Genomic DNA, 112,148 nt, shown 5'->3' on the forward strand with positions numbered 1-112,148 from the left:
CGGCGCCGGACATCTCATCGATATCCTTCGCGGCGAAGCCGGCGAGCGCGTCCGCGAACTCGGCCACGACAAGCTCACCGTGTTCGGCGTCGGCGCCGACATGGATGCCACGCAATGGCGTTCGGTGTTCCGCCAGTTGCTCGCGGCCGGATGGATCGAGGCGGATCCCGAGGGCTTCGGCACCTTGCGCCTGTCGTCCACCAGTGGCCCGGTGCTGAAGGGTGAGCGCCGGGTGTGGCTGCGCGAGGACGCACGGCCGGCGAAGGGACGCCGCGGTAAGCGGTCGCCGGCCACCGTGCCGGGTGGTTCGCTCGGCATCGAGGAAATCGAACAGCCGTTATGGGAAGAACTGCGTCGCGTACGCGCCGAACTGGCCAGGCAGCACGGTGTTCCGGCCTACGTGATCTTCCATGACGCCACGTTGCTGGCCATGCTTCGCGCGTTGCCGGGAAACGAAGAGGAACTGGCCTCGATCAGCGGCGTGGGCGAGAACAAGCTCAAACGCTATGGCAAGGATTTCCTCGCGGTGCTTACGGCGGCAGGCTGACGGCTCCCACCGGGCGGCTCCACGGAAGTTGCACGGTCTCGCAGATGGCAGTGGGTTGAGACAAGTCTCATGCATGTGGTGCTTGCGTGGGTCCGCGCTTGCCCCCATTGCTTTCGGGACGACTCAGGGAAGCCGCCATGCACGACGCCACGCCGCTTATCGCCACCATTGTCGGTGGCCTCGTTCTCGCCTTCATCTTCGGCGCGATCGCCCACCGGCTGAGGTTGCCTGTCCTGGCCGGCTACCTCGTCGCCGGCGTGGTCGCCGGTCCGTTCACGCCGGGCTGGGTCGCCGATGCGCACATCGCCCAGGAACTCGCGGACCTCGGCGTCATCTTGCTCATGTTCGGCGTGGGCCTGCACTTTTCCCTGAAAGACCTCCTCTCGGTCAAGGCCATCTCCGTTCCCGGGGCCGCGGTGCAGATGGCTGTCGCCACCGGCCTGGGCATGCTGCTGGGCTGGCTGCTCGACTGGCCGCTCGCGCAAGGCTTTGTGTTCGGTCTCGCCCTCTCGGTGGCCAGTACAGTGGTCCTGCTCCGCGCGATGGAGGAGCGCCGCCTGCTCGACAGCGACCGAGGTCGCATCGCGGTGGGATGGCTGATCGTCGAGGACCTGGCGATGGTGCTGGCCCTGGTGCTGCTTCCGGCGATCGGCGGCTTCCTCGGTACGGAGAAGGGCGGTTCGTCAGCGACCATGGGTGCCCTGCTGGAGACGGTGGCCTGGACCGTCGGCAAGGTCGTCGTGTTCGTCGCGCTGATGCTTATCGTCGGCAAGCGCGCCATTCCGTGGACGCTCCAGGCGATCTCGGCCAGCGGCTCGCGTGAACTGTTCCGCCTCGCCGTGCTCGCCATCGCGCTGGGCATCGCGTTCGGGGCGGCCCATCTGTTCGACGTTTCGTTCGAACTCGGTGCCTTCTTTGCCGGCATGATGATGGGCGAGTCGAAATTGTCCCAACGCGCCGCGGAGGAAACACTGCCGCTGCGCGATGCCTTCGCCGTGTTGTTCTTCGTATCGATCGGCATGTTGTTCAACCCGGGCATCCTGCTCGAACACCCGTGGATCGTGCTGGCGGCCTGCCTCATCATCATCGTGGGCAAATCGGTGGCCGCCTTCGCCATCGTGCGCGCCTTCGGCCGGCCCGCGAAGACGGCGCTCACCATCGCCACCAGCCTTGCGCAAATCGGCGAGTTTTCCTTCATCCTCGCCGGCCTCGGTGTTTCGCAGGGCCTGTTGAGCGAACAGGCGCGCGATGTGCTGCTCGCCGCGGCGATCGTCTCCATCCTGGTCAACCCGCTGCTTTTCGCGGCGCTCGACCGCTGGATCGCGAGGCACGATTCCGATGCGCCGGAGGATCATCCCGACGCCATCGCCGGGCATACGGTGCTGGTCGGTTATGGCCGCGTCGGGCGCCGCGTATTCGACGAGCTGCACGCCGTCGGGGCGCGCACGCTGGTGATCGAATCCGATGAGGATGCGGTCCGCGAACTACGCCGCAAGGACATCGCCGAGATCGTGATCGGCAACGCCGCGGCCGCGCCGGTGCTGGCGGAGGCGAACCTCGCGGGTGCCAGGGCGCTGATCGTCGCCGTGCCCGATCCTTTCGAAGGCGGGCAGATCGTTCGCGCCGCGCGTGCCCTGCGCCCGGATCTTCCCATCGTGGCGCGCGCGCACTCGGTGGAATGCGTCGCCCATCTCGACGGCCTGGGCGCGAGCGACGTGATCTACGGTGAGCAGGAACTTGCGCACAGCATGTTCGAGGCGGCACAGCCACGGCGGGGCAGCCCCGCACATTGATGCGGATACGCCGGCCTAACGGCCTGTTCGTTATGGTCGAAGGACTGGCGGTCGAGACGACGAGGACAGCATGGCATCCCTGATCGAGGACTACGCGATGCTCGGCAACTGCCGAAGCGCCGCACTGGTGGCACGGAACGGTTCGATCGACTGGTTATGCCTGCCTCGCTTCGACTCCGCTTCCTGCTTCGCCGCCCTCGTCGGCGATGAAGACAACGGAAGGTGGCGAATCGCCCCCGCCGATCCCGATGCCGCATGCACACGCCGCTACATCGACGGTAGCCTCGTGCTCGAGACGGAATGGCGCACGGCCACGGGACGGGCGAGGGTCATCGATTTCATGCCGTTCGCCGGCGACCAGGTGGGTGTCACGCGCATCGTCGAAGGCATCGAGGGCCGGGTGGATTTCGAAGCCGTCCTCACGATCCGCTTCGATTACGGCAATGCCGTGCCCTGGGTCAGCCGCGTGGACGAGACCACCCTCACCGCCGTCGCGGGACCGGACATGCTGGTCGTGCGCAGTCCGGTGGCCGTGGAGGGCGAGGGCATGCACAGCGTCGCCCGCTTCGTGGTGGGCAAGGGCGATTCCGTTCCCTTCATGATGGCCTGGGGTCCCTCGCACCTGCCGCCGCCCGCCGCACTCGATCCCCATGCCGAACTGCGCGATTCCCTCGCGTTCTGGGAGAAATGGTCGAATCGCTGCAACGACAGCGGTGAGTGGAGCGATATCGTCCGCCGTTCGCTGGTGGTGCTCAAGGGCCTGAGCTACCTGCCCACGGGCGGCATCATCGCGGCACCCACCACCTCGCTTCCCGAGCAATTGGGTGGCCAGCGCAACTGGGATTACCGTTATTGTTGGGCGCGCGACGCCACCTTCGTGCTTTCGGCCCTGGTCAACGCGGGGTATCACGACGAAGCCAGCGCGTGGCGCGACTGGGTGCGCCGGGCGGTCGCGGGATCCCCGGACCAGCTTCAGGTCCTCTATGGCGTGGCCGGCGAGCGCCGCCTGGAGGAATACGAGGTGCCCTGGCTCGCCGGCTACGAGGGAGCGAAGCCCGTACGCATCGGCAACGCCGCGTCCGCGCAGTTCCAGCTGGACATCTTCGGGGAGCTCGTCGGTGCCTTCGCCCATGCCATCCGCCATGGCGTCGCCCTGCAACCCGAGGCCGACGGCGTGCAGGCGGTGTTCCTGGAACATCTCGCCGGAATCTGGCGCCAGCCGGATGAGGGCATCTGGGAAATCCGCGGCGAGCCACGCCATTTCGTGCATTCGAAGGTGATGGCCTGGCTGGCGTTCCAGCGTGCCGCCGAACAGGACCGGCACGGTCATGATCCGGGTTTCACCCGGCGCTGGCGCGCGATCGCGGACGAAATCAAGGCCGACATCCTGGCCAAGGGCGTCGACCCCGCGCGCGGCTGCTTCACCCAGTCGTACGGGTCGACCGAACTGGATGCCAGCCTGCTTCTGGTGACCCTCACCGACTTCCTGCCGCCGGACGATCCGCGCATCGTCGCCACGGTACGGGCGATCGAGGAAGACCTGCTCGTCGACGGCTTCGTGCGCCGCTACGACACGCGCAGCGGCGTGGACGGCCTGCCCCCTGGAGAGGGTGAGTTCCTGCCATGCAGCTTCTGGTTGGTGGAGAACTACGTATTGCTCGGCCGCCTCGACGAAGCACGCGAATTGTTCAAGCGCCTCATCGGGCTCGCGAACGACCTCGGCCTGCTCGCGGAGGAGTACGATCCACGGTCGAAACGGCAACTGGGCAATTTCCCACAAGCCTTTTCACACGTCGCGTTGGTTAATGCCGCTTTCAGCCTTGCGCATCGTTACAGCGCGACGGCGGATGTCCACGCCACCCCCGAAGCCCTCGATCCCCAAGGAGTCCGTGCATGAGCCAAGCCCAACCGAAGCGCGTCGCCTCACGCGCTCACCCGGCAGACCCGTGTACCGTCGTGATTTTCGGCGCCGCTGGTGACCTCACCAGCCGCCTCGTCGTTCCCGCCCTCTACAACATGCGTCGCACCGGCCTGCTGTCCGACAACTTCTCCGTGATCGGTTTCAATCACGGCAAGATGACCGACAATGCCTGGAAGAAGAGCCTGACCGCCGCACTCGAGCGGTTCGTCGGCAACAGCGGCAGCAGGCTCGACGCCGATGCGTGGGGCTGGCTGAGCGGCCAGATGACTTACCACGCTGGCGACTTCGACGACCTCACCGCTTTCCAGAGCCTCGCGATCAAGCTCAAGGACGCGGAGCGCCGCCGTGGCACCAAGGGCAACGTGTTGTTCTACCTCGCCACGCCGGAGCGCTTCTTCGGCGACGTGATCGAGAAACTGCACGAGGCCGGCCTGGTCGACGATGGCGGCCCCGATGGCCAGTGCTGGCGCAGGGTGATCGTCGAGAAACCGTTCGGCCACGACCTCGCCTCCGCGCATGCGCTCAACGAGCGCATCCTCAAGGTGCTGCGCGAAGACCAGATCTACCGCATCGATCATTTCCTCGGCAAGGAAACGGTGCAGAACATCATGGCCTTCCGTTTCGCCAACGGCCTGTTCGAGCCCATCTGGAACCGCGATCGCATCGACCATGTGCAGATCACCGTGGCAGAGACGGTCGGCGTCGAGCGTCGCGGGTCGTTCTACGAGCAGACCGGTGCATTGCGCGACATGGTGCCGAACCATCTGTTCCAGTTGCTGGCGATGGTCGCGATGGAGCCACCGACCTCGTTCGACGCGGAGGCCGTGCGTACGCGCAAGGCCGAGACCATCGAGGCGATCCGTCCCATCCAGCCCGAGGACGCCGTGCGCGGGCAGTACGGCCCGGGCGCGGTGAACGGGGAACTGGCGATCTCCTACCGCGACGAACCGAACGTGGCGGCTGATTCCGTCACCGAAACCTTCGTCGCCATGAAGCTGTCGATCGACACCTGGCGCTGGTCGGGCGTGCCCTTCTACCTGCGCACCGGCAAGCACATGGGCCGGCGCACCACGGAGATCGCGATCCGCTTCAAGTCCGCGCCGTTCGCGCCGTTTCGCGGCACGGGCATGGACGCGTTCGGTCCGGACTGGCTGGTATTGCAGATCCAGCCCGACGAAGGCATCTCGTTGCAGTTCGACGTGAAGCGTCCGGGCCCGCGCGTGGAACTCGCACCCGTGCGCATGGATTTCAAGTACGCCGACTGGTTCCGTGCCGAGCCCAACGTGGGCTACGAGACCTTGCTGTACGACTGCATGACCGGCGACGCCACCTTGTTCCAACGGGCCGACATGGTCGAGGCATGCTGGCGTGCCGTGCAGCCGATCCTCGACGACTGGGCACAGCGCACGCCCGCCGACTTCCCGAACTATGCGTCCGGCAGCGCCGGCCCCGCTTCGGCCGATACCTTGCTGGCCCTGGGTGGACGTTCGTGGCGTCCACTGAACTCGGCGAACGAACTCAACGCCAGGCGCACGGCGAGGCCCAAGGTGGACGCGCCTTCGCCCGCGCAGAAATCGCCGGAGCGCCGCAAGGCCGCGCAAAGGGCCGCCGCGAAGAAGACCTTGCGCCGCACCGCGGTGAAGAAGGCCGCACCGGCACGCAAGGCGACGGTGACGAAATCGGTAGCCAAGAAAGCGCCGGCCAAGAAAGCGTCCGCGGCCCGAAAGGCACCGGCACCGGCCAAGCGTGCGCCGGCGGCCAGAGGAAAGGGGCCGCGCAAGAAGTAGTGTGAGCCTGGAGCCCCTGAAAAACCGTGGGAGCCGCTCGAGGTGGGAGCCGACCCTGCCGGCGACGGGTGCTTGCCGTACCTGGCCCGCTGCCGCGGGATCGCCGCCGAAGCGGCTCCCACCTCCTCGGTCAGTTGGTGCCGACCACTGATGGGAGTATTCGACCTCCATGGATCTTCTACCCCTATTTCTACCCCTATAGAGGGATGACAGGGCATTTCCCCGCTGCCCGCCCGGCCAAGGGTTCCTTCCACTTCGCCGGAAAAGAACGCCAAACCCCTTATTTTCGCGCTGCATTGCAGCAAAGCCGGCGGTTTGTGTGCCGCCGTCCTTCCCGATGTCGATGACACGGGGAAAACCCACGGCCGCAAAGCAGCTTAGGACGAGCCGTCGCTTGTATCACGCTTCCATGGATCGATCCAAATCACGCCTGCGAATTTCCGCACTGCACTATTTTTCGCATTTGCCTATTTCCTATTGAAACCGTGACTTACGTCAATCTCCGTGTCTTTAGATCGAGTTAAAAAATCGGTTGACAACGTTGTCATGGGCCCCTAAAAATCCGCTTGGTAACACCACTGCAATGGCGACGACGAAAGCGGGCCGTGCCGGCCACGCAGGGCGATCGCGATAGGGCGCAGGGCGAAAACAAAATCCAGCGGAACGAACGGTAGCGAACGCGGGCGTCAGCCTGCGCGGTGGCGTTCGTTTCCAAGAAGGCACCACGCAGGGAAGGGGGGCGAATGCGCGAGCGTCGTCTCCTTCGCTGTGATCCATTTTCCAGGAGATCGATGTGAACCACCGAATCAGCGCGCTATCCATGGCCATCATGGCTGGCCTGTTCGCCACGGGCAGCGCCATGGCGCAGGACGCGGCCACCCCCGCTCCCGCCGCCACGACGGCGAAGAAGAACGAGCCGGCCGCGACGCCGGGTTCGGAAGCCAGCGTCCAGGACGCCGCCAACCTCAACGGCATCACGGTCACCGGTATCCGGGCCAGCCTGCAGAAGTCGCTCGATCTCAAGCGCAATGCCGATTCGATCGTCGACGCCATCTCCGCGGAAGACGTGGGCAAGTTCCCCGACACCAACGTGGCCGAATCGCTTTCCCACCTGCCGGGCCTCAGTGTCGACCGTAACTTCGGCGAAGGCGACAAGGTCAGCATCCTGGGCACCGACCCGGCGCTGAACCGCCTGATGCTCAATGGCCAGACCGTGGCCTCGACGAACTGGACCTCGGACCCGAACAACCCTGACAGCCGTTCGTTCAACTACAGCCTGCTCGCGTCGGAAATCATCGGCAACGCCCAGGTCTACAAGACCCCGCAGGCGAACATCGACGAAGGCAGCATCGGCGGCACGGTCATCGTCAACACGCGCCGCCCGCTCGACCTGCCGGCGAACACGCTGACCGGCAGCGTGAGCTATGGCTATAACGACCGCGCCGACAAGGGCAAGCCGAACGCCTCGGTGCTGTACAGCTGGAAGAACAAGGACAGCACCTTCGGCGTGATCGGCTCGCTGATGCATTCGGACCGGATCATCGACCGCCAGGGCACCGAGATCTTCGGCTACCAGCGCGTGAACGATCCCACCGACACCAATCCGGACCACCAGTTCAACCCGGCGGTGGTCCCGGCGGACGCGAAGGGCGTGTATCCCACCGCCATCAACACGGCGTGGTTCCAGCAGCGCCGCACGCGCGACGGCGTGTCGACCGGCCTGCAATGGAAGCCGAACGACGCGTTCGAGCTGAACTTCACCGGCCTGTACGTCACCGAGAAGTTCAACAACTTCAACCAGAGCCATTACGGCGAGTGGTCCGGTTCGGCCGCCAACGCCACCGCGCTGGGCTTCAACAACGGCGTCGCCACCAGTGGCAGCTACAACGCCAACACCTCGACCTACCTCGACGGCTACGAGCGCGATTCGACGGTGAACACGGGCGTCGCACAGCTGCGCGCGGACTGGTTCGGTGACGGCTGGACCGCGTCGAGCCAGATCGGCTACACCGGTTCCACCGGCGGTTCCGACGGCATCTGGAACATGCAGTTCCAGGGCTTCGGCGGTTTCGACTGGAACCTCAAGGGCCAGCATCCGCAGATCAACTACAACAGCGCGGACGACGCCTCCGCGATGCTGGCCCATGGCGCCGGCTACAGCTACGCGCCGAGCTACGACCGCGAGCGCTACTTCCAGGCCGACTTCGCCCACGACGTCAGCTGGGGGCCGCTGAACCAGATCGAGGTCGGTATCAAGGCGACCAACCACCTGGACGGCCAGGACGCCTACGCGGCGCGCCTGCCCAGCCAGGATGGCAGCGGTGTCTCGCTGGCCGACTTCGCCAACGGCGGCACGCCCAGCGGCTACCTCGACGGCCTGAGCTCCTCCGGCAACATGGGCAACTGGACCACGATCGATCCGGGCCTGATGAAGGCCTACGTGCAGAGCCTGAAGAACGGCACGGTGTCCCTCGACCCGAAGGCCACCTACAGCGTCGCGGAGCAGAACCGCGCGTTCTACATCCAGGGCGACTTCGCCGGCGACGACTATCGCGGCAACCTCGGCGTGCGCTACTTCCGTACCCGCGATACCGTGAACGGTTACAACGCCATCGGTCCGGACGTCTACGGCGCCGTGAACAAGCGCAGCACGTACCACGACTGGCTGCCCTCGTTCAACATCGCCTACGACGCGGCCGACGACCTGACCCTGCGCTTCGCGGCGGCCAAGACCATCGCCCGCCCGCGCTACCAGCAGATGACGCCGTACGTGGCGCTGGACGACCGCACGCTGACCGGCTCGCGTGGCAATACCGATCTGGGCCCGTACAAGTCGACCAACTATGGCGCGTCGGCCGAGTGGTACTTCTCGGAGAACAGCGTGCTCGCCGCCGAACTGTTCTTCCGTCGCATCTCCGGCTATATCCTCAACACCAATGTCGCCGAGACGCACTACAACCTGACCAACCTGCGTGACGACGTGTACCAGATGCAGGTGCCGATCAACGCCGGCGTGGCCAAGGTGAAGGGCGCCTCGCTCAGCTACCAGCAGAACTTCCGCTACGGCTTCGGCTTCCTCGCCAACTACACCTACTCCGACGCGGACACCAGCAACGACTTCCCGTTGCCGTACAACTCGAAGAACTCGTTCAACCTGTCGCCGTTCTACGAGCAGGGCCCGTGGAGCGCTCGCCTGACCTACAGCTGGCGTTCGTCGTACTTCACCTCGATCGCCCAGTTGCAGTCGCAGCAGATCACGGGCATCTTCCGTGAACTCGATGCTTCCGTGGGGTACCAGGTGAACGATCACATCCGCGTGTCGCTCGACGCCACCAACCTGCTGGACGAGACGTACTTCGTCTACAACAACACGCCGAGCCAGCCGCTCAATGCGTACAAGAACGGCCGCACGTACATGATGACGCTGGGCTTCAAGCTGTGATGCGCCGCGCGTCGCTGGCGTTGGCGGCCTGGCTCATCGCCGGCGCCGCCGGCGCGGCCACGCCGGTGGAGAAAGACCTCTCCGCCGGCTGGCGGTTCCGCCTCGCTCCCGGGGCGGAGGACCAGCACGCGCGAACGATGTCCTGCAATGGATCCTGCGAGCGTTTCCGGGACTGGCAACCGGCCGTCGTGCCGGGTGCCGTCCAGACGGACCTGCTGGCGCAAGGGCGGATCGGCGATCCGTTCTGGCGCGACAACGAGGCCGGCCTGCAATGGATCGGCCTCACCGACTGGGATTACCAGTTGGATTTCCAACTCGACGCGGCCGCGCTGAAGCGCGACCACGTCGATCTCGTTTTCGATGGCCTCGACACGTTCGCCGAGGTCAGCCTCAACGGCAAGAAGCTGCTCGCGGCGGACAACATGTTCCGCCGCTGGCGCCTGCCGGTGAAGGGCAGCCTGCACGCCGGCACCAACACGCTGCAGGTGCATTTCCAATCCCCGATCGCACGGCTCCAGCCCTGGCTGACGAAGCAGCCGTACTCGTTGCCGGGTGAATTCGACTCGGCGTTCGGTGACGAACCCAAGGGCAAGCAAACCTCCAACTACGTTCGCAAGGCGAACTACCAGTACGGCTGGGACTGGGGTCCGCGTTACGTCACCATGGGTATCTGGCGCCCGGTCCGGCTGGAAAGCTGGGATGGCTGGCGCGTGGCGGACCTGCATATCGCCCAGGCGAAGGTCGACGAGGCCGCGGCCGACCTGCAGGTGCAACTCGATGTCCGCGCGGACAAGCCCGGCCGTGCCAAGGTGAAGGTCGACTGGACCGCGCCCGATGGCCGCCATGGCGAACAAACGCAGGATGTCGCGCTGAAGGCAGGCGAGAACCCTATCACCGTGCCGGTGGCCATCGACCGTCCGCAGCGCTGGTGGCCGGTGGGTTACGGCGAGCCGAACCTCTACCGCTTCCATGCCGCGGTCGCCATCGATGGCGCGACCGTCGCCGAGGCGGAGCGGGAAACCGGCCTGCGCAGCGTGGAGCTGCGCCGGGAGAAGGACCAGTGGGGCAGGGGCTTCGCCTTCGTGGTCAATGGCGTGCCGATCTTCGCCAAGGGTGCCAACCTCATTCCGTTCGACAGCTTTCCCTCCCGCGTGACGCCCGAACGGATGCAGGCGATCCTGCAGTCGGCACACGACGCCAACATGAACATGCTGCGCATGTGGGGCGGCGGCACGTACCAGGACGACGCCTTCTACGCGATGGCGGACCGGCTCGGCCTGATGATCTGGCAGGACTTCATGTTCGGTGGCGCGATCACGCCGTATGACGATGCCTTCCGCGAGAACACGCGTATCGAGGCGGTGGAGCAGGTCACGCGACTGCGCGACCATCCGTCGATCGTGCTGTGGGCGGGTAACAACGAAGTGCAGACCGGCTGGGACGACTGGCCGGATCGCCAGGATTTCCGCAAGTTCGTCAACGCCGACGAGGTCAAGCGGATCGACGACGGGATGCGCGAACTCTTCGGCGGCACCTTGCGCAAGGTGGTGAACGAGCTGTCGCCGGGCACGCCTTACTGGGCCAGTTCGCCGAGCACCGATTTCGAAGGCCCCGCCAACGTCGAGAACGATGGCGACTTCCATTATTGGAAGGTCTGGTCCGGGTCCGAGCCCATCTCCCACTACCTCGATATCACTCCGCGCTTCCAGTCCGAATACGGCCTGCAATCGTTCCCGGTGATGGCCACGATCAAGGCATTCGCCCAACCGGACGACATGCAGCCCGAGTCGAAGGTGATGCGTGCGCACCAGAAATTCGCCAATGGCGACGGTAACCAGCGCTTGCTGCTGTACATTCGCCAGGAATACGGCGAACCGAAGGATTTTCCCTCGTTCGTATACCTGAGCCAGGTGATGCAGGCAGAGGGCATCGAGCTGGCGGCGGAGCACCTGCGCAGCGCGCGCCCGCGCAACATGGGCTCGCTGTACTGGCAGCTCAACGACGTATGGCCCGGCGCATCGTGGGCCAGCGTCGACTACTTCAACCGCTGGAAGGCCTTGCAGTTCCACGCCAAGCGCTTCTACGCGCCGGTGGACGTGGTGCCGCTGCGCAGGGACGGCAAGACGGATGTCTTCGCCGTGTCCGACCGCACCGCGGCTTTCGACGCCACGCTGCGCACCCGTGTCTACGACATGGCCGGCAAGCTGCTGAGCGAAGAGAGCAAGTCCGTACATGCCACCGCGTTGTCCAGCACGCCGGTCGCCAGCCTCGACGACGCCGCCCTGCTCAAGGGTGCCGATCCGCGACACACCGTGGTGTCGTTCGACTTGCTGGAGCAAGGCAAGGTCGCCGCGCATCACCTGCTTTACTTCGGCGCCGCGCGCACGCTTGCCTTGCCTGCGCAACCGGGGCTCGAAATCGCGGTTCGCGCCGGTGACCGGGGTCCGCTGCTGAGCGTGAGCACGAAGCGCCTCGCCCGCGCGGTATGGATCGATACCGGTGACCTCGACGTGCGTCTGTCGAACAACGCCTTCGACCTGCTGCCGGGCGAGAGCGTCGAGATCGCCGTCGACGGCAAGGTCGACATCGACGCGCTTCGCCGCGCGGTCACGATACGTTCGCTCGTGGATGCCCTGAAGGAGACCAAGCCGTGAACCCAAGCCGCCGTAACCTGATCAAGTGGCTGTCGCTCGTGCCTGGCGCGGCGGCGGTCGGTGGAGTCGGCACGGTGGCCTTCGCCGCCTCGCGCTTCCCGAGCAAGCGTCCGTCCGTGGGCAAGCGCAAGTTTACCAGCGAGGCGGTGGAACGCCTGATCGCTTCGACGAAGAAGAAGATCGCCGACCCCGAACTGGCCTGGCTGTTCGAGAACTGTTTCCCGAACACGCTCGATACCACGGTGGAAGTCGGCCGCCTCGATGGCTACGAGGACACCTTCGTCGTCACCGGCGACATCGACGCGATGTGGTTGCGCGATTCCTCCGCGCAGGTCTGGCCATACTTGCCGCTGGCGGCGAAGGACGAAGCCCTGCGCAAGCTGTTCCGCGGGCTGATCCGCCGCCAGTCGCGTTGTATCTCGATCGATCCCTATGCGAACGCCTTCCTTCCCGACCCCAAGGGCAAGAGCAAGCTGGAGTGGGCGCAGGCCGACCAGACCGACATGCTGCCTGGCGTGGCGGAACGTAAGTGGGAGATCGATTCGCTTTGCTACCCTGTGCGCCTGGCGCACGGTTATTGGCAGGCCACGGGCGATCGCGAGCCGTTCGACGAATCCTGGCGCGCCGCGACACGGCTCATCGTCACCACCTTCCGTACGCAGCAGCGCAAGGACGGTACCGGTCCTTATCATTTCCAGCGGCAGTCGCCTAATCCGACCGAAAGCCAGTTCCTCCACGGCTACGGCCAGCCGACGCGTCCTGTGGGCATGATCCACGCGATGTTCCGGCCCTCGGACGACGCGACGCTGTATCCGTTCAACATCCCCGGCAACCTCTTCGCCGTGGTGACCCTGCGCCGCCTCGCGCAGATGCATGGCACGTTCTTCGGCGACCAGGCATTCGCCGGTGAATGCCATGCGCTGGCCGACGAGATCGCTGGCGCGGTGGAAAAGTACGGCACGATCCGGGGCGAGCATGGCGATTACTGGGCCTACGAAGTGGACGGCTATGGAAACCAGCTGTTCATGGACGACGCCAACGTGCCGAGCCTGCTCGCGCTGCCCTACCTGGAATGCACGGGCCGCGACGCGCGCTACGAGCGCACGCGCGCGCAGGTCTGGAGCGCGGCGAATCCGTACTTCTTCAAGGGCTCGGCCGGTGAGGGCATCGGTGGCCCGCACGAGGGCCTGCGCATGATCTGGCCGATGTCGATCATGATGAAAGCCTTCACCACCGACGATACGGCCGAGATCCGCCAGTGCCTGCACTGGCTGAAGACGACCCACGCCGGTACCGGCTTCATGCACGAAGCGTTCGACCAGGACGACCCGAAGCAATTCACCCGCTCGTGGTTCGCCTGGGCCAATACCTTGTTCGGCGAGCTGGTGGTCCATCTGGCCGACAAGCAACCCGATTCCCTGCGGCGCGTCTGACACGCCGCCCGAACTGGAGCGATTCATGGTTACCCGTCGACGTTTTCTGCAAGGGATGGCTGCCTTCACGGCACTGGGTCAGGTCGGTTCCCTCACCGCCCTGGCCAGTGGCGTGCAAGAAGGCCTGGACGCGTCCTCCGCCAGCGGCGGCACCGCTGCGGAGGGTGTCTTGCGTTACGTCGACGTCTTCGTCGGCACGGGCGGCCACGGTCACACCTTTCCCGGTGCGACCCGGCCGTTCGGCATGGTCCAGCTGAGCCCGGACACGTACAACGCGCAGTGGGACGCCTCGTCCGGCTACCACCAGGGTGACGGCTCGATCATGGGGTTCTCGCACACGCACCTGTCCGGCACCGGCGCCGCCGACATGCTCGATTTCCTGGTGATGCCCTCGATGGGACCGGTACGCCTGCAGCCTGGCGACCGCGACTTCGACGGTGTGAACTACGTGTCCCGTTTCGATGCGAAGCGCCAGGGCGACGGCAAGCCGGAGAAGGGCTACAAGACGGGCGTGAAGGGCTACCGTTCGCATTACACGAACGAGTCGGCGCATCCGGGCTACTACCGGGTGAAGCTCACCCAGCACGACATCCTCGCCGAACTCACGGCCACGCTGCGCACGGGCATGCACCGCTACACCTTCGGCAAGGAGGGCGATGCCCATCTGCTGCTGGACATGACCCACGGCTACCAGGACGACATGGACAAGCCGACCCGGCTCAGCGACGTGGAACTCACGCTGGTCGGCAACGACACGATCGTCGGTGGCCGGCGCGTGTACCAGTGGGCGAGTGGGCGTGTCATCTATTTCGCGATGAAGGTTTCGCGCCCGATCGCCATCGCCACCCTGTACGAGAACGACAAGCCGCTGCCGAAGGGCACGGCCACCGCCAAGGGCGACCACCTCAAGGCGGCCCTGCATTTCGACAAGGCGTCGAGCGAGCCGCTGCTGGTGAAGGTCGGCATTTCCGGCGTGGACATCGACGGCGCCATGCGCAACCTCGAAGGCGAGATCCCGGGTTGGGACTTCGACGGCGTGCGTGCCTCGGCCGAGGCGGAGTGGGAACACGAGCTGTCGAAGATCCGTGTCGCGTCGTCGTCGGACAAGGTGAAGCGCACGTTCTACAGCTCGCTGTACCACACGATGCTCGCGCCCACCGTGTTCAGCGACATCGACGGCCGCTACCGTGGCATGGACCGCGCGGTGCACACGCTGCCCGAGGGCCGGCACAACTACAGCACCTATTCCCTGTGGGATACCTATCGCGCCGAGCATCCGCTGTTCACCCTGTACCAGTCCGAGCGCGTGCCAGACCTGGTCGATGGACTCGTCCGCCTCGCCGTGGAAAGCCCCAGTGGCGCGCCGGTATGGCCGCTGCAAGGCGTGGAGACGGTCTGCATGATCGGCTACCACTCGGCCGTGGTGCTGGCCGAGGCACAGGCCAAGGGCTTCACCGGGATCGATTACATGAAGGCGTGGCCGGTGTTCCGTCGCCGGGCCATGCAGGACGACTACTTCGGCCTGCCTTATTACCGCAAGCTCGGCTATATCCCCAGCGAGAAGGAAGGCGAGGCGGTCAGCAAGACACTGGAATACGCCTATGACGACTGGGCGGTGGCGCACATGGCCGAGGCGCTCGGGCACGGCGACGACGCGTCGCTGCTGCGCAAGCGCTCGCAGAACTACCGCAACGTGTTCGACAAGGATACGCAGTTCATGCGTCCCCGCGCCGAAGACGGCACCTGGCTGCAACCCTTCGATCCGATCGCCATCGGCCATTCGAACCGCTGGCGTGACTTCACCGAATCGAACGCATGGCAGGCCACCTTCCTCAATCAGCACGACGTGTATAACTACATGGGCCTGTTCGGTGGCGAGGAAGGCTTCGAGAAGAAGCTCGATGGCTTGTTCAATGCCGACCCGACCCTGCCGGACAATGCACCGCCAGACATCGCCGGCATGGTCGGCCAGTACGCCTTCGGCAACGAGCCGGGCCACCACATGCCCTATCTCTATGCGTACACCGGCGCCCATCACAAGACGCAGGCGCGCGTGCGCATGCTGCTCGAGACCATGTACCTGCCCGAGCCCGATGGCCTCCCCGGCAACGAGGACTGCGGCCAGATGAGCGCCTGGTACGTGATGAGCGCCATGGGCCTGTATGCGGTGGACCCGGTCAGCACGAACTACGTTTTCGGCAGCCCGCTGCTCGACCGCGCGGAAGTGCAGGTCGGCGGTGGCCGTGTCCTGGTCATCGAGGCAAAGGACAACGGCCCCGGCCGCCCGTACATCCAGTCGGTCAGCTGGAACGGCAAGCCGTGGACGAAGAGCTGGATCCCCCACAAGGAACTGGCCGCCGGCGGTACGCTGAGCTTCGTCATGGGCGATGTGCCGAACGAGTCCTTCGGCAAGGCCGGAGCCGACCGCCCACCGTCGTTCGGCGAACCGGCGAAGGCGTAGCCCGGCCCCGGGTTCGCCGTTCACGGTCGGTAGACCCTCGTACCGACACTCTGACCCGGCCGGGAGGATCCGGCTGGGGAAGGGGAGCGCCATGTCGTACGCGGGACGCATGTATTTTCGGGCCTATCTGCCGGGCGTGCTGGCCCTTGCCGGTGGCGCACTCGCCGCCGCCGGCCTGAAGGCGGCGCAACAGTTGCCGGGCGAATTCGGCACCCTTTCCCTCTATTCGAACCTGCCGGGCTGGACGTTCGCGAGTGGCCTCGCTGTCGCGCTGAGCGTCGCCGCGGTGCAGACCGTGCGCCTTCGCCTGTGGGAGCGCGGCGCCATCGCCGGCTGCTACGTGTGCGGTTGCCTGCTCGGCGTGCCACGCGCGGCGCGGCGCGGGTTGGGCATGACCCGGCATTGCCTGGGGTGTGGCAAGGTGCACGGCGTGAACCATCGGCTCTCGCCGAAGGTGGTTCCGCTGGCGGTGGCCGTGAAGGACACCGCCGCGCCGGTCAGGAGCGTACGTTCGTCACCGTGATGCGATGGCCGATGCGCTCGAGCAACGCGCGCAGCGCCTCGGCGTCTTCCAGGCTCGTGTCGTCCTCTAGCGACAGCCACACGGTGTCGCCGGACAGGCCGTGCACTTTTTCGTTGAACTCGATCTCGATGGCGACCTTTCCGCCCGGCTGGACCACCGATACCTCGAAGTTACGCTGCTGCACGCCCTGTATTCCCCTGGTGGACTGACTGGATGGGTTAGGTGTGCATTTTACCGGTACGGCGGGGAAAGTGCTGCCCGCGACGGGTGATACGTGAACCGTGGCACGTTCACGCGGCGCCTTGTGGTCGCCGGGCTAGTCATAGGCACGCCCGAGTGGCGCGGCCACGTCTTCCAGTGAGCGGCGTTCTGCCGCGATCCCGAGCAGCACCGCGGCCGCCGCGCCGACCAGCATGAGAAAGGCGCCGGCGATCATGCCCCCGACCCTAAGGGGCGAGAAGTCATGGAGACGTCAGCGCGGGACCCGGTAGCCGCCCGGTACGCCCTGGGGCGACAGGGTGAGTTGCCACAACTGGTCGCGGCGGCTGCGGAACACGCCGGCCGAGCAGCCCAGGTAGAAACGCCACATGCGGCGGAAGCGCTCGTCGTAGCTGTTCGAAAGCCGTGGCCACGCCGCCTCGAAGTTGGCCATCCACGCCATGAGTGTACGGTCGTAGTCGGCGCCGAAGTTGTGCCAGTCCTCGACCACGAAGAGACCTTCCAGCGCGGAGGCGACCTGGCTCATGGCGGGGATCACCGAGTTGGGGAAGATGTATTTCTCGATCCATGGATCCGGCCGCCCCGGCGCGCCGTTGCTGCCGATGCTGTGCAGCAGGGCGAGGCCATCCGCGTGCAGGCAGCGCCGGGCCACCTCGAACCAGGTCCTGTAGTTCTTGCCACCGACGTGCTCGAACATGCCGACGGAAAGGATGGCATCGAAGCGCTCGTCCAGTTCGCGGTAGTCCTGCAGGCGTATTTCCACGGGTAGGCCCTCGCACAGCGCACGGGCGTATTCCGCCTGCTCCTTCGATATGGTGACGCCGACGCCGCTCACGCCGTAGCGCTCCGCCGCGAATTTCAGCGCCTCGCCCCAGCCACAGCCGATATCGAGGATGCGCTGGCCCGGTTTCAACTGGAGCTTTCGGCAGATGAGGTCGAGCTTGGCTTCCTGCGCGTCGTCGAGGTTGCCGGCCTGGGCCCAGTAGCCGCATGAATACACCAGGCGCTTGCCGAGCATGGCCTCGAACAGGTCGTTGCCCAGGTCGTAATGCTGGCGGCCCACTTCCCAGGCGTGCTCGCCGCGCTGGAGGTTGAGGAAGCGCGCCTTGAGGTGGGCGATCAGCGTGTCGAGCGTGCGCAGCGAGTCGTCGATGTGCGATGACAGCACGCGGGTGAAGAAACCGGACATGTCGGCGACATCCCACCAGCCGTCCATGTACGACTCGCCGAGTCCGAGCGAGCCGTGGGCGAATACGCGGGCGTAGGTGCGCTCGTCGTGGATCGCGATGTCGGTGGGGCGGCTGCCGCCGATGGTGACTCCCGCGTGCTCGAGGAGATCCTGTGCACGTGCCTTGAGAGAAGAAGGATCGTGGCTCATCGAATGATTCCCTGGTGACCCTGTCGCCGCTCCGCGCGGCGTTGCGCCTACTGGAAGTGCTTCAATACCCCGCGTGCGATGGTCAGCCCGGCGATCGTCATGACGATCGAGCCGACCAGGTTGGAGCCGACATGCGCGGCGAACCAGCCGTACTGCTGGCGCAGCAACAGGCCGGTAGTTTCGGCCGAGAAGGTCGAAAAAGTCGTGAGGCCGCCGAGAAATCCGGTAGCGACCAGCAGGCGCGCCTCGGCGGGCAGCGTCTGGAAATGGTCGAACACGCCGAGGGTCAGACCCATGAGGAAGCCGCCGAGCAGGTTGGCGGCAAGGGTCCCCAACGGAAGCGTGGGGAACAGGGGGTTGAATACCACGGCCAGCCACCAACGCAGCCAGCAGCCCAGCATGCCGCCTATCCCGACGGCCAGGAAACCGGTGTAACCCACGTTACCCCCGATGGAGATCGATGGATCGATTATGGGCCTTCGCCTGCCCGACGGCGAGCGCCTGGCCTCCAGCCGCTATACTCGCAAGACTTCCCCCGCACGGCCTTGCAGGACCATGTCCTCCGCGACCCGCGATCCGCGTCGCCATTTGCCGTTATTGCTCGCGGCCCTGTCGATGATCGGGCCATTCTCGATCGATGCCATCTTTCCAGGCTTTCCGGATATCGGTCGCGACTTCGGCGTGGGCGACGTCGCCTTGCAGCAGTTGCTCAGCGTGTACCTGCTCGCCTATGCGGTGATGAGCCTGTTCCACGGCGCGCTTTCCGACGCCTATGGACGCAAGCCCGTGATCGTCACGGCCATGGCCATCTACACCGTCGCCTCGGTGGGTGCCGCGCTGGCCCCGAGCTTCACTTTCCTCCTGTGCTGCCGCGTGTTGCAAGGCATGTGCGGCGGCGCCGGCATCGTGGTGGGCCGCGCCGTGGTCCGCGACACGATGCACGGCGAGGAAGCGCAACGGATGATGTCCAAGGTGATGATGATCTTCGGCATCGCGCCGGCGATCGCTCCCATCGTGGGTGCCTGGCTGCTCGGCATCGACGGCTGGCGCGGCATCTTCTGGGCCCTGTCGGCGTTCACGACGGCGCTGACCCTCGGCGTCGCGTATTTCCTGGTGGAATCGCACCCCGGGGATCGGCGCACGGTGTTTCGTCCGCGTCCGCTGCTTGCCGGCTACCTGCGCATCGCCCACGACCTGCCGTTCTGGCCACTGGCGCTGGCGAGTTCGGTGAATTTCGCCGGGTTGTTCCTCTACATCGCCTCGGCGCCTCACGTGATCCGTGACCTGCTCCACCTGGGCGCGGACGGATTTCCCTGGCTGTTCGCGCCCGTGGTGACGGGCATGGTCACGGGTGCCTTCATCTCCGGCCGGGTGGCGGGGCGGGTGAGCGCGGCGCGGACCGTCGCGTGGGGCTATACGGCGATGCTGTCCTCCTGCGCCATCAACCTGGTCCTTGCGTTGACACTGGATGCCCCACGCGTGCCATGGTCGACGGTGCCGCTGGTGCTCTACGGCTGTGGCGTGCAACTGGCCTTCCCCACGCTGACCCTGCTCCTGCTCGATCGCTTTCCCGAGCAACGCGGCGGCGTGTCATCGGTGCAGGCCTTCGGCAGCCTGATCCTCACGGCATTGGTCGCGGGCGTGCTTTCGCCGGCGCTCTCGGGCGGCATGCTGACTCTCGGCATAGGCGCCACGTCGCTCTGCCTGCTTGGACTGGCCGCCTGGGTTTCTTATGTCCACCTCGAACGCCGCGGCTCGGTGGGAGCCGACCTTGTCGGCGATCCCGCGGCAGCGGGCAAGATTACCGCAGGCATCCATCGCCGACAGGGTCGGCTCCCACCTTAAGCGGCTCCCCGGTCGATCAGCCGACGGGCAGGCCACGTGCGCGAAGGAACGCCTGTGCTTCGGCGGCGTCGTGTTCGAACCAGGCACGGGTGGAGCCGAGGCGGTAGGTGTAGCCCCAGCGGTCCATGTCTTCCATGAGTCGCGCGGAACCTACCGAGGGCAGGTGGCCGGCGAGGACGATCTGCAGGTAGCAGGTGGCGTCTTCTTCTTCGATGGAGTCGGTGGCATCCGTGTGCACCAGTGCGCGTTTCTCCTCGGGAAGCACGAGGAGGTGGCAGGCTTCGTGGAGCAGCGAGTGCACCGGCGTATCGGCGCGGGCATAGACCGTCGTGCCGATGATGCCGGCCTCGGTGTCACCCCAGAAACTGCCGGGAATGGCTTCGCCGTCGGCGATGGCCACGAGTTCGAGGCCATGGCGTGCAAGCAGGGTGCGCGGCTCGTCGAAACCGATCTCGCCGACGCGCAGGACGGCGTCGGCGGGATCGGTGCCGGGCGGCGTGGCGGCCCCGGCCGGATGGTCGCCCATGGGTGGATCAGCTGGCCGAGGCGGCCGGCTTGCCCACGACCTTGCCATCGGGCAGGGCGACGGAAAGCTCCAGCACCTCGTGGCCACTGTCGCGTTCGAGGCTGACGTTGACCGCCTCGACATCGACGTTCACGTACTTGCGGATGACTTCGAGCAGCTCGTTGCGCAGCAGCGGCAGGTAATCGGGACCGCCGCGCGTCGAGCGCTCCTGGGCGACGATGATGCGCAGGCGTTCCTTGGCCACGCCCGCGGTCGCTTCGGGCTTGCGCTTCAGGAAATCGAGGATACCCATGCTCAACCTCCGAAGACGCGCTTGAGGAAGCCCTTCTTGACCGGCTCTAGGAAGCGAAGCGGACGCTCTTCGCCGAGGATGCGGGCGACGGTGTCCTTGTAGGCGGCGCCGGCGTTCGAGTTGTCGTCGAGGATCACCGGTACGCCGGCGTTGGACGCGGCGAGCACGTTTTCCGACTCCGGGATGACGCCGACCACGGAGATGCCGAGGATCTCCTCGACGTCCTTGACGCTGAGCATCTCGCCGGCTTCGACGCGGTTGGGGTTGTAACGGGTGAGCAGCAGGTGCTGCTTGATCGGCGCTTCACCCTTTTCGGCGCGGCGGGTCTTGCTCGAGAGCAGGCCGAGGATGCGGTCCGAGTCGCGCACGGAGGAGACTTCCGGGTTGACCACGACCACGGCGTGATCGGCGAAGTACATCGCCAGGTGCGCGCCCTTCTCGATGCCGGCCGGCGAGTCGCAGACGACGAAATCGAAGTTTTCCTTCGCCAGTTCGTCGAGAACTTTCTCGACGCCTTCCTGGGTCAGGGCGTCCTTGTCGCGCGTTTGCGAGGCGGCGAGCACGAAGAGGTTCTCGTGGCGCTTGTCCTTGATCAGCGACTGCTTGAGGGTGGCTTCGCCGTGCACGACATTGACGAAGTCGTACACCACGCGGCGCTCGCAACCCATGATGAGGTCGAGGTTGCGCAAGCCGACGTCGAAGTCGATGACGGCCACCTTCTTGCCCTGCATGGCGAGGCCGGTGGCGAGGGAGGCGCTGGTGGTGGTCTTGCCGACTCCGCCCTTGCCCGAGGTGACGACGATGATTTCAGTCAAGAGATGTCTCCGAGTGTTGCCAGCGACGGCGGCTGCGTCACAGCCGCGCGATCATGAGTTTTCCATTGTCGAGCCAGCATTGCACGGGCTGGCCTTCGAATTCCTTGGGCATGTCTTCGAATACGCGGTAGTGCCCGGCGATCGCGACCAGTTCGGCGCGGAAGTCGGAACAATAGATGCGTGCGGATTCGTCACCCTGCGCGCCGGCCATGGCGCGGCCACGCAGGCTGCCGTAGATGTGGATGGAACCGTCGGCGATCACCTCGGCGCCGTTGGCGACGGTGGCGGTCACCACGAGGTCGCGGTCGCGGGCGTAGACCTGCTGGCCGGAGCGCACGGTGCTGCCGCCGTGGTGCTGCGCGGTGACGGTGCCGCCGCTTTCGACGGCGGGCTCGGCCGGCGCCGTGCCACGCTTGGGTTCCGCCCGGGTTCTGGCGGGCTCGGCCGGCGGCGTTTCGCCCTGGCCGGGCTCGTACTGCGCGCGGAACTTGGCGATCAGGGGCAGGCCCATGCGCTCGGCGAGGGCTTCGGTCTCGCTGGTGCCGTAGGCGATGCCCACGGGCAGCATGCCGGCGCTGCGGATGGCTTCGAGCAGGGCGTCGACCATGCCGTCGTCCGGCAGCTTCGAAAGATGCGAGAGATCGAGCACCACCGCGGCGCGGGAGAACATCTGCGGCGCGGCGCGCACGCGGCGCTCCAGTTCCTCCACCAGGGCGGCGGCGTCGACGCGGCGCACCCGCACGCAGGCGATGCCGACCTGGCCGAAGCGCAGGTCGCAGGCCGCTTCGAGGGATTCGGCGCGGGCGCTCACGCGGCCACCCCTGCGCTGTCGATCGGACGGCGGCGTTCGGCCAGCCATTCCACGGCGGGCAGGCCACCCTGTTCTAGGTAGCGCTCGCGCACGAAGGGAAAACTGGGCAGCTCGCGGGCGAGCAGGCTCACCTTGGGCCCGGTACGGCCCATTTTCTGCTGGCCGACTTCCTGGAAGCCCATGGTGCCGTGGAACAGCACGGTCTGGTCGTTGCGTGGTTCGAGGAAGACCTCGCAGGTCAAAAGTGGCACACGTACCTCGGCATAGCTCTGCACATCGCAATAAAAGATCCGGCCCAGCCCATGGCCGCGCGATTCGGACGCGATCACGATGCGATCGATGTACACGAAGCTTTCGTAATGGGCCTGGAACCAGCGGAAGTTCGGGCTGTCGTATTCGGCGTCGGGACGCATGGCGATCAGGAAACCGAGGATGCGGCCATCCTGTTCGGCGACACGGAAGTAGTGGGCGATTTCGTAAAGGTGGCGCAGGCGGGCGAGGTCCGTGGCGAGGATGCCGGTGCCTGCCTCGTTGTTGAGTGCCAGCACGGCATCCAGGTCGTGCTCGCACACGTCGCGGATGGCAAGGGCCATTCGTTGCTCCGCTTGAGTGTTCTGGAAAAAGACGACCCCCGGGCCGTCGAATGCGCGGCATTATGGCACGCTCCGGCCTCGCCGGGGAGCGCCGTGTGGATGTAAAACCGTTGTAAAGCCGGTGTTTGCCGTGGGCGAGCACGTGACTTCAGTCAGGTGGTGCGGACCGCGTGAAGCCCTATGATGCGGGCATGTCCAAGGTCCAGTTCAATCACGTCCGCCTGCTCAGGTACGCCACGTACTTCGTCTTCCTGTGCGTTGGGCTGCCGCTGTCGATGCAGCGCGCCGGCCATGAGCCCGGGCAGATCGGCGATGTGGCGTTGCTGTCGTGGACGGCCTGCTACCTCGTCTTCGGGCTGGTGTACTGGCTGCTCACCCGCAACCTCGGTTCGCGCGTGGATGGCGCGACCCGGGTGGCCGTGCTGGTGATCCTCACGGGTACCGCGCTGGCGATCGGCGTGCTGAGCAAGAGCGGCGTGGCGGCCCTGCTGCTGATCATCGTGGCGACGGTGGTGCCCTGGCTGGTAAGCCTGCCGATGGGCATCGCCTGGATGGTCGTGGCCCACCTGGCCCTCGTTCCGGTGTTCCTGGAGGTGCCGGGCTTTTCGTTCATCCAGTCGTTGATGCAGGCCTGCCTGTATTTCGGCTTCTCGGCCCTGGTCTTCATCACCTCGATGGTCGCCAGCCAGCAGGCCGACGAGCGGGAGGAGTTGCGCCGGTTGAACTCGGAACTGCGCGCCACCCGAGCCTTGCTGGCGGAATCCACCCGCATCGCGGAGCGGATGCGCATCGCCCGGGACCTGCACGACCTGGTCGGCCACCACCTCACGGCCCTCAGCCTGAACCTGGAAGTGGCCAGCCACCTGACCAACGACACCGCCCGCGAGCACGTGCTGAAGGCACAGAGCACGGCCAAGCAATTGTTGGCGGATGTCCGCGAAGTGGTGAGCGAACTGCGCCAGGACGATGCCATCGACCTCACCCAGGCCTTGCGCAGCCTCACGGAAGGAGTGCCCGGCCTCGACGTGCGGCTGAGCGTACCGCCACGCTTCGGTGTCGAGGACCCGCGCCGCGCGCAGATGTTGCTGCGCTGCGTGCAGGAAATCCTCACCAACACCGTGCGCCACGCCAACGCGCGCCACCTGTGGCTCACCTTCCGCCATACCGGCCCGGACGAACTCTGTCTCGATGCCCGCGACGATGGCCGCGGTAGTGGCGAGTTCCGCCCGGGCAACGGTCTCACCGGCATGCGCGAGCGCCTGGCCGAGTTCGGCGGCAGCGTCACCTTTCGTACCGACCCCGCCGGCGGTTTCGCGCTTACCGCGCGCCTGCCGCTGGGCGAGGAATCCACCCTGGCGCACGCGCCGCCGAGGCCCGTTCTCGATCCCTTGCTCGACGACGAGCCCAGCGATGCGTCGCGTGCCAAACTCTCCGTTCCTTCCGAGGATCTCCCATGATCTCCGTCTGCCTAGTCGACGATCAGAACCTGGTTCGCCAGGGCATTCGTTCCCTGCTCGACCTCGCCGGCGACATTCGTGTCGTCGCGGAATGCGCCGATGGCGCGCAGGCGGTGCAGACCATTCCCCAGGTGCGGCCTGACGTGGTCCTGCTCGACCTGCGCATGCCGAACATGAGCGGCCTCGAGGTGCTCCAGGCCCTGGGTGGACGTAACGAACTGCCGCCGACCATCATCCTCACCACCTTCGACGACGACCAGCTGGTGCTGGCCGGCCTGAAGGCGGGCGCGCGCGGCTATCTCCTCAAGGATGTGTCGCTCGACCAGCTGGTGGAGGCCGTACGCACCGTCGCGGCAGGTGGTTCGCTGGTGGCGCCCATGGTGACCCAGCGGCTCCTGGCCGGCGTGGGCCGGATCCAGAACCAGTTCTCCAGCCTGGAGCAGCCCGATCCGCTCACCGAACGTGAGACCGAGATCCTGCGGCTGCTCTCTGGCGGCTACAGCAACAAGGAGATCGCCAATTCCCTGCGGGTGGCCGAGGGCACGGTGAAGAACCACGTCTCCAATATCCTTTCGAAGCTGGGCGTCCGCGACCGTACCCGCGCCGTCCTGAAGGCCCTGGAGCTGGGAATCGTCTGAGTCCGCGCTGACCGTTCGGTACGAAGCCCGCCACTCCGGCCGAAAATCCGCTTGTGCGCGCTTGCGAAAAAGGGCAGGGGACCCAATGGCGTTCGCCGTCGCGAGCAAGTACCATCGGCTCTTTCGGCGCGGGCGAACCCCTGCCACGGGCCGATTCTTCAGGGGTGAGCGCACGGCGTCCATGGCCGCGCGTGGAACCTGTTCGTAAGACGTTCGGAGAACCGTGGAATGACGCGTCTGTTAGAATTTATTGTCGCCCTCGTCATCGTCGCCGTACTCGGTGTCGTGGTCGGCGTAGCTATGCCCTCGACTGGACATGTCGAGCGCGAAATGCTGATCAGCAAGGACTTGCGTCAGGTTTACGACGTTTTCAGCAACTTCCGCCGCTTCCCTGACTACACCGTACTGCGGTCGTTCGACCCCAAGGTGCAGTTCGAGTTGTCCGGCAAGGCCTATGGCCCGGGCGCCAAGATCGCCTGGAAGGCCGGCGACCCCAAGGTCGGCGACGGCTCGCTGGAGATCGCCTCGATCGATCCGGGCTTTGCCCAGATCTCCGATGCGGGAAAAGGCACCATCGTCTGGAACCTCGACAACGCCTGGCGTGGTGAGGACAAGAAGTTCACCATCAAACTCGAGCGTACCGGCCGCAGCCAGAAGCTCGTGAAGGTGAACTGGTCGTACGATGTCTCGTACGGCTTCAACCTGATCAGCCGCTTCTCCAATCTCTATATCCACGGCGATCCGGACGCGCTGATCCAGTTCAGCCTGTCCAACCTGCAGAACCTGATGGCGGCGATCCCGAACATCGACTACAACAAGATGGTGCCGTCGATCGCGGACCAGCCTGCCAAGCCGATCCTGTTCGTCTCCACCACCGCACCGCGCACGCTCGACGACGTCGACACCGCGTCGGACAAGGCGATGGCCGAGATCCAGGCCGCGGCGAAGAAGCTGGGCGTGAACATCGTCAGTCCGCGCATCACCTTCACCACGAACTGGGGCGACCAGAACTACACGTTCGATGTCGCCGCCGAGATCGATTCGACCACGCTGAAGCTCAACGGCCAGGATGTCGAGATCACCGCCGCCCAGCGTCCGTCGCTCGACGCCGCCGCGCCGGCCGAGGCGTCGACCGCCGCCGCGCCCGCCGCCGCCGATTCGGCTGCGCCGGGCAGCAAGGACAAGTACGGCCGCATCATCGTCGACGGCAACGTCAAGGCCGTGCTCGCCTTTGGTGGCAAGGCCCTCAAGGCCGAGTGGAACGGCACCGGTGCCGGCCTGCCGCAGACCCGCCAGATGCTGGCGGCCTACTCGCAGACCCACGGCTACAAGTACGACGACGTGACCTACCGCGCCTACGACATCCAGGTGAAGGCGCCGGTGAACAACAAGGGCACGATCGAGGGCTACGACGAGCAGAAGTTCGAGATCTACCTGCCGCTGCAGGGCGACGTGCCGGATCAGACCCCGGAACAGGAAGCCGGCATGAAGCAGCCGGGCCTGGAGGAAGCGGCTCCCGCCGGTTCGTCCTCGGCTCCCGCGCCTGCGGGCACCGCGCCGGCGCCGGCCAGCACGGCCGCCGCGGCGCAGTAAATCGCGCTGACGCAAAGACGGAAAAGCCCCGCCGGAAACGGCGGGGCTTTTTTATGGTCTGTCGTAAGGGGGCCGCTTCGTGCGGGAGCGAATTTCCGTGGGAGCGAGTCCCTGTGGGAGCCGCTTCAGCGGCGATGGGTGCTGGCGAAGGACTGGCCCGCTGCCGCGGGATCGCCGACAAGGTCGGCTCCCACAAGAGCGGGGGCCACAAGAGCAACCTCCATAAGAGAGGGTCCACCAGAGCAAGCTCCTGCCATTACACGACAGCCCCGGTGGGAGCCGACCCTGTCGGCGATTCCACAGCTACAGCTACACTGCCAGCCGATGATCGAAGCCGAACGACTTACCCGCTGCTATGGCCCGCTGACCGCGGTCGATTCGCTGAGCCTGAGCGCCGAACCGGGACAGGTGCTCGGCCTTCTCGGCCCCAACGGCGCGGGCAAGTCCACGGCCATGCGCATGATCGCGGGTTTCCTCACGCCCACCTCGGGCACCGCGCGCGTGTGCGGCCACGACGTGCGCAAGGCGCCCCTCGCGGCCAAGCGTGCCCTGGGCTACCTGCCCGAAGGCGCCCCCAGCTACGGCGAGATGACGATCCGCGAGTTCCTGGTCTTCATGATCCGTGTGCGCGGACTGGAACGCGATGTCGCGTTTCGACGCTTCGACGAAGTGGTGATGCGGCTGGAATTGGAGGATGTGCTCGAGCAGACCATCGGCACGCTCTCGAAGGGTCTTCGCCGCCGCGTCGGCCTGGCGCAGGCGATCCTGCACGATCCGCCGGTGCTGATGCTCGACGAACCGACCGACGGCCTCGATCCCAACCAGAAGCACTCGGTACGCATGTTGATCGACGCGATGGCGCGTGAGCGCACGATCCTCATCTCCACCCATCTGCTCGAAGAAGTGCACGCCCTGTGCAACCGCGTGGCGATCATCGCCAATGGCCGCTTGCTCGCCGATGCCACGCCGGCGGAACTGGAGGCCCGTTCGCGCTACCACGGCGCGGTTTCCTTCAGCGCCGCGGGCAGCGCGGTGTCGCGCGAGATGCTGGCGCGCATCCCCAACGTGGCGAACGTGGAAGTCGATCCACTCGACGGCCGGGTCACGGTATTCCCCCGTGCCGGGCAACCGATCCTCGACGAGGTACAGGCCTTGTTGCGCACACAGAACCTGGAGGTCTCCGAGATCCAGCTCGAGCGGGGCCGTCTCGACGAGGTCTTCCGGCAGATCACCACGCAGCCACGCGGGGCGCAGGCATGAGCGCGGTGCTGGCGATCGCGCGACGCGAACTCTGGGGCTACTTCGTCACGCCGGTGGCCTATGTCTTCATGGTGATCTTCCTCGTGCTGGCCGGTCTGCTCACCTTCTACACCGGCGATTTCTACGATCGCGGCCTGGCCGACCTGCAGCCGTTCTTCGACATGCATCCCTGGTTGTACCTCGTGCTGGTCCCGGCGGTGACGATGTCCATGTGGGCCGAGGAGCGCGCGTCCGGGACGCTCGAATTGCTGTTCTCGCTGCCCGTGACGATCTCCCAGGCCGTGCTGGGCAAGTTCCTTGCCGCGTGGGCGTTCATCGGTATCTGCCTCGTGCTGACCTTTCCGATCTGGATCACGGTGAACTACCTCGGTGACCCGGACAACGGCGTCGTCATGGCCGGCTACGTGGGTAGCTGGCTCATGGCCGGCGCCTTCATCGCGATCGGCACCTGTATGTCCACCGCGACCCGTAGCCAGATCATCGCCTTTATCCTCACCGCCGCGGTCTGCTTCGTGCTTTTGCTCATCGGCCAACCGCAGGTGCTGGATTTCTTCCAGGACTCCGTGCCACCCAAGCTGATCGGTGCGATGGGGCAGCTGAGCATCGCGCGGCATGCCAACGCCATCGCGCGGGGCGTGCTCGACCTGCGTGATCTCGTCTACTTCTTCGCCACGATCACCGCCTGGCTGGCGGCCAGCGTGGTCGTGCTCGACCTGAAGCGGACGCGTTGACGATGCGCCATTTCCACCTCTCGCGTTCCTTCCTCCTGCGTCTGTCGCTCTTCGGCATCGCTGGCCTCTTCCTTGTGGCCATCGCGATCAGTTCCATGTCCTTGCGCACGGCGCGCATCGATCTCACGGCCGACCGCATCTATACGTTGACGCCGGGTACGCAGGACATCGTCGACAGCCTGCGCAAGCCGCTCACCCTCACCCTGTATTTTTCCGAGCACGCGACCCGCGACCTGCCGCAGTTGCGCAGCTATGAGCAGCGGGTGCACGAGATGCTGCGTGAGATCGCGGTTCGCGCGCATGGCCGGATCCGGCTCAAGGTGATCGATCCGGTGCCTTATTCCGACGACGAGGACGCCGCCGAGAGCTATGGCCTCGCGCCCGCCACCGGCGGGAGTAACGGTGAGCGCGTGTTCTTCGGCCTGGTTGGCACGGCCGGCACGGGCGACGTGCCGCCGCAGGCGATTCCATTCTTCGATCCCGCGCGCGAATCCTTCGTCGAATACGACATCGCCAAGCTGCTGTATGAGCTGGGCATGCCGCAAAAGCCGCGGCTGGGCGTCATCAGTTCGCTTCCCGTCGAGGGCAACCTGGTGATCGGCGAGCCCGCCTGGGCGGTGATAAGGCAGCTCGACCAGCTGGCCGAGGTGACCAGCATCGATCCGGATGGGCTGAAGCACATCGACCCGGCCCTGAAGGTGCTGCTGCTCATCCACCCCAAGCGCCTGTCCGACGACGCGCAGTACGCCATCGACCAGTACGTGCTGCATGGCGGTCACCTGGTCGTGTTCGTCGATCCCGATTCGGAAATGGACAACGCGCCGCTGGTGGATGCGCACGGCGTCGTCGACGATCACGATTCCGACCTGCGCCGCCTGTTCGAGGCCTGGGGCGTGGTCTACGACCCGGCGAAGGTCGTGCTCGACCGCTCGCAGGCATTGACCATCGAACTGAACGGCAACAGCATCGGCCATCCGGCGATGCTGGGCCTGGGTACGCAGGATCTCAATCACGACGATGTGGTGACGGCCAGCCTGCAACGGGTGAATTTCTCCACCGCCGGTTTCTTCGAACTCGCAACCGACACCAAGGCGCGGCTGATCCCGCTGGTTCAGACCTCGGACGAGGCCGCCGTGATGTCCGCGCAGCGCGTGCGCGATGCCGCGGGCGATCCCACCAGCCTGCTCGAGAACTACGAGCCCACGCACGAGCGCTACGTGCTCGCAGCGCGGCTGCGGGACACCTTCCGCACCGCTTTCCCGGAGCGTCGCGATCGTGGTCACCTGGACCGTGCCGTGGCGCCGGGCGAAGTGGTGCTGGTGGCCGACACCGACCTGTTGTCGGACCGCTTGTGGATCGACGTCCAACCGCTGCTGGGCCAGCAGCAACTCACTCCGTTCGCGAACAACGGCGATTTCGTGGCCAACCTCGTCGACAACCTGGGTGGCTCGACGGCACTCCTCTCCATTCGTGGCAGGGTGAATTCGCAGCGGCCCTTTACCCGCGTACGCGCATTGCAGGCGGCCGCCGATCGCAAGTTCCTGGTCAAGAAGCGCGAGCTTGAGAACGAACTCTACGAGACCCAGCGCCGCCTCGCGGAATTGCAGCCGGCCAAGAACGGCGCGACGCCCACGACCGCCACCGCCGAGCAGCGCCGCGAGGTGGAGCAGTACCTGCAACGCAAGCTGGCGATCGGCAAGGAACTGCGCGATGTGCAGCACCAGCTCAACGCCGAGATCGATGCCCTGGGCTTGCGCTTGAAGTTCATCAATATCGTGCTGGTGCCGGGCCTGGTCGCCCTGATCGGCCTCATCTACGGTTGGCGGCGCACGCGGCGCAGCCGGCGCGTGGTCTGAGCACGTGCTCGACGGCGTGCTGAAATGGATCGTGCCCTGGGAATTCTCCTGGGTCTTCCTTGCCGTCTTCGTCGCGGCGGCCTGGCTGTACGTGCGGGGGTCGCGCCGCTTGCGGGTGCCGATGGAGCGGCGCGTCGCGTTCTGGGCAGGGATGGCGATGATCTACATTGCCCTACATACGTACTTCGATTATTTCGCGGAGCATGAATTCTTCATGCATCGCATCCAGCAGGTGTTGCTGCACCACCTCGCGCCGCTGCTGCTCATCGCCGCGTATCCGGGTACCGCGCTGCGCGCGGGGCTGCCGCTCGCGTGGCGCGTACGGCTGCGCCGGGCGCAGCGGTCCCTGCCGTGGCGCGTGTTCGCCGTGCTGGCCTTCAACCCCGTCTTCGTCACGGTCTTCTTCGTCGCCCTGATCCTCGTCTGGTTGATCCCGGACATGCAGACCCTGGCGATGCTCGACTGGCGCATCTATCGCGCGATGAACTGGTCGATGGTGCTGTCGGGCTTGTCCTATTGGTGGCTCGTGCTCGATCACCGGCCCAAGCCGCCCGGCCGGATGGCGCCGGGCTGGCGGGTGCTGTCGCCGGCGATCACGATGACGCCACAGATCGTGGCCGGCGCCATCGTCACTTTTTCGAAGACCGACCTCTATCCCATCTTCGAGATCTGCGGCCGGGCGTTCACCCTCAACGTGCTCACCGGCCAATTGATCGGCGGCGTGATCATGTGGGTACCGGCGGCGATGATCGAATCGGCCGGTGGCCTGTTGGCCTTGCGTCAATGGTTGCGGTTGTCGCGCAACGGGCGCCTGCCACGCAGGGCGCCCGTGCGGCGGCGCGCCACGGCGGGTCAGTAGGCTTTCGGTACGCGTGCCGCCTTGCGGGTGACCTTGTCCTTCTTCGGCTTGCCTTTCAACGGAGGGAGGTTGAATTCCTGGTCGGGGCACATCTTGTCGGGGACCTGGTCGAGCAGGTGGCGGATGAGGTTGAGGCGTCCGGTCTTCTGGTCGTTGAAGTCGGCCACGAACCAGGGGGCATCCCGGGTGTCGGTGCGCTGGATCATGGCGTCGCGCAGGTCGCCCATCTCGGCGTATTTTTCCCTCGCCTTCAGGTCGACCGGCGACAGCTTCCAGCGCTTCAGGGGGTCCGCCGCGCGTTCGGCGAAGCGTACTTCCTGCTGGTCCTGGTCTACCGCAAGCCAGTATTTGAAGAGCAGGATGCCGTCGTCGGTGAGCAGCTTCTCGAAGGTGGGGCAGACCTTCATGAAGGCTTCGTATTGTTCGTCGGTGCAGAAGCCCATGGTGGGTTCCACGACGGCCCGGTTGTACCAGCTGCGGTCGAACAGCACGAGCTCACCCGCCTGGGGCAGGTGGGCCACGTAGCGCTGGAAATACCATTGCGTGTTCTCGCTGGGAGAAGGCTTGCCGAGTGCCACGACGCGCGCGGCGCGTGTGTCGAGCTTGTCGGTGATCGCCTTGATCGTTCCACCCTTGCCCGCGGCGTCGCGGCCTTCGAAGATCACCACCATGCGCTTGCCGGTGGAACGCAGCCAGCGGGTGAGGCCCACCAGTTCGACCTGCAGTTCCTCGAGTGCCTTTTCGTAAGCCTTGTTCTTCTTGCCCATCGATGTGTTCCGAGCGGGAGGTGGGGGCATTGTGCGGCAGGAAAGGTTGGCGTGGCACGACGCGCCTTTAGCCGCCCGCGGTCAGCGTCTGCAGCTCGTCGGCCTGGTGTTCGCGGGTGAGGGTGTCGATCAGTTCGTCGAGGTCGCCCTGCATCACCTCGGTCAGGCGGTAGAGGGTGAGGTTGATGCGATGGTCGGTGATCCGGCCCTGCGGGAAGTTGTAGGTGCGGATGCGCTGGCTGCGATCGCCCGAGCCCACCTGGAGCCGCCGCGATTCCGCCTGCGCGGCGCTCTGCTTGCTGCGTTCGGCATCCAGCAGGCGCGCCTTCAACAGGCTCATCGCACGGGCGCGGTTCTTGTGCTGGCTGCGCTCGTCCTGGCACTCGACCACGGTGCCGGTGGGCAGGTGGGTGATGCGGATGGCCGAATCGGTCTTGTTGACGTGCTGGCCGCCGGCACCGGACGCGCGGAAGGTATCCACCTTGAGGTCGGCGTCGCGCAACTCGATGTCGTCCACCTCGTCCTGCTCGGGCAGGATCGCGACGGTGGCCGCCGAGGTATGGATGCGGCCTTGCGATTCCGTTTCCGGCACGCGCTGCACGCGGTGCGTGCCCGATTCGAACTTCAGCTTCGAATAGGCGCCGCGGCCTTCGATGCGGGCGACGATTTCCTTGTATCCGCCGTGTTCGCCTTCGTTGGCGTTCAGGATTTCCACATGCCAGCGCTGGCGCTCGGCGTAGCGCGCGTACATGCGAAAGAGGTCGCCGGCGAAGATCGCCGCCTCGTCGCCGCCGGTGCCGGCGCGGACTTCGAGGAACAGGTTGCCTTCGTCGCGCGGGTCCTTTGGCAGCAACAGGATCTGCAACTCGCTGTCGAGCCGGGCCAGGTGCGACTCGATGCGTTCGATATCGTCGGCCGCCATGTCGCGCATCTCGGGATCGTCGAGCATCGCCCGGGATTCCGAGAGTTCGCGCTCGGCCCGGTCGTGGTCCCTCAACGACAGCGCGACGGGTTCGAGCTGGGCGTATTCACGCGAAAGGTCGCGGAAGCGCTGGCCGTCGGCGAGGACGTCCGGCTGCGCGAGCAGCAGGCCGATCTCCTCGTGGCGTTCGGCGAGGGCTTCGAGTTTGCGGCGGATCGAGGGAGTCATTCGGGGCACGAGGTCCGGCTGTAGCCGTACATCATGCGGAAACGTCGTCGTCCGGGTCCAGTCCGTAGAGCCGCCCGGCGGCATGGAGCAGGTCGAGGTCGCCGGACATGGCCGCGTCGCGCAGGCGTGCGCTGGGCGTATGCAGGAGCTTGTTGGTCAGAGTGTTGGCGAGGAAGGCGAGGGCTTCGTCGGCGGGACGTCCCCTGGCCAGCATCGCCTGCGCCTTGGCCAGGACCTCGTCGCGCTGGGACTCGGCGGCGATGCGCATGTCCACGGCGGGATTGCGCAGGCTCAGGGCGCGGCGCCAGGCCATGTAGCGCTCGACCTGGAGGTCGATGATGGCGTCCGCCTCGCGGGCCGCGAGTTCGCGCGAGCGGCGGTTCTCGTCGATCACCTGCTTGAGGTCGTCGATGCCGTAGAGGTAGACGTCGTCGAGCTGGGCGACCTCGGCCTCGATGTCGCGCGGCACCGCGATATCGACCATGAACATCGGCCGGCGCCGGCGTGCGGCGATCGCGTCGGCGACCATGCGACGGGTCACCACCGGCTGCCGCGAGGCGGTGGAGGTGATGACGATATCGGCCTCCGCGAGGTGGCGGGGCAGGTCGGCCAACGAGATGGCGTAGGCGCCATACCGGCCGGCCAGTTCCTGGGCGTTCTCCAGGGTGCGATTGGCGACGATCAGCCGGCGCACGCTCTTGTCGGCGAGGTGGCGCGCGGCCAGCTCGATCGTCTCGCCGGCGCCGATCAGCAGCACGCAGGCCTGGCGGAGGTCGGTGAAGACCTGTTCGGCCAGCCGCACGGCGGTATAGGCGACGGACACCGTATGCGCGCCGATCCGCGTGTCCGTGCGCACGCGCTTGGCCACGGCGAACGTGTGCTGGAGCAACCGTTCCATGGGGGCGCGCAGGCTCTGCGCCGACCGCGCTTGCTGGTAGGCGTCCTTCACCTGACCGAGGATCTGCGGCTCGCCCAGCACCATGGAGTCGAGTCCGGTGGCCACGCGGAACATGTGACGCACGGCATCGTGTTCGTCGTGCCGGTAAAGGAACTCGTCGAGGCGTTGCGGGGTCAATCGGTGTTGCCGGGACAGCCACTGGCCGGGCACCGACTCGAAACCTTCCGCCACGCTGCAATAAAGCTCGGTCCGGTTGCAGGTGGAGAGGATCATCGCCTCCTCGATCCCGGGTTGCCGGGTGAGGTCACCCAGCGCCCCCGGTGCCACCGTGGCGTCGAATGCCACCTGCTCGCGCAGGCTGACCGGCGCGGTGAGGTGATTGAGCCCGAGGGCGATGAGTGGCATGACGGGCTTGGGTCGGCTTGGGTGGCGTCGGCTAAGCTAAGGGCGCATTGTGCGCTCACAAGGCGTCGGGCGCTTGCAGACGCCTATCGGGAATGACGGAGAGTAGTGTGCTGAGCGGTCGGTCCAAGTTCAAGCAAGTGCGGCATCTTGTGGTCCTGGCCGCGCTGGCGGCGGTGTTGGGCGGTTGCGTCACGGCTCCCGTGGAGGCGCCGAAGGCCATCCGTACGGGCGTGCAACCGCTCGACCGCCTGCAGGTGGCCATCGTCCCGCCCGAGCGCGATCTCCAGGCCCAGCTGATGGCCGGTGACTTCGCCCTTGCCGCCAGCGATCTCAAGGGCGCCTCGGAAGCCTACGGGCGGGCCGCCCCACTCAGCGATGACCCCAAGGTGGCCGCCCGGGCCACCGAACTGGCCCTGGCCGTGCACGACCAGGCGGCCGCCGGCAAGGCGCTCGACCGCTGGGCGGCCTTGGGTGCCAAGCCCGCCGAACTGGCTGCGGGGCGGGCGCGCATGGCGTTGGACCGGGGCGACACGGCCGAAGCCCAGCGCCAGCTCGAGGCCCTGGTCGCCACGGGCGATCCGGACGCATGGCGCGAATTCGGGCGGATACTGGTGACCGCGCGCGATGCCGCCCAAGCCGGTGTCCTGCTCGAGCGCATCGCCACGCCGCAGCGCCTGCCGAACGACTCCACCGCCTGGCTGGCGATGAGCGAACTCGGCGAGAACCTGGGCCGCCACGACTACGCGAAAACCGTCGGCGACGCGGCGCTGGCCCGTTTCCACGATGGCACCACTTATGCCTGGGCGGGCCAGCAGAAGTTCCGGGCGGGCGACAAGGAAGGCGCGAAGAAGCTGTTCGCCAAGGCCGTGGCGAAGGATCCGAAGAACCCCCGGCTGCGCCTCGCCTACGCCACCTTGCTGATCCAGGGCGGGGACGAGAAGGCCGCGACGAAACTCCTCGCCAGTGGTCCGCAGAACGGCGATACCTATGCCATGCGCATGACGCTGGCCGCGCGCGCCGGCGACAAGGTGGCGATCCGCCGCCTGTACGACGAGATCCGCAAGCAGCCGGACGACGTGCAGGCCGATAACGCCTTCACGCTCGGCCAACTGGCGGAACTGCTCGGCAAGCAGGAAGACGCGCTCGACTGGTACGCCGCCGTGGGCGACGACGACCCGCGCATCTTCGATGCCTCGGTGCGCAGCGCGGTGATCCTGCATCTGCAAGGCAAGGACGACGATGCCCACGAGATCGTGGCCGAATTGCAGACCACCTATGCCGATCGCCCCGAGCAACTGCGCAAGGCGTTCGCGGTGGATGGCGAGCTGTACATGGACGCGCGCCGCTTCGATGCCGCCGTGGATGCCTACGACAAGGCGCTGCGCGTGAAACCCGACGACACGGACATGCTCTATGGCCGCGGCCTGGCCTACGCCGAGGCCGGCCGGATCGACCAGGCCGTGGCCGATTTCCGCAAGGTGCTCGAACTGAAGCCCGGCGACGTCGAGGCCAGCAATGCGCTGGGCTATACGCTGGCGGACAACGATCGCGATCTCGGTGAAGCACAGAGCCTCATACAGGCCGCCCGCGCGGCCCGGCCGGATGATCCCTCCGTGGCCGATTCGTGGGGTTGGCTGAAGTTTCGCCAAGGCCAGCTGGACCAGGCCGAAAGCACCCTGCGCGGGGCCTGGGCCCAGCGCAAGGACGCCGATATCGGCGTGCACCTGGCCGAGGTGCTATGGAGCCGCGGCCAGCACGACGAAGCGCGCAAGCTGCTGAACGAGGTGCGCCGCATCGATCCGAAGAACGCCGCGCTGCAGAAGACCGAGCGGAAACTCAATCCTTGATGGGTTTCCGCAAGCGTTCATCGCCGCTGAAGCGGCTCCCACAGGGATTCTCGCTCGGTAGTGACGTCCTGTGGGAGCCGCTTCAGCGGCGATCCCCGCGAAGCGCAGCCTCCACCCCGCCCGTGAGCTTTCCCCCACCGATGACCCGGTTCCTACTCCTCGCGGCGATCGCCCTCATGCTCGCCGCCTGCGCCACCACACGTCCGCCGCTCCACCAGGCTGGCGACGCCGTCACTCTCGGCATGCAGGAACAGCGCGAACGCAGCCTCTCCGACAGCGATCACTGGATCCTGCAAGGCCGGCTCTCCGTTTCCGACGGCAAGGACTCCGGCTCCGGCGGACTCACCTGGCGCCAGGACGGCGAGCGCTATGAATTCACCGTGCGAGCGCCGGTCACCGGGCGCAGCTTCCGTCTCACCGGCGGGCCGGAAGGCGCCGAACTGGAAGGCCTGGACGGTGGCACGCGTCGCGGTACCGACGCGGAATCGCTCATGGCCAGCGCCGTGGGCTGGCAGATCCCGATGACCGAACTCAAGCGATGGGTGCTCGGCCTGCGCGCGGACACCGGTCCCGCGGACATCGTCTTCGGGGCGGACCGCCTGCCGTCGCGCCTGGTGCAGGATGGCTGGACGGTCGACTACCGGCAATGGGATGCCGCGAAGCAACCGCCGATGCCCGTGCGCGTCTTCGCCGAGAAAGCGCCTTACAAGGTGCGCCTGTCGATCGAGGACTGGTCCTTCGGCAGGTAACCGAACGGTTCAGGCGAAGCGCGCCGGTATACTCCGCGCCTTCCGGTCCGGCCCTTCCCTCCATGCATTTCACCATCACCCGCGCCTACGACGACGATGCCGAGCACTTGTGCGCGATCGAACGCGCGGCGGTCGAACTGTTCCGCGGGCATGAGGCGTGGCTGTCGTATTCGCAGATGGCCTTGCCGGCGGACATCGTCCGTCAACTGATCGCGCGGGGCCTGGTCTGGGTCGCTTCCGTGGAAAACGAGGTTATCGGTTTCGTCTGCCTCGACACCGATGGTGCGGCCGACGCCATCGGTATCGCCGAGATCGACGTACTGCCCGCCTTCGGTGGCCAGGGCGTCGGTGCCGCGTTGCTGGAGCACGCCTGCGCCTGGGCTCGCGAGGCCGGTTACACGCGTGTGGACCTCGGCACCCTCGCCGATGTTCCTTGGAACGCGCCGTTCTACGCGAAGCACGGGTTCCGGGTGGTCGACAAGCATGCGCCGGTGTTCGCCCGGGCCCTTGCGCGCGACCGCGAGAACGGCTTCCCCGACCACCTGCGCGTGTTCATGAGCCGCGAGTTGGAGCCGCTGGACGAGGGTGACTGGACGGTGTGGCCCGCGCCCGCGAAGCTCAACCTGTTCCTGCGCATCGTCGGACGCCGCGAGGATGGCTACCACGAATTGCAGACCGTTTTCCGCCTGCTGGACTGGGGCGACGAGGTGCGCCTGCGCATCCGTGCCGATGGCGCCATCGCCCGCCCGACGCCCGTGCCCGGCGTCCCCGAAGACGCCGACCTCACGATCCGAGCCGCCCGCCTGCTGGCGGCGGAGACCGGTACGGCCCTGGGTGCCGAGATCGCGGTGTCCAAGCGCATCCCGATGGGTGGCGGCCTTGGCGGCGGAAGCTCGGATGCGGCAAGCGTCCTGGTGGGGCTCAATACCCTTTGGGGCACGGGCCTGGATGAAGACACCCTGGCGGCGTTGGGCCTGAGGCTTGGCGCCGACGTGCCGGTCTTCGTCCGCGGCCGCTCGGCGTGGGCCGAAGGCGTGGGTGAACGGCTCATTCCCACGCCGTTGCCACGGCGTTGGTACGTGGTGATCGACCCCCATGAACATGTGCCCACGGCTGCCCTGTTCGCCGATCCCGAATTGACACGTAACGCCCCGCGGGCGACAATTTCGTCCTTTGTTTCCGGGGATTCGGCGGAAAACGCCTTCGAACCGGTGGTCCGTGCGCGCCATCCGCGGGTGGCCGCGGCGCTCGACTGGCTGGCAGGCTTCGGTCATGCACGCCTGTCCGGCAGCGGCGGCTGCGTTTTCCTGGAAACGAGAACCCACGAGGCGGCGCTTGGCGTCGCCTCGCGCTGTCCCGGGGGCTTCACCGCCCATGTGGCGGCGGGCGTCGATCCATCGCCGCTGCTCGTGGCGCGGAGCCGGATCGAGGCGAGGGGAATCGTGTCGTAAGGACGGGTAGGGCCGCGGGCTGCGGCAAAGCCATGGCGAGCCGGTTGGCTCGCTGGAACGAATTGTTGGGGCGTCGCCAAGCTGGTTAAGGCACGGGATTTTGATTCCCGCATGCGCAGGTTCGAATCCTGCCGCCCCAGCCACCGTTCGCGGTGGCAAAGACGAACCAACCCACTCTCACGCCAGGAGTTCCTCCGTGGATACGTCCACCCCGATGCTGTTCAGCGGCAATGCGCACCGCGCGCTTGCCGACGATGTCGCCGCCCGTCTCGGCATTCCGCTCGGCAAGGCCCTCGTCGGCCGGTTCAGCGATGGCGAGGCGCAGGTCGAGATCGAAGAGAACGTGCGCAAGCAGGAAGTCTTCGTCATCCAGCCGACGGGCGCGCCCAGCGCGGAGAACCTGTTCGACCTGCTGGTCCTGGTGGACGCGCTCAAGCGCGCCTCGGCCGGCAGCGTCACCGCGGTGATGCCGTATTTCGGCTACGCCCGCCAGGATCGCCGCCCGCGTTCGGCGCGCGTGCCGATCACGGCGAAGCTGGCCGCCAAGATGATCGCCACGGCCGGCGCGGACCGCGTGCTCACGATCGACCTGCACGCGGACCAGATCCAGGGATTCTTCGATATCCCGGTCGACAACGTGTACGCCTCGCCGGTGCTCCTGGCCGACATCTGGCGTCACCACAGCATGGACGACCTGATCGTGGTCAGCCCGGACGTCGGTGGCGTGGTGCGCGCGCGCGCGCTCGCCAAGCGCCTCGACGACGCCGACCTCGCGATCATCGACAAGCGCCGCCCGAAGGCGAACGTGGCCACGGTCATGAACATCATCGGCGACGTGGAAGGCAAGACCTGCGTGCTGGTGGACGACATCGTCGACACCGCCGGCACGCTCTGCGCCGCCGCGGCGGCGCTGAAGGAAAAGGGCGCCCGCAAGGTCGTCGCCTACTGCGTGCATCCGGTGCTCTCGGGTGCCGCGATCGACAACCTGGAACACTCCCAGCTCGACCAGCTGGTGGTGACCAATACGCTGCCGTTGCGCGACAACGCCCGTAACTGTGCGAAAATCCGTCAGTTGTCGGTCGCGGAACTGCTCGCGGAGACGATACGCCGCATCGCCTTCGGCGAATCGGTGAGCTCGCTCTACATCGACTGATCCACCGTTTTTCGGGCTCCCCTGGTCGCGGGGGAGCCCTTTACCCACCGCCGCGAGGCGGTTTACTTGAGGCAACACCATGGCTACCAATCATCAGCTCACGGCCACGAGCCGCAGTGTGGAAGGGAAGGGTGCGAGCCGCCGCCTTCGCATCGCGGGCTACGTGCCGGCGATCGTGTACGGCGCGGGCGAAGCCCCACAGGCGATCCAGGTCCTTCACAACGACGTGCTGCTCGGCTCGCGTTTCGAGTCGTTCTACTCGTCGGTGATCGAACTGACCGTCGACGGCAAGAAGCAGAAGGTCCTGATCAAGGACTGGCAGAAGCATCCGTTCAAGCAGCTCATGCTGCACATGGACTTCCAGCGCGTGAACGAGAACGAGGCCATCAAGGTCGCCGTTCCGGTGCACTTCCTGAACCAGGAGAAGTCCCCGGCCGGCAAGACCGCCGGTCTGGTGATCTCGCACAACCTGACGGAAGTGACCGTCTCGTGCCTGCCGAAGAACCTGCCGGAGTTCATCGAACTCGACCTGGTCGACCTGAAGGCCGGCGACATCATCCACCTGTCCGACCTCAAGCTGCCGGCCGGCGTGGAAATCCCGGAACTGGGCCTTGGCAAGGAGCACGACGTCGCGGTCGTCACCGTGGCCTCGATCCAGGAAGAAGTCGATCCGGCAGCCGCCGAGGGTGGCGAAACCCCGCCGGCCGACGAAAAGAAGTAACCGGCACCGTGTGGGAGCCGCTTCAGCGGCGATGGGCGCCACGGCGTCACCGCTCCGTTGGCTTTTCGCCGATGAATCGGCTCCCATACATGCCTGATGCGAACAATGGCGACACTTCGTCTTATTGTCGGCCTCGGTAACCCCGGGGCCGAATACGTCAGGACCCGGCACAACGCCGGGTTCTGGTGTGTCGACGCCCTGGCCATGGACCAGGGGGAGCGTTGGGCCTTCGACGGCAAGCTGCATGGCGAGACCTGCAAGCTGCGCATCGGGGGCGAAACCGTCTGGCTGCTCAAGCCCGCGACGTTCATGAACAAGAGTGGCATCGCCGTCGCCTCGGCGTTGCGCTACTACAAGATCGCGCCGGAGGAGTGCCTCGTCGCCCACGACGAACTGGACCTCCCGCCCGGCACCGTCCGCATGAAGTTCGATGGCGGCCACGGCGGCCAGAACGGATTGCGCGACATCGTGGCCCATCTGGGTCATGGCAAGTTCCATCGCCTGCGGATCGGCATCGGCCATCCGGGGCACAAGGACAAGGTCACCCCGTGGGTGCTCGGCCGCCCGAACGCGGCGGACGAGGACGCCATCATGCACGGCATCGGGCGCGCGTTCGACGTGCTGCCGCTGGCGCTCGACGGCAAGTTCGACGAGGCGATGAAGCGCCTGCACACGGTCGCCTGACCGCCCCCCTACACCAACCGGACACAAGATTCGCCATGGGCATCAAATGCGGCATCGTCGGCCTTCCCAACGTCGGCAAGTCCACCCTGTTCAACGCGCTGACCAAGGCCGGCATCGCCGCGGCCAACTTCCCGTTCTGCACGATCGAGCCGAATACCGGCATCGTTCCGGTGCCCGATCCGCGTCTGGACGAGCTTGCAACCATCGTGAAGCCGCAGCGCGTGATCCCCACCACGATGGAGTTCGTCGACATCGCGGGCCTGGTGGCGGGCGCGTCGAAAGGTGAGGGCCTGGGCAACAAGTTCCTGGCCCATATCCGCGAGACCGATGCCATCGCCCACGTCGTTCGCTGCTTCGAAGACGGCAACGTGATCCACGTGGCGAACAAGGTCGACCCCATCGCCGACATCGAGACCATCGATACGGAGCTGGCGTTGGCCGATCTCGAAGCCGTGCTGAAGGCCCTCGATCGCGCCACCCGCTCGGCCAAGGCGAACGACAAGGACGCGCTGGCGAGGAAGCCGGTGCTCGAGAAGCTCGCCAAGGCCCTGGACCAGGGCAAGTCGGCGCGCGCCGCCGGCCTCGATGCCGAGGAAAAAGCCCTCGTCCGCGACATGTTCCTGATCACCATGAAGCCGCTCATGTATATCGCGAACGTCGCGGAAGACGGCTTCGAGAACAATCCGCACCTGGACGCCGTGCGCGCCCGCGCCGTGGAAGAGGGTGCCGAGGTGGTGCCGGTTTGCGCGGCCATCGAGGAAGAGCTGTCCCAGTTGGAAGACGCAGACCGCGACGAGTTCCTCAAGGACCTCGGGCTCGACGAACCGGGCCTCAACCGCGTGATCCGCGCGGGCTACAAGCTGCTCGGGCTGCAGACCTACTTCACCGCCGGCGAGAAGGAAGTCCGCGCCTGGCAGGTCCGCGCAGGCTCCACCGCCCCGCAGGCCGCCGCAGTCATCCATACCGACTTCGAGCGCGGTTTCATCCGTGCCGAAACGGTCGCCTACGACGACTTCATCAAGTTCAAGGGCGAGCAGGGCGCGAAGGAAGCCGGCCGCCTGCGCCTGGAAGGCAAGGAATACCTCGTCAAGGAAGGCGACATCCTGCACTTCCGCTTCAACGTCTGACCGGAATCCCTGTGGGAGCCGCTTCAGCGGCGATCCCGCGGCAGCGGACCAGGGTGCGACCGGCGACGAGACCGGCGCTCCGAGCGGGCGTCGAGTGCCTTGCTAGCGGCCGCCCAGGTGACGAGGCCGCTAGCGATGCCCAGGGTCCATAGGATGCCGTGAAGGTCGAGAAAGGCGCCATGGAGCAACTGGCGTGTGGCGCTCGCGGCGTCGGTAGCGAACGCGACGTCGATCGCGAAGCAAGCCTGTACCGAGAGGATGCCGATCAGGAACAGCAAGGGGTAGGGGATGAGCTTGATGATGTCGTCGATGATAAAGACGACATCCAGTACGGGGTTCCAGAGGGCACTCCAGATATCCTGAATCATCGCGGCCCCGGCCATCCCAATGGATGGAGTGGATCATATCTGCCTCGCAAATCCCTGCTTGTCAGGCGCAATTGAATCGCTTGCAATTGAATATCGGCGCCCCTAGATTGCTGCAATGAGCAAGAAATCCCTGCCAGCTGGCCTCGAACCACCGCGCACCCTCGACGGGCAGCTGTGCTTCGCCCTGTATTCGGCGAACCTGGCCATGGGGAAGCTTTACCGCCAGTTGCTGGCGAAGCTGGATCTGACGTACCCGCAGTACCTGGTCATGCTGGTGCTGTGGGAGGGTGACGGGATCACGGTCTCGGAGTTGGGCGAGCGCCTGTACCTCGACTCCGCCACGCTCACTCCCTTGCTCAAGCGCCTGCAATCGGCGGGGCTGGTGCAGCGTACGCGCGGCACGCGGGATGAGCGGCAGGTCATCGTCACCCTGACCGACGAAGGAAGGGCACTGCGCGCAAAGGCCGGCCACGTGCCGGAAGAGGTTTTCTGCGCGACCGGCTGCGAGGTCGACGAGTTGATCAGACTCAAGCGCCAACTGGAGACCCTGCGTTCGAGCCTGATCGACGGCAACAGGAACTGAGGCGGCGGCTTCAGCCTTCCGGCGCGGTCATCTGCCGCTGCATGTGGTCGAGGTACTGGTCGAGTTCCGCCACGTTGGCGAACACCTCGGCGACGGGCACCGCCTTCACGATCTCGAAGACCTTCTTGACCTGCGGTTGCGGGTTGAGCAAGAGCGTGCGGCCCTCGCGATCGTGCATCTGCTTGCGCAGCTGCGCGAGGCTGCGCAGCCCGGCGCTGCTGATGTACTCCAGCGCCGATAGGTCGATGACCAGGGTGCCGCCGTTGTCGACCAGCGGCGTGATGTCGTGCATCGCCTCGTCGAACGCGGCGAACGTGGCGGCGTCGAGCCGCCCTTCGAGCCACACGGTGCTGCGGTCGGTGGTCGGGCTTTCGCTGCGGACGATCAGGGTCATGTGGCGGGCTCGTCGAAAGGGTCGAAGCGGATGACGACACGGTTGCCGTGTGCGTCGCGTGCATAGTGGAAGTCGCTGGCGATGCTGCGAGCTAGGTGTAGTCCGAGACCGCCGATATCGCGGCGGGCGATGTCCCCGGGAAGGTGCGGGGGCTCGTGCTGGAGCGGATCGAACGCCATGGCGTCGTCGCGCAATTCCAGGTGGACCGCATCGGCCTCGATCCGGAGCGTGATCTCGATGCTGCCGTCGCGTCCGTCCGGATAGCCGTGGCGCACCGTGTTCACCAGCAGTTCCTCGAGCACCAGGCGTACGTCCGCGCGGCAGGCGGGGTCGACCTCGGCGCGGTCCAGCGTGCCTTCGGCCCGGTCCAGCGCGAGGAACACGTCTTCGAGCCGGTTAGGAATGCGCAGCCGCATCGAGGCGGACTCCCTCGGCGCCGCTGTCGTGCCAGGTGAGCGCGAGCAGTGCGATGTCGTCGTAGGCGGGAGCGCCATCCACGTAAGCGTCGACGTCGCCGAGGACACGTTCCACGTAGGCTTCCGGCGCGGCGCCTTCCTCGATGCGCGCGACACTGTCGAGGATCGCATGGGTGCCGTAAAGGCGCTGGTTTCCCGCATGCGCCTCACTGACGCCATCGGTGTACATGAGCAAGGTATCGCCCCCAAGCAGCGTAAGTACGCGTACAGGGTAGCGCGCTTCGCGGTCCAGGCCGAGCGCCGGCCCGGTTTCGACATCCACCAGGATGGCGCTGCCCCCGGCATGCAGTACCGGTTGTTCGTGGCCGGCACTGGCCAGCGTGAGCAGTCCGGTCTCGGTTTCGACGACACCGCAAAGCAGGGTGACGAACATGCAGGTGTCGTTGCCCTTGCAAAGCTCCCGGTTCAGCGCGCCCAGGATGTCGCTGGGCGAGCGTGCGTGGGTGGCGAGGGTGCGCGCGAGGGTGATCGTGCGTGCCATGAACAACGCGGCGGGGATGCCCTTGTCCGAGACATCCCCCACCATGACGCAGACATGCCGCGCGCCGAGGGTGAAATAGGTGTACAGGTCGCCACCCACCGCGCTCGCCGGGCGCAGCGCGGCATGCAGTTCGATACGGCCGTCCGCCGCGAGCCAGTGCGGCTCGGGGATCAGGGCCAGCTGGATCTGCCGGGCGATCTCCAGTTCGCTGGTCATGCGCTCCTGCTCGCGGGCGATGCGCTTGGCCGTGTCGATGTGACCGGCCAGTTGGTGTCGCATCTGGTCGAACGCCCGTGTGAGGCGGCCCACCTCGTCGTTGCGCCGTAGCTGGGGCAGGGCGAAGTCGAGTTCGCCGCGCGCGACGTCCTCGACACGTTCGGAGAGGACCGCCAGCGGAGCCATCAGCCGCCGCGTGATGACCAGTGCGATGAGGGAAACACCCGCCAGTGCGAGGACACCGAGGAGAATGTCCACCGTGTAGGCCTGGCGAAGATCGGCCAGGACCTGCTGCTCGGGCATCGTCAGGCCGAAGGTCCAGTGGGTGCCGGTGATCGGGACGAAGTAGACCCACACGGGCTCGCTGACCCGGCCACCCATCTCGGGCGTGATCCGGACCGGGTTGCGCCCCTCGGCGATGGCTGCGAGCAGTGGTTTGCTGCCCCGCGTGCCGATATAGGAGGTCCAGTCATGGGCAAGGAACTCACCGCTGGCGTCGATGACGAAGGCCGAGGCGTGCTCCGGTTTGTTCAGCTCACCGAGCAGCTGCTGTAGCCAGTCGAGGCTGATGGTGGCGTCGGCGACGCCGATCACGGACCGGGGCTTGCCAGGGATGGCGACGGAATAACCCACCAGCGGGTCGCGGCGCTCCACCGAATGGAAAGGTGCCTGCCAGCATCCATGTTCGCAGTTCAGTCCACGGACGAACCATGGCGCCCGCCAGTACAGCTCGGGGTCGGCCAGGCGGCTGCCCATGCTCAGCTTGCCGTCGATCGCGCGCCGGGCCACCGGCGCGTCCTCGTCGCGGGGCGCATCCGTGTTGCGCGGAATGAACGCGGCGCTGATGTCGACCAGTTCCGGGTTGACCGCGAGGGTGTCCCGGATCAGGGCCGGGGCTTCGTCCCGGCGCGTGCCCAGAATGCCGGCCAGGACCTGGGACACCTTGGCGACGCCGTCGATACGGCCCTTTATGCGCGTCGCAGCCCAGCCTGAGACGGCCGCGGCCTCGCGCTCCGTCTGTTTGAGGATCTGTTCCCGGGTATGCGACAGCATCAGCCCGCCTGTGACGACCAGGACGATCGCCGACCCCAGGAGGACGCCCAGGGCGAGCCGCGAGGCGACGCTGCGAAGGACCATAGAGGGCTCCAGTGGGCTATGCCTCGGAATCTATGCTGCCCCGGGCGGGCCCACAAGCCGCCGGAGCGTCATACTGTGATCTTTTCCCAGACAGGTAAGGGCATGTCCGGCACCCAGCGCGAGGTCGAATTCCGCTTCCTGGCCCAACCGACCGATGTGAACTTCGGCGGCAAGGTCCACGGTGGCATGGCGATGAAATGGCTCGACCAGGCAGGCTACGCCTGTGCGGTGGGCTGGAGTGGCGCCTATTGCGTCACCGCATCGGTCAGCGGCATCCAGTTCCTCGCCCCCATCCTGATCGGTGACCTGGTCACGGTGCGGGCACGGCTGATCCACACCGGCACCTCGAGCATGCATCTCTCGGTGGATGTGCTCGCGCGCGACCTGCGTAGCGGTGAAGAGCGGCTGGCCACCAGCTGCGTGATGGTCTTCGTGGCGCTGGACAAGCCCGACGGTGGCAAGCCCACGGCGGTACCGCCCTGGACGCCCGTGGAGGAGAGGGACCGGCGCCTGCAGGAATACGCGCTGAAGCTGATGGAAATGTCGCGGGCGATGGAGCCGCTGGTCCGCGCCACACGCGAGGCCTGAATCGCCGACAGGGCCCCCACCGGGCGGCCTTGATCCGGTGGGAGCCGACCCTGTCGGCGATTCATTCCGCCGAAACGCTTCACTTCCCCACGACCCGCCGCTACACTGCGCGACCCCCTCGCCAGGCACCCGTCCCGGCGGGGTGTCGTGGCGTTCGGAAGCCGCTGCCGCATGTGATTTCAGCGTGCGGAAGTTGTTGACAGTTTCCGGGACGCTCGCGACAATAGGCGTTCTTTGTTGGAGGAATACCCAAGCGGCCAACGGGGGCAGACTGTAAATCTGCTGGCTTACGCCTTCGGTGGTTCGAATCCACCTTCCTCCACCAGACGAGTTCCGCGTAGTGCGGGAGTAGTTCAATGGTAGAACTTCAGCCTTCCAAGCTGATTGTGCGGGTTCGATTCCCGTCTCCCGCTCCATTGTTCTCACGCGCGCTGCGTCACGTGCTCATGTAGCTCAGTCGGTAGAGCACTTCCTTGGTAAGGAAGAGGTCGCTGGTTCGATTCCAGTCATGAGCACCATCTTCGTCGTCCGCGGCGGTTCCTTTTTTACTATCTCATTGGCTCCAGCGGAGTTTAGCGCTCATGGCAAAGGGTAAGTTCGAACGTAAGAAGCCGCACGTCAACGTCGGCACCATCGGTCACGTCGATCACGGCAAGACCACGCTGACGGCCGCGCTGACGAAGATCGGTGCCGAGCGTTTCGGCGGCGAGTTCAAGGATTACGGTTCGATCGACGCGGCGCCGGAAGAGAAGGCGCGCGGCATCACGATCTCGACCGCGCACGTGGAATACGAATCGCCGCTGCGCCACTACGGCCACGTCGATTGCCCGGGTCACGCGGATTATGTGAAGAACATGATCACGGGTGCGGCGCAGATGGACGGTGCGATCCTGGTGTGCTCGGCCGCTGACGGCCCGATGCCGCAGACGCGCGAGCACATCCTGCTGTCGCGCCAGGTCGGCGTGCCGTACATCGTGGTGTTCCTGAACAAGGCCGACATGGTGGACGACGCCGAGCTGCTCGAGCTGGTCGAGATGGAAGTGCGCGAGCTGCTGTCGAAGTACGAGTTCCCGGGCGACGACACGCCGATCATCCACGGTTCGGCGCGTCTGGCGCTGGACGGCGACCAGTCGGAAATCGGCGTGCCGTCGATCATCAAGCTGGTGGATGCGCTGGACAGCTGGATTCCGGAGCCGGAGCGCGACATCGACAAGCCGTTCCTGCTGCCGGTGGAAGACGTGTTCTCGATCTCGGGCCGTGGCACGGTGCTGACCGGTCGCGTCGAGCGCGGCATCGTCAAGGTGGGTGACCCGGCCGAAGTGGTCGGCCTGAAGGACACCCAGACCACGACGGTGACGGGCGTGGAAATGTTCCGCAAGCTGCTGGACCAGGGTCAGGCCGGTGACAACGTCGGCGTGCTGGTGCGTGGTCTGAAGCGTGAAGACGTCGAGCGTGGCCAGGTGCTGGCCAAGCCGGGTTCGGTGACGCCGCACACGGAGTTCGAGGGTGAGGTGTACATCCTGTCGAAGGACGAGGGTGGCCGTCACACGCCGTTCTTCAGCAACTATCGCCCGCAGTTCTACTTCCGCACGACGGACGTGACCGGATCGATCAAGCTGCCGGAAGGCGTGGAGATGGTGATGCCGGGCGACAACGTGAAGATCAGCGTCACGCTGGGCTTCCCGATCGCGATGGACGAAGGCCTGCGCTTCGCGATCCGCGAAGGCGGTCGCACCGTCGGCGCCGGCGTCGTCTCCAAGATCAACAAGTAAGAAGACAAGCGATGCCAGTCCTTCGGGGCTGGCACCCGGTCGCGGGGCGGGTGGGTCATTGACCGCCCGCCTTCGCGGTTCCACTGTTTTACCTGTACGCCAGTAGCTCAATTGGCAGAGCAGCGGTCTCCAAAACCGCAGGTTGGGGGTTCGAGTCCCTCCTGGCGTGCCACTCTTGAGTGCGCATGAATACGAAGGCACAAGAAGCCAAGGGTTTGAGCCCGGCCGATATCGGCAAGCTGGCGCTTGCGCTGGTCGTGCTCGCCGCAGGCATCGTCGGTTTCTACTATTTCAGCGATAACCCGAACGTGCCGTCGTTTGCGCGCGTCGCCGGTGTGCTCGTCGCTGTCGCGGCCGCCCTGGCGATCGGCGCTTTCACGGCCCCGGGTCGCAAGCTGCGTGGCTTTGTCACCGAATCGCAGTTCGAGTTGCGCAAGGTCGTCTGGCCGTCGCGCGACGAAACGCTGAAGACCACCGGTATCATCATGGTGGTCGTCGTCATTCTTTCGCTGTTGATGGGGCTGATCGACTGGTTGCTGAAGTCGCTCGTGCTCGATTGGCTGTTGAAACTCGGACATTGAGGTAAGGCATGAGCAAGCGCTGGTACGTGGTTCACGCCTATTCGGGGTTCGAGCAGCAGGTTCGCAAGGCTCTCGACGAGCGCGTCAAGCGCGAGGGCATGGAAGAGAAGTTTGGTGAAATCCTGGTTCCGACCGAGGAAGTCATCGAGATGCGCGGCGGCCAGAAGCGCCGCAGCGAGCGCAAGTTCTTCCCCGGTTATGTCCTGGTCCAGATCGAGACCGATACCAGCGGCAAGACGCCGCGTATCGACGACGAGTGCTGGCATCTGGTCAAGGAAACCCCGAAGGTCATGGGTTTCATCGGCGGTACCGCCGACCGTCCGCACCCGATCCGCGACAGCGAGGCGGAGGCCATCCTGAGCCGCGTCCGCGAGGGTGTCGAGAAGCCGCGCCCGAAGGTTCTCTTCGAGCCGGGCGAGATGGTTCGCGTCACCGACGGCCCGTTCAACGACTTCAATGGCGTGGTCGAAGAAGTCAACTACGAAAAGAGCCGCCTGCGCGTCGCGGTGCTCATTTTCGGTCGTTCTACCCCGGTCGAACTCGAGTTCGGCCAGGTGGAGAAGGCCTGACGGCCTTCTGGCTGGCTCCGGCCAGCCCATTCGGCATGGGGTTTGCTTAACCCGGGCCGGACGCCTATAATGCCCGGTTCACGCTGGAGCCTTGTGCTCCGGCGTGTCCGTGTTTCAGGGGTTCGCAGGCGCGGCCCTACCACCTCCACGGACGGTCTACAGCGAGGAGCCGTAAGGCGCCAGCACTCGCGAGGAAAGATAAATGGCAAAGAAAGTCATTGGTTACATCAAGTTGCAGGTGAAGGCCGGCCAGGCGAACCCGTCGCCGCCGGTCGGTCCGGCGCTCGGTCAGCGCGGCCTGAACATCATGGAGTTCTGCAAGGCGTTCAACGCCGCCACGCAGAAGCTCGAGCCGGGCCTCCCGATCCCGGTCGTGATCACGGCTTATTCGGACCGTACCTTCACCTTCATCACCAAGACCCCGCCGGCCTCGATCCTTCTCAAGAAGATCACGGGCGTGGCGAAGGGCTCGCCGAAGCCGAACACCGACAAGGTGGGCAAGGTCACCCGTGCCCAGCTCGAGGACATCGCGAAGCAGAAGGAGCCGGATCTCACGGCTGCCGATCTGGATGCCGCCGTGCGTACGATCGCCGGCAGCGCGCGTTCCATGGGTCTGGTGGTGGAGGGTTAAGACATGGCAAAGCTCACGAAGCGTATGAAGGCCGCCACGGCCGCCGTTCAGCCCGGCAAGACCTATGGTCTCGACGAAGCACTGAAGATCGTCAAGGACAACGCCAAGGCGAAGTTCGCCGAGTCGGTCGACGTCTCGGTCCGCCTGGGCATCGATGCGAAGAAGTCCGACCAGGGTGTGCGTGGCTCGTCGCTGCTGCCGCATGGCACCGGCAAGACCGTTCGCGTCGCCGTGTTCGTCCCGGCTGGTGAGAAGGCTGACGCCGCCCTCGCGGCTGGCGCCGATGCCGTCGGTATGGACGACCTCGCCGAGAAGATGCAGGCGGGCGACCTCAACTACGGTCGCGTCATCGCGACGCCGGACGCGATGCGCGTCGTCGGTAAGCTCGGCCAGGTGCTCGGTCCCCGTGGCCTGATGCCGAACCCGAAGGACGGCTCGGTCACCGCCGATGTCGCGACGGCCGTGAAGAACGCCAAGGCCGGCCAGGTCAAGTTCCGTAACGACAAGGGCGGCATCATCCACGCCACCATCGGCAAGGCGAGCTTCGAAGCCGCCCAGCTGGCGGACAACCTGAATGCGCTGATCGCCGATCTGCTGAAGGCCAAGCCGGCCGCGGCGAAGGGTCAGTACATCCAGAAGGTGTCGCTGTCGAGCACCATGGGCGTGGGCGTGCCGGTCGATACCTCGACCGTGAACACCTCGACCAAGTAAGCAAGAGTTACGACCCTCGCCGGTCCAGCCGGCGGGGGCACGTTTTTGAGGGCGACCCCGGTTTCGTGCCGGGGCAGCCGTCAAAGACCGTAGGCGCGAGCAGCGCGCGACGGCGACGAGCAGGGAGCTCGTGTTGGCAAGGAAACGCCGTCGTCGATAGCGGGTTCGCTTAATCGGATGCCTTGTCGGGTCCAGCCTGCGTAGATGGTGCAGCCCCTTCTGGCATTCGTTTCGAATCTGGAAAGGCCACCACCCGGGACCTCGCGTCCCCGACGTCAGGACGATGTCGCCCAGGACCGCAAGCGGCAGGAGTCGTGAGCGGAGTTCAATTGGAGGAGTGCAATGGCTCTCAATCTGTCTCAGAAGCAAGAAGTAGTCGCCGAGCTGGCAGAAGTCGCCGCGAAGGCTCACTCCTTGGTCGCCGCCGAATACGCGGGCACCACGGTCTCCCAGATGACCGAGATGCGCAAGAAGGCTCGTGAAACGGGCGTGTTCCTGAAAGTTGTCAAGAACACCCTCGCCGCACGCGCCGTGGCCGGAACCGAATTCGAGGTCGTCAAGGACGCTCTCGTCGGTCCGCTGCTCTATGCGTTCTCCACTGAGGAACCGGGCGCCGCAGGCCGCCTGATCAAGGAATTCGCGAAGACCAACGACAAGCTCAAGACGAAGGTCGTGTCCGTGGAAGGCAAGCTGCTTCCCGCCGCCCACGTCGACGTGCTTGCCTCGCTGCCGACCCGTCAGGAAGCGCTGGCCATGCTGGCTCGCGTCCTCAACGAGCCGGTCACGATGTTCGCGCGCGCCGTCAAGGCCGTTGGCGAGAAGCAGGGTGGTGGCGAAGTCGCCGCCGAAGCCCCGGCCGAAGCCTGATTCGTCGACTTATTTCCATAAGACCCCATTTCAGAAGGTAAGAAACAATGTCCACCCTGACCACCGAACAGATCGTCGAAGCCATCAAGGCCAAGTCCCTGATGGAAATCATGGAGCTGGTGAAGTCGATCGAAGACACCTTCGGCGTCTCGGCTGCCGCCCCGGTTGCCGTCGCTGGCCCGGCCGCTGCCGGCCCGGCTGCCGAAGCGCAGACCGAGTTCGACGTGATCCTGAAGTCCGCCGGCGAGAAGAAGGTCGACGTGATCAAGGCCGTTCGCGCCATCACCGGCCTGGGCCTGAAGGAAGCCAAGGACCTCACCGAGGCCGGCGGCGTCGTGAAGGAAGCGGCTTCGAAGGAAGATGCCGAGAAGTTCAAGAAGGATCTCGAAGCTGCCGGCGCCACGGTCGAACTCAAGTAATCGGCGCCTTGCGCGCCAGCTGTTCGACATAGCGTCAAGTGAGCCTGGGGGCGTAAGCCCCCGGGCTTTGGCCGTTCCAGGCCACGTTCCACGTTCCATGTCCGTTGTTGTTCCGTCGGAAATGGGACATCGGGAGTCGAGGGCAGCGATGCCCTGCTGTACGAATCTCGATCTCCGATTTTCGATTCATCCGATTTTGATCGACCCATTACTGAACCGAGGCGGTACCCACCATGACCTACTCGTTTACCGAGAAGAAGCGCATCCGCAAGGATTTCGGCAAGCGTCCGCCCGTGCTGGGCGTGCCCAACCTGCTGACGATCCAGACCGACTCGTACAAGGAATTCCTGCAGGAGCAGGTCAACCCCAAGCAGCGTGAAGACAAGGGCCTGCATGCCGCGCTGAAGTCGGTGTTCCCGATTTCCAGCTATTCCGGCAACGCCGCCCTCGAATACGTGGATTACCGGCTCGGCGAGCCGGCGTTCGACGAGCGCGAGTGCCGCAACCGCGGCATGACGTTCGGCGCGCCGCTGCGCACGACCGTCCGTCTGGTCATCTACGACAAGGACAGCCCGGCTTCCAAGAAGGCCGTGAAGTACGTGAAGGAGCAGGAGGTCTACATGGGCGAGATTCCGCTCATGACCGAGACCGGCACCTTCATCATCAACGGCACCGAGCGCGTCATCGTCTCGCAGCTGCATCGTTCGCCGGGCGTGTTCTTCGATCACGACCGCGGCAAGACGCACAGCTCGGGCAAGCTGCTGTTCTCCGCCCGCGTGATTCCTTACCGTGGCTCCTGGCTCGATTTCGAGTTCGACCCGAAGGATGCGCTGTTCACCCGTATCGATCGTCGCCGCAAGTTGCCGGTGACCGTGCTGCTGCGCGCGCTCGGCTACACGAACGAAGAGATGCTGCAGATCTTCTTCGAGCACAACGTGTTCCACCTGGGCAAGAAGGGCGGTGTCACGCTCGACCTCGTCGCCGAACGCCTGCGTGGTGAAACGCTTTCCTTCGATCTCGTGATCGATGGCAAGGTGCTGGTCGAAGCCGGCAAGCGCATCACCGCGCGCCACGTCCGCCAGCTTGCCAACGAGAAGATCACCACGCTCGAAGTGCCGGACGACTACCCGGTCGGCCGCATCGTCGCGATCGACATGGTCGACAAGGACACCGGCGAGATCATCGCCGCGGCCAACGACGAACTGACCGCCGAGCATCTGGAGCGCTTCCGCAAGGCCGGCATCGAGACGGTGCCGACGCTGTACGTGAACGATCTCGATCGTGGCGCGTACATCTCGAACACGCTGCGCATCGACAACACGCGCACGCAGCTCGAGGCCCTGGTCGAAATCTACCGGATGATGCGTCCGGGCGAGCCGCCGACCAAGGACGCCGCGCAGAACCTGTTCTTCAACCTGTTCTTCACCTTCGACCGCTACGACCTGTCGGCCGTGGGCCGCATGAAGTTCAACCGTCGCGTCGGCCGCAAGGATGTCGTCGGCCCGGGCGTGCTGTACGACCACAAGTACTTCGCCGAGCGCAAGGAAGACGAGTGCCAGCGCCTGGTCGCGGAGCAGGGCGAAACGTCCGACATCCTCGACGTGCTTCGCGTGCTGATCGACATCCGCAACGGTACCGGCACGGTCGACGATATCGATCACCTGGGTAACCGCCGCGTGCGTTCGGTCGGCGAAATGGCGGAGAACACTTTCCGCATCGGTCTCGTCCGCGTCGAGCGCGCGGTTCGCGAGCGCCTGTCGCTGGCCGAATCCGAGGGCCTGACCCCGCAGGAGCTGATCAACGCCAAGCCGGTCGCGGCGGCGGTGAAGGAGTTCTTCGGTTCGTCACAGCTCTCGCAGTTCATGGACCAGAACAACCCGTTGTCCGAAGTGACCCACAAGCGCCGCGTGTCGGCGCTCGGACCGGGCGGCCTGACCCGTGAGCGCGCCGGCTTCGAAGTCCGCGACGTGCACCCGACCCATTACGGCCGCGTCTGCACCATCGAAACGCCGGAAGGCCCGAACATCGGCCTGATCAACTCGTTGGCAGTGTACGCCCGCACCAACGCCTATGGCTTCCTCGAGACGCCGTACCGCAAGGTCGAGAACGGCAAGGTCACCGACAAGGTCGATTACCTTTCCGCGATCGAGGAAGGCGACCACGTGATCGCGCAGGCGAACTCGCCGCTGACGAAGGAAGGCAAGTTCATCGAGGACTTCGTCTCCTGCCGTTTCCGTGGTGAGTCCGAGCTGCGTCCGTCGGCCGAGATCAACTACATGGACGTCTCGCCGATGCAGACCGTGTCGGTCGCCGCGGCGCTCGTCCCGTTCCTCGAGCACGACGACGCCAACCGCGCGCTGATGGGCGCGAACATGCAGCGACAGGCCGTTCCGACCCTGCGCAGCCAGAAGCCGCTCGTCGGCACGGGCATCGAGCGCGCCGTGGCGCGTGACTCGGGCGTGACCGTGTCGGCACGTCGTGGCGGCGTGATCGACCAGGTCGACGCGGCCCGTATCGTCGTGCGCGTCAACGAAGCCGAAGTCGGCGACGACGATGCCGGTGTCGATATCTACACGCTGACCAAGTACACCCGCTCCAACCAGAACACCAACCTCAACCAGCGTCCGCTGGTGAACGTGGGTGACGTGGTGGCGGTGGGTGACACGCTGGCGGACGGTTCCTCGACCGACCTCGGCGAGCTCGCGCTCGGCCAGAACATGCTCGTCGCGTTCATGCCGTGGAACGGCTACAACTTCGAAGACTCGATCCTGATCTCCGAGCGCGTGGTGCAGGAAGACCGTTACACCTCGATCCACATCGAGGAACTGACGTGTATCGCCCGCGACACCAAGCTCGGCGCCGAGGAAATCACCGCGGACATCCCGAACGTCGGCGAGCAGGCGCTCGCGCGCCTGGACGAGTCCGGCATCGTGTACATCGGCGCGGAAGTGAAGGCGGGCGACATTCTCGTCGGCAAGGTCACGCCGAAGGGCGAGAGCCAGCTGACGCCGGAAGAGAAGCTGCTCCGCGCGATCTTCGGCGAGAAAGCCTCGGACGTGAAGGACAGCTCGCTGCGCGTGCCCCCGGGCATGGACGGCAACGTCATCGACGTGCAGGTCTTCACCCGCGACGGCATCGAGAAGGACAAGCGCGCCAAGCAGATCGAAGAGACCGAGCTGAAGCGGATCCGCAAGGATCTCGACGACCAGTTCCGCATCCTCGAAGGCGCGATCTATGCCCGTATGCGCTCGCAGCTGGTCGGCAAGACCGCGATGAGCGGTCCGGGTGGCCTCAAGCGTGGCACCACGATCGACGACGCCTACCTGGACGGCCTGAAGAAGGACGACTGGTTCAAGATCAACGTCAAGGAAGAGGAGGTGTCCGAGTTCCTCGAGCGCGCGGCCGAGCAGGTCAAGCGCCACAAGGAGAACTTCGACAAGCGCTTCAAGGAGAAGCAGGGCAAGATCACCCAGGGCGACGACCTCGCGCCGGGCGTGCTCAAGATGGTCAAGGTCTACCTGGCCGTCAAGCGCCGCATCCAGCCGGGCGACAAGATGGCCGGTCGCCACGGTAACAAGGGTGTCGTGTCGATGATCGTTCCGGTCGAGGACATGCCGTTCTCCGCCGACGGCCGTCCCGTCGACATCGTGCTGAACCCGCTGGGCGTGCCTTCGCGTATGAACATCGGCCAGATCCTCGAGGTTCACCTCGGCTGGGCGGCGAAGGGTCTCGGTCACAAGATCGAGGCGATGATCCAAGCCAACGAGAAGCCCGCCAAGCTGCGCGAGTTCCTCGACGAGGTCTACAACCACGGCAACGCCGGTGCGGAAGGCGCGGTGCGTCACGTCGACCTCAAGTCGATGTCCGACCACGAGATCGTCTCCCTGGCGAACAACCTCTGCGACGGCGTGCCGATGGCGACACCGGTGTTCGACGGTGCCGAGGAGTCCGAGATCAAGCACATGCTCAAGCTCGCCGACCTGCCGGAATCCGGGCAGACGGTGCTCTTCGACGGCCGTACCGGCGAGGCGTTCGATCGCCCGGTCACCGTCGGCTACATGCACATGCTGAAGCTGAACCACCTCGTCGACGACAAGATGCACGCGCGTTCGACGGGACCGTACTCGCTCGTCACCCAGCAGCCGCTGGGCGGCAAGGCGCAGTTCGGCGGCCAGCGCTTCGGCGAAATGGAAGTCTGGGCGCTGGAAGCGTATGGCGCCGCGTACACCCTGCAGGAAATGCTGACCGTCAAGTCTGACGACGTGCAGGGCCGCAACCAGATGTACAAGAACATTGTGGACGGCAACCACGAAATGGCCGCGGGCATGCCGGAATCCTTCAACGTACTCGTGAAGGAAATCCGCTCGCTCGGCATCGACATCGAACTCGAAGAGATCAAGTGATCGTCGCGGCTACCGGAGATTACGCATGAAAGACCTGCTCAATCTGTTCAACCAGCAGCGACAGACGCTGGATTTCGACGCGATCAAGATCGCTCTGGCTTCGCCGGAACTGATCCGCTCGTGGTCGTACGGCGAAGTGAAGAAGCCGGAAACCATCAACTACCGCACGTTCAAGCCTGAACGTGACGGTCTGTTCTGCGCGGCCATTTTCGGTCCCATCAAGGACTACGAATGCCTGTGCGGCAAGTACAAGCGCATGAAGCATCGCGGCGTGGTCTGCGAGAAGTGCGGCACCGAGGTCACCCTGGCCAAGGTCCGTCGCGAGCGCATGGGCCACATCGAACTGGCCAGCCCGACCGCGCATATCTGGTTCCTGAAGTCGCTGCCCTCGCGCATCGGCCTCATGCTGGACATGACCCTGCGTGACATCGAGCGCATCCTGTACTTCGAAGCCTTCGTGGTGATCGATCCAGGCTTGACCGCGCTCGAGCGCGGTCAGCTGCTCAGCGAAGACCAGTACCTGGAAGCCACCGAGGAGCACGGTGACGAATTCGACGCCCGCATGGGTGCCGAGGCCGTCTACGAGCTGCTGAAGAGCCTCGACCTGCCGGGCGAAGTCATTCGCCTGAAGGAAGAGATCTCGTCGACGAATTCCGAGACCAAGCTGAAGCGCCTCACCAAGCGCGTGAAGCTGATCGAGGCGTTCCTCGAGTCGGGCAACAAGCCGGAATGGATGGTCATGACCGTCCTGCCGGTGCTGCCGCCCGACCTGCGTCCGCTCGTTCCGCTGGACGGCGGCCGCTTCGCGACCTCCGACCTCAACGACCTGTACCGCCGCGTCATCAACCGCAACAACCGCCTGAAGCGTCTGCTCGAACTCGCCGCGCCCGATATCATCGTGCGCAACGAGAAGCGCATGCTTCAGGAATCGGTCGATGCGCTGCTCGACAACGGCCGCCGCGGCCGTGCCATCACCGGCACGAACAAGCGCGCGCTGAAGTCGCTCGCGGACATGATCAAGGGTAAGCAGGGCCGCTTCCGCCAGAACCTGCTCGGCAAGCGCGTCGACTACTCGGGCCGTTCGGTCATCGTGGTCGGCCCGACGCTGCGCCTGCACCAGTGCGGCCTGCCGAAGAAGATGGCGCTCGAGCTGTTCAAGCCCTTCATCTTCGCCAAGCTGCAGGCCCGTGGCGAAGCCACCACGATCAAGGCCGCGAAGAAGCTCGTCGAGCGCGAGGAAGCGCAGGTCTGGGACATCCTCGAAGACGTGATCCGCGAGCATCCGGTCATGCTCAACCGTGCGCCGACCCTGCATCGCCTGGGTATCCAGGCGTTCGAGCCGGTCCTCATCGAGGGCAAGGCGATCCAGCTGCATCCGCTCGTGTGTACGGCGTTCAACGCCGACTTCGACGGTGACCAGATGGCCGTGCACGTGCCGCTGTCGATCGAGGCGCAGCTCGAAGCCCGCGCCCTGATGATGTCGTCGAACAACATCCTGTCGCCGGCGAACGGCGAGCCGATCATCGTGCCGTCGCAGGACGTCGTGCTCGGCCTGTACTACATGACTCGCGAGCTGATCAACGCGAAGGGCGCCGGCATGGTGTTCGCGAACGTCGGCGAAGTGCGTCGTGCGTACGACAATCGTGCCGTCGAACTGCACGCCAAGGTGAAGGTGCGCGTGCGCAGCGTGGAAACCGTCGATGGCGAGCGCGTCGAGCGCCTCGTCCTGGTCGACACCACGGTGGGTCGCGCCCTGCTCGCCGAGATCATCCCGGAAGGCCTGCCGTTCGCGCTGGTCAACACCGAGCTGACCAAGAAGAACATCTCGCGCCTGATCAACCAGAGCTACCGTTTGCTCGGCCTGAAGGAATCGGTCGTGTTCGCCGACAAGCTGATGTACACCGGCTTCCGTTTCGCGACGCGCGCCGGCATCTCCATCGGCATCGACGACATGAAGATCCCGGCCGAGAAGAAGGGCATCCTCGAGGAAGCCGAGAAGGAAGTCGTCGAGATCCAGGAGCAGTACCAGTCGGGCCTGGTGACTGCCGGCGAGCGCTACAACAAGGTGGTCGACATCTGGTCGCGTACCAACGAACTCGTCGCCAAGGCGATGATCGACGGTATCGGCACCGAGAAGGTGCAGGATGCCGACGGCAACACGGTCAACCAGAAGTCGATGAACTCGCTGTACATCATGGCGGACTCCGGCGCGCGTGGTAGCGCGGCGCAGATTCGTCAGCTGGCGGGCATGCGCGGCCTGATGGCCCGTCCGGACGGCTCGATCATCGAGACGCCCATCAAGGCGAACTTCCGCGAAGGCCTGAACGTCCTGCAGTACTTCAACTCGACCCACGGTGCCCGTAAGGGTCTCGCGGATACCGCGCTGAAGACCGCGAACTCCGGTTACCTGACCCGTCGCCTCGTCGACGTGGCCCAGGACGTCGTCATCACCGAGCACGATTGCGGCACGGAAGATGGCGTGCTCATGTCGCCGATCGTCGAAGGCGGTGACGTGGTCGAGCCGTTGCGCGAGCGCGTGCTCGGTCGCGTCGTCGTCGAGGACGTCTACGCCCCGGGCGATGACGACCAGCCGATCGTGACCCGCGACACGCTGCTCGACGAGTACCTGGTCGACCAGCTCGACAAGGCCGGCGTGCAGCTGATCAAGGTCCGTTCGCCCATCACCTGCCGTGCCAGCCATGGCGTGTGCGCCCTGTGCTACGGCCGCGACCTCGCTCGCGGTCACCTGGTCAACATGGGCGAGGCCGTGGGTGTGGTCGCCGCGCAGTCGATCGGTGAGCCGGGTACCCAGCTGACGATGCGTACGTTCCACATCGGTGGCGCGGCGTCCCGTGCTGCCGCGGTGGACAACGTGACGGTCCGCACGACCGGCGCGCTGAAGTTCAACAACCTGAAGTCGGTCGAGCATTCGCAGGGTCACCTGGTCGCCGTCTCGCGTTCGGGCGAAGTGAGCGTCATCGACGCCAACGGCCGCGAGCGCGAGCGTTACAAGGTGCCTTACGGCGCGACCATCGCGGTGAAGGACGGCGACCCGGTCAAGGCTGGCCAGACCGTCGCGAACTGGGATCCGCATACCCACCCGATCGTCACGGAAGTGGCCGGCGTGGTCCGCTTCATCGACTTCATCGATGGCGTGACCGTGCAGTCGCAGACCGACGAATTGACCGGCCTCGAGTCGGCGGTGGTCACGGACCCGAAGCGTCGCGGCACGCAGGCGAAGGACCTGCGCCCGATCGTCCGCCTGGAAGACAGCAAGGGCCGTGAGCTCAAGCTGCCGGGTACGGACATCGCGGCCCAGTACTTCCTGCCGGCCGGTGCGATCGTCTCGATCCAGAACGGTGCCGAAGTGGGCGTGGGTGACGTCGTCGCCCGTATCCCGCAGGAAACCTCGAAGACCCGCGACATCACGGGTGGTCTGCCGCGCGTCGCCGACCTGTTCGAAGCCCGCAAGCCGAAGGAGCCGGCGATCCTCGCGGAGCGCTCGGGTATCGTCAGCTTCGGCAAGGACACCAAGGGCAAGCAGCGCCTGATCATCAAGGATGTGGACGGCAACGAGCACGAGGAGCTGATTCCGAAGTGGCGCCAGGTCATCGTGTTCGAGGGCGAGCACGTGGAGAAGGGCGAAACCGTCGTGGACGGCGAGCCGAATCCGCATGACATCCTGCGTCTGCTGGGTGTCGAGCCGCTGGCCTCGTACCTGGTCAAGGAGATCCAGGACGTCTACCGCCTGCAGGGCGTGAAGATCAACGACAAGCACATCGAAGCGATCATTCGCCAGATGCTGCGCAAGGTCGAGATCACCGAGCCGGGTGACAGCACCTACCTGCGCGGTGAGCAGGTCGAACGCGTCCGGATCAACGAGGAAAACGAGCGCGCCGAGAAGCGGGGCGAGCGTCGGGCCGAGTTCGAGTCGGTCCTGCTGGGCATCACCAAGGCCTCGCTTGCCACCGAGTCGTTCATCTCGGCGGCGTCGTTCCAGGAAACCACCCGCGTCCTCACCGAGGCGGCGGTCCGTGGCACCCGGGATACGTTGCGTGGCCTGAAGGAAAATGTTATTGTTGGGCGGCTAATCCCTGCGGGTACGGGTCTGGCATACCACGCTTCGCGTCGTAGCCAGGGCGGACTGACGGCTTCGGATCTGGAAACCCTCTCGGGTTCTTCGGCACCGGCTGTCACGTTCGAAGAGGCTCCCGCCGGGTCCAACGATAGCGCCGAGTAAGGCCCGTACCCGGGTTTTGCTCGTACATACGAAATGAGGCGCAAGGATGCGCCTCGTGTTCGGAATCAGGGACGATGGGCGCTGGCCCGCTTCGCGGGCGGCGCACGTCAACAACGCTTCTCTGGCGGGCCGATCTATCGGTCTGCCTTTATGTTTCTCAGGAATAGCTTCGCATGACGACAGTCAACCAGTTGGTGCGCAAATCCCGCAGCCCGAAGGCGTACAAGAGCGCCTCGCCGGCCCTGCAGAGCAGCCCGCAGCGCCGCGGGGTGTGCACGCGCGTTTATACGACCACCCCGAAGAAGCCGAACTCGGCGCTGCGTAAGGTTGCCAAGGTGCGCCTGACCAACGGTTTCGAAGTCATCAGCTACATCGGTGGCGAAGGTCACAATCTGCAGGAGCACTCGGTGGTCCTGATCCGCGGCGGTCGCGTCAAGGATCTCCCCGGTGTGCGTTACCACACGGTTCGCGGCAGTCTCGACTGCGCCGGCGTGACCAAGCGTCGCAAGTCGCGCTCGAAGTACGGCGCCAAGCGCCCGAAGAGCTGAGTAGAGGACAAGAATTATGTCGCGTAAAGGTTCCCATCCCGCCCGTGTGGTCCTCCCGGACCCGAAGCACGGAAGCCAGCTGATTGCCCGTTTCATCAATATGGTGATGAAGTCCGGCAAGAAGTCCGTCGCCGAAGCCATTGTCTACGGTGCCCTGCAGCACATCGGCGAGAAGAACGCCGAGCCGGTGCAGCTCGTCGAGAAGGCACTGGGCAACATCGCCCCGGCCGTCGAGGTGAAGTCCCGCCGTGTCGGCGGTGCCACGTACCAGGTGCCGGTCGAAGTCCGTCCGGGCCGCCGTATGGCTCTCGCCATGCGTTGGGTAATCGACGCAGCGCGCAAGCGCGGCGAAACGTCCATGCCGCGCAAGCTGGCCGCCGAACTGCTCGAAGCCTCGGAATCCCGTGGCGGCGCCGTCAAGAAGCGCGAAGAAACGCATCGCATGGCGGAGGCCAACAAGGCCTTCTCGCATTACCGCTGGTAATCACAGCTCCAGATTGAGGAAAGACCGTGGCACGCACTACGCCCATCGAGCGCTACCGCAACTTCGGCATCATGGCTCACATCGATGCCGGCAAGACCACGACCACGGAGCGCATCCTGTTCTACACCGGTGTCAGTCATAAGATTGGCGAGGTGCACGACGGTGCCGCTACGATGGACTGGATGGAGCAGGAGCAAGAGCGCGGCATCACCATCACTTCCGCCGCCACCACGGCGTTCTGGAAGGGCATGGACCGTTCGCTGCCCGAGCATCGCTTCAACATCATCGACACCCCGGGACACGTCGACTTCACCATCGAAGTGGAGCGTTCGCTCCGCGTTCTCGACGGTGCGGTGTTCGTTCTCTGTGCCGTGGGTGGCGTGCAGCCGCAGTCGGAAACCGTTTGGCGCCAGGCCAACCGGTACAAGGTGCCGCGCCTTGCGTTCGTCAACAAGATGGACCGCACGGGCGCGAACTTCTACAAGGTCGTCGACCAGCTGAAGAGCCGCCTTGCCGCCAACCCGGTGCCGATGCAGGTGCCGATCGGTGCCGAAGACAACTTCGAGGGCGTCATCGACCTCCTCAAGATGAAGGCCATCAAGTGGGACATGGAGTCCCAGGGCATGAAGTTCGAGTACATCGAGATTCCGGCCGAGCTCCAGGCCAAGGCCGAGGCCGATCGTACGGCCATGATCGAAGCCGCGGCGGAAGCCACGGAAGAGATGATGGACAAGTATCTCGGCGGCGAAGAGCTGACTGAAGCCGAGATCATCGAAGGCCTGCGTCTGCGCACCCTGCGCAGCGAGATCATCCCGGTCTTCTGCGGCACGGCGTTCAAGAACAAGGGCGTCCAGGCGATGCTCGACGCGGTCGTCAATCTTCTGCCGTCGCCGCTCGATCGTCCGCCGGTCGAAGGCATCGACGAAGACGAGAAGCCGGACACCCGCGAAGCCAAGGACGATGCACCGTTCTCGGCGCTCGCATTCAAGATCATGACCGATCCGTTCGTCGGCGCGCTGACGTTCTTCCGTGTCTATTCGGGCACGCTGAACGCCGGTGACCAGGTGTACAACCCGGTCAAGTCGAAGAAGGAGCGCATCGGCCGCATCCTGCAGATGCACGCCAACGAGCGTCACGAACTGAAGGAAGTCCGCGCTGGCGATATCGCCGCGGCGGTCGGCCTGAAGGACGTCACGACCGGTGACACGCTGTGCGCGCAGGATCACATCATCACGCTCGAGCGCATGTCGTTCCCGGAGCCGGTGATCTCGATGGCGGTCGAGCCGAAGACGAAGTCGGACCAGGAAAAGATGGGTATCGCCCTCAGCCGCCTGGCTGCGGAAGATCCGTCGTTCCGCGTCCGTACGGACGAAGAGTCGGGTCAGACGATCATCTCGGGCATGGGCGAGCTTCACCTGGACATCCTGGTGGACCGCATGAAGCGCGAGTTCAACGTCGAAGCCAACGTCGGCAAGCCGCAGGTGGCCTACCGCGAAACGATCCAGGCGTCGGACGTCAAGTCGGACTACAAGCACGCCAAGCAGTCGGGTGGTAAGGGTCAGTACGGTCACGTCGTGATCGAACTGTCGCCGATCACCGCTGCCGACCGTGCGGATGAGAAGGTGGCCGCCCAGATCAAGGACGACTTCCTCTTCATCAACGACATCACGGGTGGTGTGATTCCGAAGGAATTCATCCCGTCGGTCGAGAAGGGCCTGCGCGAGACGATCACCTCGGGTCCGCTGGCTGGCTTCCCGGTCGTGAACACGAAGGTCAAGCTCGTCTTCGGTTCCTACCATGACGTCGACTCGTCCGAAATGGCGTTCAAGCTCGCCGCCTCGATGGCGTTCAAGCAGGGCTTCAATAAGGCGAGCCCGGTTCTGCTCGAGCCGATCATGAAGGTCGAGGTCGTGACGCCGGAAGATTACGTCGGCGACATCATGGGCGATCTGAGCCGCCGTCGCGGCATGCTGACCGGCCAGGACGACACGCCGTCGGGCAAGACCATCAATGCGATGGTTCCGCTCGGTGAAATGTTCGGCTATGCCACCACGATCCGCTCGTTGAGCCAGGGCCGTGCGATGTTCACGATGGAATTCGATCATTACGATCCGGCGCCGAAGAATGTCGCCGACGAGGTCATGAAGAAGTCCTGATAAGGACTTCTTCTTTAAACATACAACGTTCTTTTAGAGGTTTAGAGTCATGGCAAAGGGTAAGTTCGAGCGTAAGAAGCCGCACGTCAACGTCGGCACCATCGGTCACGTCGATCACGGCAAGACCACGCTGACGGCCGCGCTGACGAAGATCGGTGCCGAGCGTTTCGGCGGCGAGTTCAAGGATTACGGTTCGATCGACGCGGCGCCGGAAGAGAAGGCGCGCGGCATCACGATCTCGACCGCGCACGTGGAATACGAATCGCCGCTGCGCCACTACGGCCACGTCGATTGCCCGGGTCACGCGGATTATGTGAAGAACATGATCACGGGTGCGGCGCAGATGGACGGTGCGATCCTGGTGTGCTCGGCCGCTGACGGCCCGATGCCGCAGACGCGCGAGCACATCCTGCTGTCGCGCCAGGTCGGCGTGCCGTACATCGTGGTGTTCCTGAACAAGGCCGACATGGTGGACGACGCCGAGCTGCTCGAGCTGGTCGAGATGGAAGTGCGCGAGCTGCTGTCGAAGTACGAGTTCCCGGGCGACGACACGCCGATCATCCACGGTTCGGCGCGTCTGGCGCTGGACGGCGACCAGTCGGAAATCGGCGTGCCGTCGATCATCAAGCTGGTGGATGCGCTGGACAGCTGGATTCCGGAGCCGGAGCGCGACATCGACAAGCCGTTCCTGCTGCCGGTGGAAGACGTGTTCTCGATCTCGGGCCGTGGCACGGTGCTGACCGGTCGCGTCGAGCGCGGCATCGTCAAGGTGGGTGACCCGGCCGAAGTGGTCGGCCTGAAGGACACCCAGACCACGACGGTGACGGGCGTGGAAATGTTCCGCAAGCTGCTGGACCAGGGTCAGGCCGGTGACAACGTCGGCGTGCTGGTGCGTGGTCTGAAGCGTGAAGACGTCGAGCGTGGCCAGGTGCTGGCCAAGCCGGGTTCGGTGACGCCGCACACGGAGTTCGAGGGTGAGGTGTACATCCTGTCGAAGGACGAGGGTGGCCGTCACACGCCGTTCTTCAGCAACTATCGCCCGCAGTTCTACTTCCGCACGACGGACGTGACCGGATCGATCAAGCTGCCGGAAGGCGTGGAGATGGTGATGCCGGGCGACAACGTGAAGATCAGCGTCACGCTGGGCTTCCCGATCGCGATGGACGAAGGCCTGCGCTTCGCGATCCGCGAAGGCGGTCGCACCGTCGGCGCCGGCGTCGTCTCCAAGATCAACAAGTAAGAAGGATCACCGGGGCGGGGTGACCCGTCCGGTTATCGAAGAGCGGAGGCGAAAGCCTCCGCTTTTTTTTTGATCTTCGGAAAGTGTTTCGGTGGTTTGGGCTCGCCTTCGGCATCGCGGCGTGCGCGTCGCGGCAAGAGCCGGCGAGCGCCGCCCTCGGGGCCACGCCTCCGGCGCCCCCTCAAGGAAGGGCCGCTGGCGCGACCGTTTATCAATGGCCTGCGGCCGGGTCGTGAACCAGCCGGGGCTCTTCGACTCGACATCCTGTCTCGCGAAGAAGGCCAACCATCCATGGTTGGCCCCCTGCGGGCCTGATCCGTCTGGATCACTCGCCTACGCTAACGGCCCCGAGGGCGGCGCTCGCCGGCTCTTCGTACCTTGACGCGAAGTTATGTCGAATGCGGCGCCATCAAGTTGAGTGATAGCTGGTCGTTGCGCTGGTGTAATCGACTCGCATACAAAAGCACGCGATTTTGAGGATTCTTCTAAAGATGTCCTCATGCGGTATCGCTAAGCTGTCTTCATGAACCTTCGCACTTGGGTATGGCTTTCGCTGTTGCTGTTTCCTGCTTTGGCTGCGTGCGCCGAGAAAAAAGATCTCAGCCCGCCGCCCCTGAATCCTCATCCGAAGGAGGCGCTGCACGTCACGGTGACGTTCGATCATCCTGAGGATGCGAAGCGCTACATCGTCACCATGAAAGCGCTCTACCAGAATCAGCAGCGCGAATGTGGTTACTTCGATCCGCTTCGGGGTGGCGGCAGCTTTGTCTATCCCCAAGGAACGTTCGACATTCCCAACGAAAGCCGGGACCCGAAACAGGCGCGGTTCAATATCTATCTGGACAGGTACAACGAAGACAACTGCAACTGGGAGCTTGCTGCCCCTTACTTCCTGGTTCGCGACACCCTTACGGGGAGGGACGCGCTAGGGCATTGGGGTATTCGCGGGGATTTGGCTCCCGGCACCGAATACAAAGCCATTTGCCAGTTCCAGGCGGATGATGATCCGCAAAGCTGCTACGGCAGATGGCCGATGCCGGACGTGTCCCATTACAGTCGCGTCCCCATCACTGTTCATGTGTCCGAGGATTCGGCGTTGCTGCGTCCGCGTGTGCCAGGCGTCTTTAGTCAGCGCAACTTCGTCAAGCCCGTGACGACGGACACCGCACCAAGCCCGCCTGCTGCTTCTAGCGGCGACTAGCAGTAACTTCTATCCAAGGAACTGGATATGGCTCGTCCCTCCGAACAATATGCATTTCTCTCTCATGCGATTTATGCGCCGCTGACGGCAAAGACCGATATCGAAAGTGATAGCCGTCTCTACACGGTGCTCTACGTTTCCCCACCGTCCGCGACCAACTACCGCGGCGCCGTGTTGCAAGACGAAGCGACCGGCCAGCTTATCGTCACGAACAAAGGCACCGACCCTTCCAGTATTCATGACATCACCGCCGATCTCGGTATGGGTATGATGGGTGCGCCCACCCAATGGCCCGAAGCGGCTCAAACGATGCGCTGGGCTTTGGATCATGCCGAGAAGAAACATATCCCCGTAGGCGACATCAGCATCACCGGCCACTCCCTGGGTGGTGCCCTCGCGCAATTGCAAGCCGCCATGCCCGAAGCGGCGGGCATACACGCGGAAACCTTCAACACTTATGGCGCCCGGTCCATGGCCGAAGGGCTTGGTCTGGATGCCCGGGCTGCGGAGGATCGCGTCATCCACCACCGCATGTACCACGATCCGGTCTCGAGCATGGCGGAGCCGATCGGTCGCACGGTCGACTACATGGATCACGCCGATTACCAGCGTCACAAGCAGGGCGGCCTGTCGCCGGTCGGTGAGGCGGGCGCCATCGCCGCGGCTCACGGCATCGGCAACTTCTGGGACAAGGAAGGCAACCAGCCGGCGGCGGTGTTCACGCACAACTACCTGCCCGACCTGCGCCATCGCCCGTTGGACGATTTGCCCCGCGGTGTGCCGCTGGACCTGGCGGCGCCCTGGCACATGCTGAGTCAGGAGCAGGAGCGTGCCGCCATGCCGCCATTGGCGGCGACCGCCGGCATGGACGAGATGTTCGACTACCTGTGCAAGGCGATGGAGCAGGACGATCAGGGCTTCATGGAAGCGCTTCGACAGGTCGGCCAGACCGATGCCGCCCAGGAATTCCACATGCAGGCGGCGCAGCAGGTGGACATGGAGGACCGTATCGCGGCTCTGGAAGCGCAGGTGCAGCAGGCACAGGAGCAGCAGGTTTCGCAGGTCCGGGAGATCGGCGGCCCGGTGATGCGCCTGTAAGGAGTGGCGATGCGCGAGGAAGGTGCAAGGAGCGCCACCGTGCAGGTGGCGATGATGGTGGAACGACTCTCGCGCATGAGCGAGTCGATGGATACGCGCCACCGTCAGGCCACCGAGCAACAAGAGCGGACCGTGCAGGCTCTACCCGCCATCATGCGCCAGGCCGCGGATGCGGGCCTGGGCGCGATCTCGGCGGATGCCACGCGGACCGTGCGAATGGGCTTGAACGAACCGCTAGCGGAAGTGACCTGGGCAGCGGCCGAGCATGGGCGCCTCATGCAGGCAAGCACGGATACGATGGTTCGGACGCAGCGTAAGCTGGCGGCCTTCGTGCACAAGGCGGCCTGGCTGGTGGCAGGCGTGCTGGCGATCCTTCTGTCGGTCCTCGCGCTTGGCGGCTACCTCGGATGGCACTACAAGCAGGTCATCACGCAGCAGCAGATCGAGGCCGATCTGCTCCGTGCCTACAATCAGGCCGATGTTCGATTGTGCGGCAAACAGCTGTGCGCTCGCGTGGGTCGCGCGGACAAGCGCTATGGAGACTACGTCCCCCTCAGGCAACGGTAGAACGCGCCGGAGAGGTCGTGAATGATCCGGCCGGGGAGGGTGCGGCCCCACCCGATGTCGTTTCTCCCGAGGGCTTCCCATCGGCTCGGCGATAGGTTATAGTCGCTGGGCTATACCTCCCGGTTCCCATCAGTGGGCGACCGGACACAGCGAAATGAGGCGCACGGAATGTGCTTCGAGTTCGCAGGCAAGGATGCCGAGTAGGGTGCCAACGGGCCACGGGGCGCAAGCTCTGTTGACCTATATCGTTGCGTATTCTATACTTTTCTGTCTGGGCAGGCCGATAACTCGGCCTGCCTGACTTTTTCGGGTCGTTCCGGACGGTTTCATGCCGTTCCAGGGCGGCCCGTTGCGGTACCCGTAAGTAGCACCAGGGTTGTGCGGGGTGGCGAGAAGCCCCTCCGAATCACAAGAACGTTCTTTCGATAACAGGACACGGTTTTATGGCGAACCAAAAGATTCGCATCCGGCTCAAAGCGTTCGATCATCGCCTGATCGACCGTTCGGCCAGCGAAATCGTCGAGACGGCCAAGCGCACCGGCGCTACGGTCCTCGGCCCGATCCCGCTGCCGACCAAGATTGAGCGCTACACCATTCTGGTGTCGCCGCACGTCGACAAAGATGCCCGCGACCAGTACGAGACCCGTACCCACAAGCGCGTTCTGGACATCGTCGACCCCAACGACAAAACCGTGGACGCGCTCATGAAGCTCGATCTCGCGGCTGGCGTTGACGTGCAGATCAAGCTCGGCTGAGCGGATAAAAGGATACGAAGATGAGTATCGGACTGGTTGGCCGCAAGTGCGGCATGAGCCGGCTCTTCACCGAAGACGGCCGCTCGATTCCGGTGACGCTGATTGAAGCGACCCCGAATCGCGTGACGCAGGTGAAGACCGAAGAAAACGACGGCTACAGCGCCGTGCAGGTCACGACGGGTGCCAAGCGCGCCTCGCTCCTGACGGCTCCGCTGAAGGGCCATTACGCCAACGCCAAGGTCGAGCCGGGCCGCGGTCTGTGGGAGTTCCGCGTGAGCGCGGAAGACGCAGGCAAGTACGCGATCGGCACCGAGATCTCGGCGGGTGACGTCTTCACCGTCGGTCAGACGGTCGACGTCTCCGGTGTGTCGAAGGGTAAGGGTTTCCAGGGCACCATCAAGCGTCACCACTTCAAGATGGGCGACGCCACGCACGGTAACTCGCTGTCGCATCGCGCCCCGGGCTCGATCGGCCAGCGCCAGACGCCGGGCCGCGTGTTCCCTGGCAAGAAGATGTCGGGCCACATGGGCGCGGTCAACCGCACCCAGCAGGGTCTCGAAGTTGTCACGGTCGATGCCGAGCGCCACCTGATCGCGGTCAAGGGCGCAGTCCCCGGCGCGCCGGGCGGTGACGTCGTGATCCGTCCGACGACCAAGGGCTGAGGAGAGACGCCATGGAACTCAACGTTATTGGCGCCAAGGCGCTCACCGTGTCGGACGACGTGTTCGGCGGCGAGTACAAGAAGGCCCTCGTCCACCAGGTCGTCACCGCCTACCAGGCGGCTGGCCGTGCCGGTACGAAGGCTCAGCTGTCTCGCGGTCAGATGTCCGGTACGACCAAGAAGTTCAAGAAGCAGAAGGGTGGCGGCGCTCGCCACGGCGACTACCGCGCTCCGATCTTCGTCGGTGGTGGTGTGACGTTCGCGGCCAAGCCGCGCAGCTTCGAGCAGAAGGTCAACCGCAAGGCTTACCGTGTCGCGATCCGTTCGATCGTCGCCGAGCTGAACCGTCAGGGTCGCCTGAAGGTCGTCTCCGAGCTGTCGATGGAAGCCCCGAGCACCAAGGGCATGATCGCGAAGCTGGCCGAGCTCGAAGTCAAGGGTCGCGTGCTGCTGGTGTCGGAAGATGCCACCGAGGCGCTGTACCTGTCCGCCCGCAACATTCCGTACATCCACGTCGTCGACGTGTTGGCCCTTAATCCGGTCAGCCTGGTCGGCAGCGACTTCGTCGTCATGACGGTGGACGCGGTCAAGAAGGTCGAGGAGTGGCTCGCATGAGCACCGAACGCACGCTCAACACGCTTCGCGCGCCGCACATCTCCGAGAAGTCGGCTCGCCTTGCTGAGAACAACCAGTACGTTTTCGTCGTGGCGCCCGAGGCGACCAAGGCCGATGTCCGTGCAGCCGTGGAACACCTCTTCGACGTCAAGGTCGTGGACGTGAACCTCGTGAACACCAAGGGCAAGGTCAAGTCGTTCCGCTTCCGCACTGGCAACCGCCAGGGCAAGCGTAAGGCCTACGTGCGCCTCGCCGACGGTCACACGATCGACGTGTCGGCCAAGGCCTGAGCCAGGAGTTGAATTGAGATGGCACTGATCACTCACAAGCCGACCTCCCCGGGCCGCCGCGACGCAGTCAGCGTGCGGACCGAAGGTCTGCACAAGGGCGCACCTTACGCGCCCCTGACCGAATCGCAGTCGAAGACGGGTGGCCGCAACCACTACGGTCGCATCACCACGCGTCATCGCGGCGGCGGTCACAAGCAGGCTTACCGCATCATCGATTTCAAGCGTGACAAGGAAGGCATCGCCGCCGTTGTCGAGCGTCTGGAATACGATCCGAACCGCACCGCGCACATCGCGCTGCTGTGCTACGCCGATGGCGAGCGCCGCTACATCATCGCGCCGAAGGGCGTGGCGGTGGGCGACCGTCTCGTGTCCGGTTCCGACTCCCCGATCAAGCCGGGCAACTGCCTGCCGCTTCGTTCGATCCCGGTCGGTTCCACCGTCCACTGCATCGAGATGAAGCCGGGCAAGGGTGCGCAGATCGCGCGTTCGGCGGGTGCCTCGGTCCAGCTGGTCGCTCGCGAGCAAGGTTACGCAACGCTGCGTCTTCGCTCCGGCGAAATGCGCCGCGTGCCGGTCGAATGCCGCGCCACCATCGGTGAAGTCGGCAATTCCGAGCATAGCCTGCGCAAGCTTGGCAAGGCCGGTAAGAAGCGCTGGGCGGGTATCCGTCCGACCGTTCGCGGTGTCGTGATGAACCCGGTCGACCATCCGCATGGCGGTGGTGAAGGCAAGACCTCCGGTGGCCGTCATCCGGTCAGCCCGTGGGGTACGCCGACCAAGGGTTACAAGACGCGCAACAACAAGCGCACCCAGCAGTTCATCGTGCGTCGTCGCAAGTAATAGGAAACGATCATGCCGCGCTCTCTAAAGAAAGGTCCGTTCGTTGACCTGCACCTCGTAAAGAAGGTGGAAGCCGCCGTTTCCGCCAACAACAAGCGTCCGATCAAGACCTGGTCGCGTCGTTCGATGATTCTGCCGGAGATGGTCGGTCTGACCATCGCCATCCACAACGGCCGCCAGCACGTGCCCGTCCTGATCAACGAGAACATGGTCGGGCACAAGCTCGGCGAGTTCGCGGTGACCCGTACGTACAAGGGCCACGCAGGCGATAAGAAGGGCAAGTGATGAGCACCGAAGCCAAAGCGATCCTGCGCAGCGCCCGCATCTCGGCGCAGAAGGCACGCCTGGTGGCTGACCTGGTCCGCGGTATGCCCGTGGGCCGAGCCAGCGACGTGCTCGCCTTTACCAACAAGAAAGCCGCCCACCTTGTCCGCAAGGTGCTGCTCTCCGCCGTCGCCAACGCCGAAAACAACCTCGGCGCCGACGTGGACGAGCTCAAGGTGGCCCGCATCTTCGTCGACGAAGGTCCGGCGATGAAGCGTATGTACGCCCGCGCCAAAGGTCGCGGCTCGCGCATCCTGAAGCGCACCAGCCACATCACTGTGGTTGTCGGCAACTGACTGGGGTAAGACACGATGGGTCATAAAGTTCATCCCACCGGTATCCGCCTCGGCATTGCCAAGGACTGGAACTCGAAGTGGTACGCAAACAAGGGTGAGTACGCCCAGTACCTCGCGGCCGACCTCAAGGTCCGTGAGATGCTGCGCAAGAAGCTCGCCGCCGCTGGTATCTCGAAGATTCAGATCGAGCGCCCGGCCAAGACCGCTCGCGTGACGATCTTCACCGCCCGTCCGGGCGTGGTGATCGGCAAGAAGGGCGAGGACATCGAGAAGCTGCGCAAGGAAGTCACGGACATGATGGGCGTTCCGACGCACATCAACGTCAGTGAAGTCCGCAAGCCGGAACTCGACGCCCAGCTCGTCGCTGAATCGATCGCCCAGCAGCTCGAGCGACGCATCATGTTCCGCCGTGCCATGAAGCGCTCGGTCGGTAACGCGATGCGCCTCGGCGCCCTCGGCATCAAGATCAACGTCTCCGGCCGTTTGAACGGCGCCGAGATCGCGCGCTCCGAGTGGGCTCGCGAAGGTCGTGTTCCGCTGCATACCCTGCGCGCGGACATCGACTACGGCACCGCCGAGGCCAAGACCCAGTACGGCATCATCGGTGTCAAGGTTTGGGTCTACAAGGGCGAGATCTTCGATCTGGCGGCCGCTACGGCCGAGTCGAAGGAAGAACAGCAGCCTCAGCAGTCGTCGCGCCGCGAGGGTGGTGAAAACCGCCGCGAGCGTGAGCGCGCTGCCAAGTAAGGAGCGTTGCCATGTTGCAACCGAAGCGTACCAAGTACCGCAAGATGCATAAGGGCCGTAACGATGGCCTGGCATTCAATTCCAACCTCGTGAGCTTTGGCGAGTACGGCCTCAAGGCGACGACGCACGGTCAGTTGACCGCGCGTCAGATCGAAGCGGCCCGTCGTTGCATCACGCGCTACGTGAAGCGTGGCGGCAAGCTTTGGATCCGCGTGTTCCCGGACAAGCCGATCACCCGTAAGCCCATCGAAGTCCGAATGGGTGCAGGTAAGGGTGGCGTCGAGTTCTGGGTCGCTCTGATCCAGCCCGGTCGCATGCTTTATGAAATCGAAGGTGTCGACGAGACGACGGCACGCGAAGCGTTCCGTCTGGCGGCAGCCAAGCTCTCCGTCCAGACCCAGTTCGTCTCCAGGGCGGTGATGTAATGGCCAGCAAAGAAATCAAAGAGAAGTCGGCGGAAGAGCTGAAGCAGCACCTGCTGGACCTTCGCAAGGAGCAGTTCAATCTGCGCATGCAGAAGGGCTCCGGACAGCTCACCCAGCCGCACCAGCTGCGCCGCGTTCGGCGTGACATCGCCCGCACGAAGTTCGTGCTCGGCGTGAAGAAGTAAGGACGGCGGACATGAGCGATAACACGAAGACGGCGCGTACCCTCACGGGTCGTGTCATCAGCAACAAGATGGCTAACACGGTGACGGTGCTGATCGAGCGCCAGGTGCAGCACCCGCTGCTCGGCAAGATCATCCGCCGTTCCACGAAGCTCCATGCGCACGACGAAACCGGCGCGAACGAGGGTGACCTCGTCCGCATCGCGGAATGCCGTCCGCTGTCGAAGACCAAACATCACCGCGTGGTCGAAATCGTCACGCGCGCTGAAGTCTAAGGAGAGCTGCCATGATTCAGGTACAGAGCATGCTTTCCGCGGCCGATAACAGCGGCGCGAAGGAACTGATGTGCATCAAGGTGCTGGGCGGCTCGAAGCGCCGTTACGCCAGCGTCGGTGATGTCATCAAGGTGACCGTCAAGGACGCCATTCCCCGCGGTAAGGTCAAGAAGGGCGAGGTGTACAACGCCGTGGTGGTTCGTACCGCCAAGGGTGTGCGCCGCGCTGACGGTTCCGTGATCCGTTTCGACGGCAACGCGGCCGTCATCCTCAACAACAAGCTCGAGCCGATCGGTACCCGTATTTTCGGGCCGGTTACCCGCGAGCTGCGCAGCGAGAAGTTCATGAAGATCGTCTCGCTCGCGCCCGAAGTGCTCTGAGCGGAGGCCAGACCATGAACCGTATCCGCAAGGGTGATAACGTCGTCGTCATCACCGGCAAGAACAAGGGACAGCGCGGCGACGTGCTGCGCGTCGATGGCGACCGCGTGGTCGTCTCGAACGTGAACCTGGTCAAGCGCCACACCAAGCCGAACCCGCAGGCCAACCAGCCGGGTGGAATCGTCGAACGTGAGGCCTCGATCCATATCTCCAACGTCCAGCTCTTCAACTCCGCCACGAACAAGGGCGAGCGCGTGGGCACCAAGACGCTCGAGGACGGGCGCAAGGTGCGCGTGTTCCGTTCGGGCGAAGTGGTCGACGCGTAAGGAATCGAAGTCATGACCCGCCTTGAATCGTTTTACAAAGAGTCGGTAATGCAGAAGCTCACTGAGCGCTTCGGTTACCAGAACGTCATGGAAGTCCCGCGCATCACGAAGATCACGCTCAACATGGGCGTCGGCGAAGCCGCCGGTAACAAGAAGATCCTCGAGAACGCCGTGGCCGATATGACCAAGATCGCCGGCCAGAAGCCGATCACGACGAAGGCCCGCGTGTCGGTCGCTTCGTTCAAGATCCGTGACGGTTGGCCGATCGGCTGCAAGGTCACGCTCCGTCGTGCCCAGATGTGGGAATTCCTGGACCGCCTGATCAACATCTCGCTGCCGCGTACGCGCGACTTCCGTGGTGTCTCGGGCCGTGCCTTCGATGGCCGTGGTAACTACAACTTCGGTATCAAGGAACAGATCATTTTCCCGGAAATCGACTTCGATCAGGTCGACGCGCTGCGTGGCATGGATATCTCCATCACCACCACCGCCAAGACCGACGAAGAAGCCAAGGCGCTGCTGGAAGCCTTCAGCTTCCCGTTCCGCAACTGATCACAGGTAGAACATGGCCAAGACCTCGATGGTCGAGCGCGACCTCAAGCGCACCAAGATCGTGAAGAAGTTCGCCGCCAAGCGCGCCGAACTGAAGGCGATCGTCCTGAGCGCCACTGCGTCGTACGACGAAAAGATGGAAGCCCAGACCAAGCTGCAGAAGCTCCCGCGCGATGCCAGCCCGGTGCGCCAGCGTAATCGCTGCGCCCTGACCGGCCGCCCGCGTGGCGTCTACAGCAAGTTCGGCCTGGGCCGCAACAAGCTCCGCGAAGCCACGATGCGTGGCGACGTGCCGGGCTTGCGCAAGGCTAGCTGGTAAAAAACTCGCCAACGGCGGGGCGAGCTGTTATAGTCGTCGGTCTGCGCAACGCAGACCGACGATTGTCGGCTTTACAATTTAAGATTTCCGGTAATTCGGATATCGGTGCACTCTCAAGGGTTTTCTTATGAGCATGACTGATCCCATCGCCGATCTGTTTACGCGCATCCGTAATGGCCAGGCCTCTGGCAAGTCGGTTGTCCGTATGCCGTCGTCGAAGATGAAGCTGGCCCTGGCCAAGCTTCTGCAGAACGAAGGCTATATCCTCGACGCCCGTGCCGCTGACGAAGCTGGCAAGCCGGTCCTCGAGATCAAGCTGAAGTATTTTGAAGGCCGTCCGGCCATCGAAACCATTTCCCGTGTCAGCCGTTCGGGTCTCCGCGTCTATCGCGGCAAGGACGAGCTGCCGAAGGTCCTCGGTGGCCTGGGTATCTCGATCATCTCGACTTCCGCCGGTCTCCTGACCGATGCGCAGGCCCGTGCCAAGGGTCTGGGCGGCGAAGTCATCGGCCAGGTGGCGTAAGGAGTCCCGACATGTCACGTGTAGCCAAGAAGCCCATCACCCTGCCGAAGGGCGTCGAACTCTCGATCGCCAATGGCACCGTCACCGTCAAGGGCCCGAAGGGCACCCTGACCACCCATGAACTGCCGGGCGTTTCGTTCCAGCAGGAGAACGGCGTGGCGAACATCGTTCTCGCCGAAGGTGCCGACGACAAGTTCGGCGGTACCGCCCGCGCGATCGTCGCCAACATGGTCCAGGGCGTCGCCAACGGTTTCGAGAAGAAGCTGGAGCTGGTCGGCGTGGGTTACCGCGCGCAGCTCACCGGCAAGGCCGTCAACCTGTCGCTGGGTTATTCGCACCCGGTCGTCTTCGAGGCGCCGGAAGGCATCACCATCGAAGTTCCGTCGCAGACGGAAGTCCTGGTCAAGGGTGCCGACAAGCAGCTCGTGGGCCAGGTGGCCGCGAAGATCCGCGCGTTCCGTTCGCCTGAGCCCTACAAGGGCAAGGGTGTCCGCTACGCCGGCGAGACGATCATCCTGAAGGAAGCCAAGAAGGCCTAATCGGCCTATCCGCTTTCTGGAGACGAGACGATGAACAAGAACGATTCCCGCCTGCGCCGCGCCAAGTCGACCCGTGCCCACATCCGTGAGCTCGCCGTCGCCCGCCTGAGCGTGCACCGCACCGGTCAGCACATCTACGCCCAGGTCTTCGCGCCGAACGGCACCGTCGTGGCAGCCGCCTCGACCGTGCAGAAGTCGGTCGCCGAAGGCCTCAAGAGCAAGAAGAACATCGAGGCCGCCAGTACGGTTGGCCGCGTCGTTGCCGAGCGCGCCAAGGCCGCCGGCATCGAAGCCGTTGCCTTCGATCGCTCGGGTTTCCGTTATCACGGTCGCATCAAGGCTCTTGCCGACGCGGCGCGTGAGGCCGGCCTCAAGTTCTAAGAGGCGTCAGGCCACGGCATCGGTCCCTCGGGACCGGTGCCGCCCGCTGTAACTACAACTCCAAGCGGCGACCAAGCCGTAAACAGAAGTCCCGGTACGTCCGGGCAGACAGGAAAGAGAGATGTCCTCGACAGATCGCGAAAATTCGGACGGCATGCTTGAAAAGCTGATCGCCGTCAACCGCGTGGCCAAGACCGTCAAGGGTGGCCGCCAGATGAGCTTCACCGCGCTGACCGTGGTCGGCGATGGCGAGGGCCGCGTCGGCTTCGGTTATGGCAAGGCGCGTGAGGTGCCGGTCGCCATTTCCAAGGCCATGGAGCGCGCCCGCCGCAACATGGTGTCGATCGAACTGAACAACGGTACGCTCTGGTATGCCATCAAGGCGAACCACGGTGCGGCCCGCGTCTTCATGCAGCCCGCCTCGCAGGGTACCGGCGTCATCGCCGGCGGTGCCATGCGCGCCGTCCTCGAAGTGGTCGGTGTGAAGGACGTGCTTGCGAAGGCCGTCGGCTCGCGCAACCCGATCAACCTCGTCCGCGCCACGATCAAGGGCCTCCAGGCCGTTGCATCGCCGAAGCGCATTGCCGCCAAGCGTGGCAAGACGATCGAAGAGGTCCTCGGCAATGGCTAAGAACAACGAAAACACCGGCACCGTCCGCGTCCGCCTCGTCAAGGGCCTTCGCGGTGTACAGGGTCGTCATCGTCTGAGCGTCAAGGCCCTCGGCCTGAACAAGCTCAACGATGTGCGCGAACTGAAGGACAGCCCCCAGGTCCGTGGCCTTATCAACAAGGTCTACTACCTGGTCCGGGTCGAGGAGTAAACGTCATGCGTCTTAATGAACTCAGGCCCGGCAAGGGCGCCCGCAAGACCCGTACCCGCGTTGCCCGCGGTATCGGCTCCGGCCTCGGCAAGACCGCCGGCCGTGGTCACAAGGGTCAGCACGCCCGTGCCGGTAATACGCACCGCGTCGGTTTCGAAGGCGGCCAGATGCCGCTGCAGCGTCGTTTGCCGAAGGTCGGCTTCCGTTCGCTGAAGAAGGCCGATACGGAACAGGTCATGCTGTACCAGCTGGCGTCGGTCAAGTCCGACACCATCGATCTGATCGCCCTGCACGCTGCCGGTCTCGTGACCAGCCGCGCAAAGAAGGTCAAGATCGTCCTGAAGGGCGAAATCACCCGTGCGGTGAAGCTCTCCGGTGTGCTTGCGACGGCCGGCGCCAAGGCGGCCATCGAAGCCGCCGGCGGCAGCGTGGAGTAATCAGGTGGCTGCAGCGCAGGGCACAACGCTCGGCTCGCTGGGCAAACTGACGGAACTGCGTCAGCGCATCTTTTTCCTTATCGGTGCGCTGATCGTCTTCCGCCTCGGCTCGTTCATTCCCGTTCCGGGCGTGAACCCCGAGGCGATGACGAGCCTGGTCGAGGGCGGTGGCGGCCTGCTGAACATGGTCAACATGTTCTCGGGTGGCTCGCTGTCCCGCTTCTCGGTGTTCGCTCTCGGTGTGGTGCCGTATATCTCGGCGTCGATCGTGGTGCAGATGATGGGCTCGGTCGTTCCGTCGCTCATGGCGCTGCGCAAGGAAGGCGAGGCGGGTCGTCGCAAGATGACCACCTACACGCGCTTCGGCACGGTGGGTCTCGCGGCCTTTCAGGCGTTCGGCATCGCGGTGGCCCTGCAGAAGCAGGTTGCCACGGGCGGCGCACCGGTGGTCTACATGCCGGGTGCCGGCTTCGTCATGGCGTCGGTCGTCGGCCTCACCGCCGGCACGATGTTCCTGATGTGGCTGGGCGAGCAGATCACGGAGCGCGGTATCGGCAACGGTATCTCGATGCTGATCTTCGCCGGTATCGTCGCAGGCCTGCCGGGTGCCATCGTGCACACGCTGTCCATGGCGAACAACGGCGAGCTGTCGGTCCTGAAGCTGCTGATGGTCACCGTGGTGATCCTGGCGGTCACGGCGTTCGTGGTGTTCATGGAACGCGCCCAGCGGCGTATCACCGTGAACTACGCGAAGCAGGGCAGCCAGCGTCAGTTCCAGCGCCAGACCTCGCACCTGCCGCTGAAGATCAACATGGCGGGCGTCATTCCGCCGATCTTCGCGACCAGCCTGCTGCTTTTCCCCGCGACCGCGGCGACCTGGTTCGGCTCCGCCCACCAGTCCCGTTGGCTGCAATGGCTGACCACGGCGCTGAGCCCGGGTGAGCCGGTCCACGACATCGTGTTCGCGGTGCTGGTGATCGGTTTCGCCTTCTTCTATACGGCGATCGTGTTCAACTCGCAGGAAACGGCCGATAACCTCAAGCGTTCGGGCGCGTTGATTCCGGGCATCCGCCCGGGTCGTGCCACGGCGGACTACATCGATGGCGTCATGACCCGGCTTACCGGTGTTGGCGCGCTCTACATCGTATTGGTCTGCCTGGTGCCCACGTTCATGCAGAACGCCTGGCACGTCCCGTTCTATTTCGGCGGCACTTCGCTGCTGATCGTGGTGGTGGTGGTGATGGACTTCACGGCTCAGGTCCAGGCCCATCTCGTCAGCCACCAGTACGAGAGTCTGCTCAAGAAGTCGAATCTCCGTCGCAGCTGAGACGCGACGGAAGCCCCAAGTAGGGGAGGCCTTGGCGCCCAGCGCCGCAGGACTTCCCGTTTAGGTTAATTACGGTTAGAATTGCGCGTTTACCGCGCACGAAACGCATCGGAGACAGTACATCATGGCGCGCATCGCGGGTGTCAATTTGCCGGTCCAGAAGCATGTCTGGGTTGGTTTGCAGAGCATTTACGGAATCGGCCGTTCGCGGGCGAAGCAGGTTTGCGTCGACGCGGGCGTGGTTGCGACCACTCCCATCAAGTCGCTCAGCGAAGGCGAGGTCGAGAAGATCCGCGCCGAGATCGCCAAGTACACGGTCGAGGGCGACCTCCGTCGCGAAATCGGCATGGCGGTCAAGCGCCTCATGGATCTTGGTTGCTACCGTGGCCTGCGCCACCGTCGCGGCCTGCCGGTGCGCGGCCAGCGCACGCGTACCAACGCCCGTACCCGCAAGGGTCCGCGTCGTCCGATCAAGAAGTAACGGATACCGATCATGGCTAAGCCGGTTAAAACCAAGAAGAAGATCAAGCGCGTCGTCACGGATGCCGTGGCCCACGTGCAGGCTTCTTTCAACAACACCATCGTCACGATCACCGATCGCCAGGGCAACGCCCTGTCGTGGGCGACGGCGGGCGGCGCGGGTTTCCGCGGTTCCCGTAAGTCGACCCCGTTCGCAGCGCAGGTCGCCGCCGAAAAGGCTGGCCGCGCCGCTGGCGACTACGGTGTGAAGACCGTGGAAGTGCGCATCAAGGGCCCCGGCCCGGGCCGCGAGTCGGCCGTGCGCTCTCTGAACGCGTTGGGCTACAAGGTGCTCAACATTATCGACGTCACGCCGATTCCGCATAACGGCTGCCGTCCCCCCAAGAAGCGTCGCGTCTAAGGAGCATACCCATGGCCCGTTATCGTGGAGCTACCTGCAAACTTGCGCGTCGTGAGGGTGCCGACCTCGGTCTGAAGAGCCCCGCCCGCGCGCTCGATTCCAAGTGCAAGCTCGAAAACAAGCCCGGCCAGCATGGCGCAAACAAGCGCGCCCGCCTGTCCGACTACGCTGTTCAGTTGCGTGAGAAGCAGAAGGTCAAGCGCATCTACGGCGTGCTTGAGCGTCAGTTCAGCAACTACTACACCAAGGCTTCGACCCAGAAGGGCAATACGGGTGAAAACCTGCTTCGCCTCCTGGAAAGCCGTCTCGACAATGTCGTCTACCGCATGGGTTTCGCGGTCACCCGCGCCCAGGCTCGCCAGCTCGTGGCCCACAAGTCCGTCACGGTCAACGGTAAGAAGGTCAACGTGCCTTCCTATCATGTCCGCCCGGGCGATGAGGTCTCGCTGACGGAGAAGGCCCGCACGCAGTTGCGCGTGCAGGAAGCGGCGACGATCTACGACACGATGGACCTTCGTCCGTCGTGGGTCGAGGTCGACAGCAAGAAGTTCGCAGGCACGTTCAAGGCCGTTCCGGATCGCGGTGATCTGCCGGCCGATATCAACGAAGCCCTGATCGTCGAGCTTTACTCGAAGTAATCCACCGGAGCCTTGCATGGCAGTTTCGTCAACTAGTGTGCTGCGGCCTCGTGGCCTCAGCGTCGAGCAGCTTGGAGCGAACCGCGCTAAGGTGGTGGTCGAGCCGCTCGAGCGTGGCTTTGGTCACACCCTGGGCAACGCGCTGCGCCGCGTGCTGCTCTCTTCGATTCCGGGCAGCGCGATCGTCGAGGTCGAAATCGACGGCGTGCTGCACGAGTACACCACCCTGGAAGGCCTGCAGGAGGACGTGATCGAAGTCCTGCTGAACCTCAAGGATGTCGCCATCCGTCAGCACAGCGGTGATGAAGTCACCCTGACGCTGTCGAAGAAGGGCAAGGGCGTGGTCACCGCAGGCGATATCGCGGTCGATCATTCCGTTGAAATCGTCAACCCGGAGCACGTGATCTGCCACCTCACCAAGGATGTGGCACTGAACATGCGCCTGAAGGTGCGTCGTGGCGTCGGCTACCAGCCGGCCAGTGCGCGCCAGCATCCGGATGACGAGACGCGGCCGATTGGCCGTCTGCAGCTCGACGCATCGTTCGCGCCGGTCCTGCGCGTGGCTTACGAAGTGGATGCGGCTCGTGTCGAGCAGCGCACCAACCTCGACAAGCTCGTGCTCGATATCGAGACGAACGGCACGATCGGTGCTGAAGACGCGGTCCGCAAGGCTGCTGAGATCATCAACGATCAGCTGTCGGTTTTTGGCGATTTCTCGCGCCGCGAGAGCGATTCGACCAAGGCGGAGAAGGGCGGGTTCGATCCGCTGCTGCTGCGCCCGATCGACGATCTCGAACTGACGGTCCGTTCGGCGAACTGCCTCAAGGCCGAGAGCATCTACTACATCGGCGACCTGGTCCAGAAGACCGAGGTCGAGTTGCTGAAGACGCCGAACCTTGGCAAGAAGTCACTGACGGAAATCAAGGATGTGCTGGGCGGGCGTGGTCTCGCTCTTGGCATGAAGCTCGAAAACTGGCCGCCGCCGGGTCTTTCCCACGGTATGCAGCTGGGCTGATGTTTCAAGGGGCGATCGGTCTTCGATCGCCCCGATCCTTTGCTCCACCCGGCGGATGCCTAGCGCACTTCCACCGGGATTCCAAAGCGGTCCAAAGAGGCCGTGCTCTTATAGCGAGGCGTTCTTATTGCCTTGCATTAGCGGGTAACCGCGGGAAGTCGGCTCATCCTGACCGGCTTTTCATAACAATAGACTCAGAGAGTAAACGCCATGCGCCACCAGAAATCCGGTCGCAAGCTCAACCGCACGAGCAGCCACCGCGAAGCGATGTTCAAGAACATGGCTTCGTCGCTGATCAAGCACGAGCTTATCCGCACCACCCTTCCCAAGGCGAAGGAACTCCGTCGCGTCGCCGAGCCGCTCATCACGCTCGCCAAGACCGATGGTGTCGCCAACCGCCGTCTCGCTTTCTCGCGCCTGCGCGACAAGCAGGCTGTCGGCAAGCTCTTCGTCGAGCTGGGTCCTCGCTACCGCGAGCGTCCCGGCGGCTACCTGCGTATCCTCAAGTGCGGCTTCCGCCCGGGTGACAATGCCCCGATGGCGTATGTCGAGCTGGTGGACCGCCCGACCGCGGGCGAAGCAGTCGACGCCGACTAAGCCCTTCCAGGCTTGATCGAAAAAAGCCCCGGCCGGGAAACCTGCCGGGTTTTTTTTGCTTTGTGTCGTGGAATGGGCGGGGCTTCCAGCTCGGCTTCGCCCTCGCGTTGGCCGTGTGCTGCGAGGGGAGCTGCCGGGCGCCACCCTCGGCGCGACGGTAGTCGCCGTCCCTTGGGGAAGGAAAGCCGCTGACGCGGCCGTGTCCGATGGCTGCGCCCCTTCGGGCTCGGACGGTCGGGGGGGGGGCGATTCGCCCTCCTGGCTCAGCGGAAACGATCGGCCGTCCTGGCCGATCCCCTGCGGGCCTTTTCCGCCCGCCCGTCCTCGGCTCCACATGTCGCGCCGAGGGTGGCGCCCGGCAGCTCTCTGGACACGGGGGTGGGCTGGAAGGAAAGAGCACCGCTCGCCGTGCCGTTCGCTCTTTGCCGGAATCCGGGTGGGAGCGGACCGTGTCCGCGAACCCTCGACCTCGCCGCTGGCGAAGGAGGCTTTGCAGTTATCGGGCCAGGCTTGTCACCGCTCGCTCGGTTGAAGCGCATCACCTCATTCGCTTGAAACAGGTTGAGGGTTCGCGGACACGGTCCGCTCCCACCACGGTGAGGGGATCTCGCACAAGACGGATTTCCTCCGGGGACGGCATCACCCAGGTAGGCGGCGTTACTTGTGCCACACAACACCTTCGTGCTCTCTGCGCACCTCACAAGTGATTGACATGGTTACCAATGAAACTGCGTGCGCCTGCTGACAAGTGCCTACACAAAGAGTTAACGTGGGTGTCCCGCATCGCACCATCCCCACATGAACCCTCGTAACTGGTCCTTCCGCACACGTTATCTCGCTGCTTTCGTTGTCTGCGCGGCCCTCATGGGCTTTGCGTTGTACTCGCAGTACGTGATGCACCTGGACCCGTGTCCGCTGTGCATCTTCCAGCGTATCGCCGTGTGCTTCATGGGCCTGTTCTTCCTCATCGGCGGGTTGCATGCGCCGGTGAAGCGCGGCGGTCGTGCCACCTACGCGGTCCTCGTCACGCTAGGTGGACTGTGGGGCATCGCCACGGCAGGGCGTCACCTGTGGCTGCAGTCCCTTCCTGCCAGTGAGGTTCCCGCTTGCGGCCCTGGACTGGGCTACCTGTTCGACGCGTTCCCGTTCATGAAGATGCTGAAACTGGCATTCACTGGCTCGGGCGAGTGCGCGAAGATCGAGCCGATCCTCGGCGTGCCGATGCCGGGATGGACCCTGATCTGGTTCGTCGTTCTCGTCGTGTGGGCTCTCCTGTCCTTGCGCCGCGGCATTCGTTGACTTTCCGCGCCTCTCTGGGCGCTTCCACGTAGGCATTACCCCATGCAGCACTCCCTCAAAGCCGTAGTTCCCCCGTCCATCGATTGGACGCCGGGCTCGTGGCGGTCGAGGACCGCCCTTCAGCAGCCGACGTACGAAGACGCCGACGAGCTCAACCGCGCGCTGGCCCAGCTCGGTGAATTGCCGCCGCTGGTCACCTCGTGGGAGATCCTGGCGCTGAAGGAGCGTATCGCCGAAGCGCAGGACGGTGAGCGCTTCCTGCTCCAGGGCGGCGATTGCGCGGAGAGCTTCGCGGACTGCAACAGCCCGATCATTTCCAATCGACTCAAGGTGCTGCTGCAGATGAGCCTCGTGCTCGTGCACGGCTTGAAGAAGCCGGTGTTGCGCGTCGGCCGTTTCGCAGGTCAGTACGCCAAGCCGCGTTCGGCCGACACGGAGACCCGTGACGGCCTGACATTACCGGCCTTCCGGGGCGACCTGGTCAACAGCCCCGAGTTCACGCCCGAGGCACGCCGTGCCGATCCGCAGCGTTTCATCAAGGCGCACGCACGCTCGGCGATGACGATGAACTTCGTCCGCGCATTGATCGACGGTGGCTTCGCCGACCTGCATCATCCCGAATACTGGGATCTCGCCTGGGTTGAGCATTCGCCGCTCGCGGCGGAATACAAGCGCATGGTTGCCAGCATCGGCGATTCGCTGCGTTTCATGGAGACCCTCGCGGGGCAGTCGATCTCCAGCTACTCGCGCGTGGATTTTTACACCTCGCACGAAGCGCTCCTGCTGCACTACGAGGAAGCGCTCACGCGCCGGGTGCCGCGTCAGGACGGCTGGTTCAACCTGTCCACGCATTTCCCCTGGATTGGCATGCGTACCGCCGCGCTCGATGGCGCGCATACGGAATACTTCCGCGGTATTCGCAATCCCATCGCGGTGAAGGTCGGCCCGACGGTCCAGGCGGACGATCTGCTGCGCCTGATCGATGTCCTCAACCCGAACGAGGAGCCGGGCCGCCTGACCCTGATCCATCGCATGGGCAACGACAAGATCGGCACGCATCTGCAGCCGCTGCTCGAGGCGGTCAAGCGCGAGGGGCGTCGCGTGCTTTGGGTGGCCGATCCGATGCACGGCAACACCGAAAGCACCAGCAACGGCTACAAGACCCGGCGCTTCGCCAACATCGCCGGCGAACTCGACCAGGCCTTCGACATCCACGCCGCGGCCGGTACGCGTCTGGGTGGCGTGCATCTCGAACTCACGGGCGAAGACGTCACGGAATGCCTTGGCGGTGCCCGTGACCTCGTCGAAGGCGACCTCGATCGGGCCTACCGCTCCATGGTCGATCCACGGCTCAACTACGAGCAGTCGCTGGAAATGGCCATGCTGATCGTGCGCAAGTCCGGCGGCATGGTCTGATCGAACGAGCCCCGGCGAACTCGCCGGGCTTCGAGATACACAATCAAGGGCCTGCCGGAGCTCCCGCAGAAGCCCTTTTTCCGGCCGCCTCAGCGGCCATGCCGTTCCCGCGCCCATGCCACATGCTCGCGCACGACCGGCGACGGATCGTCGGCGCGCGCTTCGATCGCGGCAATGACTTCGTCGCTCGTGGGGGCATTGCCGAGCCCCACGGCGATATTGCGCAGCCAGCCTTCGTAACCGGCGCGGCGTATCGCCATGCCTTCCGTGCGCGAGAGGAACTCCTGCTCGCTCCAGGCGAACAGATCGACCAGCTTGGGGCCGTCTAGGCTATGGCGTGGCGCGAAGTCGGGCTCGGTCGCTTCTTGCGCGAACTTGTTCCAGGGGCAGACCAGCTGGCAGTCGTCGCAACCGAACACGCGATTGCCCATGGGCTCGCGCAACTCGACAGGAATGCTGCCCTTGAGTTCGATGGTCAGGTAGGAAATGCACTTGCGTGCGTCCAGGCGATACGGGCCCACGATCGCCTGTGTCGGGCAGACGTCGATGCAGCGCCGGCAACTGCCGCAGTGGGCGCTGGCCGGCTCGTCCACCGGTAGCGGCAGGTCGGTGTAGAGCTCGCCGAGGAAGAAGTAGGAGCCCGCGCGTTTGTTGATCAGTACCGTGTGCTTGCCGATCCAGCCAAGCCCGGCATTGCGCGCGATCGCCTTTTCCAGCACCGGTGCGGAATCGACGTACGCGCGATAGCGAAAGTCGCCGACACGCTCCTCGATCTTCGCGGCGAGCTTCTGTAGGCGGTTGCGCATCACCTTGTGGTAATCGCGGCCGAGGGCGTAGCGCGCGATATAGGCCTGCTCGCGGTCGTGGATGACATCCCAGGCATTCGGCGTGCCCGGCGGTACATAGTCCATGCGCACGGAGATCACGCGAAGCGTGCCCGGCTCCAGTTCAGCGGGGCGGCTGCGCCGCCTGCCGTGGCGTGCCATGTAGTCCATTTCACCGTGGTGACCCTCGGCAAGCCAGCGTTCCAGATAGGCTTCGTCGTCGGCCAGGTCGATACCCGCGACGCCGACGTCCGCGAAGCCAAGCTCGCGCGCCCATTGCTTGATCTGGGTGGCGAGGCTGGCGTAGTCGATGGACGAGGAAACGGACATGCGTCCATTCTACCGGGGGCTCCTATAATCAGCCGATGACCGCACCCCATCTCGGCATCGCCCTCTTCACGTCCGGGCAGTCCCGCGCGATCGACCGACGCGCGATCGGCGAGCTCGGTATCCCTGGCTTTGAGCTGATGACGCGCGCGGGGGCTGCCGCTTTCGCCATGCTCCGGCGACGCTGGCCGGGCGCACGGCGTCTGCGTGTGGTGTGTGGCGCGGGAAACAATGGTGGCGACGGCTACCTGGTCGCCCGGGACGCGCTGGCCTCCGGCCTGTCCGTGGATCTCGTGGCGCTCGATTCGCCCAAGGCAGGGGACGCCGCCCGCGCCCGCGAGGCCTTCGAGGCGCTGGGTGGCGCCGCCCATCCATTCACCGACTGGAACGCACTCCCTCCCGCCGACGTGATCGTGGATGCCATCTACGGCACGGGCCTGAACCGTGCTCCCGCCGCCGAGGCGGCCAGCGCCATCGAAGCGATCAATGCCTCGGGCCTGCCGGTGCTGGCACTGGACGTGCCCTCCGGTCTCTCGGCGGATACCGGCGCATGCCCGGGCGTGGCCATCCATGCCGCCGCCACCGCGAGCTTCATCGTGCACAAGCGCGGCCTGCATACCTGTCGCGCGGAGGTGGCCGGCGAGGTGGAACTGTTCGACCTCGGCTTGCCGCGGAACATCCTCGAGGCGCCGGATGCGCGCCTGCTCGAACCGGCCGGGTTGCCTCGGCGTCCACGCGACTCGCACAAGGGTGGGAACGGCCACATCCTCGCCATCGGTGGCGACCATGGTACGGGCGGCGCCGTGCGGATGGCCGCGGAGGCGGCCTTACGCACCGGCGCTGGCCTCGTCAGCGTGGCGACCCGCGAGGAAAACGTGGTGGCCATGAACGCGGCACGCCCGGAGCTGATGGCGCGCGGCGTCAATGGACCGCAGGCCTTGCAGCCGATGCTGCAAAAGGCTTCCGTGGTCGCGCTCGGTCCAGGCCTCGGCCAGTCCGCCTGGGGCCATGCCTTGTGGACGACGGCGCTCGACGCGGGCTTGCCGACCGTCCTCGACGCCGATGGCCTCAACCTGCTGCATGCCGCGCCGCGCCCGCTCCCGGCGCGCATCGTGCTGACTCCCCATCCGGGCGAGGCGGGCCGTTTGCTCGGTGTTTCGACGGCGGACGTGCAAGCGGATCGCTTCGCCGCCGGGCGTGAGATAGCGAAGCGTTATCGCGCGGTGGTCGTTCTCAAGGGCAACGGCAGCCTGATCGTTTCATCCGAAGGGGCGGTGGCGGTGTGCCCCTGGGGCAATCCGGGCATGGCCAGCGGCGGCATGGGCGACACCCTCACCGGCATCATCGCCGGCCTCATGGGTCAAGGCTGCGAGCCTTACGAGGCGGCCTGCCTTGGCGTCGGCCTGCACGCGCGCGCGGCCGACGTCGCGGCACGGGCAGGCGAGCGAGGGCTGCTGGCAGGCGACCTGCTCGACCCGCTCCGCCGACTCGTCAACGGACTCGACGCATGAGCGCCCGGGAATGGAACCTCGCCGACGAGGAGGCCACCATGGCGCTGGGGCGCCGCCTCGCGCAGGAGGTGCCCGCCGGCATGGTCGCTTATCTTCACGGTGACCTCGGTGCCGGGAAAACCACCTTCGCTCGGGCTTTCCTCCGTGCCCTGGGCGTCGGCGAACGTGTGAAGAGCCCAACGTACAGCCTGGTGGAGGGCTATGACATCGGCGAGCGCCGGGCCTTCCACCTCGACCTCTATCGCATCGCCGATCCCGGTGAACTGGAGTGGCTGGGGCTGGACAGCCTGGCCGAACCGGGGGCCATCGTGCTCGTGGAGTGGCCCGAGCGCGGTATCGGTGCGCTGCCATCCGCCGACCTCGAGCTGAGCTTCCGCCATGAAGGTCAGGGGCGCGCCGTCCTCATCGAGGCGCGATCCCCCGCGGGACAGCGAATCCTGCGATCCCTGGGCGCCTGATTCGGGCACAAAGCTTTTTGTTTCAACAGCTTATGCATCGACATGCAAGACTGTTCCCGCCACCCTATCCGGTCGTCGGTTGCGGGGCATTCCTGTACGCTCGTTGACGAAGATTCCGCAGGTCATGGATTAACAAGGGAAAACGTCTTGCATTCAGCGGGCGCTTGCAGTTCAATCCTGGCCGTATGAGGGGAATCATTATCAAACTTGGCCTTCTTGCGTGCGTGACCGCCGTCGCGACGCTGGCCCCTGCCGTCTCGACGGCGGCCGACATCAAGGCCGCTCGGGTCTGGGCTGGCCCGGAATACACCCGGGTGGTATTCGATTTGTCCGGCCCGGCAACCTACAAGATGTCCCAGGGCGATACCCCGGGCAGTGTCGTCCTCGATATCGCCGGGAGTGCCGTGGCGGGCGACTTCGCCGCACCGGGTGGGCAGGGCCTGTTCAAGTCGATGACGGCCGGCAAGCAGGGGCGCACCGCACGGATGGTCGCCACGGTCGATCCCAAGGCCAAGCCGAAAAGCTTCCTGCTCAAGCCCGCCGGTGACTACGGTTACCGGCTCGTGCTGGATCTCTATCCCGGTGGGCAGAGCGATCCTGGTGACAATCCGGTCACCGACGACACCCCTTCAGTAGCGGACGCGCCGGCCGAGGCGGCTGTCGCGATCACACCGCGCGGCTCACGCGGCAAGACGGTTCCCGCAGGCAAGCCACCGATGCTGGCCAGCGAACGCAAGGTGGTGATCGCCATCGATGCCGGCCATGGTGGTGAAGACCCCGGCGCGCGTGGCGCGACCGGCCTGCGCGAGAAGGATGTCACCTTGCAAGTGGCGCGCGAACTCGCCGACCAGATCAATCGCCAGCCCGGGATGCAGGCGGTCCTCACGCGCAACGGCGATTACTTCATTCCTCTGAAGCGGCGCTACCAGATCGCGCGCGAGCACAACGCGGACATGTTCGTCTCGATCCACGCGGACGCGTTCAAGAACAGCGACGCCAAGGGCTCGTCGGTCTGGGTGCTGTCGCCTCGCGGCAAGACGTCCGAAGCCGCGCGCTGGCTGGCCGACCGCGAAAACCGCGCCGACCTGGTGGGCGGCGTGTCGCTCGACGACAAGGACGACACACTCGCCGCCGTGTTGCTCGACCTGCAGCAGGGCTATGCGATGCAGGCCAGCGAGTCGATCGCCGGCAACGTCCTGAAAGCGCTGGGCCGGCTCGGTCCCACCCATCGCGGCTACGTGGAACGGGCCAACTTCGTGGTGCTGCGATCGCCGGACGTACCCTCGATCCTGGTCGAGACCGCCTTCATCACCAATCCCTCCGAGGAACGGCGCCTGCGCGATGACGGACATCGCCGAGAACTCGCCACCGCCGTCCTGGGTGGCGTGCGCAACTACTTCGAGTCGATGCCCCCGCCGGGCACCTGGTTCGCCGCCCAGGCGGCACGCCGGAATGGCACGTCGGTCGCCTCGACGGCGGCTTCCGCCCCGGCCACGCCGGCGGTCGGCTCCGACGCCGATGCCATCGCTTCCAGCGCGGTGAAGTCGACGGCACGTACGCCGCCGTCGAAGAAGCTGGCCGCGAAGACGGACGACCAGCAGCTCGCGTCCGCCGATACGCCCGCGTCGGCGAAGAAATCCACCGCCCGCGCCGATGAAAACGTCCGCGACGTCCACCGCGTCAACCGCGGCGAGACGCTGACCGGCATCGCCCAGCAATACGGGGTATCGGTGGGCGCGCTGAAGCTCGCCAACAAGATGACGGACAACAACGTGCGCATCGGCACGGTGATGGTGATTCCTTCGGGCTGAAGCGGCCGCGCACCCGCTTGGGCTATCCTTTCGACCTGAATGCCCGTCAGGTCGTGTCTCATGCCCATTCGTCCCCTTCCGCCCGAACTGATCAACCAGATCGCGGCCGGTGAAGTGATCGAGCGTCCCGCCTCGGTGGTGAAGGAGCTCGTCGAAAACAGCATCGACGCCGGCGCGCGCCGCATCGAGGTCGACATCGAGCAGGGCGGGGTCCGGCTTATCCGCGTGCGCGACGACGGCGGCGGCATCCCGCGCGACGAACTGGCGTTGGCGGTGGCGTCGCATGCGACCAGCAAGATCGGCAGCTTCGACGATCTCGAGCGCGTGGCCAGCATGGGCTTCCGTGGCGAAGCGCTGGCGTCGGTGTCCTCGGTGGCGCGTTTCTCCCTGACCTCCCGCCAGCAGGGCGAAGACTCCGCCTGGCGCATCGACGTCGACGGCGGTCGCCTGCAGGAGGCGCGTCCCGCCCAGCATCCGCCCGGGACGACGATCGAGGTGCGCGACCTGTTCTACAACGTGCCCGCGCGGCGCAAGTTCCTCCGCGCCGAGCGCACCGAGTTCGCGCACATCGACGATCTCCTGAAATCGTTGGCTCTGGCGCGCGAAGGCGTGGATATCCGCCTCAGCCATAACGGCAAGCCGGTACGCTTGCTCAAGCCCGCCCGTGACGAGCATGCCGCGCTGGCCCGCGTGGCCGAGGTGCTCGGTCCGGAATTTCCGGGACAGGCGCTGCGTGTGGAACACGAAGCCGCGGGCATGCGCCTGTCTGGCTGGGTCGGCCTGCCTACCGCCTCGCGTTCGCAGGCCGACCAGCAGTATTTCTACGTGAACGGCCGCCTCGTGCGCGATCGTGTCGTGGCCCATGCCGTGCGCCAGGCCTATGCGGACGTGCTGTTTCACGGGCGCCACCCCGTGTTCGTGTTGTTCCTGGAGCTCGACCCGGCGGGCGTCGACGTCAACGTGCATCCCGCGAAGAGCGAGGTCCGTTTCCGCGAACAGCGCCTGATCCACGATTTCCTCTTCCGCACGCTTCATGAAGCACTGGCGCAGACCCGCGCCGGCGCGTCCGCGTCGGCGGCGGAGCATGCCGAGCCGCTGATGGCGGCGGCTGGCGGTTCCGGCTACGAAAGCCGCCTGCCATCCTCGCCGTCGTCGACGCCCGCGTGGCCGCAGGCGTCGAGCCAGTCGCGATTGAGCCTCGGCGTGCGCGACGAGCCGCTGGCTGACTACGCCACGCTGTTCGGACCGACCGCGCCGCCTCGCCCCGCGACATCGTGGACGCCGTCTTCCGGCACCGAGGCGGAGCAGGGTGGGGATGTCCCGCCGCTGGGTTACGCCATCGCGCAGTTGAAGAACATCTACGTGCTGGCTGAGAACGAGCACGGCCTCGTGTTGGTCGACATGCACGCCGCGCACGAACGCATCACCTATGAAAAACTCAAGAACGGTCGGGTCACCGCCAACCTGCGCTCGCAGATGTTGCTCGTGCCGCTATCGATCGCGGTCAGTACGAAGGAAGCGGCAGCGGCCGAGGAACACGCCGACGCACTCGGCGAGTGGGGCCTGGAGTTGTCGCGCAGCGGCCCGGCCGGCGTGGTGGTGCGCCGCATTCCGTCGTTGCTGGAAGGGGCCGACGTCAGCCAGCTCACCCGCGACGTGTTGGCCGAGCTTGCCCAGCACGGCAGTTCACGACGCCTCGAAGAGTTGGAGAACGAACTGCTTTCCACCATGGCCTGCCATGGTTCCGTGCGCGCGGGACGCCGTCTTGGCATTCCCGAAATGAACGCGCTGCTGCGTGAGATGGAAGCCACCGAGCGCTCCGGTCAATGCAACCACGGCCGTCCGACCTGGGTGCAGTTATCGCTGGGTGAGCTGGACCGCCTCTTCCTGCGCGGCCGATAGGTTTTCATGAATCGGACGGCTAGCCGTCCATATGTCGAGGTTTCCCCATGCTTTTCCCCTCCGAAGCCGCATCCGTCGAAAGAGCGCGCGCCGAACGCTTGTCCTTGCTCACGGCGCCGGGTGGGTGGCTCAGCCTTGTCGGGCTCGAATGGCTGCAGCCCGGGCCCAACCGCCTGGGCAGTTCGCCGGACAACGACATCGTGTTGAAGGTGGGCCCGGAGCGGCTGGGCGTCGCCACGCTCGACGAGCAGGGCACCGTCGTGTTCGAACCGGCCGAGGGCAGCGGTGTCCTCGTCGACGGCAGGGACGTGGAGCGCGCGGTCCTGGTGGATGATGCGTCGCCGGGCCAGGCCGCCACCGAGGTACGTTTCGGTTCGGCGCATTTTTTCGTGATCGCGCGTGACGGCCGGAAGGCCTTGCGCGTGAAGGACGAGAACGCGGAAACGCGCACGGGCTTCCAGGGGCTGGACTATTTCCCGATCGATCCGGCCTGGAGGGTCGTCGCCGACTGGGTGCCGTTCGATCCGCCGATGGAACTGGAGATGGGCACGGTGCTGGGCACGATCGAAAAGGAGAAGGTTCCGGGCAAGGCCGTGTTCGTGCGCGAGGGCAAGACGTTCGAGTTGTATCCGGTCCAGGAAACGCCGGACGCATTGTTCTTCGTCTTCGCCGACCTCACCAGCGGCAAGGAGACCTACGGCGCGGCGCGCTTCCTCGACACCCCGTTGGCGAAGGACGGCAAGCTGGTGATCGATTTCAACGAGGCGCGCAATCCCCCTTGCGTGTTCACGCCGTATGCCACCTGTCAGCTGGCTCCGCCGGAGAACCGTCTCGCCGTGCGCGTGACGGCCGGGGAACTGAATTACCGCGGCGCATCGCACTGAGGCCGGTGGTTACACGCCCTTGAACGAAGCCTTGCGGCGTTCGAGGAAGGCCGAGGTGCCCTCGCGCATGTCCTCGGTGGAGAAGGCGATGGCAAAGCCCTGCGTTTCAAACGCCAGGCCCTGGTCGATGGCGCATTCACCGCCTTCGATCACGGCATCGAGGATGCCTTTCAGTGCCAGCGGTGCCGCGACCGCCAACTGATCGGCCATCGCGTCCACCGTCGCGTCCAGTTCCTCGGCGGCGACGACACGGGTAACGATGCCCAGTCGTTCGGCGCGCGCCGCATCCACCTGCTGGCCGAGCAGGCAAAGTTCCAGCGCCGCACCGCGCCCTGCGAGGCGAGTCAGTCGCTGTGTGCCGCCGAAGCCGGGGATCAGGCCGAGCCCGATCTCGGGCTGGCCGAAACGGGCCTTCTCGCTGGCCACGCGCAGGTGGCAGGCCATCGCCAGCTCCATGCCACCGCCGAGCGCATAGCCCTGGATCCGGGCGATCACCGGTTTGCCGAGGCGTTCGATCGTGAGCATCAGTTCCTGCCCGGCACGGGACGCGGCTTGCGCCTTCACCGGCGACCATGCGGTCATTTCCGAGATGTCCGCCCCGGCCACGAAGGCCTTCTCCCCGGCACCCGACAACACCACCACGCGCACGGCGTCGTCCTGGGCCGCCTGGCGGAAGGCCAGGGTCAGTTCGCCGATGGTCTCGCGGTTCAACGCGTTGAGCTTGTCGGGGCGGTTGACGGTGATCGTGCGGACGGCGCCGCGGTCGGCGGTGGTGAGCGTGCGGAAGGCCATGTCGGGTTCCTGGCGGCGGGACAAGGAGGCGGATGGTAGCAGGCAGGGGAACCTTTGCCCCCGGCTTGGCGTCTCATGGCGAACGGGCGAGCCGGATGCCGATGGACTATCCTCCACGCACGCCCACGGTTCCGGGTTCACGGAGAACGGGATGTCACCCTTGCGTTTCCTGGTCATGCTCGTCGCGCTGTCGCTGTCCGCCGGAGCGGCGTGCGCGCAGTCGGCGCCCACGGCACCGGCCTCGGGTGCCCCGGCGATCGACAAGACCAAGCTGTCGTACGCCATCGGTTACCAGATCGGCACCCAGTTCGCGAACAGCGCGCAGCCCGACGTCGATATCGCCGTCCTCGTGAAAGCCTTGCAGGACGGCTACGCGAAACGCCCGCCCGGCCTGCCGATCGACGTGATGCAGCAGCAACTGGTGAATTTCGACGCCAAGGTGCAGCGCGATTCGGCGGTGGAGTTTCGCCGCGTGGCCCTGGCCAATGCGAAGCGCAGCGCCGATTTCCTCGCCCGCAACCGTACGCGCCCCGGCGTGGTCACCTTGCCATCCGGAATCCAGTACGCCGTGCTCGCCAAGGGGCGCGGTCCGCAGGCCCAGGTCACCAGTACGGTGGTGGTCAATTACCGCGGCGCCCTGATCGACGGTACGGAATTCGACAGCTCCTATGCGCACGGCAAGCCGGTGACCTTCACGGTGAACCGCGTCATCCCCGGCTGGCAGGACGTGATCCCGCGCATGCGGGTAGGTGATCGGTGGAAGGTCGTTATCCCGCCGGCGCTGGCGTATGGCGAACGCGGCGAACTGCCGCGCATCGGCCCCAACGAAGCCCTGGTGTTCGAGATCGAACTGGTCGATATCCGCCAGTAGGCCCGAGGCCGGCGCCGCCGCGCCGCCCCCGCTCGCGCTAGAATGGCCGACGGTATGGCCATCGCTACCTCCTCCACGCTTCCCTTGACGCCCTGCACGGGCGTCTGCCGGCTCGACTCGCGCGGCCTGTGCATGGGTTGCCTGCGCACGGGCGACGAGATCGCACGTTGGTCGACCCTGAGCGATGCGCAGAAGCTGTGGATCATGGATGAGATCCTGCCTCGTCGGCAGGGGGGCTGATGGACGACATGCTGGAGAGGCTTCGCGGCGCGCTGCTTCCCCTGGAAGCACCCCCTGGCCCGCGCGGGTGGAACCACGATGACATGGCCGAATTGATCGGCGATGCGCCGAGACGCCCGGCCGCGGTGTTGATCGGCATCCGCGACGACCGCGAGCAGAACGTGCTGCTCACCGTGCGCACCGATACCTTGCAACAGCATGCGGGCCAGGTGGCTTTTCCCGGCGGCCGTGTCGAGCCCGACGATGCCGGTGTGGTGGCTGCGGCGCTGCGTGAGAGCCGGGAGGAAATCGGCCTGGACGCGGCGATGGTGACGCCGTTGGGTTTCCTCGAATCGTTCGAGACCATCAGTGGCTACTCGGTCACGCCCGTGGTCGCGCGCGTCGCCGCCAACGCGGAGCTCAAGCCGGACCCGGGCGAGGTGGCCGAAGTGTTCGAAGTACCGTTCGCGTTCTTCCTCGAACCGGCGAACCTGCGCCGCTACACGATGGAATTCCGTGGTCACCGCCGCGACATGGTCGAGTTCCTCCATGCGGGGTATCGCATCTGGGGCGTGACGGCGGCCATCCTGTTCAACCTGCTGAAACGGATGGGGCACCCATGCTGATCTCGCGCACGCTGATCGACGCGGCCACGGCCGCCCACCTGCCAGCGCACGACGTACTCTTCGTCGACGCGCGCTTCGACCTCAACCAGCCGGGTGGACGCGATCCGGGCAAGGGCGACCAGGACTATGCGTTGTCGCACGTACCGGGAGCGGTGCGTGCCGACCTCGATCGCGACCTCGCCGACATGGCGACGCCTTCGCAGGGCCGCGGGCGCCATCCGCTGCCATCGGCCGCATCCTTCTCGGCGTGGCTTTCCCGCGCCGGGTGGCGGCCCGATGTGCAGGTGGTCGTCTACGACGCCGCCGGCGGATCGTTGGCGGCCGCGCGCTTCTGGTGGTTGGCGCGGTTGGCCGGCATCGACAACGTGGCGGTGCTGGATGGCGGCTGGCCGGCGTGGCTGGCGGAAAGGCTGCCCACGGACAATGTGCTGCCGCTGAGGGAGCCGACGACGGTGCACGCCGTCTTCGACGAGGCCGGCACCGTGAACGCGGAAGAGTTGGCCGAAGGTGTCGCCAGCGGTCGCCTGCTGCTGCTCGATGCGCGTGCGGCGCCGCGTTACCGGGGCGAAGTGGAACCGCTGGACCCGGTAGCGGGTCACGTGCCCGGTGCGCGCAACCGTCCCTTCTCCGAAAACCTGGACGCGGACGGCCGGTTCCGTTCGCCGGAGGAACTGGCGCGGGCATTCAAGGCAACCATCGCCGCACACCCCGCGGAGGACGTCGTGCACATGTGCGGGTCCGGCGTCACGGCTTGCCATAACCTGCTGGCGATGGAATACGCGGGTCTGTGCGGCTCGCGCCTGTATGCGCCGTCGTGGAGCGGTTGGGTGAGCGATCCCTCGCGCGCGGTGGCGACGGGCGAGGGCTGAAATCCCCTCAGAGCGGAACCGTGCGCCGCTCCCGCGCGCTCACCTGCGCCGCCTCGATCACGCGGATCACGTCGCGCGCCTCGCGTGCCTCCACCGGTAGCGCCGTGCCATCGCGGATCGCCGCGGCCACGCCGTCGTAGAAGGCGGTGTAGCGGCCGGGCAGGGTCTCGATCGTGGTCGCGCTGCCGTCGGCATCGGTGAACCGGCCGAACAGGGCCGCGTCGTCGTCGCCCCAGCCTTCGCCGCCGGGACGTCGTCCCTCACGCAGCGCCGCCTCCTGTCCGTCGATGCCGTACTTGACGAAGCTGCCGCCGTCGCCGTGCACGAGATAGCGCGGGCCAGGATCGCGCACGAGCACCGAGGCGTGCAGCACCGCGCGGCGACGGCCGTAATCGAGCACGAGGTGGAAGTAGTCATCGGCCCGCGCGGCGGCACGTTGCCGGGTCACGTCGGCCGTGACCGCCAGCGGCCAGCCGAACAGCACCAGGGCCTGGTCGATAAGGTGCGCGCCCAGGTCGTAGAGCAGGCCGGAACCCGGCGCCTCCGTTTCGCGCCACCCTTGCTTGATCTCCGGCCGGAACCGGTCGAAATGCGCTTCATAGTACGCGACCTCGCCCAGCCGGCCGTCCTCGACAAGACGGCGCACGGTGAGGAAATCGTTGTCCCAGCGCCGGTTCTGAAATACCGAAAGCCTGCGATCGCGTTCCGACGCCAGGGCGATCAACGCCTCGGCCTCGGCGGCGTTCAAGGTGAACGGCTTATCGACGACCACGTGCTTGCCCGCCTCCAGCGCGGCGCGGGCGAGCGACGCATGGCTCTCGTTGGGCGTGGCGATCACCACCAGTTCGATGGCCGGGTCGGCGATCAGGTCTTGAGGTTTTTCGTACGCCTTCGCCTCGGGAAAGTCACGGAGGATGTCGTCGGAACGCCGGCTGCCGATGGCTGCCAGGCGCAGGCCTGCGGCGGCTGCGATCAAGGGGGCGTGGAAGAAGGCGCCTGCCGTGCCATAGCCGATGAGGCCGGTCGGGATCGGTTGGGTGAGGTTTCGGGTAGAGGTCATGGTGGCAAGGTTAGCGCGGGTGGCCTGATCGTTTCGTTTAGGATGCCACCGTTTTACACCGCTTCCGGGCCAGGCCATGACCGCTATCGACATCGACGCCGCCCAGCGCGCGCGCCTGCCCCGGCAGATTCCGTACATCGTCGGCAACGAAGGCTGCGAGCGTTTCAGCTTCTACGGGATGCGCAACATCCTCACCCCGTTCCTCGTTACCTCGCTGCTGATGTACCTGCCGGAGGCGGAGCGACCGGGTGCGGCGAAGGACGTGTTCCATACCTTCGTGATCGGCGTGTACTTCTTTCCGCTGCTCGGCGGCTGGCTGGCCGATCGCTGGTTCGGCAAGTACCGCACCGTGTTGTGGCTCAGCCTCGTGTACTGCGTGGGCCACCTGTGCCTGGCGTTGTTCGAGCACAGTGTCGCCGGCTTCTATACGGGTCTGGCCCTGATCGCCCTGGGGGCGGGGGGAATCAAGCCTTGCGTGGCGGCCTTCGTCGGCGACCAGTTCGACGAGAGCAACCGGCACCTGGCCAAGGTGGTGTTCGACGCCTTCTACTGGATGATCAACGTCGGCTCCTTCCTGGCCTCGTTGCTGATGCCCTTTTTCCTGCACCGGTACGGAGCCGCGGTGGCGTTCGGCATTCCCGGTGCCTTGATGTTCGTCGCGACGCTGGTGTTCTGGCACGGCCGCCGGCACTACGTGATGCTGCCGCCGACCGGCAACGATCCCCATGGCTTCACCAAGGTCGTTCTTACCGCCTTGCTGGCGCGTGCGTCGGGGCAGGGAAGGCCGGGGTTGACGGTGGCGGTCGTCGCCACCTGTCTCGCACTCGCGTCGCTGGCGCTCGCACCGACACTGGGCATCGTCGCCGCCCTGTGCCTCGCCTTTGTCTGCCTGCTCGGTGGCGTCGGCATCGGCACGCGCATGCAACTGGAGCGCGCGCGAGGCGCGCATCCGGACGAAGCGGTCGACGGTGTCGGCGCGGTGTTGCGCGTGCTCCTGGTGTTCGCGCTGGTCACGCCGTTCTGGTCGTTGTTCGACCAGAAGGCCTCCACCTGGGTGCTCCAGGCGAACGCGATGACCATGCCGGAATGGTTGCATCCCGCGCAGATGCAGGCGATCAATCCCGCCCTGGTCTTGCTGCTGATTCCGTTCAACAACCTCGTCCTGTTCCCCTTGTTGCGGCGCGCTGGCATCGAACCGACCGCCTTGCGTCGCATGACGACCGGCATCGCGCTTTCGGCCGTCGCATGGGTGATCGTCGGCGCGATCCAGCTCGCGATAGACGGTGGCGATCCGGTCTTCGTCGCCTGGCAGATACTCCCCTATGTGTTCCTCACGATGGGCGAGGTGCTCGTGTCCGCGACTGGGCTGGAATTCGCGTATAGCCAGGCGCCGCCGTCGATGAAGGGCACACTGATGAGTTTCTGGACGCTCAGCGTCACGGTGGGCAACCTCTGGGTACTGCTGGCCAACGCGGGTGTGCGCAACGAGATGGTGCTCGCCGGCATCGCGGGCACCGGCATCGGCACCACCGCGTTCCAGATGTTCTTCTTCGCCGCGTTCGCCGCCGTGGCCGCGTTGGCGTTCGGCCTGTATGCGCGGCGCTACCGAGAGATGGATTACTATCGCTCCGCATGACATCGCCTGCACGGGGGAGCGCGGACGATCTGCGCATGCCGCCGTCGCAGGCGGGGTTCATCAGCGGTGAGAACTTCACCGTCGACGGGGGCGTCTCCCGCAAGATGCAGTATGTGTAGGAGCATCGCCGACAAGTCGGCTCCCACCGGGTAGAGGGAACCGGATGCGGTAGAGGGAACCGGATGCATTGGCGATTGGGTGGTGAATCCCCGTCGATCGGTCGAAGGTCAGGTGGGAGCCGACCCTGTCGGTGATGGCTGCTGGCCAAATCGCCCCAGCCGAATCTGCGTCGTCACCCCAGCGACGAAGCGCCGCTCACCTTCGCCATAATCCCACTGCTCCACCACGCAGGCACCGCGATCCCGCGGCGCCTCGTGGCGTATCACATGGAACGAGTTACCGATCCCTTCACGGATGCGCCGGGACACCGCCGTACCCGCCTGCACCGCCCACAGTGGATTGGCCAGGCGGTGCTTCTCGGTATCGAGCGGACGCACGTACGGCAGGTGGATATGGCCCCCCAGGACGAGGTCGGCACCTGCGGCGGCCCAGGCGGCGATCGCGCGTTCGTGGTTGACGAGCAGGTTGGCGATGTCCTTTTCACGGATCACGTGCACGGGCTGGTGCGTAACCACGATGCGGAGCTGCTCCTCGCGGGCGCGAGCGAGACGGCGGCATACACGCTCGATCTGTTCGTCGGACACCGCCCCGTCCTTGTGTCGTGAGGGGCGCACCGTATTCACACCGATGGCAAGGACGTGACCGTTGTCGAATTCCGGCTCCAGGTCGTCGCCGAAAGCGCGGCGATAGGCCCCGAACGGGTCGAGCACGCGCGCGAAGAGATTGAACAAGGGAACGTCATGGTTGCCAGGAATCACCAGCGTCGGTCGTTCATAGCCGTCGACGAAACGTCTCGCCGCCGTGAACTGCCTGTGCCTCGCGCGCTGGGTCACGTCGCCCGACAGGATCACCAGGTCCGGTCGCAACCCGACGATCGCGTCCTGGAGTGCCGCCACCACATCGGGCCGTTCCGTGCCGAAATGCGGGTCGGATATCTGGACGATCAAACTCATCCGGGGTCCTCGCCGGGCTTGCGCACGCCGTCGGTAAGCAGGGACAAGGGGCGCGGCGCGGCGCGAAAGACCAGTGGCGGCATGAGCCGGACGATTTCCCCGTCGAGGGCCACCTTGATCGCGTGACGATGGTGCTTCGGCGTGACGCTGATTTCACGGAAGCTGAAGCTCACCGCGTTCTCCGCCTCCCCGAGCTTGCCCAGCGCGCCGTGGAGGATCAGGCCGAGCATGGTCAGCCTGCCGATCGGTTTCAGCACGAGGCCGGCAAGCGTGCCGTCGTTGCGCAGCACGTCCGCCGCTTCGGGCAGACCTATCTTCTCGAGTTGCAGCGCATTGTTACCCACGAACAAGGTGGGCGTGCGCAGGTGGCGCGTGCGTTCGCCATCGCTTACCTCGATGCGCAAGGGGCGGTAGCCGCGCATCATCGTCGCCAGGCCCGACCACAACGCCACGATGCGGTGCCTGCCCAGGCGTCGCTTCCAGGTTTCGCGGTCCTCCAGCACCTGGGGGTAGAGGCCGAGGCTGGCATTCACCAGGAATATGCGGTCGTTGACCATGCCGATCTGGGCGTCGGCCGGCGTGGCGCGCAGCAGGGCTTCGGTGGCCGCCCGGGTGTCCGTGGGAATGCCGTGCGTACGGCCGACGAAGTTGAACGTGCCCTGGGGCAGGATGCCCATGGGGAGCGACTCGGCCCATGCCGTTCCCGCCACGCAATTTATCGTCCCATCGCCGCCCGCGGCCACGATGGCACCACCATCCCGCTTCGCGTGCGCGGCGGCTTCACGCACGACGTCCTTGATGTCGCGTGTTCCGTCGATAAGGAAGAAGCGGTGCGGGCGTCCGGCGGCGTGCAGGATAGAGGCAATCCCGGTGCGCGCGGCCTCGGCGTCCTGCTTGCCCGATCCGGCGTTCATGACGATGGCGAAGGAAGGAGGCTGGGTCATGGACCAACACAACCATTCGCGCCGTCACGAACGCATGAAATCACGCCAGGCTCGTGCGCCCCGCGCGAAGGCGGAAGTACTCCGCGCTCCCGGCGCATAGCGTCACCCAGGCCAATCCCGTCGCGTAACCCGCCATCACGTCGCTGAAGTAATGCACCTGCAAGAGGATTCGGCTGATACCGACGAGGGTGATCATGCTCACCGCGGCCACGACGATCGTCCGGTGCCAGCGTGGCGGGAAGAGCACGAGCGCCACATACGCGAGCATGCCGTAGAACACCATCGATCCCGAAGCGTGGCCACTCGGGAAGCTGTAGCTGTGTTCGACGATGAAACCGTGGTCGTGCAGCGGCCGTTCGCGCTGGAACCAGGCCTTCAGCGCGCTGTTGATCAGTGCCGTGCCGACCAGCGTGGTGATCCAGACGGCCGCCAGTCGAAAATGGCGGCGCCACGACAGCGCGAGGAAGACCGCCAGCGTCGCCATGCCGATGACCATGGGGTCTCCCGCATGGGTGACCAGGGCCACCGTGCGTAGCACGGGGAGCGGCATGTTGTTGCGCAGATCGGTGGCGAGGTCGGCATCGAATACGGTCAGACCAGCCGCGTCGCGGACCTCGACCGCGATCGTGGTGGCGATCACCAGCATGGCCACCACCACGGCGACCACGGTGGTGGGTCGCAGGAAAGCACGAGCGGCCGCATCGAGTCCCTCGCGACGTCGCACCGCACGCCGCCACGCCACGTCCGCGCCGCCCAGGGCAAGAACCAGCAGGGCGGCCCAAAGCGACAGGGCGTGCTGACTGATCCACTCGGTATCCATTCCGTTCGCTCCTCGTCTCGTGTCAGGATCGGCGATGTTGCCACGCCGCGCGTCCGCGGCTCGAGAAGGGGTTGTCCGATGAAAGCTCTATCCGCCCGCGCCGTCCTCGTCCTGGCGCTTGCCACGGCTGGCTTTGCCGCCCATGCCGACGATGCGCCATTGGCGCACCGCATTGTCCGCGTCACGCTCGATGGAGCAAGCGACAAGGGCACTTCGGGACGTCTGATCCTGTTCGCCGCGCCTGCCTCGGCAGCCAAGGATGGCAAGCTCGAGGCCGTCGATACCAATCCGTTCCAACCCAAGGCCGTGTCCGTGGCAGCCCGCGACGTGACATGGATCGCGCCGGGCCAGTCGGTCGACCTGGATACCGACGGCGAAGCGTTCCCCGCTGGGTTTTCGACGCTGCCGCCGGGGGACTATTTCTTCCAGGCCGTGCTCGACGTGGATAACGACTACAACTACGGTGGCCGCCATGCCGGCGACCTCATCAGCGAGGTCACGCCGGTGAAGCTCATGCCGGGAGGCAGCCTGCCGGTCCTGAAATTGAGCAAGACCGTGCCGCCACGCGATCCCTGGGTCCTGCCGCCGATGGCACCGCAGGCGGTTCGCGATGCCCTGCCGGAAGCGCGCAAGCATGCCTACGCGGAGATACTGCAAAGCCCGCTGCTGACGGCCTTCGCGGGCCACTCCGTGTCGGTCCGCGCCTGGGTGGTCACTCCGCCCGGCTACGATCCCAAGGGTACGAAGCGTTATCCCACCGTTTTCCTCACCCATGGCTTCACGGGCGGCTTCGACCGTTACGCTGGGACGATCGCCTACCTGTGGTTGGCGATGTCCAAGAAGGAAATGCCGCCGATGATCTGGGTACTGCTCGACGAATCGGGCCCCACCGGCACGCATGAGTTCGCCGACTCGGTGAATAACGGACCGTGGGGCCAGGCGCTCACCACCGAATACATTCCATGGCTCGAAGGTCGTTACCGCATGGACGGCAAGCCCAGCGGCCGCTTCCTCACGGGGCACTCATCGGGCGGCTGGGCGACGTTGTGGTTGCAAACGCGCTACCCCAAGGAGTTCGGCGGCACATGGTCGACCTCGCCCGACGCCAGCGACTTCCGCGATTTCACTGGCGTCGACATCTATGCCGTGAATGGCAATGCCTACAAGAAGCCGGACGGGACACCCATTCCGCTGGTGCGCGACAAGGGCCAGGTGATCGCCACCCTCGAGACCTTCGTCAAGCTGGAAGACGTGCTGGGTGCCTACGGCGGCCAGTTCGCCTCGTTCGAATGGGTATTCTCGCCACGTGGCAAGGACGGCCGGCCCCAACAGCTGTTCAACCGCGTCACCGGTGCGGTGGACCCCGGCGTCGCCGCCTATTGGCGCGACCACTACGACATCGCCCAGCGTCTGCGTACCCAATGGCCGGAGCTCAAGCCGGACCTCGACGGCAAGATCCACGTGATCGTCGGAACGGCCGATACGTTCTACCTCGACGGGGCTGCGAAATTGCTCAAAGAGACCCTTGACGGCCTGCACGCGAAGAGCGATATCCGCTTCCTTCCCGGCAAGACCCATTTCGACCTCTACACCGAGGGCGACGACCGGCAGGCGTTGTTGAAAAAGATCTCCTGGGAGATGTATGGCGTGGCCCGGCCGGGGGAGGGGAAGTAGGCGGCGCCTCGCGGGCTTGAATCGCCGACAGGGTCGGCTCCCACCAGCAGGGTCGGCCCCCCGGGCTTCGATCGCCATGGCGGCTGGCGAAGCCGGTGGGAGCCGACCCTGTCGGCGATGCTCTTCGACCAAGGTCCAGAGGCACCTTCGTAACCACTGTCCTACCCTCAAGGACGACCCACTTCCCGGAGGCGCATCCATGGGCTACGAGGCATCCTGGCGACGCTCGGTCGACGAACCGGAGGCGTTCTGGGGCGAGCAGGCGCGGTTGATCGATTGGCAAACGCCGCCGCGGCGCATCCTCGACCAGTCCAACCCGCCGTTCCGCCGCTGGTTCGTCGGTGGAACCACCAACCTGTGCCATAACGCGGTCGATCGTCACCTCGATGCGCGCGGCGACCAACTCGCCATCGTCGCGGTTTCCACCGAAACCGGCATCACCCGTGAGATCAGCTATCGCGAACTGCACCGTGAAGTGAATGCCTTCGCGGCCATCCTCGTCGACCTTGGCGTGGGTAAGGGCGACCGCGTCGTGATCTACATGCCCAACATCGCCGAAGCGGTGTTCGCGATGCTCGCCTGTGCGCGGATCGGCGCGATCCATTCCGTGGTGTTCGGCGGGTTCGCCGCGCACAACCTCGCGCTGCGCATCGACGATGCGGAGCCGAAGCTGCTGGTCTGCGCCGATGCGGGCATGCGCGGCGGCAAGATCATTCCGTACAAACCCCTGGTGGATGCGGCGCTGCGCGAGACGAAGGCGCCGCCGGCGCATGTGCTCGTCGTCCGGCGCGGGCTCGATCCCGACATGGCATGGGTGGTGGAACGCGACCTCGACCACGCGCCGTTGCGTGAGAAGCACCTCGATGCGAACGTTCCCGTCGAGTGGCTGGAATCGAACGAACCCAGCTACCTGCTCTACACCTCGGGCACCACGGGCAGGCCGAAGGGCGTGCAGCGCGACGTGGGCGGCTACGCGGTGGCGCTCGCGGTCTCGATGACGGCGATCTTCGACCTTCAGCCGGGCCAGACCATCCTGTGTACATCGGATGTCGGATGGGCCGTGGGGCACTCGTACAACGTATACGGTCCGCTCATCGGTGGCTGCACGGCCATCCTGTACGAAGGGCTTCCCACCGGCCCCGATCCCGGTATCTGGTGGCGCCTTTGCGAGAAGTACAAGGCACGCACCATGTTTTCCTCGCCCACCGGCATCCGCGTGCTGAAGAAACAGGATGCGGCGTGGTTGCGGAAGTACGACCTCTCGTCGCTGAAATGGATCTTCCTCGCGGGTGAACCGCTCGACCAGCCGACCTACGACTGGCTCACCACCGGTACCGGGAAGACTGTCGTGGACAATTACTGGCAGACCGAAACGGGCTGGCCTGCCTTGTCCTTGATGCCGGGACTGGATCTCAAGCCCGTGAAGCCGGGTTCGCCCGGCTTTCCGACGTTCGGATATCGCATGCGCGTGATCGACGAGGCCACCGGCGAGGAGAAACCGGCAGGCGAAAAAGGCGTGCTGGTGATCGAACCACCCTTGCCACCGGGCTGCCTCACGACGATATGGCGCGACGACGAGCGCTATCGGCGCAGCTACTTCGGCCACTTCAAGGAACTGCTGTACAGCTCGCTGGACTGGGCGGTGCGCGATGCCGATGGTTATTTCTTCATCCTGGGCCGTACCGACGACGTGATCAACGTGGCCGGGCATCGCCTGGGCACGCGCGAGATCGAGGAATCGGTGGCGACGCTCGGCGCGGTGGCCGAGGTGGCGGTGGTAGGTATCGCCGACGAGCTGAAAGGGCAGGTACCGGCCGTTTTCGCCACGCTGAGGCAGGGCGTCAAGGACGATCCCCGCGACGTGGCGCAGGCCATGGAACGGCGCGTGGTGGAGTTGTTGGGTGGCGTGGCGCGCCCTGCCTGCGTCTACGTGGTGGGTTCGCTGCCAAAGACCCGCTCGGGCAAGCTGCTGCGCCGTGCCCTGCAAGCGTTGATGCAGGACACCGACCCCGGTGACCTGTCCACCCTGGACGATCCGGGCGCCCTGGAGGAAATCCGCCTGGCCATTGCCCGCGGCCCGCACTGCGGGCAAAGGCGGGCTTGAGAGGGTCGTGTCCCGCCCCCGCCGTGGGAGCCGCTTCAGCGGCGATCCCGCGGCAGCCGGCAGGCCGAGGCAGGCCCCATCGCCGCTGAAGCGGCTCCCACAGTGACGCGGCTCCGTGAAGTGGTGCCGCATGAAGTGGCATTCTCCCGCGACGCAGCAAGGCCTCGCCGCGGCGGTGCGCTAAAATGGCTCTCTTTGCTTCGGAGAGTTCCATGGCACAGCAACCCTCGGCCGGCGCCCGTTTCCGCGCCGCGCTCGCGGCCGAACAGCCGCTGCAGGTGATCGGTGCGATCAACGCCAATCATGCGCTGCTGGCCAAGCGTGCCGGGTTCCGTGCCATCTACCTGTCCGGCGGCGGTGTCGCGGCGGGTTCTTTGGGCTTGCCTGACCTGGGCATCAACACGCTCGACGACGTGCTCACCGATGTCCGCCGCATCACCGACGTTTGCGACCTGCCGCTGATGGTCGACATCGATACCGGCTTCGGTCCCAGCGCGTTCAACATCGCCCGCACGGTGAAAAGCCTGGTCAAGTTCGGTGCCGCCGCTTGCCATATCGAAGACCAGGTCGGCGCCAAGCGTTGCGGTCACCGGCCGGGCAAGGAAATCGTCACCACCGAGGAAATGGCCGATCGCGTCAAGGCCGCGGCCGACGCCAGGACCGATCCGGATTTCTTCCTGATCGCCCGCACCGACGCCATCGCCGTGCTCGGCGTGGATGCCGCCATCGAGCGTGCCATCGCCTGCGTCGAGGCCGGTGCCGACGCGATCTTCGCCGAGGCCGCCTACGACCTGCCGACGTACAAGCGTTTCGTCGAGGCGGTGAAGGTGCCGATCCTCGCCAACATCACCGAGTTCGGTCAGACGCCGCTGTTCAGCACCCAGGAGCTGGGCAGTGTCGGCGTGGGCATCGTGCTCTATCCGCTATCCGCGTTCCGTGCCATGAACAAGGCCGCCGAGAACGTCTACAACGCCATTCGCCGCGACGGTCACCAGCGCAACGTCATCGACACGATGCAGACGCGCGAAGAACTCTACGACCGCATCGGCTACCACGCTTACGAACGTCACCTCGACGAACTGTTCTCCAAGAAGGGTTAAGGAGTTACGCAATGAGCGACACCACCACCCAGCCCAAGGCGAAGAAATCGGTCGCCCTCTCCGGCGTGCCGGCCGGCAACACCGCGCTGTGCACGGTCGGCCGCAGTGGCAACGATCTGCATTACCGCGGCTACGACATCCACGATCTCGCGGCGAAGGGCTCGTTCGAGGAAGTGGCTTACCTGCTGGTGCACGGCGTGCTGCCGAACTGGATGGAGTTGAACGCCTACCGTGCCAAGCTCAAGCGGCTGCGGGGCTTGCCGGCACCGGTCAAGAGCGCGCTCGAACTCCTGCCTGCGTCGACACACCCGATGGACGTCATGCGCACCGGCGCCTCGGTGCTCGGCACGGTGTTGCCGGAGAAGGATGACCATAATATCACGGGCGCTCGCGACATCGCCGATCGCCTGATGGCGAGCTTCGGTTCCATGCTGCTGTACTGGTACCACTTCAGCCATAACGGCAAGCGTATCGAGACCGAGACCGAGGATGAATCGATCGCGGCGCACTTCCTGCACCTGCTGCACGGGCGCAAGCCGAGCGACCTGCACTCGCATGCGCTCGACCGCTCGCTGGTGCTCTACGCCGAGCATGAATTCAACGCCAGCACATTCGCCGCGCGCGTCATCGCCGGCACCGGCTCGGACATCTACTCGGCGATCACCGGCGCGATCGGTGCGCTGCGCGGTCCGAAACATGGCGGCGCCAATGAAGTGGCGATGGAGATCATCGCGCGTTATCGCGACGCGGCCGAGGCGGAAGCGGATATCCGCGCTCGCGTCGAACGCAAGGAAATCATCATCGGCTTCGGGCACCCGGTGTATACCGTGTCCGATCCGCGCAACGAGATCATCAAGGAGGTGGCGCGCAAGCTCTGCACCGATGGCGGCAATCCGCGCCTGTTCGAGGTGTCGGAGAAGATCGAGAAGCTGATGTGGGAACTGAAGAAGATGTTCCCGAACCTCGATTGGTACTCGGCATCGGCGTACCACATGATGGGTGTGCCGACGGCGATGTTCACGCCGCTGTTCGTCATCGCGCGCACCTCCGGGTGGAGCGCGCATGTGATCGAGCAACGACAGGACGGCAAGATCATCCGCCCAAGCGCGAACTACACGGGTCCGGAAGACCTGGCGTATACGCCGATCGAGAAGCGGTAGGCCCCAAGGCCTGGTGGGAGCCGACCCTGTCGGCGATGGGTGCTTGCCTCTGGCTGGCCCGCTGCCGCGGGATCGCCGACAGGGGCGGCTCCCGCCTAGGTCGCTGTCGGCGGTTAAAGCGCCGCCGACAGGCGGGTGGCCTTGTCGATCGCACGTTTCGCGTCCAGTTCGGCGGCGACATCCGCGCCGCCGACCAGGCGGACGTCCAGGCCGCGCGCGATCAATGCGTCGTGCAACTCCCGGTTCGGTTCCTGGCCCGCGCAGACGATGACGTTGTCCACGTCCAGCACCTGTGGCCGCCCGTCGATCACCACGTGCAACCCTTGGTCGTCGATGCGTTCGTAGGTCACGCCACCGATCATCTGCACCCGTTTGTTCTTCAGGGTCGCACGGTGCACCCAACCCGACGTCTTGTTGAGCCTGCCGCCCGGACGGCCGGCGCTTCGCTGTAGCAACCAGATCTGTCGCTCCGGCTTTTCCGGCTGTGCGGGCATCAGGCCGCCCGGCGTCGCCATGCTCATGTCGACGCCCCATTCCTTCGTCCACCGGCCGATATCCGTGGTGGGGGAGGGCGCCGCTTCGCTGAGGAACTCCGCCACGTCGAAACCGATGCCGCCAGCGCCGATGATCGCCACCTTCTTGCCGACGGGCGCATCGGCCTGCAAGACATCGAGGTAGCTCAAGACTTTTTCATGGGTGGCTCCGGGAAGATCCAGCGCGCGCGGCAGCACGCCCGTGGCGAGGATGACGGTATCGAAACCGCCATCGGCGAGGGCATCCACGGTCGCCGGCGTGCCCAGCCGGCGCTGCACGCCGGTGGCATCGAGACGATGATTGAAGTAGCGCAGCGTTTCGCTGAATTCCTCCTTGCCGGGAATGCGCCTGGCCATGTTGAACTGTCCGCCGATTTCCGTGGCGCGATCGAAAAGGGTCACCGTATGGCCACGTTCGGCGAGCGTGGTCGCGGCGGCGAGGCCGGCGGGCCCCGCGCCGACGACAGCCACGCGCTTCCTCGTCGTGGTGGGCAGGATCTTCAGCTCGGTTTCGTGGCATGCACGTGGATTCACCAGGCACGACGCGCGGCGATTCTCGAATACGTGATCGAGGCATGCCTGGTTGCAGGCGATGCAGGTGTTGATCGCTTCGGGACGCGCCGCACTGGCTTTGTTCACCCATTCCGGATCGGCCAGCAGCGGCCGCGCCATCGAGACCATGTCGGCGTCGCCCTGCGCCAGGATGCGTTCGGCGACATCCGGCATGTTGATCCGGTTGGTGGTCACCAGGGGAATGCCCACTTCACCCTTCATGCGCCGCGTCACCCAGGTGAACGCGCCGCGCGGGACGCTGGTCACGATGGTGGGAACGCGCGCCTCGTGCCAGCCGATACCCGTGTTGATGATGGTCGCGCCCGCTGCTTCGATGGCCTTGCCGAGCGTGACGATATCGGTCCAGGACTGCGATTCGTCCACCAGGTCGAGCATGGACAGCCGGTAGACGATGATGAAATCCCTGCCCAGCGCCTCACGCATGCGGCGCACGATCTCGATCGGAAAACGCATGCGGTTCTCAGCCGAGCCACCCCAGCGGTCCGTGCGTTTGTTGGTGCGCGGAGTGAGGAACTGGTTGATCAGGTAACCTTCCGAACCCATGACCTCGACGCCGTCGTACCCGGCATCGCGCGCCAGCTTCGCGCTGCGTACGAAGGCATCGATGCTGCGCTCCACGCCTCGTGCGGAAAGCGCGCGCGGCGTGAAGGGGGTGATCGGGGACTTGATCCTCGACGGCGCCACGGAAAGCGGTTGATAGGCGTAGCGCCCCGCATGCAGGATCTGCATGCAGATCTTCCCGCCCTCGGCATGCACCGCGCGGGTGACCTTGCGATGCCGGCTGACGTGCCAGGGCATCGACATCGTCCCCGACATCGGCTTCAGCCAGCCCTCGATGTTTGGCGCGATGCCACCGGTGACGATGAGGCCCACGCCGCCACGCGCGCGTTCGGCGAAGAACGCGGCGAGCTTGTCGTAATCCGCGGCCTTGTCTTCCAGCCCCGTATGCATCGAGCCCATGAGGACGCGATTGCGCAAGGTGGTGAAACCCAGGTCGAGCGGGGCGAGCAGGTGCGGATAGGCCATGGGAGGCTCCGGTTCAAACGATCGTTCGAATGATCGTCGTAACCGGCGTCGGCGGCAAGGGCGGGCGCAGCAGCGAGGACCAAGCCGCCCCAGCGGCGTTACGGCGTGTATCGCCGCCTTTACACGAAAGGCCCTTCGTTCAGCGCCTGGAAAGCGCTAAATCCGCATGGCAGCAGGTTCTTGCGAGCCTGACTGCCGAAGGCACGCAACTTGCTCCGTTCTTTCACCCGGTGCGTTGGCAGGACGTCCGGTCATCCCGAAAAAACAGGGGTTCCGCGTCGCTCACAGGAGACTCTCCCATGCGTAAGACTCTTATTGCCACGGCGATCTGCCTCGCCATCGGATTTGCCATGCCGGCCATGGCCGACGACACCCAGACCGGATCCTCGGGTGCCAGCGCGCAGCGCAGATCGATTGCCGTGCAGTACTCCGATAGCTCCACCTATACGGACAGCTCGACCCACAGCCGGACCGACACCACGTCCGGATCGTTCAACACCACCAACGCCATCTCGTACACCGTGCTCAACGGAAGCGTCAGCAACGTAGGCGTGAGCGGCATCGGCAACATCGCCCGTAACCTGGGTGACGCCAACGGCGGACGCGGCGGCAGCGGCGGCGACGGCTACGGTGCGGTCGGTTACGGCGGCACGGGCGGATCCGGCGGTGACGGCGGCAACGCGCGTGCACGCGGTGCGGTCGGTGGCGACGGTTCCGCTTCGAGCGGCGACGCGGGTGCGTTGACCGCCTCCGCGGGCGGCGACGGTTCCGGCGATGGCGGCAACGCCAACGGCGACGGTGGCAGGGCGAATGCGCGCGGTGCGGGTGCCGACACGGCGACCGGCGGATCCACGGCCAGCACCGGTGGCGCAAGCGCCAGCACGGGCGGCGCGGGAACCTCCGGCGACGCGACCGCAACGGCCGCGGGTGGAACCGGCACGGGCGGCGCAGGCGGCACGGCGATGGCGGCCGGTGGCGAAGGCGGTGCGGGCGGCGCGGGCGCGTCGGGTACGGGTGGTGCTGGCTCGGGTGCCGATGGCGGCGCCGGCGGCGCGGGTGGCACGGCCTATGCCGATGCGGGTGCGTTCGACATGTCCAACAGCATGGGCAGCGCGGGCGCGGCAGCCGCCGGCATCTCCAACTTCGCGCAGAACAGTGGCGCGGCGTCGTTGATCCAGCAGGGCGTGAATGTCCAGGCCAACCTGAGCGTGGGTTCGGCTCCGTAACGGCTGGACCGGTAGCAAAGGGAACCACGGGGCGCTCCGGCGCTCCGTGGTCATCCGAAGGGAAGCACCAGGACCTTCAGGAGAACACCCATGCGGCAGCAATACGAACATCGGGCGCGCCGGGCACTGGCCCTGATTGCCCTGGCTTGCGTCGGCGGAACGGCGTACGCCACGCCTCCCGCTAGTGAACCGCCACCGGCCGCGTTCGGCCAGGCCACTTCCCTCGAACAGCTGCAGGCCATGACCGGAGGCAGCGGGACCACGAACAACATCAATCAGCAGACGCTCAACGGCACGATGAGCGACACCGAGGCGAAGAACACGATCAGCGGAGGCAATGTCGTCTCGGGCAGCGCTTTCGACAATTCGGCGGGCTTGCCGACGGTGATCCAGAACTCCGGTAACAACGTGCTGATCCAGAACTCCACCATCGTCAACGTGCGGATGAATCCATGAAGGCCGCCTGTGCCCTCGCTCTCTTTCTCGTCGTCGCGGCGCCTGCCGTGCCGGCGATGAAGGCGGAGGTACAGACCAGCCCCGGTACTTCGTATCCGGTGCGGATGACGAGCCTGAAGGAGGCGCGCTTCCGCAACACGATCCGGCAGAAATACGACTTCAGTTGCGGCTCCGCCGCCGTCGCCACGCTGTTGACTTACCAGTATGGCTACCCGGTCGACGAGCAGTCCGCGTTCGATGTGATGTTCACCCATGGCGATCGCGCGAAGATCGGCAAGGAAGGGTTCTCGTTGCTGGACATCAAACGATTCCTCGCCTCTCGTGGCTTCGAGGCCGATGGCTTCGAGGTGCCGCTGGAGAAGCTCGACAATGAGGGCGTCCCCGCGATCGTATTGATCAACGAACGCGGCTATCACCACTTCGTCGTGGTGAAGGGTTACAAGAACGGCCGCGTACTGGTGGGCGATCCAGCCCGGGGCACACGCGCCATGTCCAGGCGGCGATTCGACGCGATGTGGAACAACCGCGTCGTTTTCGTCATCCACAACCAGCGTGACCGCGCCATCTTCAACAGTCCACGCGACTGGGCGGTCGCTCCCGCGGCACCCATCGGAGACGGCATCCAACGCAATGGGCTAGAGCCACTGGTGATGCCCAAGCGCGGTCCGGGGGACATATGAAAACACGAATACT

112 protein-coding genes and 5 tRNA genes (2 of these 117 running past the window's edge) are annotated in these 112,148 nt (G+C 65.4%); 95 read left to right on the forward strand and 22 right to left on the reverse strand.

What is annotated here, in order from left to right; all coding sequences use genetic code 11:
- The 9 genes from recQ to J2T07_RS10655 form a co-directional block, all read left to right on the forward strand.
- Positions 1 to 547, forward strand: the final stretch of a protein-coding gene (gene recQ / locus J2T07_RS10615) for a DNA helicase RecQ (RefSeq protein ID WP_306849749.1). Its footprint begins 1,268 nt before the window's first position; only the last 547 of its 1,815 coding nucleotides appear in the window; the start codon falls outside the window, past its left edge; it ends in the stop codon at positions 545 to 547.
- Between the two features lie 137 nt (positions 548 to 684).
- Complete coding sequence (gene ybaL / locus J2T07_RS10620; RefSeq protein ID WP_306849751.1) at positions 685 to 2,340, forward strand: YbaL family putative K(+) efflux transporter; 1,656 nt, start codon at positions 685 to 687, stop codon at positions 2,338 to 2,340.
- Between the two features lie 70 nt (positions 2,341 to 2,410).
- Positions 2,411 to 4,237, forward strand: coding sequence for a glycoside hydrolase family 15 protein (locus tag J2T07_RS10625; RefSeq protein ID WP_306849753.1), 1,827 nt, complete (start codon positions 2,411 to 2,413; stop codon positions 4,235 to 4,237).
- Positions 4,234 to 6,048 (forward strand): glucose-6-phosphate dehydrogenase, encoded by a 1,815-nt coding sequence (gene zwf / locus J2T07_RS10630; protein ID WP_306849755.1) that lies wholly within the window; start codon positions 4,234 to 4,236, stop codon positions 6,046 to 6,048. Before J2T07_RS10625 ends, zwf begins: the two co-directional genes overlap by 4 nt.
- 859 nt (positions 6,049 to 6,907) lie before the next feature.
- On the forward strand, positions 6,908 to 9,490 hold the full coding sequence (locus J2T07_RS10635) for a TonB-dependent receptor (RefSeq protein ID WP_430539358.1): 2,583 nt from the start codon (positions 6,908 to 6,910) through the stop codon (positions 9,488 to 9,490).
- Positions 9,490 to 12,144, forward strand: a complete 2,655-nt coding sequence (locus J2T07_RS10640) for a beta-mannosidase (protein ID WP_306849757.1) — start codon at positions 9,490 to 9,492, stop codon at positions 12,142 to 12,144. Before J2T07_RS10635 ends, J2T07_RS10640 begins: the two co-directional genes overlap by 1 nt.
- Positions 12,141 to 13,577 carry a glycoside hydrolase family 125 protein gene (locus tag J2T07_RS10645; RefSeq protein WP_430539344.1) on the forward strand — a complete coding sequence of 479 codons (1,437 nt, stop codon included), beginning with the start codon at positions 12,141 to 12,143 and terminating at the stop codon, positions 13,575 to 13,577. Before J2T07_RS10640 ends, J2T07_RS10645 begins: the two co-directional genes overlap by 4 nt.
- A gap of 25 nt (positions 13,578 to 13,602) precedes the next feature.
- Positions 13,603 to 16,038, forward strand: a complete 2,436-nt coding sequence (locus tag J2T07_RS10650) for a GH92 family glycosyl hydrolase (protein ID WP_306849759.1) — start codon at positions 13,603 to 13,605, stop codon at positions 16,036 to 16,038.
- A gap of 91 nt (positions 16,039 to 16,129) precedes the next feature.
- Complete coding sequence (locus tag J2T07_RS10655; protein ID WP_306849761.1) at positions 16,130 to 16,561, forward strand: hypothetical protein; 432 nt, start codon at positions 16,130 to 16,132, stop codon at positions 16,559 to 16,561.
- On the opposite strand, the gene J2T07_RS10660 is transcribed toward J2T07_RS10655, so the two are convergent.
- The 3 genes from J2T07_RS10660 to crcB form a co-directional block, all read right to left on the reverse strand.
- On the reverse strand, positions 16,536 to 16,745 hold the full coding sequence (locus tag J2T07_RS10660; RefSeq protein ID WP_306849763.1) for a hypothetical protein: 210 nt from the start codon (positions 16,743 to 16,745) through the stop codon (positions 16,536 to 16,538). The two genes, J2T07_RS10655 and J2T07_RS10660, sit on opposite strands and share 26 nt — an antisense overlap.
- 288 nt (positions 16,746 to 17,033) lie before the next feature.
- The gene (gene cfa, locus J2T07_RS10665) at positions 17,034 to 18,158 is read right to left on the reverse strand and encodes a cyclopropane fatty acyl phospholipid synthase (RefSeq protein WP_306849765.1); all 1,125 of its coding nucleotides are present in this window, start codon (positions 18,156 to 18,158) and stop codon (positions 17,034 to 17,036) included.
- Positions 18,159 to 18,205: 47 nt separating this feature from the next.
- Positions 18,206 to 18,598 (reverse strand): fluoride efflux transporter CrcB, encoded by a 393-nt coding sequence (gene crcB, locus J2T07_RS10670; protein WP_306849767.1) that lies wholly within the window; start codon positions 18,596 to 18,598, stop codon positions 18,206 to 18,208.
- A 115-nt stretch (positions 18,599 to 18,713) separates the two neighbouring features.
- Here crcB and J2T07_RS10675 point away from each other — a divergent pair, with 115 nt between their 5' ends.
- Positions 18,714 to 20,003, forward strand: coding sequence for a multidrug effflux MFS transporter (locus J2T07_RS10675; protein WP_306849769.1), 1,290 nt, complete (start codon positions 18,714 to 18,716; stop codon positions 20,001 to 20,003).
- Positions 20,004 to 20,019: 16 nt separating this feature from the next.
- On the opposite strand, the gene J2T07_RS10680 is transcribed toward J2T07_RS10675, so the two are convergent.
- From J2T07_RS10680 to J2T07_RS10700, 5 genes are read right to left on the reverse strand one after another with little or no spacing between them, the layout of a single operon-like run.
- Positions 20,020 to 20,529, reverse strand: a complete 510-nt coding sequence (locus J2T07_RS10680; RefSeq protein WP_306849772.1) for a hypothetical protein — start codon at positions 20,527 to 20,529, stop codon at positions 20,020 to 20,022.
- Positions 20,530 to 20,536: 7 nt separating this feature from the next.
- Positions 20,537 to 20,821: a cell division topological specificity factor MinE gene (gene minE, locus J2T07_RS10685; RefSeq protein ID WP_306849774.1), complete on the reverse strand. Its 285-nt coding sequence runs from the start codon at positions 20,819 to 20,821 to the stop codon at positions 20,537 to 20,539.
- Between the two features lie 2 nt (positions 20,822 to 20,823).
- A complete protein-coding gene (minD, locus tag J2T07_RS10690; protein WP_306849776.1) occupies positions 20,824 to 21,636 on the reverse strand; it encodes a septum site-determining protein MinD in 813 nt (270 codons plus the stop codon).
- Between the two features lie 37 nt (positions 21,637 to 21,673).
- Complete coding sequence (gene minC, locus J2T07_RS10695; RefSeq protein WP_306849778.1) at positions 21,674 to 22,447, reverse strand: septum site-determining protein MinC; 774 nt, start codon at positions 22,445 to 22,447, stop codon at positions 21,674 to 21,676.
- The gene (locus tag J2T07_RS10700; RefSeq protein WP_306849780.1) at positions 22,444 to 23,040 is read right to left on the reverse strand and encodes a GNAT family N-acetyltransferase; all 597 of its coding nucleotides are present in this window, start codon (positions 23,038 to 23,040) and stop codon (positions 22,444 to 22,446) included. Before J2T07_RS10700 ends, minC begins: the two co-directional genes overlap by 4 nt.
- A gap of 191 nt (positions 23,041 to 23,231) precedes the next feature.
- On the opposite strand from J2T07_RS10700, the gene J2T07_RS10705 reads away from it, so the two are divergent.
- The 7 genes from J2T07_RS10705 to J2T07_RS10735 all read left to right on the forward strand — a co-directional run bounded on the left by J2T07_RS10705 (position 23,232) and on the right by J2T07_RS10735 (position 31,434).
- On the forward strand, positions 23,232 to 24,497 hold the full coding sequence (locus J2T07_RS10705; RefSeq protein WP_306850675.1) for a sensor histidine kinase: 1,266 nt from the start codon (positions 23,232 to 23,234) through the stop codon (positions 24,495 to 24,497).
- Positions 24,494 to 25,135 carry a response regulator gene (locus J2T07_RS10710; protein ID WP_306849782.1) on the forward strand — a complete coding sequence of 214 codons (642 nt, stop codon included), beginning with the start codon at positions 24,494 to 24,496 and terminating at the stop codon, positions 25,133 to 25,135. The genes J2T07_RS10705 and J2T07_RS10710 overlap by 4 nt, the downstream gene beginning before the upstream one ends.
- Positions 25,136 to 25,363: 228 nt before the next feature.
- Complete coding sequence (locus J2T07_RS10715) at positions 25,364 to 26,728, forward strand: polyketide cyclase (RefSeq protein ID WP_306849784.1); 1,365 nt, start codon at positions 25,364 to 25,366, stop codon at positions 26,726 to 26,728.
- Between the two features lie 324 nt (positions 26,729 to 27,052).
- Positions 27,053 to 27,988, forward strand: a complete 936-nt coding sequence (locus tag J2T07_RS10720; protein WP_306849786.1) for an ABC transporter ATP-binding protein — start codon at positions 27,053 to 27,055, stop codon at positions 27,986 to 27,988.
- Complete coding sequence (locus J2T07_RS10725; protein WP_306849787.1) at positions 27,985 to 28,719, forward strand: ABC transporter permease subunit; 735 nt, start codon at positions 27,985 to 27,987, stop codon at positions 28,717 to 28,719. The genes J2T07_RS10720 and J2T07_RS10725 overlap by 4 nt, the downstream gene beginning before the upstream one ends.
- A 2-nt stretch (positions 28,720 to 28,721) precedes the next feature.
- A complete protein-coding gene (locus J2T07_RS10730) occupies positions 28,722 to 30,575 on the forward strand; it encodes a GldG family protein (protein ID WP_306849790.1) in 1,854 nt (617 codons plus the stop codon).
- A gap of 16 nt (positions 30,576 to 30,591) precedes the next feature.
- Positions 30,592 to 31,434: a cytochrome c oxidase assembly protein gene (locus J2T07_RS10735; protein WP_430539345.1), complete on the forward strand. Its 843-nt coding sequence runs from the start codon at positions 30,592 to 30,594 to the stop codon at positions 31,432 to 31,434.
- Here the strand turns inward: J2T07_RS10735 and ppk2 are convergent.
- The 3 genes from ppk2 to hemA form a co-directional block, all read right to left on the reverse strand.
- Positions 31,428 to 32,201: a polyphosphate kinase 2 gene (ppk2, locus tag J2T07_RS10740; RefSeq protein ID WP_306849794.1), complete on the reverse strand. Its 774-nt coding sequence runs from the start codon at positions 32,199 to 32,201 to the stop codon at positions 31,428 to 31,430. The two genes, J2T07_RS10735 and ppk2, sit on opposite strands and share 7 nt — an antisense overlap.
- 67 nt (positions 32,202 to 32,268) lie before the next feature.
- Positions 32,269 to 33,351, reverse strand: a complete 1,083-nt coding sequence (prfA, locus tag J2T07_RS10745) for a peptide chain release factor 1 (RefSeq protein WP_306849796.1) — start codon at positions 33,349 to 33,351, stop codon at positions 32,269 to 32,271.
- A 31-nt stretch (positions 33,352 to 33,382) separates the two neighbouring features.
- Positions 33,383 to 34,654 carry a glutamyl-tRNA reductase gene (gene hemA / locus J2T07_RS10750; RefSeq protein WP_306849798.1) on the reverse strand — a complete coding sequence of 424 codons (1,272 nt, stop codon included), beginning with the start codon at positions 34,652 to 34,654 and terminating at the stop codon, positions 33,383 to 33,385.
- Positions 34,655 to 34,761: 107 nt separating this feature from the next.
- On the opposite strand from hemA, the gene J2T07_RS10755 reads away from it, so the two are divergent.
- The 8 genes from J2T07_RS10755 to ychF all read left to right on the forward strand — a co-directional run bounded on the left by J2T07_RS10755 (position 34,762) and on the right by ychF (position 42,386).
- A complete protein-coding gene (locus J2T07_RS10755; protein WP_306849800.1) occupies positions 34,762 to 36,501 on the forward strand; it encodes a tetratricopeptide repeat protein in 1,740 nt (579 codons plus the stop codon).
- A 140-nt stretch (positions 36,502 to 36,641) separates the two neighbouring features.
- Positions 36,642 to 37,250 carry a lipoprotein insertase outer membrane protein LolB gene (gene lolB / locus J2T07_RS10760; protein WP_306849802.1) on the forward strand — a complete coding sequence of 203 codons (609 nt, stop codon included), beginning with the start codon at positions 36,642 to 36,644 and terminating at the stop codon, positions 37,248 to 37,250.
- A 62-nt stretch (positions 37,251 to 37,312) separates the two neighbouring features.
- Positions 37,313 to 38,701: a 4-(cytidine 5'-diphospho)-2-C-methyl-D-erythritol kinase gene (gene ispE, locus J2T07_RS10765; protein ID WP_306849804.1), complete on the forward strand. Its 1,389-nt coding sequence runs from the start codon at positions 37,313 to 37,315 to the stop codon at positions 38,699 to 38,701.
- A gap of 66 nt (positions 38,702 to 38,767) precedes the next feature.
- A tRNA-Gln gene (locus J2T07_RS10770) sits at positions 38,768 to 38,844 on the forward strand.
- A gap of 71 nt (positions 38,845 to 38,915) precedes the next feature.
- Positions 38,916 to 39,854 (forward strand): ribose-phosphate diphosphokinase, encoded by a 939-nt coding sequence (locus J2T07_RS10775; RefSeq protein ID WP_306850676.1) that lies wholly within the window; start codon positions 38,916 to 38,918, stop codon positions 39,852 to 39,854.
- A 79-nt stretch (positions 39,855 to 39,933) separates the two neighbouring features.
- The gene (locus J2T07_RS10780) at positions 39,934 to 40,575 is read left to right on the forward strand and encodes a 50S ribosomal protein L25/general stress protein Ctc (RefSeq protein ID WP_306849806.1); all 642 of its coding nucleotides are present in this window, start codon (positions 39,934 to 39,936) and stop codon (positions 40,573 to 40,575) included.
- Positions 40,576 to 40,680: 105 nt separating this feature from the next.
- On the forward strand, positions 40,681 to 41,259 hold the full coding sequence (gene pth, locus J2T07_RS10785; RefSeq protein WP_306849807.1) for an aminoacyl-tRNA hydrolase: 579 nt from the start codon (positions 40,681 to 40,683) through the stop codon (positions 41,257 to 41,259).
- Positions 41,260 to 41,294: 35 nt separating this feature from the next.
- Positions 41,295 to 42,386, forward strand: a complete 1,092-nt coding sequence (gene ychF / locus J2T07_RS10790) for a redox-regulated ATPase YchF (RefSeq protein ID WP_306849809.1) — start codon at positions 41,295 to 41,297, stop codon at positions 42,384 to 42,386.
- Positions 42,387 to 42,409: 23 nt separating this feature from the next.
- Here the strand turns inward: ychF and J2T07_RS10795 are convergent, their stop codons facing one another.
- Positions 42,410 to 42,754, reverse strand: coding sequence for a hypothetical protein (locus tag J2T07_RS10795; RefSeq protein ID WP_306849811.1), 345 nt, complete (start codon positions 42,752 to 42,754; stop codon positions 42,410 to 42,412).
- A gap of 115 nt (positions 42,755 to 42,869) precedes the next feature.
- On the opposite strand from J2T07_RS10795, the gene J2T07_RS10800 reads away from it, so the two are divergent.
- On the forward strand, positions 42,870 to 43,337 hold the full coding sequence (locus J2T07_RS10800; protein WP_306849814.1) for a MarR family winged helix-turn-helix transcriptional regulator: 468 nt from the start codon (positions 42,870 to 42,872) through the stop codon (positions 43,335 to 43,337).
- Between the two features lie 10 nt (positions 43,338 to 43,347).
- Here the strand turns inward: J2T07_RS10800 and J2T07_RS10805 are convergent, their stop codons facing one another.
- The 3 genes from J2T07_RS10805 to J2T07_RS10815 are packed head-to-tail and all read right to left on the reverse strand — an operon-like array spanning position 43,348 to position 46,041.
- The gene (locus J2T07_RS10805) at positions 43,348 to 43,731 is read right to left on the reverse strand and encodes an STAS domain-containing protein (RefSeq protein ID WP_306849816.1); all 384 of its coding nucleotides are present in this window, start codon (positions 43,729 to 43,731) and stop codon (positions 43,348 to 43,350) included.
- Positions 43,728 to 44,147, reverse strand: a complete 420-nt coding sequence (locus J2T07_RS10810) for an ATP-binding protein (protein ID WP_306849818.1) — start codon at positions 44,145 to 44,147, stop codon at positions 43,728 to 43,730. Before J2T07_RS10810 ends, J2T07_RS10805 begins: the two co-directional genes overlap by 4 nt.
- The gene (locus J2T07_RS10815; RefSeq protein ID WP_306849820.1) at positions 44,128 to 46,041 is read right to left on the reverse strand and encodes a SpoIIE family protein phosphatase; all 1,914 of its coding nucleotides are present in this window, start codon (positions 46,039 to 46,041) and stop codon (positions 44,128 to 44,130) included. The genes J2T07_RS10810 and J2T07_RS10815 overlap by 20 nt, the downstream gene beginning before the upstream one ends.
- Positions 46,042 to 46,143: 102 nt before the next feature.
- Between J2T07_RS10815 and J2T07_RS10820 the strand changes: the two genes are divergently transcribed.
- The 50 genes from J2T07_RS10820 (at position 46,144) to J2T07_RS11065 (ending at position 84,976) form a co-directional block, all read left to right on the forward strand.
- Complete coding sequence (locus J2T07_RS10820; protein ID WP_306849821.1) at positions 46,144 to 46,629, forward strand: acyl-CoA thioesterase; 486 nt, start codon at positions 46,144 to 46,146, stop codon at positions 46,627 to 46,629.
- A 239-nt stretch (positions 46,630 to 46,868) separates the two neighbouring features.
- A tRNA-Tyr gene (locus J2T07_RS10825) sits at positions 46,869 to 46,954 on the forward strand.
- 17 nt (positions 46,955 to 46,971) lie between these two features.
- Positions 46,972 to 47,045: transfer RNA gene (locus tag J2T07_RS10830), tRNA-Gly, on the forward strand.
- Positions 47,046 to 47,071: 26 nt separating this feature from the next.
- Positions 47,072 to 47,147 (forward strand) — tRNA-Thr (locus tag J2T07_RS10835).
- Positions 47,148 to 47,210: 63 nt separating this feature from the next.
- On the forward strand, positions 47,211 to 48,401 hold the full coding sequence (gene tuf / locus J2T07_RS10840; RefSeq protein WP_306849823.1) for an elongation factor Tu: 1,191 nt from the start codon (positions 47,211 to 47,213) through the stop codon (positions 48,399 to 48,401).
- A 96-nt stretch (positions 48,402 to 48,497) separates the two neighbouring features.
- Positions 48,498 to 48,573: transfer RNA gene (locus J2T07_RS10845), tRNA-Trp, on the forward strand.
- Between the two features lie 13 nt (positions 48,574 to 48,586).
- Positions 48,587 to 48,982 (forward strand): preprotein translocase subunit SecE, encoded by a 396-nt coding sequence (gene secE / locus J2T07_RS10850; RefSeq protein ID WP_306849825.1) that lies wholly within the window; start codon positions 48,587 to 48,589, stop codon positions 48,980 to 48,982.
- An 8-nt stretch (positions 48,983 to 48,990) separates the two neighbouring features.
- On the forward strand, positions 48,991 to 49,551 hold the full coding sequence (gene nusG / locus J2T07_RS10855) for a transcription termination/antitermination protein NusG (RefSeq protein WP_306849827.1): 561 nt from the start codon (positions 48,991 to 48,993) through the stop codon (positions 49,549 to 49,551).
- A 202-nt stretch (positions 49,552 to 49,753) separates the two neighbouring features.
- A complete protein-coding gene (gene rplK / locus J2T07_RS10860; protein ID WP_306849829.1) occupies positions 49,754 to 50,182 on the forward strand; it encodes a 50S ribosomal protein L11 in 429 nt (142 codons plus the stop codon).
- 3 nt (positions 50,183 to 50,185) lie between these two features.
- On the forward strand, positions 50,186 to 50,893 hold the full coding sequence (gene rplA, locus J2T07_RS10865; protein WP_306849831.1) for a 50S ribosomal protein L1: 708 nt from the start codon (positions 50,186 to 50,188) through the stop codon (positions 50,891 to 50,893).
- A 342-nt stretch (positions 50,894 to 51,235) separates the two neighbouring features.
- Entirely contained in the window at positions 51,236 to 51,760 is a 525-nt protein-coding gene (rplJ, locus tag J2T07_RS10870; RefSeq protein WP_306849834.1) for a 50S ribosomal protein L10, read from the forward strand.
- 47 nt (positions 51,761 to 51,807) lie between these two features.
- Positions 51,808 to 52,179, forward strand: coding sequence for a 50S ribosomal protein L7/L12 (gene rplL, locus J2T07_RS10875; protein WP_306849836.1), 372 nt, complete (start codon positions 51,808 to 51,810; stop codon positions 52,177 to 52,179).
- A gap of 233 nt (positions 52,180 to 52,412) precedes the next feature.
- Complete coding sequence (gene rpoB / locus J2T07_RS10880) at positions 52,413 to 56,582, forward strand: DNA-directed RNA polymerase subunit beta (protein ID WP_306849838.1); 4,170 nt, start codon at positions 52,413 to 52,415, stop codon at positions 56,580 to 56,582.
- A 25-nt stretch (positions 56,583 to 56,607) separates the two neighbouring features.
- Entirely contained in the window at positions 56,608 to 60,822 is a 4,215-nt protein-coding gene (rpoC, locus tag J2T07_RS10885; protein WP_306849840.1) for a DNA-directed RNA polymerase subunit beta', read from the forward strand.
- 173 nt (positions 60,823 to 60,995) lie between these two features.
- On the forward strand, positions 60,996 to 61,370 hold the full coding sequence (rpsL, locus tag J2T07_RS10890; RefSeq protein WP_036115505.1) for a 30S ribosomal protein S12: 375 nt from the start codon (positions 60,996 to 60,998) through the stop codon (positions 61,368 to 61,370).
- A 16-nt stretch (positions 61,371 to 61,386) separates the two neighbouring features.
- Positions 61,387 to 61,854 (forward strand): 30S ribosomal protein S7, encoded by a 468-nt coding sequence (rpsG, locus tag J2T07_RS10895; protein WP_090059100.1) that lies wholly within the window; start codon positions 61,387 to 61,389, stop codon positions 61,852 to 61,854.
- A 26-nt stretch (positions 61,855 to 61,880) separates the two neighbouring features.
- Positions 61,881 to 64,010 (forward strand): elongation factor G, encoded by a 2,130-nt coding sequence (fusA, locus tag J2T07_RS10900; protein WP_306849842.1) that lies wholly within the window; start codon positions 61,881 to 61,883, stop codon positions 64,008 to 64,010.
- A gap of 49 nt (positions 64,011 to 64,059) precedes the next feature.
- Positions 64,060 to 65,250 (forward strand): elongation factor Tu, encoded by a 1,191-nt coding sequence (gene tuf / locus J2T07_RS10905; protein WP_306849823.1) that lies wholly within the window; start codon positions 64,060 to 64,062, stop codon positions 65,248 to 65,250.
- Between the two features lie 523 nt (positions 65,251 to 65,773).
- Positions 65,774 to 66,451, forward strand: coding sequence for a hypothetical protein (locus tag J2T07_RS10910; RefSeq protein WP_306849843.1), 678 nt, complete (start codon positions 65,774 to 65,776; stop codon positions 66,449 to 66,451).
- 27 nt (positions 66,452 to 66,478) lie between these two features.
- The gene (locus J2T07_RS10915; RefSeq protein WP_306849844.1) at positions 66,479 to 67,549 is read left to right on the forward strand and encodes a lipase family protein; all 1,071 of its coding nucleotides are present in this window, start codon (positions 66,479 to 66,481) and stop codon (positions 67,547 to 67,549) included.
- A 9-nt stretch (positions 67,550 to 67,558) separates the two neighbouring features.
- Positions 67,559 to 68,116, forward strand: coding sequence for a hypothetical protein (locus tag J2T07_RS10920; RefSeq protein ID WP_306849845.1), 558 nt, complete (start codon positions 67,559 to 67,561; stop codon positions 68,114 to 68,116).
- A gap of 443 nt (positions 68,117 to 68,559) precedes the next feature.
- A complete protein-coding gene (gene rpsJ, locus J2T07_RS10925; protein WP_014402136.1) occupies positions 68,560 to 68,871 on the forward strand; it encodes a 30S ribosomal protein S10 in 312 nt (103 codons plus the stop codon).
- Positions 68,872 to 68,891: 20 nt separating this feature from the next.
- Entirely contained in the window at positions 68,892 to 69,533 is a 642-nt protein-coding gene (gene rplC / locus J2T07_RS10930; RefSeq protein ID WP_306849865.1) for a 50S ribosomal protein L3, read from the forward strand.
- 11 nt (positions 69,534 to 69,544) lie between these two features.
- Positions 69,545 to 70,147, forward strand: coding sequence for a 50S ribosomal protein L4 (rplD, locus tag J2T07_RS10935; protein WP_306849867.1), 603 nt, complete (start codon positions 69,545 to 69,547; stop codon positions 70,145 to 70,147).
- Positions 70,144 to 70,437, forward strand: a complete 294-nt coding sequence (rplW, locus tag J2T07_RS10940; protein WP_046967254.1) for a 50S ribosomal protein L23 — start codon at positions 70,144 to 70,146, stop codon at positions 70,435 to 70,437. The genes rplD and rplW overlap by 4 nt, the downstream gene beginning before the upstream one ends.
- Positions 70,438 to 70,455: 18 nt before the next feature.
- On the forward strand, positions 70,456 to 71,277 hold the full coding sequence (gene rplB / locus J2T07_RS10945) for a 50S ribosomal protein L2 (RefSeq protein ID WP_306849874.1): 822 nt from the start codon (positions 70,456 to 70,458) through the stop codon (positions 71,275 to 71,277).
- 12 nt (positions 71,278 to 71,289) lie between these two features.
- Positions 71,290 to 71,562, forward strand: a complete 273-nt coding sequence (gene rpsS / locus J2T07_RS10950) for a 30S ribosomal protein S19 (RefSeq protein WP_029213892.1) — start codon at positions 71,290 to 71,292, stop codon at positions 71,560 to 71,562.
- Positions 71,562 to 71,897 (forward strand): 50S ribosomal protein L22, encoded by a 336-nt coding sequence (gene rplV / locus J2T07_RS10955; RefSeq protein WP_029213891.1) that lies wholly within the window; start codon positions 71,562 to 71,564, stop codon positions 71,895 to 71,897. Before rpsS ends, rplV begins: the two co-directional genes overlap by 1 nt.
- Before the next feature lie 15 nt (positions 71,898 to 71,912).
- Positions 71,913 to 72,644 (forward strand): 30S ribosomal protein S3, encoded by a 732-nt coding sequence (gene rpsC / locus J2T07_RS10960; RefSeq protein ID WP_306849877.1) that lies wholly within the window; start codon positions 71,913 to 71,915, stop codon positions 72,642 to 72,644.
- An 11-nt stretch (positions 72,645 to 72,655) separates the two neighbouring features.
- Positions 72,656 to 73,069: a 50S ribosomal protein L16 gene (gene rplP, locus J2T07_RS10965; RefSeq protein ID WP_306849879.1), complete on the forward strand. Its 414-nt coding sequence runs from the start codon at positions 72,656 to 72,658 to the stop codon at positions 73,067 to 73,069.
- The gene (rpmC, locus tag J2T07_RS10970) at positions 73,069 to 73,254 is read left to right on the forward strand and encodes a 50S ribosomal protein L29 (RefSeq protein WP_029213888.1); all 186 of its coding nucleotides are present in this window, start codon (positions 73,069 to 73,071) and stop codon (positions 73,252 to 73,254) included. Before rplP ends, rpmC begins: the two co-directional genes overlap by 1 nt.
- An 11-nt stretch (positions 73,255 to 73,265) precedes the next feature.
- A complete protein-coding gene (rpsQ, locus tag J2T07_RS10975) occupies positions 73,266 to 73,526 on the forward strand; it encodes a 30S ribosomal protein S17 (protein ID WP_029213887.1) in 261 nt (86 codons plus the stop codon).
- A gap of 11 nt (positions 73,527 to 73,537) precedes the next feature.
- Positions 73,538 to 73,906 carry a 50S ribosomal protein L14 gene (gene rplN / locus J2T07_RS10980; protein ID WP_306849882.1) on the forward strand — a complete coding sequence of 123 codons (369 nt, stop codon included), beginning with the start codon at positions 73,538 to 73,540 and terminating at the stop codon, positions 73,904 to 73,906.
- 14 nt (positions 73,907 to 73,920) lie between these two features.
- The gene (rplX, locus tag J2T07_RS10985) at positions 73,921 to 74,232 is read left to right on the forward strand and encodes a 50S ribosomal protein L24 (RefSeq protein ID WP_090054986.1); all 312 of its coding nucleotides are present in this window, start codon (positions 73,921 to 73,923) and stop codon (positions 74,230 to 74,232) included.
- A gap of 12 nt (positions 74,233 to 74,244) precedes the next feature.
- On the forward strand, positions 74,245 to 74,784 hold the full coding sequence (gene rplE / locus J2T07_RS10990; protein WP_306849886.1) for a 50S ribosomal protein L5: 540 nt from the start codon (positions 74,245 to 74,247) through the stop codon (positions 74,782 to 74,784).
- A gap of 13 nt (positions 74,785 to 74,797) precedes the next feature.
- Positions 74,798 to 75,103: a 30S ribosomal protein S14 gene (gene rpsN, locus J2T07_RS10995; protein ID WP_306849888.1), complete on the forward strand. Its 306-nt coding sequence runs from the start codon at positions 74,798 to 74,800 to the stop codon at positions 75,101 to 75,103.
- A gap of 127 nt (positions 75,104 to 75,230) precedes the next feature.
- Positions 75,231 to 75,626 carry a 30S ribosomal protein S8 gene (gene rpsH / locus J2T07_RS11000; protein WP_072322781.1) on the forward strand — a complete coding sequence of 132 codons (396 nt, stop codon included), beginning with the start codon at positions 75,231 to 75,233 and terminating at the stop codon, positions 75,624 to 75,626.
- Positions 75,627 to 75,637: 11 nt separating this feature from the next.
- Positions 75,638 to 76,165, forward strand: a complete 528-nt coding sequence (gene rplF / locus J2T07_RS11005) for a 50S ribosomal protein L6 (RefSeq protein ID WP_306849890.1) — start codon at positions 75,638 to 75,640, stop codon at positions 76,163 to 76,165.
- Positions 76,166 to 76,195: 30 nt separating this feature from the next.
- Entirely contained in the window at positions 76,196 to 76,546 is a 351-nt protein-coding gene (gene rplR, locus J2T07_RS11010) for a 50S ribosomal protein L18 (protein ID WP_306849892.1), read from the forward strand.
- A gap of 121 nt (positions 76,547 to 76,667) precedes the next feature.
- The gene (gene rpsE, locus J2T07_RS11015) at positions 76,668 to 77,177 is read left to right on the forward strand and encodes a 30S ribosomal protein S5 (RefSeq protein WP_306849894.1); all 510 of its coding nucleotides are present in this window, start codon (positions 76,668 to 76,670) and stop codon (positions 77,175 to 77,177) included.
- Positions 77,170 to 77,367: a 50S ribosomal protein L30 gene (gene rpmD / locus J2T07_RS11020; protein ID WP_306849896.1), complete on the forward strand. Its 198-nt coding sequence runs from the start codon at positions 77,170 to 77,172 to the stop codon at positions 77,365 to 77,367. Before rpsE ends, rpmD begins: the two co-directional genes overlap by 8 nt.
- Positions 77,368 to 77,372: 5 nt before the next feature.
- Complete coding sequence (rplO, locus tag J2T07_RS11025) at positions 77,373 to 77,804, forward strand: 50S ribosomal protein L15 (protein WP_306849898.1); 432 nt, start codon at positions 77,373 to 77,375, stop codon at positions 77,802 to 77,804.
- Between the two features lie 4 nt (positions 77,805 to 77,808).
- On the forward strand, positions 77,809 to 79,131 hold the full coding sequence (secY, locus tag J2T07_RS11030; protein WP_306849899.1) for a preprotein translocase subunit SecY: 1,323 nt from the start codon (positions 77,809 to 77,811) through the stop codon (positions 79,129 to 79,131).
- Positions 79,132 to 79,255: 124 nt separating this feature from the next.
- The gene (rpsM, locus tag J2T07_RS11035; RefSeq protein WP_029213875.1) at positions 79,256 to 79,612 is read left to right on the forward strand and encodes a 30S ribosomal protein S13; all 357 of its coding nucleotides are present in this window, start codon (positions 79,256 to 79,258) and stop codon (positions 79,610 to 79,612) included.
- Positions 79,613 to 79,624: 12 nt separating this feature from the next.
- Complete coding sequence (rpsK, locus tag J2T07_RS11040; protein WP_007513384.1) at positions 79,625 to 80,011, forward strand: 30S ribosomal protein S11; 387 nt, start codon at positions 79,625 to 79,627, stop codon at positions 80,009 to 80,011.
- A gap of 11 nt (positions 80,012 to 80,022) precedes the next feature.
- The gene (rpsD, locus tag J2T07_RS11045; RefSeq protein ID WP_029213873.1) at positions 80,023 to 80,649 is read left to right on the forward strand and encodes a 30S ribosomal protein S4; all 627 of its coding nucleotides are present in this window, start codon (positions 80,023 to 80,025) and stop codon (positions 80,647 to 80,649) included.
- A 16-nt stretch (positions 80,650 to 80,665) separates the two neighbouring features.
- Positions 80,666 to 81,664, forward strand: coding sequence for a DNA-directed RNA polymerase subunit alpha (locus J2T07_RS11050; RefSeq protein ID WP_046967234.1), 999 nt, complete (start codon positions 80,666 to 80,668; stop codon positions 81,662 to 81,664).
- A gap of 210 nt (positions 81,665 to 81,874) precedes the next feature.
- Complete coding sequence (gene rplQ / locus J2T07_RS11055; RefSeq protein WP_306849943.1) at positions 81,875 to 82,261, forward strand: 50S ribosomal protein L17; 387 nt, start codon at positions 81,875 to 81,877, stop codon at positions 82,259 to 82,261.
- A gap of 798 nt (positions 82,262 to 83,059) precedes the next feature.
- Complete coding sequence (locus J2T07_RS11060) at positions 83,060 to 83,560, forward strand: disulfide bond formation protein B (protein WP_306849945.1); 501 nt, start codon at positions 83,060 to 83,062, stop codon at positions 83,558 to 83,560.
- Between the two features lie 42 nt (positions 83,561 to 83,602).
- Positions 83,603 to 84,976 carry a class II 3-deoxy-7-phosphoheptulonate synthase gene (locus J2T07_RS11065; protein WP_306849947.1) on the forward strand — a complete coding sequence of 458 codons (1,374 nt, stop codon included), beginning with the start codon at positions 83,603 to 83,605 and terminating at the stop codon, positions 84,974 to 84,976.
- Positions 84,977 to 85,065: 89 nt separating this feature from the next.
- Here J2T07_RS11065 and queG read toward each other — a convergent pair whose 3' ends face one another.
- The gene (gene queG / locus J2T07_RS11070; protein WP_306849949.1) at positions 85,066 to 86,130 is read right to left on the reverse strand and encodes a tRNA epoxyqueuosine(34) reductase QueG; all 1,065 of its coding nucleotides are present in this window, start codon (positions 86,128 to 86,130) and stop codon (positions 85,066 to 85,068) included.
- 35 nt (positions 86,131 to 86,165) lie between these two features.
- Between queG and J2T07_RS11075 the strand changes: the two genes are divergently transcribed.
- The 5 genes from J2T07_RS11075 (at position 86,166) to J2T07_RS11095 (ending at position 92,693) form a co-directional block, all read left to right on the forward strand.
- The gene (locus J2T07_RS11075; RefSeq protein ID WP_306849950.1) at positions 86,166 to 87,638 is read left to right on the forward strand and encodes an NAD(P)H-hydrate dehydratase; all 1,473 of its coding nucleotides are present in this window, start codon (positions 86,166 to 86,168) and stop codon (positions 87,636 to 87,638) included.
- Positions 87,635 to 88,096: a tRNA (adenosine(37)-N6)-threonylcarbamoyltransferase complex ATPase subunit type 1 TsaE gene (gene tsaE / locus J2T07_RS11080; RefSeq protein ID WP_306849951.1), complete on the forward strand. Its 462-nt coding sequence runs from the start codon at positions 87,635 to 87,637 to the stop codon at positions 88,094 to 88,096. The genes J2T07_RS11075 and tsaE overlap by 4 nt, the downstream gene beginning before the upstream one ends.
- Positions 88,097 to 88,281: 185 nt before the next feature.
- Positions 88,282 to 89,907, forward strand: coding sequence for an N-acetylmuramoyl-L-alanine amidase (locus J2T07_RS11085; RefSeq protein ID WP_306849952.1), 1,626 nt, complete (start codon positions 88,282 to 88,284; stop codon positions 89,905 to 89,907).
- A 60-nt stretch (positions 89,908 to 89,967) separates the two neighbouring features.
- Entirely contained in the window at positions 89,968 to 91,809 is a 1,842-nt protein-coding gene (gene mutL, locus J2T07_RS11090; protein WP_306849953.1) for a DNA mismatch repair endonuclease MutL, read from the forward strand.
- Positions 91,810 to 91,856: 47 nt separating this feature from the next.
- Positions 91,857 to 92,693: a DUF1684 domain-containing protein gene (locus J2T07_RS11095; RefSeq protein WP_306849954.1), complete on the forward strand. Its 837-nt coding sequence runs from the start codon at positions 91,857 to 91,859 to the stop codon at positions 92,691 to 92,693.
- 9 nt (positions 92,694 to 92,702) lie between these two features.
- Here the strand turns inward: J2T07_RS11095 and J2T07_RS11100 are convergent, their stop codons facing one another.
- Positions 92,703 to 93,485 (reverse strand): enoyl-CoA hydratase/isomerase family protein, encoded by a 783-nt coding sequence (locus J2T07_RS11100; RefSeq protein ID WP_306849955.1) that lies wholly within the window; start codon positions 93,483 to 93,485, stop codon positions 92,703 to 92,705.
- 151 nt (positions 93,486 to 93,636) lie between these two features.
- Between J2T07_RS11100 and J2T07_RS11105 the strand changes: the two genes are divergently transcribed.
- Genes J2T07_RS11105 through J2T07_RS11115 form a run of 4 tightly spaced genes read left to right on the forward strand, consistent with a single transcriptional unit; the run spans position 93,637 to position 96,070 of the window.
- Positions 93,637 to 94,356, forward strand: coding sequence for an FKBP-type peptidyl-prolyl cis-trans isomerase (locus J2T07_RS11105; protein ID WP_306849956.1), 720 nt, complete (start codon positions 93,637 to 93,639; stop codon positions 94,354 to 94,356).
- Between the two features lie 54 nt (positions 94,357 to 94,410).
- A complete protein-coding gene (locus J2T07_RS19145) occupies positions 94,411 to 94,596 on the forward strand; it encodes a DUF1289 domain-containing protein (RefSeq protein ID WP_430539346.1) in 186 nt (61 codons plus the stop codon).
- Complete coding sequence (locus tag J2T07_RS11110; protein WP_430539347.1) at positions 94,596 to 95,201, forward strand: CoA pyrophosphatase; 606 nt, start codon at positions 94,596 to 94,598, stop codon at positions 95,199 to 95,201. The genes J2T07_RS19145 and J2T07_RS11110 overlap by 1 nt, the downstream gene beginning before the upstream one ends.
- A complete protein-coding gene (locus J2T07_RS11115; RefSeq protein ID WP_306849957.1) occupies positions 95,195 to 96,070 on the forward strand; it encodes a sulfurtransferase in 876 nt (291 codons plus the stop codon). The genes J2T07_RS11110 and J2T07_RS11115 overlap by 7 nt, the downstream gene beginning before the upstream one ends.
- A gap of 7 nt (positions 96,071 to 96,077) precedes the next feature.
- On the opposite strand, the gene J2T07_RS11120 is transcribed toward J2T07_RS11115, so the two are convergent.
- Positions 96,078 to 97,130, reverse strand: a complete 1,053-nt coding sequence (locus tag J2T07_RS11120; protein ID WP_306849958.1) for an oxidoreductase — start codon at positions 97,128 to 97,130, stop codon at positions 96,078 to 96,080.
- A gap of 76 nt (positions 97,131 to 97,206) precedes the next feature.
- Here J2T07_RS11120 and J2T07_RS11125 point away from each other — a divergent pair, with 76 nt between their 5' ends.
- Positions 97,207 to 98,766: an oligopeptide:H+ symporter gene (locus J2T07_RS11125; RefSeq protein ID WP_306849959.1), complete on the forward strand. Its 1,560-nt coding sequence runs from the start codon at positions 97,207 to 97,209 to the stop codon at positions 98,764 to 98,766.
- Positions 98,763 to 98,885 (forward strand): hypothetical protein, encoded by a 123-nt coding sequence (locus tag J2T07_RS11130; RefSeq protein ID WP_306849960.1) that lies wholly within the window; start codon positions 98,763 to 98,765, stop codon positions 98,883 to 98,885. The genes J2T07_RS11125 and J2T07_RS11130 overlap by 4 nt, the downstream gene beginning before the upstream one ends.
- A gap of 108 nt (positions 98,886 to 98,993) precedes the next feature.
- Here the strand turns inward: J2T07_RS11130 and J2T07_RS11135 are convergent, their stop codons facing one another.
- From J2T07_RS11135 to J2T07_RS11145, 3 genes are read right to left on the reverse strand one after another with little or no spacing between them, the layout of a single operon-like run.
- Positions 98,994 to 99,839 (reverse strand): metallophosphoesterase family protein, encoded by an 846-nt coding sequence (locus tag J2T07_RS11135; protein WP_306849961.1) that lies wholly within the window; start codon positions 99,837 to 99,839, stop codon positions 98,994 to 98,996.
- The gene (locus J2T07_RS11140; protein ID WP_306849962.1) at positions 99,836 to 100,783 is read right to left on the reverse strand and encodes a diacylglycerol/lipid kinase family protein; all 948 of its coding nucleotides are present in this window, start codon (positions 100,781 to 100,783) and stop codon (positions 99,836 to 99,838) included. The genes J2T07_RS11135 and J2T07_RS11140 overlap by 4 nt, the downstream gene beginning before the upstream one ends.
- A gap of 40 nt (positions 100,784 to 100,823) precedes the next feature.
- Entirely contained in the window at positions 100,824 to 101,603 is a 780-nt protein-coding gene (locus tag J2T07_RS11145; RefSeq protein ID WP_306849963.1) for a phosphatase PAP2 family protein, read from the reverse strand.
- Between the two features lie 78 nt (positions 101,604 to 101,681).
- Here J2T07_RS11145 and J2T07_RS11150 point away from each other — a divergent pair, with 78 nt between their 5' ends.
- The 4 genes from J2T07_RS11150 (at position 101,682) to prpC (ending at position 107,641) form a co-directional block, all read left to right on the forward strand.
- Positions 101,682 to 103,277 (forward strand): alpha/beta hydrolase, encoded by a 1,596-nt coding sequence (locus tag J2T07_RS11150; RefSeq protein WP_306849965.1) that lies wholly within the window; start codon positions 101,682 to 101,684, stop codon positions 103,275 to 103,277.
- 199 nt (positions 103,278 to 103,476) lie between these two features.
- Positions 103,477 to 105,381 carry a propionate--CoA ligase gene (gene prpE, locus J2T07_RS11155; RefSeq protein WP_306849967.1) on the forward strand — a complete coding sequence of 635 codons (1,905 nt, stop codon included), beginning with the start codon at positions 103,477 to 103,479 and terminating at the stop codon, positions 105,379 to 105,381.
- 212 nt (positions 105,382 to 105,593) lie between these two features.
- A complete protein-coding gene (gene prpB / locus J2T07_RS11160; RefSeq protein WP_306849969.1) occupies positions 105,594 to 106,481 on the forward strand; it encodes a methylisocitrate lyase in 888 nt (295 codons plus the stop codon).
- Positions 106,482 to 106,492: 11 nt separating this feature from the next.
- Complete coding sequence (prpC, locus tag J2T07_RS11165; protein ID WP_306849971.1) at positions 106,493 to 107,641, forward strand: bifunctional 2-methylcitrate synthase/citrate synthase; 1,149 nt, start codon at positions 106,493 to 106,495, stop codon at positions 107,639 to 107,641.
- A 113-nt stretch (positions 107,642 to 107,754) separates the two neighbouring features.
- Here prpC and J2T07_RS11170 read toward each other — a convergent pair whose 3' ends face one another.
- On the reverse strand, positions 107,755 to 109,773 hold the full coding sequence (locus tag J2T07_RS11170) for an NADPH-dependent 2,4-dienoyl-CoA reductase (RefSeq protein WP_306849973.1): 2,019 nt from the start codon (positions 109,771 to 109,773) through the stop codon (positions 107,755 to 107,757).
- Between the two features lie 299 nt (positions 109,774 to 110,072).
- On the opposite strand from J2T07_RS11170, the gene J2T07_RS11175 reads away from it, so the two are divergent.
- From J2T07_RS11175 to J2T07_RS11190, 4 genes are all read left to right on the forward strand, one after another.
- Positions 110,073 to 110,999, forward strand: coding sequence for a hypothetical protein (locus tag J2T07_RS11175; RefSeq protein WP_306849975.1), 927 nt, complete (start codon positions 110,073 to 110,075; stop codon positions 110,997 to 110,999).
- 90 nt (positions 111,000 to 111,089) lie between these two features.
- Positions 111,090 to 111,455, forward strand: a complete 366-nt coding sequence (locus tag J2T07_RS11180; RefSeq protein ID WP_306849977.1) for a hypothetical protein — start codon at positions 111,090 to 111,092, stop codon at positions 111,453 to 111,455.
- Positions 111,452 to 112,135, forward strand: coding sequence for a C39 family peptidase (locus J2T07_RS11185; protein ID WP_306849979.1), 684 nt, complete (start codon positions 111,452 to 111,454; stop codon positions 112,133 to 112,135). The genes J2T07_RS11180 and J2T07_RS11185 overlap by 4 nt, the downstream gene beginning before the upstream one ends.
- Positions 112,132 to 112,148 carry the 5' portion of a hypothetical protein gene (locus tag J2T07_RS11190; RefSeq protein ID WP_306849981.1) on the forward strand. Its footprint extends 553 nt past the window's final position, so the window shows 17 of its 570 coding nt (coding positions 1-17); it begins with the start codon at positions 112,132 to 112,134; its stop codon lies off the right edge, out of view. Before J2T07_RS11185 ends, J2T07_RS11190 begins: the two co-directional genes overlap by 4 nt.

Origin of the sequence: Luteibacter jiangsuensis, from assembly GCF_030812295.1 — a bacterium.
Classification (GTDB): Bacteria; Pseudomonadota; Gammaproteobacteria; order Xanthomonadales; family Rhodanobacteraceae; genus Luteibacter; species Luteibacter jiangsuensis_A.

Coding starts and splice junctions, on each gene's coding strand:
- J2T07_RS11095 (WP_306849954.1), top strand. CDS start 91,857: ATGCTTTTCCCCTCCGAAGCCGCATCCGTCGAAAGAGCGCGCGCCGAA.
- J2T07_RS11110 (WP_430539347.1), top strand. CDS start 94,596: ATGGACGACATGCTGGAGAGGCTTCGCGGCGCGCTGCTTCCCCTGGAA.
- rplP (WP_306849879.1), top strand. CDS start 72,656: ATGTTGCAACCGAAGCGTACCAAGTACCGCAAGATGCATAAGGGCCGT.
- J2T07_RS10725 (WP_306849787.1), top strand. CDS start 27,985: ATGAGCGCGGTGCTGGCGATCGCGCGACGCGAACTCTGGGGCTACTTC.
- nusG (WP_306849827.1), top strand. CDS start 48,991: ATGAGCAAGCGCTGGTACGTGGTTCACGCCTATTCGGGGTTCGAGCAG.
- rplX (WP_090054986.1), top strand. CDS start 73,921: ATGAACCGTATCCGCAAGGGTGATAACGTCGTCGTCATCACCGGCAAG.
- rplN (WP_306849882.1), top strand. CDS start 73,538: ATGATTCAGGTACAGAGCATGCTTTCCGCGGCCGATAACAGCGGCGCG.
- J2T07_RS11085 (WP_306849952.1), top strand. CDS start 88,282: ATGAGGGGAATCATTATCAAACTTGGCCTTCTTGCGTGCGTGACCGCC.
- pth (WP_306849807.1), top strand. CDS start 40,681: ATGGCGACACTTCGTCTTATTGTCGGCCTCGGTAACCCCGGGGCCGAA.
- J2T07_RS11100 (WP_306849955.1), bottom strand. CDS start 93,485: ATGGCCTTCCGCACGCTCACCACCGCCGACCGCGGCGCCGTCCGCACG.
- J2T07_RS10625 (WP_306849753.1), top strand. CDS start 2,411: ATGGCATCCCTGATCGAGGACTACGCGATGCTCGGCAACTGCCGAAGC.
- tuf (WP_306849823.1), top strand. CDS start 64,060: ATGGCAAAGGGTAAGTTCGAGCGTAAGAAGCCGCACGTCAACGTCGGC.
- ispE (WP_306849804.1), top strand. CDS start 37,313: ATGCATTTCACCATCACCCGCGCCTACGACGACGATGCCGAGCACTTG.
- J2T07_RS10775 (WP_306850676.1), top strand. CDS start 38,916: ATGCTGTTCAGCGGCAATGCGCACCGCGCGCTTGCCGACGATGTCGCC.
- J2T07_RS11050 (WP_046967234.1), top strand. CDS start 80,666: ATGGCAGTTTCGTCAACTAGTGTGCTGCGGCCTCGTGGCCTCAGCGTC.
- prpE (WP_306849967.1), top strand. CDS start 103,477: ATGGGCTACGAGGCATCCTGGCGACGCTCGGTCGACGAACCGGAGGCG.
- rplR (WP_306849892.1), top strand. CDS start 76,196: ATGAACAAGAACGATTCCCGCCTGCGCCGCGCCAAGTCGACCCGTGCC.
- J2T07_RS10815 (WP_306849820.1), bottom strand. CDS start 46,041: ATGGTCCTTCGCAGCGTCGCCTCGCGGCTCGCCCTGGGCGTCCTCCTG.
- J2T07_RS10800 (WP_306849814.1), top strand. CDS start 42,870: ATGAGCAAGAAATCCCTGCCAGCTGGCCTCGAACCACCGCGCACCCTC.
- J2T07_RS10655 (WP_306849761.1), top strand. CDS start 16,130: ATGTCGTACGCGGGACGCATGTATTTTCGGGCCTATCTGCCGGGCGTG.
- J2T07_RS11060 (WP_306849945.1), top strand. CDS start 83,060: ATGAACCCTCGTAACTGGTCCTTCCGCACACGTTATCTCGCTGCTTTC.
- rplA (WP_306849831.1), top strand. CDS start 50,186: ATGGCAAAGCTCACGAAGCGTATGAAGGCCGCCACGGCCGCCGTTCAG.
- J2T07_RS10710 (WP_306849782.1), top strand. CDS start 24,494: ATGATCTCCGTCTGCCTAGTCGACGATCAGAACCTGGTTCGCCAGGGC.
- ybaL (WP_306849751.1), top strand. CDS start 685: ATGCACGACGCCACGCCGCTTATCGCCACCATTGTCGGTGGCCTCGTT.
- secE (WP_306849825.1), top strand. CDS start 48,587: ATGAATACGAAGGCACAAGAAGCCAAGGGTTTGAGCCCGGCCGATATC.
- mutL (WP_306849953.1), top strand. CDS start 89,968: ATGCCCATTCGTCCCCTTCCGCCCGAACTGATCAACCAGATCGCGGCC.
- lolB (WP_306849802.1), top strand. CDS start 36,642: ATGACCCGGTTCCTACTCCTCGCGGCGATCGCCCTCATGCTCGCCGCC.
- rpsS (WP_029213892.1), top strand. CDS start 71,290: ATGCCGCGCTCTCTAAAGAAAGGTCCGTTCGTTGACCTGCACCTCGTA.
- rplE (WP_306849886.1), top strand. CDS start 74,245: ATGACCCGCCTTGAATCGTTTTACAAAGAGTCGGTAATGCAGAAGCTC.
- rplJ (WP_306849834.1), top strand. CDS start 51,236: ATGGCTCTCAATCTGTCTCAGAAGCAAGAAGTAGTCGCCGAGCTGGCA.
- J2T07_RS11140 (WP_306849962.1), bottom strand. CDS start 100,783: ATGACCCAGCCTCCTTCCTTCGCCATCGTCATGAACGCCGGATCGGGC.
- rplC (WP_306849865.1), top strand. CDS start 68,892: ATGAGTATCGGACTGGTTGGCCGCAAGTGCGGCATGAGCCGGCTCTTC.
- J2T07_RS11125 (WP_306849959.1), top strand. CDS start 97,207: ATGACCGCTATCGACATCGACGCCGCCCAGCGCGCGCGCCTGCCCCGG.
- J2T07_RS11145 (WP_306849963.1), bottom strand. CDS start 101,603: ATGGATACCGAGTGGATCAGTCAGCACGCCCTGTCGCTTTGGGCCGCC.
- J2T07_RS11135 (WP_306849961.1), bottom strand. CDS start 99,839: ATGAGTTTGATCGTCCAGATATCCGACCCGCATTTCGGCACGGAACGG.
- rplL (WP_306849836.1), top strand. CDS start 51,808: ATGTCCACCCTGACCACCGAACAGATCGTCGAAGCCATCAAGGCCAAG.
- rpsM (WP_029213875.1), top strand. CDS start 79,256: ATGGCGCGCATCGCGGGTGTCAATTTGCCGGTCCAGAAGCATGTCTGG.
- J2T07_RS10700 (WP_306849780.1), bottom strand. CDS start 23,040: ATGGCCCTTGCCATCCGCGACGTGTGCGAGCACGACCTGGATGCCGTG.
- J2T07_RS11065 (WP_306849947.1), top strand. CDS start 83,603: ATGCAGCACTCCCTCAAAGCCGTAGTTCCCCCGTCCATCGATTGGACG.
- J2T07_RS10705 (WP_306850675.1), top strand. CDS start 23,232: ATGTCCAAGGTCCAGTTCAATCACGTCCGCCTGCTCAGGTACGCCACG.
- hemA (WP_306849798.1), bottom strand. CDS start 34,654: ATGCCACTCATCGCCCTCGGGCTCAATCACCTCACCGCGCCGGTCAGC.
- J2T07_RS11185 (WP_306849979.1), top strand. CDS start 111,452: ATGAAGGCCGCCTGTGCCCTCGCTCTCTTTCTCGTCGTCGCGGCGCCT.
- J2T07_RS11150 (WP_306849965.1), top strand. CDS start 101,682: ATGAAAGCTCTATCCGCCCGCGCCGTCCTCGTCCTGGCGCTTGCCACG.
- J2T07_RS10780 (WP_306849806.1), top strand. CDS start 39,934: ATGGCTACCAATCATCAGCTCACGGCCACGAGCCGCAGTGTGGAAGGG.
- queG (WP_306849949.1), bottom strand. CDS start 86,130: ATGTCCGTTTCCTCGTCCATCGACTACGCCAGCCTCGCCACCCAGATC.
- J2T07_RS10805 (WP_306849816.1), bottom strand. CDS start 43,731: ATGACCCTGATCGTCCGCAGCGAAAGCCCGACCACCGACCGCAGCACC.
- J2T07_RS11130 (WP_306849960.1), top strand. CDS start 98,763: ATGACATCGCCTGCACGGGGGAGCGCGGACGATCTGCGCATGCCGCCG.
- rpsC (WP_306849877.1), top strand. CDS start 71,913: ATGGGTCATAAAGTTCATCCCACCGGTATCCGCCTCGGCATTGCCAAG.
- rpsJ (WP_014402136.1), top strand. CDS start 68,560: ATGGCGAACCAAAAGATTCGCATCCGGCTCAAAGCGTTCGATCATCGC.
- rplO (WP_306849898.1), top strand. CDS start 77,373: ATGCGTCTTAATGAACTCAGGCCCGGCAAGGGCGCCCGCAAGACCCGT.
- cfa (WP_306849765.1), bottom strand. CDS start 18,158: ATGAGCCACGATCCTTCTTCTCTCAAGGCACGTGCACAGGATCTCCTC.
- rplD (WP_306849867.1), top strand. CDS start 69,545: ATGGAACTCAACGTTATTGGCGCCAAGGCGCTCACCGTGTCGGACGAC.
- J2T07_RS11170 (WP_306849973.1), bottom strand. CDS start 109,773: ATGGCCTATCCGCACCTGCTCGCCCCGCTCGACCTGGGTTTCACCACC.
- rpsE (WP_306849894.1), top strand. CDS start 76,668: ATGTCCTCGACAGATCGCGAAAATTCGGACGGCATGCTTGAAAAGCTG.
- J2T07_RS11115 (WP_306849957.1), top strand. CDS start 95,195: ATGCTGATCTCGCGCACGCTGATCGACGCGGCCACGGCCGCCCACCTG.
- prpC (WP_306849971.1), top strand. CDS start 106,493: ATGAGCGACACCACCACCCAGCCCAAGGCGAAGAAATCGGTCGCCCTC.
- ppk2 (WP_306849794.1), bottom strand. CDS start 32,201: ATGGGCAAGAAGAACAAGGCTTACGAAAAGGCACTCGAGGAACTGCAG.
- rplV (WP_029213891.1), top strand. CDS start 71,562: ATGAGCACCGAAGCCAAAGCGATCCTGCGCAGCGCCCGCATCTCGGCG.
- rpsG (WP_090059100.1), top strand. CDS start 61,387: ATGTCGCGTAAAGGTTCCCATCCCGCCCGTGTGGTCCTCCCGGACCCG.
- J2T07_RS10730 (WP_306849790.1), top strand. CDS start 28,722: ATGCGCCATTTCCACCTCTCGCGTTCCTTCCTCCTGCGTCTGTCGCTC.
- J2T07_RS11075 (WP_306849950.1), top strand. CDS start 86,166: ATGACCGCACCCCATCTCGGCATCGCCCTCTTCACGTCCGGGCAGTCC.
- J2T07_RS11175 (WP_306849975.1), top strand. CDS start 110,073: ATGCGTAAGACTCTTATTGCCACGGCGATCTGCCTCGCCATCGGATTT.
- rpmC (WP_029213888.1), top strand. CDS start 73,069: ATGGCCAGCAAAGAAATCAAAGAGAAGTCGGCGGAAGAGCTGAAGCAG.
- J2T07_RS10810 (WP_306849818.1), bottom strand. CDS start 44,147: ATGCGGCTGCGCATTCCTAACCGGCTCGAAGACGTGTTCCTCGCGCTG.
- J2T07_RS11105 (WP_306849956.1), top strand. CDS start 93,637: ATGTCACCCTTGCGTTTCCTGGTCATGCTCGTCGCGCTGTCGCTGTCC.
- J2T07_RS10920 (WP_306849845.1), top strand. CDS start 67,559: ATGCGCGAGGAAGGTGCAAGGAGCGCCACCGTGCAGGTGGCGATGATG.
- rpsL (WP_036115505.1), top strand. CDS start 60,996: ATGACGACAGTCAACCAGTTGGTGCGCAAATCCCGCAGCCCGAAGGCG.
- rplK (WP_306849829.1), top strand. CDS start 49,754: ATGGCAAAGAAAGTCATTGGTTACATCAAGTTGCAGGTGAAGGCCGGC.
- tuf (WP_306849823.1), top strand. CDS start 47,211: ATGGCAAAGGGTAAGTTCGAACGTAAGAAGCCGCACGTCAACGTCGGC.
- rpsK (WP_007513384.1), top strand. CDS start 79,625: ATGGCTAAGCCGGTTAAAACCAAGAAGAAGATCAAGCGCGTCGTCACG.
- J2T07_RS10910 (WP_306849843.1), top strand. CDS start 65,774: ATGAACCTTCGCACTTGGGTATGGCTTTCGCTGTTGCTGTTTCCTGCT.
- J2T07_RS10720 (WP_306849786.1), top strand. CDS start 27,053: ATGATCGAAGCCGAACGACTTACCCGCTGCTATGGCCCGCTGACCGCG.
- ychF (WP_306849809.1), top strand. CDS start 41,295: ATGGGCATCAAATGCGGCATCGTCGGCCTTCCCAACGTCGGCAAGTCC.
- J2T07_RS10635 (WP_430539358.1), top strand. CDS start 6,908: ATGGCGCAGGACGCGGCCACCCCCGCTCCCGCCGCCACGACGGCGAAG.
- prpB (WP_306849969.1), top strand. CDS start 105,594: ATGGCACAGCAACCCTCGGCCGGCGCCCGTTTCCGCGCCGCGCTCGCG.
- rpsN (WP_306849888.1), top strand. CDS start 74,798: ATGGCCAAGACCTCGATGGTCGAGCGCGACCTCAAGCGCACCAAGATC.
- rplB (WP_306849874.1), top strand. CDS start 70,456: ATGGCACTGATCACTCACAAGCCGACCTCCCCGGGCCGCCGCGACGCA.
- J2T07_RS10915 (WP_306849844.1), top strand. CDS start 66,479: ATGGCTCGTCCCTCCGAACAATATGCATTTCTCTCTCATGCGATTTAT.
- rpoC (WP_306849840.1), top strand. CDS start 56,608: ATGAAAGACCTGCTCAATCTGTTCAACCAGCAGCGACAGACGCTGGAT.
- J2T07_RS10715 (WP_306849784.1), top strand. CDS start 25,364: ATGACGCGTCTGTTAGAATTTATTGTCGCCCTCGTCATCGTCGCCGTA.
- rpsH (WP_072322781.1), top strand. CDS start 75,231: ATGAGCATGACTGATCCCATCGCCGATCTGTTTACGCGCATCCGTAAT.
- J2T07_RS11180 (WP_306849977.1), top strand. CDS start 111,090: ATGCGGCAGCAATACGAACATCGGGCGCGCCGGGCACTGGCCCTGATT.
- J2T07_RS19145 (WP_430539346.1), top strand. CDS start 94,411: ATGGCCATCGCTACCTCCTCCACGCTTCCCTTGACGCCCTGCACGGGC.
- rplF (WP_306849890.1), top strand. CDS start 75,638: ATGTCACGTGTAGCCAAGAAGCCCATCACCCTGCCGAAGGGCGTCGAA.
- J2T07_RS10640 (WP_306849757.1), top strand. CDS start 9,490: ATGCGCCGCGCGTCGCTGGCGTTGGCGGCCTGGCTCATCGCCGGCGCC.
- rpmD (WP_306849896.1), top strand. CDS start 77,170: ATGGCTAAGAACAACGAAAACACCGGCACCGTCCGCGTCCGCCTCGTC.
- prfA (WP_306849796.1), bottom strand. CDS start 33,351: ATGACTCCCTCGATCCGCCGCAAACTCGAAGCCCTCGCCGAACGCCAC.
- J2T07_RS10680 (WP_306849772.1), bottom strand. CDS start 20,529: ATGGGCGACCATCCGGCCGGGGCCGCCACGCCGCCCGGCACCGATCCC.
- rpsD (WP_029213873.1), top strand. CDS start 80,023: ATGGCCCGTTATCGTGGAGCTACCTGCAAACTTGCGCGTCGTGAGGGT.
- J2T07_RS10820 (WP_306849821.1), top strand. CDS start 46,144: ATGTCCGGCACCCAGCGCGAGGTCGAATTCCGCTTCCTGGCCCAACCG.
- tsaE (WP_306849951.1), top strand. CDS start 87,635: ATGAGCGCCCGGGAATGGAACCTCGCCGACGAGGAGGCCACCATGGCG.
- zwf (WP_306849755.1), top strand. CDS start 4,234: ATGAGCCAAGCCCAACCGAAGCGCGTCGCCTCACGCGCTCACCCGGCA.
- minE (WP_306849774.1), bottom strand. CDS start 20,821: ATGGGTATCCTCGATTTCCTGAAGCGCAAGCCCGAAGCGACCGCGGGC.
- J2T07_RS11120 (WP_306849958.1), bottom strand. CDS start 97,130: ATGACCTCTACCCGAAACCTCACCCAACCGATCCCGACCGGCCTCATC.
- rplQ (WP_306849943.1), top strand. CDS start 81,875: ATGCGCCACCAGAAATCCGGTCGCAAGCTCAACCGCACGAGCAGCCAC.
- rplW (WP_046967254.1), top strand. CDS start 70,144: ATGAGCACCGAACGCACGCTCAACACGCTTCGCGCGCCGCACATCTCC.
- rpsQ (WP_029213887.1), top strand. CDS start 73,266: ATGAGCGATAACACGAAGACGGCGCGTACCCTCACGGGTCGTGTCATC.
- rpoB (WP_306849838.1), top strand. CDS start 52,413: ATGACCTACTCGTTTACCGAGAAGAAGCGCATCCGCAAGGATTTCGGC.
- J2T07_RS10795 (WP_306849811.1), bottom strand. CDS start 42,754: ATGATTCAGGATATCTGGAGTGCCCTCTGGAACCCCGTACTGGATGTC.
- J2T07_RS10675 (WP_306849769.1), top strand. CDS start 18,714: ATGTCCTCCGCGACCCGCGATCCGCGTCGCCATTTGCCGTTATTGCTC.
- J2T07_RS10650 (WP_306849759.1), top strand. CDS start 13,603: ATGGTTACCCGTCGACGTTTTCTGCAAGGGATGGCTGCCTTCACGGCA.